The sequence below is a fragment of the Bradyrhizobium sp. U87765 SZCCT0048 genome (genome assembly GCF_018131225.1).
In the GTDB taxonomy this organism is placed as follows: Bacteria; Pseudomonadota; Alphaproteobacteria; order Rhizobiales; family Xanthobacteraceae; genus Bradyrhizobium_A.
Genome location: NZ_JAFCMM010000001.1, coordinates 2629272 through 2744614, shown reverse-complemented (window position 1 = coordinate 2744614; position 115343 = coordinate 2629272). Strand labels below are relative to the sequence as shown.

At 65.2% G+C, this 115343-nt stretch carries 102 protein-coding genes and 1 tRNA gene (2 of these 103 cut by a window edge); 58 read left to right on the top strand and 45 right to left on the bottom strand.

Annotation, left to right across the window (positions count from 1 at the left end):
• The 4 genes from JQ639_RS12095 to JQ639_RS12080 form a co-directional block, all read left to right on the top strand.
• On the top strand, positions 1-868 hold the 3' portion of the coding sequence (locus tag JQ639_RS12095; protein WP_349644767.1) for a glycosyltransferase family 39 protein. The gene continues 776 nt to the left of window position 1, outside the view; the window shows 868 of its 1644 coding nt (coding positions 777-1644); the start codon falls outside the window, past its left edge; the stop codon is at positions 866-868.
• Positions 869-981: 113 nt separating this feature from the next.
• Positions 982-1437 (top strand): GatB/YqeY domain-containing protein, encoded by a 456-nt coding sequence (locus tag JQ639_RS12090; RefSeq protein ID WP_211966330.1) that lies wholly within the window; start codon positions 982-984, stop codon positions 1435-1437.
• Between the two features lie 98 nt (positions 1438-1535).
• Positions 1536-3146, top strand: coding sequence for an acyl-CoA synthetase (locus JQ639_RS12085; protein WP_211966329.1), 1611 nt, complete (start codon positions 1536-1538; stop codon positions 3144-3146).
• Between the two features lie 71 nt (positions 3147-3217).
• Complete coding sequence (locus JQ639_RS12080) at positions 3218-3835, top strand: LysE family translocator (RefSeq protein WP_211966328.1); 618 nt, start codon at positions 3218-3220, stop codon at positions 3833-3835.
• A gap of 20 nt (positions 3836-3855) precedes the next feature.
• On the opposite strand, the gene JQ639_RS12075 is transcribed toward JQ639_RS12080, so the two are convergent.
• Complete coding sequence (locus JQ639_RS12075) at positions 3856-4662, bottom strand: N-formylglutamate amidohydrolase (RefSeq protein ID WP_211966327.1); 807 nt, start codon at positions 4660-4662, stop codon at positions 3856-3858.
• 180 nt (positions 4663-4842) lie between these two features.
• Between JQ639_RS12075 and JQ639_RS12070 the strand changes: the two genes are divergently transcribed.
• From JQ639_RS12070 to JQ639_RS12045, 6 genes are all read left to right on the top strand, one after another.
• Positions 4843-5244 carry a gamma-glutamylcyclotransferase family protein gene (locus JQ639_RS12070; protein WP_211966326.1) on the top strand — a complete coding sequence of 134 codons (402 nt, stop codon included), beginning with the start codon at positions 4843-4845 and terminating at the stop codon, positions 5242-5244.
• Between the two features lie 121 nt (positions 5245-5365).
• A complete protein-coding gene (dnaG, locus tag JQ639_RS12065) occupies positions 5366-7360 on the top strand; it encodes a DNA primase (protein ID WP_211966325.1) in 1995 nt (664 codons plus the stop codon).
• Positions 7361-7592: 232 nt separating this feature from the next.
• The gene (gene rpoD, locus JQ639_RS12060) at positions 7593-9713 is read left to right on the top strand and encodes an RNA polymerase sigma factor RpoD (protein ID WP_211966324.1); all 2121 of its coding nucleotides are present in this window, start codon (positions 7593-7595) and stop codon (positions 9711-9713) included.
• 168 nt (positions 9714-9881) lie between these two features.
• Positions 9882-10316, top strand: coding sequence for a YybH family protein (locus JQ639_RS12055; protein ID WP_211966323.1), 435 nt, complete (start codon positions 9882-9884; stop codon positions 10314-10316).
• Positions 10317-10393: 77 nt separating this feature from the next.
• Positions 10394-11203 carry a lytic murein transglycosylase gene (locus JQ639_RS12050; protein ID WP_211966322.1) on the top strand — a complete coding sequence of 270 codons (810 nt, stop codon included), beginning with the start codon at positions 10394-10396 and terminating at the stop codon, positions 11201-11203.
• 5 nt (positions 11204-11208) lie between these two features.
• A complete protein-coding gene (locus tag JQ639_RS12045) occupies positions 11209-11820 on the top strand; it encodes a LysE family translocator (RefSeq protein WP_211966321.1) in 612 nt (203 codons plus the stop codon).
• Positions 11821-11851: 31 nt separating this feature from the next.
• Here the strand turns inward: JQ639_RS12045 and JQ639_RS12040 are convergent, their stop codons facing one another.
• Positions 11852-13522, bottom strand: a complete 1671-nt coding sequence (locus JQ639_RS12040; protein ID WP_211966320.1) for an adenylate/guanylate cyclase domain-containing protein — start codon at positions 13520-13522, stop codon at positions 11852-11854.
• 152 nt (positions 13523-13674) lie between these two features.
• On the opposite strand from JQ639_RS12040, the gene JQ639_RS12035 reads away from it, so the two are divergent.
• The gene (locus tag JQ639_RS12035) at positions 13675-14343 is read left to right on the top strand and encodes a peptidoglycan recognition protein family protein (RefSeq protein ID WP_211966591.1); all 669 of its coding nucleotides are present in this window, start codon (positions 13675-13677) and stop codon (positions 14341-14343) included.
• Positions 14344-14424: 81 nt separating this feature from the next.
• Positions 14425-14931, top strand: a complete 507-nt coding sequence (locus JQ639_RS12030) for a DUF4112 domain-containing protein (protein WP_249158031.1) — start codon at positions 14425-14427, stop codon at positions 14929-14931.
• A gap of 110 nt (positions 14932-15041) precedes the next feature.
• Here the strand turns inward: JQ639_RS12030 and JQ639_RS12025 are convergent, their stop codons facing one another.
• The 6 genes from JQ639_RS12025 to JQ639_RS12000 all read right to left on the bottom strand — a co-directional run bounded on the left by JQ639_RS12025 (position 15042) and on the right by JQ639_RS12000 (position 19385).
• Entirely contained in the window at positions 15042-15305 is a 264-nt protein-coding gene (locus tag JQ639_RS12025; RefSeq protein ID WP_249123145.1) for a hypothetical protein, read from the bottom strand.
• Positions 15306-15651: 346 nt separating this feature from the next.
• Entirely contained in the window at positions 15652-16026 is a 375-nt protein-coding gene (locus JQ639_RS12020; RefSeq protein WP_211966318.1) for a hypothetical protein, read from the bottom strand.
• A gap of 127 nt (positions 16027-16153) precedes the next feature.
• On the bottom strand, positions 16154-16561 hold the full coding sequence (gene msrB / locus JQ639_RS12015) for a peptide-methionine (R)-S-oxide reductase MsrB (protein WP_211966317.1): 408 nt from the start codon (positions 16559-16561) through the stop codon (positions 16154-16156).
• Between the two features lie 216 nt (positions 16562-16777).
• Complete coding sequence (msrA, locus tag JQ639_RS12010) at positions 16778-17491, bottom strand: peptide-methionine (S)-S-oxide reductase MsrA (protein ID WP_211966316.1); 714 nt, start codon at positions 17489-17491, stop codon at positions 16778-16780.
• Positions 17492-17768: 277 nt separating this feature from the next.
• A complete protein-coding gene (locus JQ639_RS12005) occupies positions 17769-18170 on the bottom strand; it encodes a BA14K family protein (RefSeq protein ID WP_211966315.1) in 402 nt (133 codons plus the stop codon).
• A 105-nt stretch (positions 18171-18275) separates the two neighbouring features.
• The gene (locus tag JQ639_RS12000; RefSeq protein ID WP_211966314.1) at positions 18276-19385 is read right to left on the bottom strand and encodes an ATP-dependent DNA helicase; all 1110 of its coding nucleotides are present in this window, start codon (positions 19383-19385) and stop codon (positions 18276-18278) included.
• 308 nt (positions 19386-19693) lie between these two features.
• Here JQ639_RS12000 and JQ639_RS11995 point away from each other — a divergent pair, with 308 nt between their 5' ends.
• Together JQ639_RS11995 and JQ639_RS11990 are read left to right on the top strand one after the other, a co-directional pair.
• A complete protein-coding gene (locus tag JQ639_RS11995) occupies positions 19694-20089 on the top strand; it encodes a DUF4345 domain-containing protein (RefSeq protein ID WP_211966313.1) in 396 nt (131 codons plus the stop codon).
• Positions 20090-20109: 20 nt separating this feature from the next.
• Positions 20110-20280: a hypothetical protein gene (locus JQ639_RS11990; protein ID WP_211966312.1), complete on the top strand. Its 171-nt coding sequence runs from the start codon at positions 20110-20112 to the stop codon at positions 20278-20280.
• A 629-nt stretch (positions 20281-20909) separates the two neighbouring features.
• Here JQ639_RS11990 and flbD read toward each other — a convergent pair.
• The 8 genes from flbD to JQ639_RS35670 all read right to left on the bottom strand — a co-directional run bounded on the left by flbD (position 20910) and on the right by JQ639_RS35670 (position 28652).
• Positions 20910-22289, bottom strand: a complete 1380-nt coding sequence (gene flbD / locus JQ639_RS11985; protein ID WP_211966311.1) for a sigma-54-dependent transcriptional regulator FlbD — start codon at positions 22287-22289, stop codon at positions 20910-20912.
• A 69-nt stretch (positions 22290-22358) separates the two neighbouring features.
• Entirely contained in the window at positions 22359-22712 is a 354-nt protein-coding gene (fliN, locus tag JQ639_RS11980; protein ID WP_211966310.1) for a flagellar motor switch protein FliN, read from the bottom strand.
• A 16-nt stretch (positions 22713-22728) separates the two neighbouring features.
• The gene (locus tag JQ639_RS11975) at positions 22729-23367 is read right to left on the bottom strand and encodes a FliH/SctL family protein (RefSeq protein ID WP_211966309.1); all 639 of its coding nucleotides are present in this window, start codon (positions 23365-23367) and stop codon (positions 22729-22731) included.
• Complete coding sequence (fliG, locus tag JQ639_RS11970; RefSeq protein ID WP_211966308.1) at positions 23367-24455, bottom strand: flagellar motor switch protein FliG; 1089 nt, start codon at positions 24453-24455, stop codon at positions 23367-23369. The genes JQ639_RS11975 and fliG overlap by 1 nt, the downstream gene beginning before the upstream one ends.
• A gap of 6 nt (positions 24456-24461) precedes the next feature.
• The gene (fliF, locus tag JQ639_RS11965; RefSeq protein WP_211966307.1) at positions 24462-26087 is read right to left on the bottom strand and encodes a flagellar basal-body MS-ring/collar protein FliF; all 1626 of its coding nucleotides are present in this window, start codon (positions 26085-26087) and stop codon (positions 24462-24464) included.
• A 291-nt stretch (positions 26088-26378) separates the two neighbouring features.
• Positions 26379-26654 carry a CtrA inhibitor SciP gene (gene sciP, locus JQ639_RS11960; RefSeq protein ID WP_002714638.1) on the bottom strand — a complete coding sequence of 92 codons (276 nt, stop codon included), beginning with the start codon at positions 26652-26654 and terminating at the stop codon, positions 26379-26381.
• A gap of 195 nt (positions 26655-26849) precedes the next feature.
• On the bottom strand, positions 26850-27578 hold the full coding sequence (locus tag JQ639_RS11955; RefSeq protein WP_211966306.1) for a flagellar hook assembly protein FlgD: 729 nt from the start codon (positions 27576-27578) through the stop codon (positions 26850-26852).
• A gap of 9 nt (positions 27579-27587) precedes the next feature.
• A complete protein-coding gene (locus tag JQ639_RS35670) occupies positions 27588-28652 on the bottom strand; it encodes a flagellar hook-length control protein FliK (RefSeq protein ID WP_211966305.1) in 1065 nt (354 codons plus the stop codon).
• A gap of 283 nt (positions 28653-28935) precedes the next feature.
• On the opposite strand from JQ639_RS35670, the gene JQ639_RS11945 reads away from it, so the two are divergent.
• From JQ639_RS11945 to JQ639_RS11925, 5 genes are all read left to right on the top strand, one after another.
• The gene (locus tag JQ639_RS11945; protein WP_211966304.1) at positions 28936-29109 is read left to right on the top strand and encodes a hypothetical protein; all 174 of its coding nucleotides are present in this window, start codon (positions 28936-28938) and stop codon (positions 29107-29109) included.
• 257 nt (positions 29110-29366) lie between these two features.
• The gene (mnmA, locus tag JQ639_RS11940) at positions 29367-30560 is read left to right on the top strand and encodes a tRNA 2-thiouridine(34) synthase MnmA (protein ID WP_211966303.1); all 1194 of its coding nucleotides are present in this window, start codon (positions 29367-29369) and stop codon (positions 30558-30560) included.
• Positions 30561-30582: 22 nt separating this feature from the next.
• Positions 30583-31224 carry a class I SAM-dependent methyltransferase gene (locus JQ639_RS11935; protein ID WP_211966302.1) on the top strand — a complete coding sequence of 214 codons (642 nt, stop codon included), beginning with the start codon at positions 30583-30585 and terminating at the stop codon, positions 31222-31224.
• A gap of 66 nt (positions 31225-31290) precedes the next feature.
• Positions 31291-31653, top strand: coding sequence for a hypothetical protein (locus JQ639_RS11930; protein WP_371745058.1), 363 nt, complete (start codon positions 31291-31293; stop codon positions 31651-31653).
• Positions 31654-31772: 119 nt separating this feature from the next.
• Positions 31773-31849, top strand: a tRNA-Met gene (locus tag JQ639_RS11925).
• A 220-nt stretch (positions 31850-32069) separates the two neighbouring features.
• Here JQ639_RS11925 and JQ639_RS11920 read toward each other — a convergent pair.
• Positions 32070-33020, bottom strand: a complete 951-nt coding sequence (locus JQ639_RS11920; RefSeq protein ID WP_211966301.1) for a GlxA family transcriptional regulator — start codon at positions 33018-33020, stop codon at positions 32070-32072.
• Between the two features lie 146 nt (positions 33021-33166).
• Between JQ639_RS11920 and JQ639_RS11915 the strand changes: the two genes are divergently transcribed.
• The 3 genes from JQ639_RS11915 (at position 33167) to JQ639_RS11905 (ending at position 35498) form a co-directional block, all read left to right on the top strand.
• The gene (locus JQ639_RS11915; protein WP_211966300.1) at positions 33167-33493 is read left to right on the top strand and encodes a DUF3817 domain-containing protein; all 327 of its coding nucleotides are present in this window, start codon (positions 33167-33169) and stop codon (positions 33491-33493) included.
• Positions 33493-33903, top strand: coding sequence for a CopD family protein (locus tag JQ639_RS11910; protein ID WP_211966299.1), 411 nt, complete (start codon positions 33493-33495; stop codon positions 33901-33903). Before JQ639_RS11915 ends, JQ639_RS11910 begins: the two co-directional genes overlap by 1 nt.
• Positions 33904-34421: 518 nt before the next feature.
• Positions 34422-35498 carry an alpha/beta hydrolase family protein gene (locus JQ639_RS11905; protein ID WP_211966298.1) on the top strand — a complete coding sequence of 359 codons (1077 nt, stop codon included), beginning with the start codon at positions 34422-34424 and terminating at the stop codon, positions 35496-35498.
• Positions 35499-35576: 78 nt separating this feature from the next.
• Here the strand turns inward: JQ639_RS11905 and JQ639_RS11900 are convergent, their stop codons facing one another.
• Positions 35577-36053, bottom strand: coding sequence for a MarR family winged helix-turn-helix transcriptional regulator (locus JQ639_RS11900; RefSeq protein ID WP_211966297.1), 477 nt, complete (start codon positions 36051-36053; stop codon positions 35577-35579).
• Positions 36054-36465: 412 nt separating this feature from the next.
• Here JQ639_RS11900 and JQ639_RS11895 point away from each other — a divergent pair, with 412 nt between their 5' ends.
• Positions 36466-37992 (top strand): porin, encoded by a 1527-nt coding sequence (locus JQ639_RS11895; protein WP_211966296.1) that lies wholly within the window; start codon positions 36466-36468, stop codon positions 37990-37992.
• Between the two features lie 200 nt (positions 37993-38192).
• Here JQ639_RS11895 and JQ639_RS11890 read toward each other — a convergent pair whose 3' ends face one another.
• The gene (locus JQ639_RS11890) at positions 38193-39326 is read right to left on the bottom strand and encodes an AraC-like ligand-binding domain-containing protein (protein ID WP_211966295.1); all 1134 of its coding nucleotides are present in this window, start codon (positions 39324-39326) and stop codon (positions 38193-38195) included.
• Between the two features lie 189 nt (positions 39327-39515).
• On the opposite strand from JQ639_RS11890, the gene mhpA reads away from it, so the two are divergent.
• Positions 39516-41165 (top strand): bifunctional 3-(3-hydroxy-phenyl)propionate/3-hydroxycinnamic acid hydroxylase MhpA, encoded by a 1650-nt coding sequence (gene mhpA / locus JQ639_RS11885; RefSeq protein ID WP_211966294.1) that lies wholly within the window; start codon positions 39516-39518, stop codon positions 41163-41165.
• Positions 41162-42229: an alpha/beta hydrolase family protein gene (locus tag JQ639_RS11880; protein ID WP_211966293.1), complete on the top strand. Its 1068-nt coding sequence runs from the start codon at positions 41162-41164 to the stop codon at positions 42227-42229. The genes mhpA and JQ639_RS11880 overlap by 4 nt, the downstream gene beginning before the upstream one ends.
• Positions 42230-42336: 107 nt before the next feature.
• Here the strand turns inward: JQ639_RS11880 and JQ639_RS11875 are convergent, their stop codons facing one another.
• On the bottom strand, positions 42337-43107 hold the full coding sequence (locus JQ639_RS11875; protein WP_211966292.1) for a helix-turn-helix domain-containing protein: 771 nt from the start codon (positions 43105-43107) through the stop codon (positions 42337-42339).
• Between the two features lie 146 nt (positions 43108-43253).
• On the opposite strand from JQ639_RS11875, the gene JQ639_RS11870 reads away from it, so the two are divergent.
• A complete protein-coding gene (locus tag JQ639_RS11870) occupies positions 43254-44114 on the top strand; it encodes a nitroreductase family protein (RefSeq protein ID WP_211966291.1) in 861 nt (286 codons plus the stop codon).
• A gap of 70 nt (positions 44115-44184) precedes the next feature.
• Here JQ639_RS11870 and JQ639_RS11865 read toward each other — a convergent pair whose 3' ends face one another.
• Positions 44185-45393, bottom strand: a complete 1209-nt coding sequence (locus JQ639_RS11865) for an ABC transporter substrate-binding protein (protein WP_211966290.1) — start codon at positions 45391-45393, stop codon at positions 44185-44187.
• Between JQ639_RS11865 and JQ639_RS11860 the strand changes: the two genes are divergently transcribed.
• From JQ639_RS11860 to JQ639_RS11830, 7 genes are read left to right on the top strand one after another with little or no spacing between them, the layout of a single operon-like run.
• The gene (locus JQ639_RS11860) at positions 45380-46252 is read left to right on the top strand and encodes an ABC transporter ATP-binding protein (RefSeq protein WP_211966289.1); all 873 of its coding nucleotides are present in this window, start codon (positions 45380-45382) and stop codon (positions 46250-46252) included. The genes JQ639_RS11865 and JQ639_RS11860 overlap by 14 nt on opposite strands.
• Entirely contained in the window at positions 46249-46959 is a 711-nt protein-coding gene (locus tag JQ639_RS11855; RefSeq protein WP_211966288.1) for an ABC transporter ATP-binding protein, read from the top strand. The genes JQ639_RS11860 and JQ639_RS11855 overlap by 4 nt, the downstream gene beginning before the upstream one ends.
• On the top strand, positions 46956-47837 hold the full coding sequence (locus JQ639_RS11850; RefSeq protein ID WP_211966287.1) for a branched-chain amino acid ABC transporter permease: 882 nt from the start codon (positions 46956-46958) through the stop codon (positions 47835-47837). The genes JQ639_RS11855 and JQ639_RS11850 overlap by 4 nt, the downstream gene beginning before the upstream one ends.
• On the top strand, positions 47834-48853 hold the full coding sequence (locus tag JQ639_RS11845) for a branched-chain amino acid ABC transporter permease (RefSeq protein ID WP_211966286.1): 1020 nt from the start codon (positions 47834-47836) through the stop codon (positions 48851-48853). The genes JQ639_RS11850 and JQ639_RS11845 overlap by 4 nt, the downstream gene beginning before the upstream one ends.
• Positions 48847-50055, top strand: a complete 1209-nt coding sequence (locus JQ639_RS11840) for an ABC transporter substrate-binding protein (protein WP_211966285.1) — start codon at positions 48847-48849, stop codon at positions 50053-50055. Before JQ639_RS11845 ends, JQ639_RS11840 begins: the two co-directional genes overlap by 7 nt.
• A 33-nt stretch (positions 50056-50088) precedes the next feature.
• A complete protein-coding gene (locus JQ639_RS11835) occupies positions 50089-51255 on the top strand; it encodes an LLM class flavin-dependent oxidoreductase (RefSeq protein WP_211966284.1) in 1167 nt (388 codons plus the stop codon).
• Between the two features lie 24 nt (positions 51256-51279).
• The gene (locus JQ639_RS11830) at positions 51280-52191 is read left to right on the top strand and encodes an alpha/beta hydrolase (RefSeq protein WP_211966283.1); all 912 of its coding nucleotides are present in this window, start codon (positions 51280-51282) and stop codon (positions 52189-52191) included.
• Between the two features lie 26 nt (positions 52192-52217).
• On the opposite strand, the gene JQ639_RS11825 is transcribed toward JQ639_RS11830, so the two are convergent.
• Positions 52218-53576, bottom strand: coding sequence for a LysR family transcriptional regulator (locus JQ639_RS11825; RefSeq protein WP_349644599.1), 1359 nt, complete (start codon positions 53574-53576; stop codon positions 52218-52220).
• Between JQ639_RS11825 and JQ639_RS35665 the strand changes: the two genes are divergently transcribed.
• From JQ639_RS35665 to JQ639_RS35660, 4 genes are read left to right on the top strand one after another with little or no spacing between them, the layout of a single operon-like run.
• On the top strand, positions 53508-54608 hold the full coding sequence (locus JQ639_RS35665; protein WP_349644600.1) for a GNAT family N-acetyltransferase: 1101 nt from the start codon (positions 53508-53510) through the stop codon (positions 54606-54608). The two genes, JQ639_RS11825 and JQ639_RS35665, sit on opposite strands and share 69 nt — an antisense overlap.
• Positions 54605-55222 (top strand): cysteine hydrolase family protein, encoded by a 618-nt coding sequence (locus JQ639_RS11815; RefSeq protein ID WP_211966282.1) that lies wholly within the window; start codon positions 54605-54607, stop codon positions 55220-55222. Before JQ639_RS35665 ends, JQ639_RS11815 begins: the two co-directional genes overlap by 4 nt.
• Before the next feature lie 25 nt (positions 55223-55247).
• A complete protein-coding gene (locus JQ639_RS11810) occupies positions 55248-55541 on the top strand; it encodes a hypothetical protein (protein ID WP_211966281.1) in 294 nt (97 codons plus the stop codon).
• Positions 55542-55601: 60 nt separating this feature from the next.
• Positions 55602-56453 carry an EamA family transporter gene (locus tag JQ639_RS35660; RefSeq protein WP_211966280.1) on the top strand — a complete coding sequence of 284 codons (852 nt, stop codon included), beginning with the start codon at positions 55602-55604 and terminating at the stop codon, positions 56451-56453.
• A 66-nt stretch (positions 56454-56519) separates the two neighbouring features.
• Here the strand turns inward: JQ639_RS35660 and JQ639_RS11800 are convergent, their stop codons facing one another.
• From JQ639_RS11800 to JQ639_RS11790, 3 genes are all read right to left on the bottom strand, one after another.
• On the bottom strand, positions 56520-56927 hold the full coding sequence (locus JQ639_RS11800) for a helix-turn-helix domain-containing protein (RefSeq protein ID WP_211966279.1): 408 nt from the start codon (positions 56925-56927) through the stop codon (positions 56520-56522).
• 270 nt (positions 56928-57197) lie between these two features.
• On the bottom strand, positions 57198-59102 hold the full coding sequence (locus JQ639_RS11795; RefSeq protein WP_211966278.1) for an alkyl/aryl-sulfatase: 1905 nt from the start codon (positions 59100-59102) through the stop codon (positions 57198-57200).
• A gap of 33 nt (positions 59103-59135) precedes the next feature.
• Positions 59136-61424: an arylsulfatase gene (locus JQ639_RS11790; protein WP_211966277.1), complete on the bottom strand. Its 2289-nt coding sequence runs from the start codon at positions 61422-61424 to the stop codon at positions 59136-59138.
• Positions 61425-61553: 129 nt separating this feature from the next.
• Between JQ639_RS11790 and JQ639_RS11785 the strand changes: the two genes are divergently transcribed.
• The 9 genes from JQ639_RS11785 (at position 61554) to JQ639_RS11745 (ending at position 75524) form a co-directional block, all read left to right on the top strand.
• Positions 61554-62246, top strand: coding sequence for a TetR/AcrR family transcriptional regulator (locus JQ639_RS11785; RefSeq protein ID WP_211966586.1), 693 nt, complete (start codon positions 61554-61556; stop codon positions 62244-62246).
• Between the two features lie 57 nt (positions 62247-62303).
• The gene (locus JQ639_RS11780; RefSeq protein WP_211966276.1) at positions 62304-63590 is read left to right on the top strand and encodes an MFS transporter; all 1287 of its coding nucleotides are present in this window, start codon (positions 62304-62306) and stop codon (positions 63588-63590) included.
• Between the two features lie 16 nt (positions 63591-63606).
• Complete coding sequence (locus JQ639_RS11775; protein ID WP_211966275.1) at positions 63607-65040, top strand: coniferyl aldehyde dehydrogenase; 1434 nt, start codon at positions 63607-63609, stop codon at positions 65038-65040.
• A 56-nt stretch (positions 65041-65096) separates the two neighbouring features.
• Positions 65097-66701: a GMC family oxidoreductase gene (locus JQ639_RS11770; RefSeq protein ID WP_211966274.1), complete on the top strand. Its 1605-nt coding sequence runs from the start codon at positions 65097-65099 to the stop codon at positions 66699-66701.
• A gap of 155 nt (positions 66702-66856) precedes the next feature.
• The gene (locus JQ639_RS11765; protein WP_349644638.1) at positions 66857-68635 is read left to right on the top strand and encodes a chloride channel protein; all 1779 of its coding nucleotides are present in this window, start codon (positions 66857-66859) and stop codon (positions 68633-68635) included.
• Between the two features lie 172 nt (positions 68636-68807).
• Positions 68808-70466: a hypothetical protein gene (locus JQ639_RS11760; protein WP_211966273.1), complete on the top strand. Its 1659-nt coding sequence runs from the start codon at positions 68808-68810 to the stop codon at positions 70464-70466.
• Positions 70466-72253: an eCIS core domain-containing protein gene (locus JQ639_RS11755; RefSeq protein ID WP_211966272.1), complete on the top strand. Its 1788-nt coding sequence runs from the start codon at positions 70466-70468 to the stop codon at positions 72251-72253. The genes JQ639_RS11760 and JQ639_RS11755 overlap by 1 nt, the downstream gene beginning before the upstream one ends.
• A 47-nt stretch (positions 72254-72300) precedes the next feature.
• Positions 72301-73827, top strand: a complete 1527-nt coding sequence (locus tag JQ639_RS11750) for a CFI-box-CTERM domain-containing protein (RefSeq protein WP_211966271.1) — start codon at positions 72301-72303, stop codon at positions 73825-73827.
• A gap of 38 nt (positions 73828-73865) precedes the next feature.
• Positions 73866-75524 (top strand): eCIS core domain-containing protein, encoded by a 1659-nt coding sequence (locus JQ639_RS11745; RefSeq protein WP_211966270.1) that lies wholly within the window; start codon positions 73866-73868, stop codon positions 75522-75524.
• 19 nt (positions 75525-75543) lie between these two features.
• On the opposite strand, the gene JQ639_RS11740 is transcribed toward JQ639_RS11745, so the two are convergent.
• The 14 genes from JQ639_RS11740 to JQ639_RS11675 all read right to left on the bottom strand — a co-directional run bounded on the left by JQ639_RS11740 (position 75544) and on the right by JQ639_RS11675 (position 94441).
• Entirely contained in the window at positions 75544-76893 is a 1350-nt protein-coding gene (locus tag JQ639_RS11740; protein ID WP_211966269.1) for an ATP-binding protein, read from the bottom strand.
• 4 nt (positions 76894-76897) lie between these two features.
• The gene (locus JQ639_RS11735; protein ID WP_349644789.1) at positions 76898-80359 is read right to left on the bottom strand and encodes a contractile injection system tape measure protein; all 3462 of its coding nucleotides are present in this window, start codon (positions 80357-80359) and stop codon (positions 76898-76900) included.
• Positions 80360-80373: 14 nt separating this feature from the next.
• Positions 80374-82425: a baseplate wedge protein gene (locus tag JQ639_RS11730; protein WP_211966267.1), complete on the bottom strand. Its 2052-nt coding sequence runs from the start codon at positions 82423-82425 to the stop codon at positions 80374-80376.
• Positions 82426-82440: 15 nt separating this feature from the next.
• Positions 82441-86088 carry a baseplate J/gp47 family protein gene (locus tag JQ639_RS11725; protein WP_211966266.1) on the bottom strand — a complete coding sequence of 1216 codons (3648 nt, stop codon included), beginning with the start codon at positions 86086-86088 and terminating at the stop codon, positions 82441-82443.
• Between the two features lies 1 nt (position 86089).
• Positions 86090-86518: a GPW/gp25 family protein gene (locus JQ639_RS11720; RefSeq protein WP_211966265.1), complete on the bottom strand. Its 429-nt coding sequence runs from the start codon at positions 86516-86518 to the stop codon at positions 86090-86092.
• Between the two features lie 2 nt (positions 86519-86520).
• Complete coding sequence (locus JQ639_RS11715; protein WP_211966264.1) at positions 86521-86820, bottom strand: PAAR domain-containing protein; 300 nt, start codon at positions 86818-86820, stop codon at positions 86521-86523.
• Positions 86821-86835: 15 nt separating this feature from the next.
• Positions 86836-88632: a type VI secretion system tip protein VgrG gene (gene vgrG / locus JQ639_RS11710; RefSeq protein WP_211966263.1), complete on the bottom strand. Its 1797-nt coding sequence runs from the start codon at positions 88630-88632 to the stop codon at positions 86836-86838.
• Complete coding sequence (locus JQ639_RS11705; protein ID WP_211966262.1) at positions 88632-89324, bottom strand: LysM peptidoglycan-binding domain-containing protein; 693 nt, start codon at positions 89322-89324, stop codon at positions 88632-88634. The genes vgrG and JQ639_RS11705 overlap by 1 nt, the downstream gene beginning before the upstream one ends.
• A gap of 1 nt (position 89325) precedes the next feature.
• A complete protein-coding gene (locus JQ639_RS11700) occupies positions 89326-89499 on the bottom strand; it encodes a DUF5908 family protein (protein ID WP_211966261.1) in 174 nt (57 codons plus the stop codon).
• Between the two features lie 11 nt (positions 89500-89510).
• On the bottom strand, positions 89511-90008 hold the full coding sequence (locus JQ639_RS11695) for a phage tail protein (RefSeq protein WP_211966260.1): 498 nt from the start codon (positions 90006-90008) through the stop codon (positions 89511-89513).
• Positions 90009-90012: 4 nt separating this feature from the next.
• On the bottom strand, positions 90013-90474 hold the full coding sequence (locus tag JQ639_RS11690; RefSeq protein WP_211966259.1) for a phage tail protein: 462 nt from the start codon (positions 90472-90474) through the stop codon (positions 90013-90015).
• A gap of 69 nt (positions 90475-90543) precedes the next feature.
• The gene (locus JQ639_RS11685) at positions 90544-92430 is read right to left on the bottom strand and encodes a phage tail sheath family protein (RefSeq protein WP_211966258.1); all 1887 of its coding nucleotides are present in this window, start codon (positions 92428-92430) and stop codon (positions 90544-90546) included.
• Positions 92431-92479: 49 nt separating this feature from the next.
• Positions 92480-93802, bottom strand: a complete 1323-nt coding sequence (locus JQ639_RS11680) for a hypothetical protein (protein WP_211966257.1) — start codon at positions 93800-93802, stop codon at positions 92480-92482.
• Positions 93803-93847: 45 nt separating this feature from the next.
• Entirely contained in the window at positions 93848-94441 is a 594-nt protein-coding gene (locus JQ639_RS11675) for a Pvc16 family protein (protein WP_211966256.1), read from the bottom strand.
• Positions 94442-94918: 477 nt separating this feature from the next.
• On the opposite strand from JQ639_RS11675, the gene JQ639_RS11670 reads away from it, so the two are divergent.
• The 10 genes from JQ639_RS11670 to JQ639_RS11625 all read left to right on the top strand — a co-directional run bounded on the left by JQ639_RS11670 (position 94919) and on the right by JQ639_RS11625 (position 106476).
• Positions 94919-96058 carry an acyl-CoA dehydrogenase family protein gene (locus tag JQ639_RS11670; RefSeq protein WP_211966255.1) on the top strand — a complete coding sequence of 380 codons (1140 nt, stop codon included), beginning with the start codon at positions 94919-94921 and terminating at the stop codon, positions 96056-96058.
• 38 nt (positions 96059-96096) lie between these two features.
• Positions 96097-97272, top strand: a complete 1176-nt coding sequence (locus JQ639_RS11665; RefSeq protein WP_211966254.1) for an acyl-CoA dehydrogenase family protein — start codon at positions 96097-96099, stop codon at positions 97270-97272.
• Entirely contained in the window at positions 97269-97916 is a 648-nt protein-coding gene (locus JQ639_RS11660; RefSeq protein ID WP_211966253.1) for a glutathione S-transferase family protein, read from the top strand. Before JQ639_RS11665 ends, JQ639_RS11660 begins: the two co-directional genes overlap by 4 nt.
• A gap of 147 nt (positions 97917-98063) precedes the next feature.
• Positions 98064-98873, top strand: coding sequence for a helix-turn-helix domain-containing protein (locus JQ639_RS11655; RefSeq protein ID WP_211966252.1), 810 nt, complete (start codon positions 98064-98066; stop codon positions 98871-98873).
• A 97-nt stretch (positions 98874-98970) separates the two neighbouring features.
• A complete protein-coding gene (locus tag JQ639_RS11650; RefSeq protein ID WP_211966251.1) occupies positions 98971-99837 on the top strand; it encodes a beta-keto acid cleavage family enzyme in 867 nt (288 codons plus the stop codon).
• A gap of 79 nt (positions 99838-99916) precedes the next feature.
• Positions 99917-101512 (top strand): AMP-binding protein, encoded by a 1596-nt coding sequence (locus tag JQ639_RS11645; protein WP_211966250.1) that lies wholly within the window; start codon positions 99917-99919, stop codon positions 101510-101512.
• 4 nt (positions 101513-101516) lie between these two features.
• Positions 101517-103133: an acyl-CoA carboxylase subunit beta gene (locus JQ639_RS11640; protein ID WP_211966249.1), complete on the top strand. Its 1617-nt coding sequence runs from the start codon at positions 101517-101519 to the stop codon at positions 103131-103133.
• A complete protein-coding gene (locus JQ639_RS11635) occupies positions 103130-105118 on the top strand; it encodes an acetyl-CoA carboxylase biotin carboxylase subunit (protein ID WP_211966248.1) in 1989 nt (662 codons plus the stop codon). The genes JQ639_RS11640 and JQ639_RS11635 overlap by 4 nt, the downstream gene beginning before the upstream one ends.
• A gap of 5 nt (positions 105119-105123) precedes the next feature.
• The gene (locus tag JQ639_RS11630; protein WP_211966247.1) at positions 105124-105903 is read left to right on the top strand and encodes an enoyl-CoA hydratase/isomerase family protein; all 780 of its coding nucleotides are present in this window, start codon (positions 105124-105126) and stop codon (positions 105901-105903) included.
• 99 nt (positions 105904-106002) lie between these two features.
• Positions 106003-106476, top strand: coding sequence for a PaaI family thioesterase (locus tag JQ639_RS11625; RefSeq protein WP_211966246.1), 474 nt, complete (start codon positions 106003-106005; stop codon positions 106474-106476).
• Here JQ639_RS11625 and JQ639_RS11620 read toward each other — a convergent pair.
• Positions 106448-107140, bottom strand: coding sequence for a 4'-phosphopantetheinyl transferase family protein (locus JQ639_RS11620; protein ID WP_211966245.1), 693 nt, complete (start codon positions 107138-107140; stop codon positions 106448-106450). The two genes, JQ639_RS11625 and JQ639_RS11620, sit on opposite strands and share 29 nt — an antisense overlap.
• Before the next feature lie 25 nt (positions 107141-107165).
• Positions 107166-108275, bottom strand: a complete 1110-nt coding sequence (locus JQ639_RS11615; RefSeq protein WP_211966244.1) for an ABC transporter substrate-binding protein — start codon at positions 108273-108275, stop codon at positions 107166-107168.
• On the opposite strand from JQ639_RS11615, the gene JQ639_RS11610 reads away from it, so the two are divergent.
• Both JQ639_RS11610 and JQ639_RS11605 read left to right on the top strand, forming a co-directional pair.
• On the top strand, positions 108243-108932 hold the full coding sequence (locus JQ639_RS11610) for a hypothetical protein (RefSeq protein WP_211966243.1): 690 nt from the start codon (positions 108243-108245) through the stop codon (positions 108930-108932). The genes JQ639_RS11615 and JQ639_RS11610 overlap by 33 nt on opposite strands.
• 307 nt (positions 108933-109239) lie before the next feature.
• Positions 109240-110808, top strand: coding sequence for a GMC family oxidoreductase (locus tag JQ639_RS11605; protein WP_211966242.1), 1569 nt, complete (start codon positions 109240-109242; stop codon positions 110806-110808).
• A 57-nt stretch (positions 110809-110865) separates the two neighbouring features.
• Here JQ639_RS11605 and JQ639_RS11600 read toward each other — a convergent pair whose 3' ends face one another.
• From JQ639_RS11600 to JQ639_RS11585, 4 genes are all read right to left on the bottom strand, one after another.
• The gene (locus JQ639_RS11600) at positions 110866-111921 is read right to left on the bottom strand and encodes an NAD(P)/FAD-dependent oxidoreductase (protein ID WP_211966241.1); all 1056 of its coding nucleotides are present in this window, start codon (positions 111919-111921) and stop codon (positions 110866-110868) included.
• Complete coding sequence (ectB, locus tag JQ639_RS11595) at positions 111918-113258, bottom strand: diaminobutyrate--2-oxoglutarate transaminase (RefSeq protein ID WP_211966240.1); 1341 nt, start codon at positions 113256-113258, stop codon at positions 111918-111920. Before ectB ends, JQ639_RS11600 begins: the two co-directional genes overlap by 4 nt.
• 68 nt (positions 113259-113326) lie before the next feature.
• Positions 113327-114136, bottom strand: coding sequence for a cupin domain-containing protein (locus JQ639_RS11590; protein WP_211966239.1), 810 nt, complete (start codon positions 114134-114136; stop codon positions 113327-113329).
• Between the two features lie 12 nt (positions 114137-114148).
• On the bottom strand, positions 114149-115343 hold the 3' portion of the coding sequence (locus tag JQ639_RS11585; protein ID WP_211966238.1) for a SidA/IucD/PvdA family monooxygenase. Its footprint extends 218 nt past the window's final position; only the last 1195 of its 1413 coding nucleotides appear in the window; its start codon lies off the right edge, out of view — the gene reads right to left on this strand; it ends in the stop codon at positions 114149-114151.

Here is a 115343-nt window from a genome sequence, read left to right as displayed (position 1 = left end):
CACCGGCCATGGACATACGATCGCGGCCCAGGAAGCCGGCAAGTTCCTGCTCGGCATTCTCGGCTATTTCGTCGTGCCGACGTTCGCCTGGCTGCTGATGATCCGGGCGAGTTTGCGGCGCTTCGTGTCGGACCTGCGCCGGATGCCGGCAGGACCGTTACTACTGCTGCTGATCTTCGCGGGAACGGTAGTATTGCCTGCGGTGGTGTCCGTGGCGATCGGCGCCGATCTGCCGGCGTTGTGGAACCTGCAAGGGCTGTTTTTCGTGGTGGTTGCGGTGATCGTCGCGACCACTTTTCCGGTCGACCGCTTCGATACGGTCAATCTCGCCGTCGCGGTGCTGCTGCTCTCCGTGGCCGCGGTCGTCGCAGCGCCTGTCCATGCTCTTCAGCGCAATACCGAAGGCTACAAGGAGGGCCGGCATTTCTATCGTCTGGCGGCCGACGAACTGACGCGGCGCTGGCACGCCATTTCAAATGAGCCGCTGCCCGCCGTCAGCGGCGACGACAATCTCGCTTTCGCGACCGCGTTCTACAGTCCCGACCATCCTGCCTACGGACGCCCGTTTCGCCTGCAATATGAGTGGACGCTGCCGCCGCAGCGAAAGGTCAACCGCGGTTGGGCGGCGCTGTGCTTCCTGGACGATGCCACGTGTCTGGAATGGATGCAGCGCGTGCAGGAGCGGCAGCCGACCCTGATCCGTGCGGAGTTCGCGCTGGCGACCCAGCTCTGGGGGCGCCCCGGCGTCCGAGCGACCGTCGTGTCCCTGATGGCGCCACCGCACGAAGCCGGGCCGCGTCCGGTGACATCGCCGTCGAACTCCGATGATTTCAGCGCGAACCGCCGCCAAGGGGCATTGACGCGCTGATCGTCCGAGGGGCTGCCGGACAGTTGTGCCCCGGCGGAAAACCCACTAGATCGTCAGATTAGCTGGTGGGCGGCTCGTGCCGGCCCGGCCGGCGCGTTTTCCGGGAGACGACCATGCTGCGCGACGACATCAACACGGCAGTGAAGGAGGCCATGAAGGCCAAGGACGAGCGCAAGCTGTCCACGCTGCGCATGGTCAACTCCGCGATCAAGAATGCGGATATCGATGCGCGCGGCCAGGGCAAGCCGCCGCTGAGCGACGATGATCTGCTCGGCCTGCTACAAAAGATGATCAAGCAGCGCCAGGAGTCGGTCGCGCTCTACGACAAGGGCGGCCGCGCGGAGCTCGCCGAGCAGGAGCGTGCAGAGATCGCGGTGATCTCGGCCTATCTGCCCAAGCAGATGTCCGACGACGACGTCAATGCCGCGATCGCCGCCGTGATCCAGGAGACCGGCGCGGCCGGGATGAAGGACATGGGCAAGGTGATCGCCGCGCTCAAGGCCAAGTACGCCGGCCAGATGGACTTCGGCAAGGCCAGCGGTCTCGTCAAGGCAGCGCTCGCGGGATGATCCCTGGTGTGGCGGATCTGACATTCGCAAACGAGCCTGCTTTCGTGTGATGCGAATATTGGAACCGGCCACCAGGTGCGCTGCGGGAGGTTCTCGTCATGCTCACCGAAACCGACGACTACCAACGCCTTTACGCTGATTTCCGCTGGGACGTACCGGCCCGGTTCAACATCGCCGACGTCTGCTGCGACCGTCACGCCGACGGGACCGCCAGACTGGCGCTGATCGACGTCGACGAAGCTGGCCGCACACGCCACCTGTCGTTCGACGATATGGCGTCGTGGTCGCGCCGCTTCGCCAACGTGCTGCGTGCCGACGGCCTGTCGCGGGGCGACCGTGTCGCGGTGTTCCTGTCGCAGTCGGTCGAGCTGCCGGTCGTGCATCTCGCCGCATTCCGCTCCGCCCTGGTCTCGGTGCCGCTGTTCACGCTGTTCGGAGAGGACGCGCTGGCGTTCCGTCTCGCCAACAGTGCAGCGAAAGCCGTCGTCACCGATCAGGCAGGCTTTGAGAAACTGGCGGGAATCCGCGACCAGCTACCGGAGCTTCGACAGATCTACGTCATCGCTGATAGCCCGCCTGCCGGCACGCGCTCGTTCTGGCGGGCGATCGCGGACGCAGCCGATGCGTTCGAGCCCGTCGCCACGGCGGCGGACGATCCGGCGATCATCATCTTTACCTCGGGGACCACCGGCAATCCCAAGGGTGCCCTGCACGCCCATCGCGTGCTGCTCGGCCATCTGCCGTGCGTCGAGATGGTGCACGACTTCTTTCCAAAGCCCGGCGACGTGTACTGGACGCCGGCCGACTGGGCCTGGATCGGCGGCCTGTTCGACGCGCTGTTTCCGGCCTGGTATCACGGTGTTCCGATCGTCGGTTACCGCGCCCGGAAGTTCGAGCCGCAGGCGGCGATGCAACTGATGGCCGACCACAAGGTGCGTAACGTCTTTCTGCCGCCGACCGCGCTCAAGCTGATGCGTCAGGCCGACGTCAGGCATCCCGGCGTCAGGTTGCGCAGTATCCTGACCGGCGGCGAGTCACTCGGTGCCGAGCTGCTGGACTGGGTGCGTTCCACTTTCGGCATCGACGCCCACGAAATCTACGGCCAGACCGAATGCAACCTCGTGGTCGGAAACAATGCACGGCTGTTTCCGATCCGGCCGGGCTCGATGGGGCGGGCGATTCCGGGCTTCGAGGTCTGCATCGTCGACGAGACCGGCGTGGAGCTGCCGCGCGGCAGCCGCGGCATCATTGGTGTGCGCCGGCCGAACCCCTGCATGATGCTGGAATACTGGCGCAATGCCGAGGCGACGGCGGACAAATTCCGCGGCGACGTCCTGCTGACCGGCGATCTCGGCGTCCAGGATGCCGACGGCTACTTCTGGTACGTCAGCCGCGAGGATGATGTCATCACCAGTGCGGGTTACCGTATCGGGCCGTCTGAAATCGAGCATACCTTGCTCAAGCATCCGGCGGTCGCGCTGGCCGCAGTGGTCGGCGTACCCGACCCGATCCGTACCGAGGCGATCAAGGCCTGGATCGTGCTGCGGCCCGGTTTTGCTCCCGGCGACGAGCTCGCGCGTGAAATTCAGGATTTCGTCAAGGTGCAGCTCGCCGCACACGAGTATCCGCGACACGTGCAGTTCGTGGAGACCTTGCCGATGACCGCGACCGGCAAGGTGCTGCGCCGCGAGCTGCGGGCGAGGGGCTGAGGGACGGGCGCATGCTGGCGTGGCGATGCGCGTCGCGCTAGGCTCGGCGCCCTGACGTCCGGGGACCGCTCATGTCACTGCAGCTCTATCTCGCCTATGTCGCCGCCTGTATCGCGCTTGCGCTGCTGCCGGGTCCGGTGGTGACGCTGGTCATCGCCAACGGTCTGCGTCACGGCACCCGAGCGGCGCTGATCAACATCGCCGGCGCCCAGGTCGGCCTGGCGGTCGTGATCGGCATCGTCGGCGTCGGGTTGACGTCGCTGATGGCCACCATGGGCTACTGGTTCGACTGGGTGCGGTTCGCCGGCGCGGCCTATCTCGTCTGGCTGGGCATCAAGTTGATCCGCTCACCGAACCTGCTGGAGACGTCGGACGCCCCACCGCCTCCACCGCGCGGCGGTTTTTTCCTGCAGGGGCTTGTTGTGCTGCTGAGCAATCCGAAGGTGATGGTGTTCTTCGGGGCGTTCCTGCCGCAATTCATCGACATGGACAAGGCGCGCTTCCCGCAGATCGTCCTGCTCGGACTCACCTTCATGGCGACCGTCGCGGTGTCTGACGCGACCTACGCGCTGCTGGCGGGACGGGCGCGGACGCTGCTGTCGGCGCGGCGTGCCCGCCTGCTGTCGCGCGCGTCCGGTGGCTTCATGATCGGCGGCGGGATCTGGCTGGCGCTGTCCCGCTCGCGCTGAGCAGGGCACGGCGCCGATCGTTACACCGGAAGATTCTCGGCGCCGAACACCGCCTCGATCTCGGTCAGAATCCGCGCCAGCCGCTCGGCCCACTGCTCCTGGCCAGAGGGTTCGTCAATCAGGTCCTGGCGAATCTCGATGCCGGTGTTCATCAGTCCGCGCCGTTCGCCATGCACCGGGATTGTATAGTCGGTCGCGTCGCTCACCGCATAAGGCTCGTTGTCACCGACCACCAGATCGCCTTCCTTGCGCAGCAATTGCAGCAGCAGTGGCGGCAGGCGGGTGTCGCGATGATACAGCGTGCCGACATGCCATGGGCGCTTGATGCCTGCATACACCGGCGTGAACGAGTGCAGGGAGACCAGGATGGTGGGGCGCCTGTCTTGCTGCCGCTGGCCAAGCACGGTTTCGATCCGGCGGTGATACGGCGCGAAGATGGCGCTGCGGCGGGCGTCCGCCGCCTCGCGGGTCAGGCCTTCGTTGCCGGGTATGGTCGTCGCCTCGCTGATCATCGGAATGGACGAGGGGGCCTCCCACGGGCGGTTGCAGTCGATCACGAGGCGGGAGTAGCGCTGCGCGATCAGGTGGGCGTCCAGCATCCTGGCCAGCGCTGTCGCAACGCCGGCGATGCCGATATCCCAGGCGATGTGGCGGACAAGCTCTTCCTCGGGCAGGCCGAGCTGGCCGAGAGCCCGAGGGATCAGCCGCCCATAATGATCGCAAGTGAAGACAAAGGGAGATCTGCCGTTGTCGTTGACCTCCAGGACCGGCGGGACTTCGTCGTCGGCGAGAAGGTTCGATCGCGATATCACCGTGTCCAAGCTCATTCCTGTCCTGCCGTCTGCGTCGCTCGCGGGTCTGCTGCAGAATGCGCCAATTCGGGAAACAGTCTGCCTCAGATTCGCGCCGCGGCAATCGCGGGTTTGAGTCTAGGATGTTTCGACCTTGATGTCATGAATGTGGCGGAGCCGGCATGGCTCGCTGAAGCGTTCGCAGGAGCCGGCAGGATGACCGTTCACCTCTTCGTCTACGGCACCTTGATGCGGCGGGCGCGCCATCCAATGGCAGCGCTGCTCGCCGCGCATGCGGATTTCGTCGACGAGGGGCAGTATGCCGGGCGGCTCTACCGGGTGGCGCACTATCCCGGCGTGGTGCCGTCGCAGCGGCCCGGCGAGGTGGTGTTCGGGGATATCTATCGCTTGCGCCATCCCGAGCGGCTGCTGCGGCGGCTCGACGTTTATGAGCAGGCCGCGTTCCAGTCGCGTCGGCCGGTGCAGTATGTCCGTGCGCTGCAGCCGGTGACTCTCCGCGACGGAGCCTCGCTGGATGCCTTCGTCTACCTCTACAATCGTCCGGTGGCGGGTTTGACGCGGATCCGCCGGGGACGGTTCTTGCCAGCCCGGCGATAGCAGGGGCCGCCGGGGAACGGACCGGGGGCGCCTGTGGACGGCCGTGGACAACCGGCCGGCCTATGGCTCCGGCGGCGATGCGCCTATATGGATGATCGGTTGCAACCCCAGCTGTCGGTCCATGCGCTTTACGCCCCAATTCCTCGAAGAACTGCGCGAACGGCTTCTCGTTTCGGAAGTCGTGGGGCGGCGCGTCAAGCTGAAGAAGGCGGGGCGCGAGTGGAAGGGGCTGTCGCCATTCCAGCAGGAAAAGACGCCGTCCTTCACGGTCAACGACCAGAAGGGCTTCTATCACGACTTCTCCTCGGGCAAGCACGGCAACATCTTCGATTTCGTGATGGAAACCGAAGGCGTGAGTTTCCCCGAGGCGGTCGAGCGACTGGCGTCAATGGCTGGCCTCGCGCTGCCGGCGGCGACGCCCGATGCGGTGCGGCATCAGCAGCGCCGCCGTACGCTCCATGACATCATGGAGATGGCGACGGCCTATTTCGTCGAGACGCTGGCGTCGCGTGCCGGCGCCAAGGCGCGCGGCTATCTCGCCGACCGCAGCATTTCCCCGGCTACGCAGGTCCAGTTCAGGCTCGGCTATGCCAGTCCGGAGCGATTCGGGCTCAAGGAGCATCTCGGCAAGGCCGGCGTCTCCGTGGACGACATGGTCGAGGCCGGCCTGCTGATCGGCGGCAGCGACATTCCCGTGCCCTTTGATCGCTTCAAGGACCGGGTGATGTTTCCGATCGGCGATCAGCGTGGCCGCATCATTGCGTTCGGCGGACGTGCGCTCGAGAAGGACGTTCCAGCGAAGTATCTGAACTCGCCGGAAACGCCGCTGTTTCACAAGGGCGACAACCTCTACAACTTTGCGCCCGCGCGCCAGGCGGTTCACAACGGTGCGCCGCTGATCGTTGTCGAGGGCTACGTCGACGTCATCGCCCTGGTGACCGTGGGCTTCGGTGGCGCCGTGGCGCCGCTCGGCACCGCGCTGACCGAGAACCAGCTTGGCCACCTCTGGAAGATGGCCGACGAGCCAATCCTGTGCTTCGACGGCGACAAGGCCGGGCAGCGGGCGGCCTATCGCGCCGCCGATATCGCCCTGCCGCATCTCAAGGCCGGCAAAAGCCTGCGCATCGCGCTGTTGCCGGAGGGCCAGGATCCCGACGATCTGGCGCGGGCCGGCGGCCGGTCTGCCGTCGAGGACGTCATCGGTGCGGCACGTCCGCTCGCCGATGTGCTGTGGGCGCGCGAGATCGAGGGCGGCAATTTTTCGACGCCGGAGCGCCGCGCCGCGCTCGAGGCTCGCATCGGTCAGCTCACCAACAGCATTGGCGACGAGGTCGTCCGCCGCTATTACCGCCAGGATCTGGTCCAGCGGCTGCAGCGTACTTTCGCGCCCGAAGGCCGTGGCGGTGGCTATGGCCGCCGACCCGGCGGCGAATCGGGGGGCCGATTCACGCCGCGCGGCCCCGGCGGGGGTGGCCGGCGCGACGGCGGCGGCAACCGCCAGCAGTTATCCACCGGCTGGGCGCTTGGCCGAGGGACGTATCAGCCGGCCAGTCCGCAGTTGGCGCAGAGCCCGCTGATGCGCGGCCAGCGGACGGCATTGTCGCGCCGGGAGGCGCTGATCCTGCTGTCGCTGATCAATCATCCGTGGCTGCTGCACGACCATCTCGAGGAGGTCGCAGCGCTCGAAATGGCCCATCCCGAGGCTCATCGGCTGCGGGCGGCGATCATCGCCGCGTTCGCCAACGATCATCATCACACCCCCGATCCGACCGCGCTCGGCGAGAAGCTCCGCGCCGATCTCGACAGGGGCGGATTTTCTGAGCTTATTCAAAAGGTTGAGCGATCGATCACCACCGGGGCGGTGTGGGGGGTGCAGCCAGGCGCCGCCAACGACGATGTGCTGGCGACATGGCGCCAACTCATTGTCTTGCATCGGCAATGGCACTCCCTACTTAGGGAGCTGAAGGACGCCGAGCTGGCCCTGGGTGAGGTCACCAACGAGGCCAATTATGCCTGGCTCAACGACGTCAAAGCCCGGCTTTCGGAAGTGGACGGCACGGAGGCGCTGATCGAGGGGTTTGGCGAGCCCTCGGGGCGGTTCCAGCGGTCGACATGAGCGGGCTTCCCCGCCGGTGGGCGCCGGAACCTGAATAAAGACTCGCAAAACGGACGGTTTGGACGCAAAAACAGGGTTAAGTGGCGCTTAACGGCGCCCGGGCGAGAGTGGCGACATCGATTCGGGGTGGCGTTGGGATGACGCCGCCCTTTCCGCATCAAGGGCGGATGGTACAGCAGGGCAGCGAGGGCGGTGACGTCCCCGCGGGTTATGCGCGTTTCAGGAGCAGTGAATGGCCAGCAAGGCGAAGACGGCGCAAATCAAGGAAAAGGACAAGGACGACAAGGTCGCTGACGCGCCGGAGAAGGACACCACCGAAGCGCCCGGCCCGTTGCTCGACCTGTCCGATGCCGCCGTCAAGAAGATGATCAAGCAGGCGAAGAAGCGCGGCTTCGTCACCTTTGATCAGCTCAACGACGTGCTGCCGTCCGACCAGACCTCGCCCGAGCAGATCGAGGACATCATGGCGCTGCTGTCCGACATGGGCATCAATGTCATCGAGTCCGAGGACAGCGACAACGATGAGGAGGACTCCAAGGAGGAGGCCGACGACGAGCCCGATAACGACCTCGTCGAGGTCACCCAGAAGGCCGTCACCGAGACCAAGAAGTCCGAGCCGGGCGAGCGTACCGACGATCCCGTGCGCATGTACCTGCGCGAGATGGGCACCGTCGAGCTGCTGTCGCGCGAGGGCGAAATCGCCATCGCCAAGCGCATCGAGGCCGGCCGCGAGGCGATGATCGCCGGGCTGTGCGAAAGCCCGCTGACCTTCCAGGCCATCATCATCTGGCGCGACGAGCTCAACGAGGGAAAAATCTTCCTGCGCGACATCATCGACCTCGAGGCGACCTATGCCGGTCCCGAGGCGAAGGGTGGCGTCAATGCTGCGAACGGTGAAGCCGGTGCGGAAGGCGCCGAGACTGCCGAAGCCGACGCGCCGTCGCTGGTGGCTCCGCCGGCGGCGCCGCCTGCCGCGACGCCGTTCCGTCCGGCTGCCCAGCGTGGCGCCCCCGCCGAAGGCGGCGAGAAGGATCCCGGCGAGGCTGCGGCCGAAGCCGACATGGACGACGACGAGTTCGAGAACCAGATGTCGCTCGCGGCCATCGAGGCCGAGCTGAAGCCGAAGGTGGTCGAGACCTTCGACAAGATCGCAAGCGAGTACAAGAAGCTGCGCCGCCTGCAGGAGCAGGACATCCAGAACCAGCTGCAGAACGAGACGCTGTCGCCGGCCCAGGAGCGCAAGTACAAGAAGCTCAAGGACGAGATCATCGTCGAGGTGAAGTCGCTGCGTCTCAACCAGGCGCGTATCGATTCTCTCGTCGAGCAGCTCTACGACATCAACAAGAAGCTGGTGTCGTACGAGAGCCGCCTGTTCCGCCTGGGCGACAGCCATGGCGTCAGCCGTGAAGATTTCCTGCGCAACTACCAGGGCTCCGAACTCGATCCGCGCTGGCTCAACCGCGTGTCGAAGCTCGCCGCCAAGGGCTGGAAGAATTTCGTCGCCCACGAGAAGGACCGTATCCGCGAGCTGCGCCATGAGGTTCATCAGCTCGCTGCGCTGACCGGCCTCGAGATCGGTGAATTCCGCCGCATCGTGCTCAGCGTGCAGAAGGGCGAGCGCGAGGCGCGCCAGGCGAAGAAGGAAATGGTCGAGGCCAACCTGCGCCTCGTGATCTCGATCGCCAAGAAGTACACCAACCGCGGCCTGCAGTTCCTCGACCTGATCCAGGAAGGCAACATCGGCCTGATGAAGGCGGTCGACAAGTTCGAGTACCGCCGCGGCTACAAGTTCTCGACCTACGCCACGTGGTGGATTCGGCAGGCGATCACCCGCTCGATCGCCGATCAGGCGCGCACGATCCGCATCCCGGTGCACATGATCGAGACGATCAACAAGATCGTGCGCACCTCGCGCCAGATGCTCAACGAGATCGGTCGCGAACCGACCCCCGAAGAGCTCGCCGAGAAGCTCGGCATGCCGCTGGAGAAGGTGCGCAAGGTTCTCAAGATCGCCAAGGAGCCGCTTTCGCTCGAGACCCCGGTGGGCGACGAGGAAGACAGCCACCTCGGCGATTTCATCGAGGACAAGAACGCGATCCTGCCGATCGACGCGGCGATCCAGTCGAACCTGCGCGAGACCACGACGCGCGTGCTTGCCTCGCTCACGCCGCGCGAGGAGCGCGTGCTGCGCATGCGCTTCGGCATCGGCATGAACACCGATCACACGCTGGAGGAAGTCGGCCAGCAGTTCTCGGTGACGCGCGAGCGCATCCGCCAGATCGAAGCCAAGGCGCTGCGCAAGCTCAAGCATCCGAGCCGCTCGCGCAAGCTGCGCAGCTTCCTCGACAACTGAGACATCTGCATCTGCTGACAAACGCAACGGCGGCCGCAGGGCCGCCGTTGTCGTTTGTACGGTGGTCGTCATTGGTGCGGTAGTCACGGCGGGATCGGCCATTCGGCCGATTGACCCGCATCGAGCAGCCGCCGACGCTGCCCCACCTGATGACGGGAGGGCGCACTGATGGGCGGCGATATGGAGATGGCGGCCTTTCGCGCGGCGATCGACGCCAAGTACGCGCTGCATGTGCAGGCTTTCGAGGACGGCGACCCCGAACCGATCCTGACGCGCTTCTTCACCGAAGATGCGTTGTGGGAATATGCCGGCTATCCGCGGCGGATCGGGCGCACGCAGCTGCGCGAGCTGTTTGATGCGGTGATCCGCGCCGATCGCGTCGCAGTGCATCCGATCCGGAGCTTCGTTCGCGGCGATTGCGGTTGGGATTATGCCGACTACACGGTGACGCCGCGCGATCCGTCGCGCACGTCATGGGTCTTCCGCCAGATGTTCTACTGGGTTCGGTGCGATGGCGATTGGCGGGTCAATGCCTGCATCGGCTTCACGCTGCCGGACGACGCCGGCCGGAGCGCAGCCGGGACCGCTGCCCCCGCGGCGTGACTGCCCTCGCTGGCTCCCGCGAGACGTGTTAGAAGGCGGTCCGTTCATGCCGAACGCATCGAAAGGACCGGTCCAACATGATCAGGCTGCGCTTCGCCGTCATCTTCGGGATGCTCGTGGCGTCTCTGCCCGCCCAGGCCGCCCAGTGCGGCGGGGACTTCCGGACATTCGTCTCAAGCATCTCCCGTGAGGCGGCGGCCCAGGGCATCTCGCAGGGCGTTATCGATGCGGCGCTCGGTGGTGTCAGCCAGGACCAGGGCGTGCTGGCATTCGACCGCCGCCAGCGCGGCACCTTCAAGAAGTCTTTCGAGGACTACGTCGCGACGCGGGTTGGTCCGGGCCGAATCAAGACCGGCCTTGCGATGATGCAGCGGCATGCGTCGCTGCTGTCGCGGATCGAGCGCGAGTTCGGCGTGCCGCCGCAGATCCTTGTCGCGATTTGGGGACTGGAGACCGATTTCGGCGCCGGCGACATGGGTAAGCTGCCGGTGTTCAGGGTGCTGGCGACCATGGCGCACGACTGCCGGCGCACCGAGCTGTTTCAAGGCGAGTTGCTTGCTGCGCTGAAGATCGTGCAGCGCGGCGACCTCGGCCTGCGTGACATGATCGGTGCCTATGCCGGCGAGATCGGCCAGACCCAGTTTCTGCCCTCGTCCTACATCAAATACGGCGTCGACTATGACGGCAACGGCCATGTCGACCTTCGCCATAGCGTGCCGGACGTGCTGGCCTCGACCGCGAACCTGCTGAAGACCAACGGATGGCGCGCGGGCGGATCCTATGAGGAGGGCTCAGCCAACTTCGAGGCGATGCGAGAGTGGAACAGGGCCGTGGTCTATCGCAAGACCATAGGCTATTTCGCCGACCGTCTCGCTCAGGGGCGCTGATCGTCATGAATGTGGAATTCATCGTCACGTCGCTGATCGTCATCGCATCGCCCGGCACCGGCGTGCTCTATACGCTGGCGACCGCGCTATCGCGCGGTTCGCGCGCCAGCGTGGTTGCGGCGTTCGGCTGCACGCTCGGGATCGTGCCGCATATTGCCGCCGCCATGCTCGGTCTCGCCGCGGTGCTGCACACCAGCGCACTGGCGTTCCAGACGCTGAAGTGGTTTGGCGTCGCCTATCTCCTGTACATGGCGTGGCAGGCGCTGCGCGAGCGCGGTGCGCTGCAGGTCGACGAGAGCGTGCGGCCGGGATCGGTGCGCGAAACGATCGTCACCGGATTCCTGATCAACATCCTCAATCCGAAGCTGTCGATCTTCTTCCTCGCCTTCCTGCCGCAGTTCATCGCGGCTGGCGAGACGCATCCGTTGCTGCGCATGCTCGAGCTCGGCGTCGTCTTCATGGCGCTGACCTATGCGGTGTTCGTGGTGTACGGTCTCGCGGCGGCGCGGGTCCGCAGCCGTGTGATCGGCCAGCCGTCGGTGATGACGTGGCTGCGCCGCGCCTTCGCCGGTGGCTTTGTGCTGCTCGGCGCCAAGCTCGCGTTCGCGGAGCGCTGATCGTGGCGGATCGCGCTCGTTCGGCCGCGCTCTACGCCGGCTCCGGCACGCGGTGCAGGGCGTAGAACTGCACCTTGGCCGAGCGGCCCTTGACGACGGCTTCGTGCAATGTCTCGTTGCTCATGTCGAGGCCGGCAGCCTCGGCGGCCTGGCGCGAGATCACCAGCGGACAGCTGTAGTCCTTGGTCAGGCTTTCGAGCCGCGCACAGGTGTTCACCGTGTCGCCGATCGCAGAAATGATCTGCGATCGCGGCGGTCCCATCGCCCCGACGATCGCTTCGTTGAAATGGATGCCGATGCCGATGCGCAGCGGCTGACGCAGCTCTGCGGCCATGTCGCGGTTCAGCGTTGCGAGTCGATCCAGCATCTCGCGTGCCCCGCGCACGGCGTCGGCGGCGCCACGCGCGGGATCGCCGTCGAGGCCGTAGAGGGCCATCAGGCCGTCGCCGGTGAACTGCGAATAGTGGCCGCCGGTGGCCTCCAGCGCGTTGGTCATTTCGCGGAAGAAATGATTGAGCAGAAACAGCACGTCGTAGGGCATGCGGGTTTCGCTCATGGTGGTCGAGCCACGCAGGTCGACGAAGATCACAGTGATCAGGCGTTCGCTGCCCTCGAGGCCGCCGCGGGCGGAGCCGTCGGCTGCGGTCGCGTCGGCCGACAACAGCGGCAGCACGGCGATATCGGTGGTTGGATGGATCTGGCAGGCGAGGCGGGTTTCCGGCGTGGCATGGATGCGCATCAGCGCCTTGGCTTCCAGCGCTTCGGGGGGCGGCAGGTGTTCGAGGCCTTGCGTCACCAGCACCCGGCAGGTGGTGCAGCGGGCCCGGCCGCCGCAGACCGCGGCATGGGGAATGCCATTGTCGCGTAATGTCTCCAGGACGCTTGCGCCGGGTGGCACCACGCAACGCCGGCCGCCGGCGTGGGTGACCGTCGGCGGCCGGCGGCGGCGATACAGGGCAACGCGCATGCCGCGGGCGGCGAATGGCAGCAGTGTCAGCAGGATGTGGCAGCCCATGGCTGCGAGCGCGATATTGGTGAGCGCGCGCTTGTTGTCTGCGGTGCTGTTGGAATCGGCCTCGGCCACGTTGGCGAAGTCGGCATTTGCCGCAGCGTCGCGGCGGATCTCGTTGCCGGCGGCGACGAAGCCGGCGAGCGCCAGCGCGGGCAACAGCACCGCGACAGGCCGCAGCCAGGGCAGCGCCTTCGGAAACCAGGGCTTCAGCCGCAGCCAGAAGTGAATGCCGATGCAGGCGTGGATCCAGACCACCAGGATCGCGAAAAACTGCAGCGCGGCGAACGGTGGCTGGCGGACCCACCACGACACCAGTGCCGAGGTGTAGTAGGGGGTCTTCTGGAACATGAGTTCGCCGACGCGGGTGTCGACGACGTGCAGCCCGATCAGCAGCGGAATGCTGAAGCCGAGCATCAGCTGCCACATCTCCCAGCGCGACAGCCGCAGCGAGCGGCGGTGATAGATCGACCACAGGGCGTTTAGATAGTGCAGCGTAAAGGCGCCAGCGAGCAGAACGGTCCCGGGCAACGTCTTCCACGGCGCCATCAGGACGCCGAGAACCGCCTCCCCGAACGGCACGGACACCAGCAGCATGGCGTGCGCACTGAAGTGGCAGACCACGAAGGTCAGCATGGTGAGGCCGCTGGCGAGGCGAAGATTGGCGCGCAGCAGCGACGGGGTCAGGGTCATTCGCGGTCTCGAGGCACGGTCAGCTGGCACCATAGCCGTTGGCCGGGCGGGGCGAAACCACGGCCCGGTCGACGGTCCCCCCTCTTGCAGAGACCGCCGTCGGACCGGCAGCATGGCAGGGCTGACGCAGATGTGATCGCGGGGTGTGGGCCATGACGCCGGGGCATTCGATCAAGGCAGGTCTGTCGGGATGGGGAGCGGCCGGTATCGCGGCGGTGCTCGCCGTCGCCATGCCGTCCTGCCGGGCGGCCGAGGCGCAGACGGATCTCGCGTGGGTCGCGCAGGCAAGCGGGACGCCTGACATTCCGGGGCTCCACGTCGTCTGGCTGCATCCCTGGAGCGGCCCTCACCCGTGGCGGTGGCGGAACGTCATCGTGCACCAGACCGAGGGCCCGTCGGGGTCGGCGCGCAACGGCGCGCTGGCGCAGGCGCGCGATCCCGTGCGTCGTGGCGTGATGGTCTGGGTCGAGACCGATGGCACCGTCTACTGGGCGACGTCCGAGGACGTGGTCCCGACGCATGGCGACGGCGCCAATCGCAACGACAGCCGCTTCATCGACAATCGCGCGACCTTCCACCAGGTAGTGAAGGAGAACTCAATCGGCGTGGAGTTCGCCGGCAACTATCCCGATGTGGCTGCGCCACCGACGGCCGCGCAGATCGCTGCCTGGGATGTGCTCGCGGCGGTGCTGCGCACCCGCTACGGCATTCCGCGCGATCGGATCTATGCGCACAACTGGATCGACTTCAAGGATGCGCGCTATTGTGAAGGGTGCGAGCTTGCGCAACGCGCACGCCGGCTCGATGGCGGCCGGCCATGACGCCGGCGGCAACATGACGCTTGCACGGCCGTCGGCGATGTCGGAGGTTGACCGCGTGGCAGAGAGCCCCATATGCAGCGCATGAAACAGACCCGTGGACTGATCATCGACCAGGACGGCCGCGAAGTTCGCCCCGAGGAGATCTCGAAGGGCGCGGGACCTGCGTGGCAGTTCGAGGGAGGCACGTTCCGCGGGACGCCGTTTCAGGGCGCGTCGTTCCAGGCGTTCGGCATCAACCTGCAGGCACTGACGCGCGAGCAGCGCATCGCGCGCCTCGATGCGCTCGCCAAGCTGCTCGATATCGCTTTCATCATGCCTGGCACGAACATCCGCTATGGTCTGGATGGCCTGATCGGGTTGATCCCGATCGTCGGCGATCTCATCACCACGGCGATCTCACTGTGGATCGTACGTGAGGCGCGCGCCATCGGTGCCCCGTGGCACCTTACCGCGCGGATGCTCGGCAATGTCGCGCTCGATGGCGTCGTGGGCATGGTGCCAGTCGCCGGCGATGCATTCGACGTGATGTTCAAGGCGAACATGCGCAACGTCCGTCTATTGCGGCGCTGGCTCGACAAACAACGCTAGTGTCCGGCTTCCAGCATTCGGATCAGCTTGCAGCAGGCGGCTGGCATGAGGCCCTCGTCGCATATGCTGACGCGAATGTCAGACCTGTCGCGCAGGGGCGGATGTCACGATCAGGCGACGTCGGCCTGCATGGGCTTGCGCTCCAGCGGAAACTCGGTGCTGTCGTAGAGATCGCGGATGCCATTCTTGTCGAAGCGCGCCTCGCCAACCTGCAGATACGCACCGTTCAGAAGATCCGACGGCAGTTCCTCGATCGCAAAGCGTACCGCGTCGGCGGCGGTGTCGAACCGGCGATAGGTGAAGCCGGGGCGCCGCTTCTTTCGGATCGCGGCAGGAAACAGCTCGGCAGACTTGGCATAGTTGAACGAACGCATCATCACTATCTCGACATATGTCCGGTGTGGGTTTCGGATTCACACAAGAATGCTTGACGCCGACTGCAAGGAGTCGACTGCAAACGCACTCTGACTTCGATCGGCAAGGATCAGCGGGTTCCGGAAGTAAGATCGCGAACGGCGCGAAGCCCGGTACCTTTCATTTCATACCCTGTAATATGGGCACGAATGTGAGAATTGCGACCCTGACGCGGCAAGGAATGAATCCGGCTTGGTTAAAGACGTGAAATACCACTGATAAATCAAATGCATACGGAAAACGAAAAACCCGCAACAGTGTTGCGGGTTTTTCGTAGGTGTCTTGGGGTGTCGCTGGCCTGGAGAGCTATTTGGTCTCGTCGATGGGGACGACCTTGACCGGCGAGGTATAGGGCTCGACGCGCAACGCGTCGTTGGCCATCAACCCGATCTTGCCAGTCGGCGCTTGCTCCAGATCGCCGGAGCCAGCCTTGCGCATCGCGTAACGCCACACCGAAAGCGTACCCTCGGTCTTCAACGCTTTTGCGATGCCTCCGGCATTGCGTCCTTCGTATTTCGCCAGCTCGTCGTCGGTCAAGCCGATGACGATCTCATCCTTTGCAGTGACCACCTTAAACAGCGAAACCTTGTCGGTGGCGAGAGCCGGATGCGAGATAATCGTTTCGAGAATAAGTCCGACGAGGCCGAAGCCAAGAACGCGGCTGCGGGAAGCTTGTGACATCATGCAATTCCTTAGGCAGTCTCCAGCTGCGCGGCGTGTACGCCCGTTTGGTAAACAAATTCTCGCGCAACGGGATGTTGGTCGCGCAAGGCGGGGAACGCGTTCACAGCGGAGACCGCCTATCTGGTTATTTCGGACTCAGTTTCAAGGCCGCCGAGTTGATACAATAACGCAGACCTGTTGGTCCCGGGCCGTCGGGAAAGACGTGACCGAGGTGTCCCTGACAGTTCGAGCAGAGTACCTCGGTCCGAATCATGCCGTGGCTGAAATCCTGCTCTTCGTCGATATGTGATTCACGAATGGGAGCCGTGAAACTCGGCCATCCGCAGCCGGAATCGAATTTCGTGTCGGATTCGAACAGTGTCTGGCCGCAGCCCGCGCACGTGTATGTGCCCTTTGTCGTGGTGTGCTCGTATTCGCCGGAGAATGGCCGCTCGGTCGCCTTCTCACGCAGCACAGCGTACTGCATCGGCGTCAATTCCTTGCGCCACTCGGCTTCCGATTTCTGGACTTTGGGGCCGTTGCTGTCGGTCATGCTCTACTCCGTTCTCGGATGACAAGTGCGCGCCCGATGTGCAGGGCGCGCACGAAAATGTGAAATCAGTTGATCGGCCGCTGGCTGCAATGGCGGCAGTCGGCCGTACTGCCCAACCAAAGACCTCGCTCTCTCGATTCAGGTCGTCGCCTCAGGTCGTCGCCTCAGGTCGTCGCCTCAGGTCGTCGCCTCAGTTCGTCGCCTCAGTTCGTCGCCTTAGTTCGTCGCCTTGGCATCACGCACCAGCACCGGTTGATCGCGGTAGACCTCGGCGAAGACTTTCTTTAGCGCCTCGATCTTCGGCAGGTCGTTATAGACGATGTAGGGTTGCGACGGATGCAGGGTCAGGTAGTCCTGATGATAGTCCTCGGCGGGATAGAAAGTCTTGCCGCTCTCGATCGTGGTCGCAATCGACTTGCGGAAGACTTTCGCCGTGTTGAGCTGCGCGATATAGGCTTCCGCGACTTTCTTCTGGGCGTCGTTCTCGGCGAAGATGGTCGAGCGGTACTGCGTACCGCTGTCCGGCCCCTGCCGGTTGAGCTGGGTGGGATCGTGGGCGACCGAGAAATAGATCTGCAGCAGCTTTCCGTAGGAGATCACCTTGGGATCGTAGGTGATCTGCACGGATTCGGCGTGGCCGGTCCTGCCGGTGCCGCTTGCAGGGTAGTTCGCCGTGTCCTTGCTGCCGCCAGCGTAGCCCGAGACCGCCTTCAGCACCCCGCGGGTGTGCTGAAAAACCCCCTGGACGCCCCAGAAACATCCGCCGGCGATGACCGCCGTCTGCGGCCCGTCGGCCGCCGGGAGATCGCTCGCTGGAGGCGGGATGACCACAGCGTCCTCCGCCGCGGCGGTTGGACCGGTGAGCACGGCGCTCCACAGCAGGCATACAGCCGTCGTGAGGGCCAGGGGATGCAGGAAATGGCGTGGCATCGATATGTCCTCGGAATGGCGCGGGGGGCTGCCGCGAGAGGGATTATGGCGGGATCGCGTCTCGTTTCGCAACGAAGCGCGAGATCATTCCGAGATACGGCGGGGGGCGAAGCGCGTTACCGCCTCCCGATACACGACTTTGTGAGCGCGTGATCACTCGTTGGAGTGCGGACGATATCCTGTCCGAGCGGGGCACAAAAAAGCTGCGGGGCGGGCCCCGCAGCTGTCAATGTTGCCCGGTCCGGATTGCCGAATCCACGGCGCCGGGGGTGACGCGTTACGGGCAGGGATAGCGGTTGCCATCGCGGTTGAGGTAGGTGCCCGAGGCCGGGTCGTAGGACCGGTAGCGCTGGGCGCAGTAAGCGGCGTTGCGCTGGGCGGCCGCATTGGCCTGACCGGCGGCGATTGCGCCACCGATGATGGCACCCGCGGCAAGGCCGCCGATGATCGCGCCAGCGCCGGCACCGCCGCCGTGATGATGGTGGCGATAACCATAGCCGCCGCGATAGCCGCCATGGCCGTGCCAGCGGCGATACTGCACGCTCTCCGTCACCGCCGGGGCGGCCTGCGCGAGCCCGGCATTGGCGCGCAACGGCGCGGCCAGGGCCGGAGCTGTCGACACAGCCGACAGCGCGGTCGTCGCAATCAGGGCAGCAGCAAGAGGTCGGACAAATCGCATCACTATCTCCTTTTGGGTGGCAAGGAGTTATAACGCTGGATCGGACGATAGGTTCCCGCAGTTCCCGAGCCTGTCACACGCCTCGCAGCGACGCATTGTCGCTGTTCAGACCACGATACTCAGCTTCTTCGCGGCACGGGTAATGCCGGTGTAGAGCCAGCGGGCGCGCGAATCCTGGAATGCGAAGCTCTCGTCGAACAGCACGACATCGTCCCACTGCGAGCCCTGCGACTTGTGCACCGTGAGGACGTAGCCGTAGTCGAACTCGTCGTAAGGCTTGCGCTGTTCCCACGGAATCTCCTCGATGCCGCCACTGAAGCACTCGCCGCGGACGGAGACCTTGGTGACCTTGCCGGCGACTTCCTCGTCGGGCATCAGGCGCATGGTGACGATCAGCGATTTCGATTGCGCCCGTGCCTTGACGCGCCACAGGCCACCATTGAAAAGCGCTTTCTTGCGGTTGTTGCGAAGGCACACCAGCTTGTCGCCGGCCACGGGAAGCATTTCCTCGATGCCTTGCTTCTGACGCACCCGCATATTGTAGGCGCGACGCGTGTTGTTGCGGCCGACCAGGATCTGGTCGGCCTGCATCACCCGCTCGGGATCGAGTGCGTTGCGCTTCACCACCTGGCTGTCGCCGAATTCACCGATCTCGAGCGAACGACCCTCGCGCACAGCCATCGACATCCGGACGATCGGATCGTCTTCGGCCTGGCGATGGACCTCGGTCAGCATGGCATCGGGCTCGGCGTCGGTGAAGAAGCCGCCGCCCTGGATCGGCGGCAACTGCGCGGGGTCGCCGAGCACGAGAAGCGGAGCGCCGAACGACAGCAGATCCCTGCCGAGGTCGCCATCCACCATGGAGCATTCGTCGACTACAATCAGCTTGGCCTTGGAAGCCGGCGCATCGTCCCACAATTCGAAGTTCGGCGTTTCCTCGCCCGTCTCACGGGCGCGATAGATCAGGGAGTGAATGGTGGAAGCGTTGTCGCAACCCTTGTTGCGCATCACCAGCGCGGCCTTGCCGGTGAAGGCGGCGTATTTGACCTCGCCGTCGACGCCGTCGGCGATATGGCGGGCGAGCGTGGTCTTGCCCGTGCCGGCGAAGCCGAACAGGCGGAAGATCTGCGGCGTGCTGCCTTCGCCGGGCTTGGCCTTCAACCATTGCGCCACGGCGTTGAGCGCGTCGTTCTGGTGCGGGGTGAACGTGGTCATGATCGGACAGGTACAAAGATGGAACGAGCCGTGTACATACATGACTCGGCCGGCTTTGGTTGAGAAAATCGGAGTAGAGGCACATGTGCCGTAGGTAGGGGCCCCTGCGTCGGGTGACCCCATCATGTTGATTTGCTGCGCCCATCTACGGCTGCTCCGTCGCAGGATGGCGCTTCGCTGGGGATGACGCGGGGGCGATATGCGATATTCGCGCTCGCGCGCTGTCCTTTTGCACTTCATCGCCATATTGAGGCGGGGCGGTCGTGATGCAGGATGGACCGCACCTCCGTCGCTGCTTCGAGGGCATCATGGAACGAAGGCTGCTTCAGTTCGCCATTTTCATCGCCGGTCTCGTTCCGATCGGTCTTGGCCTTGCGGGTGTCGCGTGGGGTCTGCGTTTCGTCGATCCAGGCAATAGTCCGTCGCTTGATGGCGCCGTGCGTTTTCTGTCCGGCGTGCTGCTGGCGGTCGGCGTGCAATACTGGGTTTCGATCCCGCACATCGAGAAGCATCAGACGCAGTTCTCGGTGCTGACGTTCATCCTGGTGTTCGGCACGCTGGCGCGTCTGACATCGCTGTTCTTCGGCGGCGTGCCGAGCTTCGGCACCATCTTCGTGTCGGCGGTGACGTTGATCTATGTCCCACTGCTGTGGCTGTGGCAGCGGCGGCTGGTGCACAGTCACCGCGTCTACAGCACGCCCTGATGCGAGGACCGTGACTGCCGATGATGCGGGCATTTGTCGAGCGTGGACTGGCCTGGCTCGCCGTGGCTGTAGTGATCGTCGTGGCGGGCTTTCTCGCGCTACGTCTCTATGACGCCTATGTGCGCCCGCCCCCCGAGCCCCAGCAGCCGATCAGGATCTTCCGCACGCCAACCAACAATGATTTTTCCTGATGGCGGTGGCGAGATCACGCTGCTGCATTCAAGCGACGGCGCCGGGCAAGTTACCGAGGCGCAGGCTGGAATCCATCCTGTGGTGCGGATCGGGAAGGCGCGAAGACCTGATGATCGGGGACCGCGGCTGAACCGGATGGCGCACCGGCCCGCGTCGTCGTTTCCCGATCTCGCGTGCCGGGTGGCGGTGCGTCATCCCATGCGTTCTGCGGTCGGACCTTGACGGTGCGAACATTCCCCGAGCCGGTATCTGGCGCCGATAGCTTGCCATACCCTTCGGCCGGGATCGGTGGCATCGACTGGGTCCGGATGTGGGATGGCCAGATCGCGTCCGCGGTCGCGAGTGTTGCTGGCACGGCCGTCACGGTGACGACCAGAGCAACGATCCGATATCGGCTCAAGCGGAAGGCTGGCAGCATCTGAACCTCACGATTGACTGTCCGACGCCGACGACCTGACAGTCGCGGGCGCTACGTTGCTGACGACCATCCGTCGTCTTGTGACGACGTCGCAGTCATCATGACATAGGCGTCTTTCGGCAGAAAGCGATATCGATCGTCCTCCGCGAAACGAAGAGGCCGGCGCTGCGGAAGTCGCGCCGGCCCTTATCATTCCAGATGGAGAATCTGTCAGGCCGATGCGGCGATGTTGCGGTAGTCGCCAGCGCCGGCCGGTGTGATCGGCAGGCCGCCATCGGCATACTCGTTGAGCTTGTTGCGCAGCGTGCGGATCGAGATGCCGAGGATGTTCGCGGCGTGAGTACGGTTGCCGAGGCAGTGCTTCAGCGTTTCGAGGATCAGGTCGCGCTCGACGTCCGCGACCGTGCGGCCGACCAGTGCCCGTGTCACCTGCTCGGCGGCAAGCGTGGCGTGGGCCACGGCGGGGGCCGTCTTGGCGAGGTCGAGCCGGTCGCCGTCCGGCGTCAGGATCGCATCGGCGCCGATCTCGTCGCCGCTCGCCATCAGCACCGAGCGGTGGATGGTATTTTCGAGCTCGCGGACGTTGCCCTGCCAGCGGTTGGTCGTCAGCACCCGCCTGGCCTCCGCCGAAAGCGGCCGCACTGGCACGCCGTTGGCTTCGGCGTACTTGCGGGCGAAGTGCTGGGCCAGCTCCAGGACGTCGGCCGGGCGGTCGCGCAGCGCCGGCAGCTTGAGGTTCACGACATTGAGGCGGAACAGCAGGTCTTCGCGGAAGATGCCTTCGCGCACCGCCTCCGTGAGGTTGCGGTTCGACGTCGCGATGATGCGGATGTCGACCGGGACAGGGCGGGTGCCGCCGACGCGGTCGATGACGCGTTCCTGGATTGCGCGCAGCAGCTTCGACTGCAGGCGCACATCCATCTCCGAGATTTCGTCGAGCAGCAGCGTGCCGCCGGTCGCTTCCTCGAACTTGCCGATGCGCCGGGCGATGGCGCCGGTGAAGGCGCCCTTCTCATGGCCGAACAGCTCGGACTCCAGCAGATGTTCGGGGATCGCGGCGCAGTTGACGGAAATGAACGGGCGCTTGGCGCGCTGGGAGCGGGTGTGAACGTAGCGCGCCAGCACTTCCTTGCCGGTGCCGGACTCGCCGGTGATCAGCACGGAGGCGTCCGAGCCTGCGATCTGCTGGGCGAGCTTGATGACCTTGGCCATCGCCTCGTCGCGGTAGATCAGGTCGCGGGCATCGTTGGCGACGGCAGCGAGCACCGCGGCGATCAGCTCCGGATCCGGAGGCAGCGGGATGTATTCCTTGGCGCCGGCATGGATCGCGGCGACGGCGGCGCGGGCATCGCTGTTGATGCCGCACGCGACAATCGGAACGTGAATGTGCTCTGCCTCGAGCCGCATCACGAGGTCGCGGATGTCGAGTGCGACGTCGACGAGCAAGAGGTCCGCGCCCTTGCCGTTGCGCAATACCTTCAGCGACTGTTCGCAATCCTCGGCGTGCGTGACTGTCGCGCCATTCTCCATCGCGATCTTGGTCGCGGTCGTGAGCTGGCCTTTCAGAGAGCCAACGATGAGAAGCCGCATGTTCCGCTCCTGTATCCTGTCCTGTTGTCACGGGCCCGGTCACGCCGTCCCGTCATCGTCCTGAGTCGACTAGCCGCGTTCGGCCTTGATGATTTCCGTCATGGTGACGCCGAGCTTGTCCTCGACCAGCACCACTTCGCCGCGCGCCACCAGGCGGTTGTTGACATAGATGTCGATGGCTTCGCCGACGCGGCGATCGAGTTCGAGCACCGTGCCTGGTCCAAGCTTGAGAAGGTCGCCAACGTCCATCTTGGAACGGCCGAGCACCGCCGAGACCTGCACCGGAACGTCGAACACCGCTTCGAGGTCACCGGCGACCCGCGAGGTCTGCTCCTCTTCCTCGTGGTAGCCGATATCGGCGAGATCCGGCGCGTCGGTAGTGTTGAGATCCTGCAGCGGGACGTGGGGGTCGTTGGTGCTCATGCGTCAGTTCCCGTTGTCAATGCGAAGGCCGGCCAATGCCGGTCTGGCCACGCGACGCCATGTAGCGCCCGACCAGTTCGTCGATCTTGGCTTCCGTGGTCGCGCGATCGCGGGTGACGCCGCCGTCAGCCCATTCGATCCGGCAGTCGCCGCTGGTGATATCCGGCTCGGCGAGGATCACGAGACGGCCCTGAAAGCCACTGTTGGAGGCGAGGCGCTCGATGTCCTGGCGGGCGCTGTCGTAGAGCTGGTCGTTGATACGCACCACGATATGCGGCGTCGATGTCAGATGACGAAAGCAGTCGCTGATCAGCGCCATCATTTCGGTCAGCGGTTCGGCGGCTATGAGGTCGCTGCACAACTTGCGCGCCACCGCCACCGCGACATCCACCGCCTCGGTTTCCATGCGATTCTCGATGGTGCCGAACTGCTGCGCGATCGCGCCGATGGCGTGCCCGATCTGATCGAGGGCGGCGGCCATGCGGCGACTGTTCTCGACATTGGCCTCCTGTCGGCCGGCCTCGTAGCCGGCGCGATAGCCACGAGCCTCGCCGTCGGCGACCTGCTCGGCGACTTCCGTGGCCGTCGGTGCGCGTTGCTGGGTCCGCGGAGCGGAGAAGTCGGTATCGAACAGAAATTTTGCCGGGGCGCCCATCAGTACACCAGCTCGTCGTCGGCGCGGTTCTTGGCCAGCATGATCTCGCCCTTGGCGGCGAGATCCTTGGCGAGATTCACCAGCAACGCCTGCGCCTCGTCGACGTCGCGCAGCCGCACCGGCCCGCTCGAGGCCATATCGTCGCTGAGCATCTTGGCGGCGCGGCTCGACATGTTGCCGAAGAAGAACTGGCGAACCGCTTCGTTGGCGCCCTTCAGCGCCACCGCCAGCTTCTCCTTGTCGACATTGCGCATCAGCGTCTGTGCCGAGCCGGCGTCGAGCTTGATCAGGTCGTCGAACGTGAACATCAGCGCCTTGATGCGTTCGGCGGACTCGCGGTTGTCTTCCTCCAGCGAAGTAATGAAGCGCGTCTCGGTCTGGCGGTCGAAGTTGTTGAAGATCTCGGCCATCACCTCGTGGGCGTCGCGACGTCGGGTCTGCGACAGGTTGGACATGAACTCCACCCGCAGCGTCTGTTCGACCCGCTCGATGACCTCCTTCTGTACGGCTTCCATCTTCAGCATGCGATTGACGACATCGAGCGCCATCTCTTCGGGCAGGATCGAGAGCACACGGGCGGCGTGCTCCGATTTCAGCTTCGACAACACCACGGCGATGGTTTGCGGATACTCGTTCTTGAGGTAGTTCGCGAGCACCTCTTCCTGCACGTTGGAGAGTTTCTCCCACATATTGCGCCCCGCGGGACCCCGAATTTCATCCATGATGCCGTTGACCCGGTCGGCGGGAAGATATTGCTGCAGCAACCGTTCGGTGGCGTCGAAGTTGCCCATCAGCGAGCCCGAAGCCGACATCCGCGATACGAACTCCAGCATCATGTCCTCGACCACCTCGGCCTCGATGTTGCCGAGCGTCGACATGTGCAGTGACAGTTCGCGAACCTCGTCGTCGTCGAGCAGGGACCACACCTTGCCGCCATACTGCTCGCCAAGCGCGAGCATCAGCATGGCGGCGCGCTTGGGGCCGCTGACCTTGTCGCCCTGTGGGCGTCCGGCCTGTCGTGCGGCGAGAGCCGCGACGGTGCTGGCGATGTCGTTTGCGTTCGGAGCGGTGAGCTGGTTGGACGCCATGTCGGGTTATGCCGGTTCCTGGAGCCATTGACGGACGATCGCGACGGCCTCGTGCGGGTTGCGTTCCGCCAGTTCGCCGACACGGTGGACGGACTGGGCGTGGACCTGGCCCTGCACCTGGGCAACGTCGATCATTTGCGACATCGCGCTATTGCCGCCGGGCAACTGCGCCGGGGCGGGCGCCGATGCGTCGGTGAGCGCGGGGGCGACGGGCGCCTGCGGCGCTCCGGTCAGCAGGTTGACTTCGGGAGAGAGGATACGCTTGACCAGCGGGCGGATCACCACGAACAGCACCACGATACCCAGCAGCATCATGACGATGAGTTCGATGACGTTCATCACGTCGTCCTTGGTGAACTGCATCATCCCCATCAGGCCGGTCGGCTCATTGAGCGGAGCGACGCTCGGCGCTTCGGCGAACTTCAGGTTGACCACTTCCACCTGGTCGCCGCGCTTCTGGTCGAAGCCGATCGCCGAACGCACCAGAGCGCCGATGCGGTCGAGCTCTTCCTTGCTGCGCGGTGCGTAGACGCTGTCACCCTTGTCGTTCTTGGTGTAGGTGCCGTCGACCAGCACGGCGACGGAGATGCGGTTGACGCGGCCGGCTTCCGTGACCTCGGTCTTGGTGGTGCGGGAAATCTCGTAGTTGTTGATTTCCTCGCTCTTCTTGCTCTGGTCGCGAACCTGGGTGCCGTTGTCGTTGCGCTGCTGGCCGGGAAGCTCGTTGTTGACGGTCACCTGGCCGTCGCGCTGGTCCCCGGAGGCACTCGATTCTTCGCGGGTCTGGCTGGACCGCAGCACCCGTCCTTCCGGATCGAACTTGTCCGACGTCTGGGTGACCTTGTTGTAGTCGAAGTCGGCGGAGAGCTGGACACGGGTGCGGCCGGCGCCGACCACCGAGGAGACGATGTTCTCGATCTGCTCGCGCATCCGCTTCTCGTAAGCAATGCGGCGCTCGTCGCCGGTCGCCCCTTCGGCGGCGTCGCCTGAAGCGCCGTCGGCGAGCAGGCGGCCGGTCTCGTCCACGATCGAGACCCGCTGCGGCTTGAGCCCGTTGACGGCGGAGGCGACGACATGGCGGATGGCGCGGACCTGCTGGGGCTCGAGCATGCCGCGCACGCGCACGACGATCGAAGCGGATGGCTCGGGGGTCTCGCGGGAGAACAGCGGGCGTTCCGGCAGCACCAGGTGGACGCGGGCGAACTGCACCCGGTCGATCGCGCGGATGGTGCGGGCGAGTTCGCCCTCGAGGGCACGCAAGTGGTTGATGTTCTGAACAAAACTGGTCGTGCCCAGCGCGTCGGACTTGTCGAAGATCTCGTAGCCGACGCCGCCGCCCTTGGGCAGACCGGACTCGGCGAGCTTCATGCGCAGCTTGGTGACCTTGTCCTTCGGCACCATCAGCACGGCACCGTCGTTGCGCATCTCGTAGGGGATGGCCTGGCGCTCCAGCTCCTTGATGATGCCGGAGGAATCCTCATAGCTGAGGTCGGTGAACAGGGTGGTCATCTGCGGCGTCGTGACGCGCATGATGAGGAAGGCAAAGAAGCCGATCAGCGCGACGGTCACGGCGACCATCGCCGCCAGTCGCGCCGCTCCCAGCGATCTCAGAAATGCCAACAGACCTTGCAAGGATCCAGCCCCAGATTCGGCACACACACCGACTGGGCAAAATTTGCCCATGGGATGGTTTCCATATGGTTAACAAAGGTTAACCGGGTCGGCGTTTTAAAGATTTGGGAACCATCCGGTGTCTAAAAAGCACACTATTCGAGCGGTTCGGGCAGCCCGGCATTGACCAAACGGCCCTCGGCGGCGGTCAGCCGTTAACTTTTGTGACCACGCGGGGTGGTTGCGCCCATGAAAAAAGCCGGTCCTGGGGACCGGCTTTCTCGAATGTCGGGCGTTTTGCAGGCGCTCTGCTTACTGGCGGTACTGCTGGATTCGGGTGGTGCGCAGCCCGGCCAGGCCATGCTGGTCAATGGAGAACTGCCAGGAGAGAAACTCGTCGACGGTCAGAGTGTAACGGCTGCAGGCTTCCTCGAGGGACAGCAGGCCTCCGCGAACGGCGGCTACGACCTCGGCTTTGCGGCGGATGACCCACCGTTTTGTCCCTGGAGCAGGCAGATCCGCGATCGTTAACGGGCTGCCGTCAGGCCCGATGACGTATTTCACCCTCGGGCGATGGGGTTCTGTCATGGCTTACTCACATACTCTAACCACTGAACTCACTTGGGAACTCTACCCCCGGCCGCTTAAAATTTGCCTAAGCATATGGCTTCAATGAGAATCTCCTTGGACAGAACGCGCCATGCGCCAAAGCCCCCGGCCGCGGGTGGCGGACGGGGGCGAAAACAGACGACAGGATGGTGAACGGCGGCGCGGTGGCCGTCGTCAGGAAGAGGTCGGGCGCACCACGCTCTTGATCTTGTCGGTGGTGTAGCTCTGTCCGCCGATCGACAGCAGCGCCGGGTTCGCGGTGAGGTCGACGGAATCGACCACGCCCCGAATCTGGGTCGATACAGCGACGGCCTGTCCGTTGGCGTCCTTGGCCGTCACGCTCATCTTGTAGCTGCCGTCAGGCCACTGCGTGCCGTCGGTGCCCTTGCCGTCCCAGACGAAATTGGCATTGCCCGAGTTGAGGGAGAAGTTGCCACTATAGACGGTCTGACCGGCGGAGTTGGTGATGGTCATCACCGCCGAGGCGCTTTTGGGCGAATTGAACGTCCAGGTGGCCGTGCTCTTTCCGGTCGATGCGTTCTTGGCGAGCGAGGTCGTGCTGCCGTCGACGACCACCGTGGCGCCGACGAACGCCAGCGCCTGCGTCGACTGCGCTGTCTTCTCGATATTGACCAGCGTGGTGAGCTGGGTGTTGGCCTTGAGCTGCTGTTCGACCTGCGCAAACTGCACGAGTTGCTGGGTGAACTGGTTGGTATCAAGCGGGTCGAGCGGATTCTGGTTCTTCAGCTGCGTGGTCAGCAGCGTCAGAAAGGTCTGAAAATTATCCGCAAGGCCCGGGGTGCTGGTCCCCGAACCCGATCCGGAGCTGCTTGAACTGCCGGACGAGGGGGCGCTCGAAGGCGCAGACGTAATTGCTCCAGGCGGGGTGGCATCAATGGCCATGATCTCTCCTCACACCCTGATATCGACGCCACCGGCGGCACCGTAGGCGCGGCCATAGCTGCGCCCGGCTACCTGTGTCGGAACGGTGTTGTCGTCGTCGTGGATCACCAGCCGTTGTGGATTGCGGCCTGAGCTGCCGTCGTCGCCGCGGCTGTTCGACGAGAATGATGACTGATCGCGCAGACTGAACTGAAGACCACTGTCCCCGGTCTTGAGGCCGGCGTCCTCGAGCGCGCGCTGCAGATGCGGCGCATCCCGCTGCAGCATGTTGAAGGTCTCGACCTTGTCGACCGTGAGATGCGAGGTCACCTGGCCGTTCTTGTCGACGTCGAGACGCACGTCGATGCGGCCGAGCTCGGGCGGGTCGAGCCGTATTTCGAACCGGCTGTTGCCGGCTTGGGCCTGGGTCGTCAGTGCCACAGCGACGCCGCTGACCGGTATTGCCCCCTGGCTGCTGGCGGTGGCGGCTGTCGCCGTGGATGCCGACCCCGTGATCGCTGCGCTGTGCTGGAGCTGCAGCGTAGCGGCGGCATGCTGGCTCGCGTTCGCCGGCAGGGCCGAAGCGTCAAGGGTGAAGGTCTGCTGGTGATGGCCGCCCCCGGGGGCGGTCGCATCGCCGTCCTTGGCGTTCACGTCGCCCTTGCCGCTGCCGGCCTGCTCGGCCGCGTCCGGCTTAGCCTGGCCGTTGGCCGGCTGGGCCTGTGTCGCATTGCCTGTCGCGGCGGCGGTTCCGTCGGTCTGGGGCACGCCGGTCGTGCCTGTGGTCGTGTCGGTTGCCTGGGACGTGGCCTTGGCGGTGGTCTGCGCCGTCTTGTCGCCGCTCTTGCCGGCTTGCGCGGTTGCGCCCGCGGTTGCCGTCCTGCCAGGTCCGTTCTGACCTGTCCCGGCAGCGGCAACGAGCTCCGCCCCGGCGGTGGTCGCTTCGGTCGCTGCAGTCGCGCCTGTCGTTCCGGCAACGCCGGCACCGCCGGCCAGGGATGTTCCCGCGATGGCGCCTGTCGTTGTCCCCGCCGCCACGGCGTCGGCGCCGCCCGTCGGAGTGCTGCCGGCCGTTACGGTGGCGGCGATGGCCACGGCGACAGGCTGCTGTTGCGGGGCTGTCGCCTGAGCCGGGGTGACCGTATCCGCTGTCTTGTCGGAGGCCTTCTGCGGACTGTCCTTGTCGGAATCGGATTTGTCCGCTTTGTCGGCCTTGCCGTTCTTGCTGCCGGCACCGTTCTTGCCGGGCTGCGCCGCCGCGCCCTGAGCGGGCTGCGATGCAGGCGTATTGTTTGAAGGCGGTGTGTTAGAGGTATTATTGTCCTGCTGGTCCGACGATGATGGCCGATTGGATGTTTGCTGGGCCGAGGATTGGTTGTTGGACGAGGATCGGGCTCGGTCGGCCGCATCCGCGTTGCTGCTGACCAGCGCGGCAAAGCTGCCGCTGCCGGACGACGGCGCGGACGAGCTTGAGCGCGGCCGCGCTGGCGGCGGCGCGGTAGTCGCGGACGGATCGGACGTGACACTGAACACGGGAACCCTCTTGCACTAGAGCAACCATGTCTCAGCAAGGAGTGGGCCAGTTCCGTCGTCTGATAAATGATAGCTATTTCAGATGCTTAGATTGATCGAAGGGCGTAACCGGTTCCTGCCGGACGGCGCGTTTCTGCCCGGCGGCAAGATTTGCCCCATTCTAGTCGGGGGCAAGCCGTTCCAATTGCTTCACCGGAGACCCAACTACTATAAAGAGTGGATGTGACGGTCGGCGGCTCCAGGAGTCGGCGCCGCGGGTGAGGTTGGCCGAACGAAATGCTCAACAGTCTGGATCTGGAAGGTCGTCCCGAGGACACGCGGGTGGTCGTCGCCATGTCGGGCGGCGTCGATTCGTCGACCACGGCTGCGCTGCTGAAGGCGCAGGGCTATGACGTCGTTGGTATCACTCTGCAGCTTTACGATCACGGCGCGGCGACCCATCGCAAGGGCGCGTGCTGTGCGGGCCAGGATATCTATGACGCGCGCGCGGTCGCCGAGCGGATCGGCATTCCGCACTATGTACTCGATTATGAAAGCCGCTTCCGCGAGGCGGTGATCGACCGCTTCGCCGAAAGCTATGTGCTCGGCGAGACGCCGGTACCGTGCATCGAGTGCAACCGCTCGATCAAGTTTCGCGACCTGCTGACGACGGCCCGCGAGCTCGGCGCGCAGGCGCTGGCTACCGGCCACTATGTGTCATCGCGCCGTCTCGCTGATGGTTCGCGCGCGCTGGTGTGCGCCGCCGATGCCGAACGCGACCAGAGCTACTTTCTGTTTGCCACTACGGGCGAGCAGCTGCAGGACCTGCGCTTTCCGCTCGGGGACATGACCAAGGCGCAGACGCGCGAGCTGGCGCGCCGCTTCGATCTGTCTGTGGCGGACAAGCACGACAGCCAGGACATCTGCTTCGTGCCGACTGGCCGCTACACGGACGTGATCGAGCGGCTCAAGCCCAACGCGATGCAGCCCGGTGACATCGTCGACCTGGACGGACGTGTCATCGGCAAGCATCAGGGAATCGCGCACTTCACGGTCGGCCAGCGCCGGGGCCTCGGCATCGCCGCCGACGTGCCGCTCTATGTGGTGCGGCTCGACGCGACGACACGCCACGTGGTGGTCGGGCCGCGCGAGGCGCTACGCATGCGCCGCATCATGCTGCGCGACGTCAACTGGATCGGAGACGGTTCGCTCGTCGAGGCGGCGAGCCGCGGGCTCGAGATGTTCGTCAAGGTGCGCTCGACACGTGCGGCGCAACCCGCCTGGCTGCGTCAGGCCGGGGGCGTCTACGAGGTGGAACTGGTCGATGGCGAGGAAGGCGTTTCGCCGGGGCAGGCCTGTGTGTTTTACGATGCGCCGACGGGGCAGGCGCGGGTGCTTGGCGGCGGATTCATTACTCACGCGATGCCGCAGGTGGTGCGGCCGGGGGCCGCCGTAGCGACGTCCGAGCCGCTGGCCGCGGACGTGCACTGACGCCAATCGACAGGGCAGGGGGATGGCAAACGATATCGATCGCGCCGGTGTCGCGAAAGCGTATGCGCGCTGGGCGCCGGTCTACGACCTGGTGTTCGGGCCGGTGTTCGACCAGGGCCGCAAATCCACGATCGCGGTTGCGGACGCCATTGGCGGCCGTATCCTCGATGTCGGTGTCGGCACGGGGCTGTCGCTGTCGGACTATTCGCCGACCACGCGGATCTGCGGCGTCGACATTTCCGAACCGATGTTGCGCAAGGCACAGGAGCGCGTCCGTGCGCTCAACCTCGCCAACGTCGAGACGCTGTCGGTGATGGATGCGAAGCATCTCGCCTTCGCCGACAACACGTTCGACGCGGTCGTGGCGCAATACGTCATCACCGCGGTGCCGGATCCGGAGGCGACGCTCGACGATTTCGTCCGCGTGCTGAAGCCGGGCGGCGAGCTGATCCTTGTCAATCACATCGGCGCCGAGAGCGGGCCGCGCCGCATGTTCGAAATGGGCTTCGCGCCACTGGCGCGCCGGCTCGGGTGGCGTCCGGAGTTTCCCTGGGCGCGCCTCGAGAACTGGGCAAAGCGCCATGGCGGCGTCTCGCTCAGAGAGCGGCGGCCGATGCCGCCGATGGGACACTTTTCGCTCATCCGCTACGTCAAGGCGTCGTGACGCTCGTCACGATGTTGCGGGCTGCGGTTCCGGGGAACGAGCTGCAACGTGCCGGGTTTCTCTGGCATGCGATGGACCCGTACCCTTTCCATGATCGGCGCGAGCCTGCTGGTTCCGACGCTGATCCATGCCCAGGCGCCGCCGTCCGCGGCGACACCCCAGCCCCCGACGGCCCTGCCAGTCGTCGACAATGCCGCCCGGCGCTGCGCACCGACCGAGCCGCGTGACGGCGCCCTCGCGCCCGAGGATCTGACGACCGGGCAGGCGCAGGAGCCGCTCGGTGACAAACTGGCCAAATCTGATGGTGTGCTCTGCCCCCCGGCCAATGTCGACCCGGACATACGGGCGCCGGCGCCAGGAGGCGGCAACACGCCCGTGATTCCGCCGCCAGGGAGCCCGGGCGGGGATCCGTCGGTCCGCCCGAAATAGCGATTTTTCCCGATCCGACAGAGATTTCCAGGGATTTGGGGGAGGTTGCTTGACATCGATTTGGCAGCCTCCTTATATGCCGCCCGTTCGCAGGCGGTTCGGCCGCTGCGAGCCGACTTGGCGGGGTAGCTCAGCTGGTTAGAGCACGGGAATCATAATCCTGGGGTCGGGGGTTCGAGTCCCTCTCCCGCTACCAAGTCCTCCCATGTCATAACTTTTCCTCGATCAAGACTTTTCCCGACGAACGCGTCTCGCGACGGGGGTCTTGCACGATCGAGTCTCCTCCCGAGTGCAGTCCGGCGCGCCGTTCAGAGACGATTGTTCTCCAGCGCTCTGGCAGCTCATCACATCGTCCCTGCCGCACGCAATGTGCGGGTCGTTTGGTGCGCGCGGTGCGGAGAGCGGCTCGTCGCTGGTCAGCTGGCCTTCTCCATGGGTGCCTTGAAACGCTGGCGATAGGCGGTCGGGCTGATGCCGACGATGCGCCGGAAGCGCGATCGGAAACTGACGGGCGATTCGAATCCGGTCGTCTGCGCGATCCGGTCGATCAGCAGCGTGCTGGTTTCAAGCAGTTCCTGCGCCCGGCGGATTCGTCGCGTCAGCAGCCATTGCAGCGGCGTCGTTCCAGTCTGGTCGCGGAAGCGGCGCGCCAGCGTGCGCTCGCTCATGCCGGCTTGGCGGGCGAGAGCGCGGACATCGAGCGCGCGATCGAGATTGGCGCTCATCCAGTCGAGGAGTGCCGCAAGGCTCGAGGCGTTTGGTGGCGGGTGCCGGATGAACTGGGACTGACCGCCATCGCGCCCGAGCGGCGCGACGGCGAGCCGGGCGGCGTCTGCTGCGACAGCTTGGCCATGGTCGCGATGGACGAGATGCAGGCACATATCCAGACCGGCCGACGCGCCCGCCGACGTGATCAGCCGTCCCTCGTCGACGAACAGCACGTTCGCATCGACCGCAATACGCGGATGCCGTCGAGCGAGTTCGTCGGCACACAGCCAGTGTGTGGTCGCGCGGCGGCCGTCCAGTAGCCCACTCGCTGCGAGGACGAAGGCTCCCGAACAGATCGATCCTAACCGGGCACCGCGCGTCCATGCCGCGCGCAGCGCCTTGAGGACGCGCGGTGAAACAGGCACCGTGACATCGTCGACGCCGGGAATCAGCACGGTGTCGGCCGACGCCAATTCTTTCAATCCCCAATCCGCACGCAGCGTGAAATTGCGTGAGCGCACGTCGGTGGTCTCGGCGCATACGCGCACGGTGTAGCACGGTTGCCCCGATGAGTTGCGTGCTCGTTCGAACACCTCGCACGGGATCGAGAGGTCGAACGGCACGAAGCCCTCCAGCGCGAGAATGGCGATCTTGTGCATGAAGCCCCAGGTGGCTGCGAAGTCCCGGTGAACACTATCACGGCCGCAACTGGCGGAAAATGATCGTATAATGTCATTTCCGCCACTCACGGCCCGGACCAGCCTTGCCGTAGGTGGAGCCCGATCGTGGTCGGGGAGAGCTGGCGATGTCGGATGACAACAAGCTGGTGCGGTTGCGGCGGCTCAGGGCGCTTGCGATCGCCGAAACCCTCACGCTGCTCGGGCTCGTGGGCGTTGCCGTGCCGTTGAAACATGTCGCGGGCTGGCCCGTCGCGGTGCATGTCATGGGACCCGTGCATGGCCTCGTCTTCCTCGCCTATTGCCGGGCTGTCGTCGCGGCGCTTGCGGAAGGCGGCTGGACCCGGAGCGAGGCGTTTCGGTTGCTGGCAAGCGCGTTCGTGCCGTTCGCGGGATTTGCCAATCTCGCCTTGTTCGCGCGCAAGGCCGCGCGCCGCATCGCGGCGCGGCCATAATGCTGACGTCGCTCTATCCCTGGCTGAAAGCGCTGCATGTGATCTGCACATTCGTCTTTGTGGCCGGACTGCTGGCGCTGTCGTCGTTGCTCGTGGCCGGACGGCGAGCGCCGGAGGCCGTGCGTCAGATCGCTCCGCTGGCGTTGCGATGGGACCGCCTGTTCACGCTGCCGGCGTTGCTCGCTGTCTGGGCGCTGGGGATGGTGCTGGCGCTGTCCGCGGGCTGGTTCACGAGCGGATGGCTTCAGATCAAGCTTGCGGTCGTGGTGGCGCTGTCGGCGATGCATGGCATGATGTCGGGCCAGGTACGGCGTTTCGTGACAACGGGTGCGCTTGCACGATGGTCGCCGTGGCCGTGGATTTTCGTGTCTCTGGCCGCGATCATCACGCTCGCCGTCGTCAAGCCGTAAGCACGATCGCGCGTCGATCGCGTCGCAACGTTGCCATTGGTCGCCAGGGATTTGCTTGCCGTACGCAGGTTTTGGCGAAGCCGCTTCGATGCGCTCCGCGATTGTATGTCCCAATTCGGCGCGGTCCAGCGCGATGTGTGTTCCAGTCGCTCTGCAACTTTGACGTCCGGTACAACATGTCGCATGGGATCGCCGATGCATATCGCCTATGCATCGCGCTCATCTAGGCAATGGCGCACGCAATGCGCTTCGCGAGTCGTCGTGACGATCCGGCGAGAATTGTTGGCTTCGTTGATCCGAAGTTCGTCGTCATGAATATGGCGAACAGGATGATGACGCGATCGATAACCATCGTTACGAAGCGCGACGCTCTGCTGGCGATATCAACAAGCAAGAAACGCGAAAAGCCTTCGCGCCGGTGATTGGGGAAGATGCCGGAGAAGATCCGGTATCGGAAATATCGTAACGGAAATGACGAGGAGCACAGATTCCGCCGTTTTGTTGGCGCCACATAAGGCATGGTCACGTTGATCGGCCGCCATATGCCTTCGCCAGCGGACAGCCTTGTCTTACGCCAGAGCTCCATCGACGATGGGGGCGACTGGCTTGAGGAATGCCTCCGCATCGGCGATCTGCAGTCAGCGTTGTTGACGCGCCTCATCGGGGAAGGGCGCCAGAGCATCGCGCGCTCGGCCGGCGTGAACGCATTGGCGGCCTTTCGTGCTGCGCTGCATCTCCTCGCAACCGGGGATCCCCGCCGCGATAACGTGATGTCCCGTTTGCGCGCCTGTGCCGACACTTTGCTGCGCCACGGCGAACCGCTGGCTGAATTCGTGACATTACCCGGCATCGATCGCGCTGCCCTGCGCGCCTGCTTCCTGCCGGCGTCGCGTTTGAGTGCGCGCGCGCCGGTGGTGATCTGTATCGGCGACGAGGACGAGCCCCTCGAACTGATGCTGAGTCGTGTCGCCCCTGCGATGATCGCCAAGGGGATGGCGCTGCTGCTGGTCGAGATGAGCGAGGTCGCGGATGCGCCGGGCCTGCAGCATGCTGGCCTGATCACAGCGGAAATGCGTGTGGGCGACTGTATTGACTATCTGGCGTCTCGTCGTGACGTTGATGCCGAACGGATCGCGGTTTGGGGAGACGGACTCGCAGCGGCGATCGCGACCCGTGCTGCGGTCGCTGAGGCGCGCGTGTGCGCGGCGGTGTGCGATGGGGGGCTATGGGATGCCCTGCGTGTCGGCGCAGGGGTCGCGTGGCTGTCGGGCGGCGACGAGGTCGTGGCGCGTCCGGGCGACACCGTGCGCCGCGTGCGCCTTGCGCAGCGGATCCGCTGTCCTTTCCTGGTTGTCGCCAGTGAACGGAATGTGGCGAGCGTTCAGGAGGCCGTGGCGTTGCAGGCCGATTGCGTTTGTCTCGGCATTGCCATGGATCTGGAGGTGCCCGGGGTCAACGCGGCGCCGCGGGACATCGTTGACGCGATGATGCGCAGCGAGGCACGTGTGGCCGACTGGTTGTCGATGCGATTGGGCGGGATGGCATCCGACCGGGCCCAGACGGATACACAGCAGGTGCTGGCCGGCCAGAGCTAGTTCTCGCTCGATGTTATCGGCCTGCGTGGCTTCATGATCCCGAACTCTACGGTCCGAAGGACCGTGTCCCCGGCGGGATCAGAGATCCAGCTCCAGTTGCCGGACGGCCCGCTCAGCGGCCTTGCGGATCGTCTCCAGTTTGGCGTTGAGGTCGGCCAGCGCGTCCGTGCCCAGTGCGCCAAACAGTGTGGCATCCAGTGCCGCGCGCTTGTCCGACAGTCGGGTGATTTCGGCGCGTGCCTTGGGTGTAAGTGACATCAGCACGAAGCGGGCGTCAGTCGGCGAGGGAATTCGCGTCAGGAGGCCGGTCTTTTCCAGACTCTTGGTCTGCGTGGTCACGAACGCCGGATGGACGCGCAACCGGCTCGAGACGTCGACGCCCGAGACGCCGGATCCCTGGTCAAGGGCGTCGATGGCCATGAGGATGAGCCATTGCGGCTCGCTGATGCCGAGCAGATCGGCCCAGGTCCTGTGAATGGCTTCGAAATGCGAATGAATCTCCAGGACCTTCCAGACGAAGCTTTCGGCTGCGCTGCTTGATCGATTCCCGCTCATGCCAATGCCATCGAACCCGTCGTCGACCCCGATTTGTCGAGCGCGTGTACTCAGCCTTCTAGCCGCAAAACCGGACGCAGTCTCCGCCTGTGGGTGGCCGATGGGCCATCGGAAAGTCAAAAAATGTGGCTGTGGCCAGTATTTAGCAGCAATTCGGCTGGCTTGGCAGGCTGTTGCACAACCGCAACAACCGTTGTTTGATTATGGCTTCATCAAGTCAATTGATTGAATTAATTATCTTAGTCAATTACCTGTGAGAAGCGGCCGAGGGGGGCACCCTCAAGGACGTTCCGTCGGGCAACCCCGGCCGGCGCAAGCCAGCGGGAAGGCGGATTAGCGGGCGATCGCGACTCCCGGAGGGGAACTCACGGGGAGCGTCGAACCGCCCTGAAACGCAAACTTGGAGGTTTGAATGAAGATGGCAAAGAGCTTCATGCTCGGTTCCGCGGCGGCTCTCGTCGCGCTCACCGGAGCTCAGGCGGCCGATCTTCCCGTCAAGGCCAAAGCGGTCGAGTACGTGAAGGTCTGCTCGCTCTACGGCGCGGGTTTCTACTACATCCCGGGCACCGATACCTGCATCCGCATCGGCGGCGCACTGCGTTTGGACACCTCGTTCAACGCCGGCACCTACGACGTGCCGTTCTGGCAGGGTGGCACCGGTGGTGCGAATTCGTACAACCGCAACTATTTCACGACGCGTGAGCGTCTGAACCTGTTCCTCGACACGCGCACTGCGACCGAATACGGCGTCGTTCGTACCTATGCCAACCTGCAGTTCGACTTCCTGCAGGGCCGCGAGAGCATCGCGGGCGGCTACATGGAGAACGACTTCCTGTTCATCCAGTTCGCCGGCTTCACCTTCGGTAAGGCCGTGTCGCAGTTCGACCCGCAGTGGGCGCTGGCCAAGCCGTGGATCGCTTCGGGTGTCAACGGCGGCTCGAACAACGCCACCGGCATTCCGCAGCTCGCCTACACCGCTTCGTTTGGCAACGGCGTGTCGGCGACGATCTCGCTCGAAGACGCTCAGCCTTACCGTTCGGCTGGTGTCGTGAACGCCTCGGCTGGCTTCCTCGGCCCGTTCGGCGCCGCGACCTCGGCCTACGGCGTTGCTGCCAACACCTTCGCTGGCAACGTCCAGACCGGCGACCATGTGCCGGATATCGTCGCCAACCTTCGCCTCGACCAGGCCTGGGGCTCGCTGCACTTCGGCGCCGCTGCGCATGAGGTTCACGGCACCTACTACACCTCGACCAACAGCGACTCGGGCAAGCCGAGCTCGACCTGGGGCTACGCGGTCACTGGTGCGTTCGAACTCAAGAACCTGCCGACCGGCATCGGCGACAGCCTGAAGGTTGAAGCCAGCTACGCCAAGGGCGCTGCCAAGTACGTCTGGGGTGGCACCACCGACACCGCCGGCGGCGGTCGCTATGCCAGGCTCGGCGCCGGCAACGGCACCGCGGGCAGCATGGCGCTCGGCTACGTGCTCGATGGCGTCTACACCAACGGTTCGAGCATCGACCTGAGCTCGGCCTGGGAAGTGAGCGCGTACTACGAGCACTACTGGACCCCGGCGTGGCGCACCTCGCTGTTCGGTTCGTACACGTCCATCAGCTATGGCACGTCCGGCAATGCGGCTCTGCTCGCTGCGGCGAACGCTCCTGTCAGCGCCACCTCTGGCTTCCTCGGTGCTGGTTCGTTCAACGGCACCAATACCGGCAACTTCAACTTCGCGGTTGCCCAGGTTGGTACGCGTACAGCCTGGACCCCCGTTCAGAACCTGACTCTGTCGGCTGAGTTCGTCTACAGCCGCCTGATCCAGAACCAGAACGGTACCTACACTGTCAACGCCGGCGTCCCGGGCGTTGCGCCTAACAGCACTCTCGAGATGAAGAACCAGAACCTGTTCAACGGTTCGGTTCAGATCCTGCGGAGCTTCTAAGCATCTACCACAAGAGAGGAGTCTTAACGCTCGCGTAATGTAAATCTCCGAATGCCTCCGGCAATGCCCTGCCGGAGGCATTTTCTTTTGCGAAGGCCGCAATCTGCGGTACGCATGCGCGTAGAGCCGCGCGTTGAGCACGTGGGATCGATGGCCGATTGTCAGAGGCAGCGTTGAACGCGCGCGAGCGACAACGCCATTCAATCGCAGTCGGTGCTGATCGCACTAGGGGTGACGCCGAACTCGGCCTTGAAGCAGGTCGAGAAGTGGCTGGTGTTGCGAAAGCCGTACTGCATCGCGATTTCGGAAATCCGCCGCGACGTTGCGCCTCCGCGCAACAGCGCATCGCGGCAACGTGTCAGCCGACGACTGCGGATGGTGCTGCCCACCGACTGGCCTGATCCCTCGAAGGCGCGGTGGAGATAGCGCAACGAGATGCGCAGGGCCGTCGCGATCGCCTCCGGTGACAGATCCGGGTCGGAGAGGTGACGATCGATGTGGGCGATCGCGCGGCGGTGGATTGCGCTGCGCGCGACCGAACTGCTCTCCGCAAGTTGGCCCTCGGCCGCTTCGAACATGATCCCGAAGAAGTCCACGATATGATCGGCCAGCGCGCTCGTCGTCGCGGCGTCCGTCCCGCCGGCGTGATGGCCAAGCGACCGGATCAGGTCCGAGCCGATCGCAGCGATGCCTGCATGGCCCGGATACTCGACGGCGCAACGCGCCGCGACATCGCGGAGACGAATGTGCAGCGTGCGTTTGGGAATCTTGAGGAAGTAACTGTCGGTCTGGCCGCGATGGCGCAGCGTATAGGGCTCCGACAGGTCCAGCATGCTGAAGCTGCCGCTCTTGAGCTCGCATTCACGGTCGAACTGGGTCACCGTGAGCGGTCCTTGCCTGACCATGACGATGAGACACTCGTCGATGACGTCGCCGGAGATATGCTGCCGCGTCCGCCGGGAGAATTCACCGCCAACCACCGAGCGTGTCAGTTCGAGCGATCCCAGCGCGGCCCTGCTGATTTCTCCAGCGAAGCCCGGGATGTCGTCGATCTCGACGTCCAGCGGCGCATACAATCCGGAGATGGCCTCCTGCCATCGGTGGCGCTTGTCACTGCGTAGTGCACTGGTGGAGCAAACGACCTTCATGTCTTCCTCCCCCGGGGTCCGGCGCCCGTTGCGAGAACTGTAGGGCAGCCCATTCCCGCGGTGAAGAGCCGTCTTGTGACGTGAGCAAGATGTCTTCCGTCGAAAGGTGGTTTGTGCACGCACACGAAGGTTTTGGTGCACGGCTTCGAAAGCCGCCATCTGCCCGTTTGAAGTCGCTTCGCCCATAGTGGCGGTCAGGACATGCAGCGGGTCATCCGATCCCTGTCGTCGCGTGAGCCGATCCCGGCGATATCGTTCCGGTTGTGTGAATTCAGTCCTGCCGAAGGCCACGCCTTCGGCAATGGACGGGGCATGTCTGCGGAGAGGCTGGAGTACGGCGCAAGCCACGCACAAAAACAATAGATGGAGGGAACGGTGAACAATTCATCAGCAAGGGCGGACGTGATCGCGGAACGGCGCAATGTCGCGATTATCGGTTGCGGCCCGACGGGACTGGCCGCAGCGGCGCTGATCGGCAAGGCGGGGCATCATGTAATCGTCATCGAACGCTGGCCGGAGCCGTATGGCCTGCCCAGGCTGTCGCACATCGATGGCGAGACGGCGCGTCTCGTGCAGTCGGCAGGTGATATCGACCACGCGTTGCGTGATGCGCTCGCGATCGACAACTATCACTACCTCGATGCGGACGGAAACATCCTGATCGATCTGGACTGGAAGGGCACGCAGTGCGGGTTTCCGGCTCATATTTCGATCTTCCAGCCGGAGATCGAGGAGGCGATGGACCGCCGCGCCCGCTCTCAGCCGAATGTCGAGGTGCTGCGCGGTTGGGAGGCAGTCGCGATCGCCGTGGCAACGGACCGTGTCAACGTGACGGTGCAGCCATGGGCCGCATCGTGGAACACGACCGCCGATTCCCCGCCGCGCCAGCGGCTGTTCGAGGTCGACTATGTGATCGGCGCCGATGGCGCCCACAGTTTCACGCGGCGAGCGCTGGGGATCGAGCGCGTGCAGTTCGGGCATCACGAGCGCTGGCTCAATCTCGATTCCGAATATGTGCGGGACCTTGGCGATCGTTTTGCCGTGACGTCGATCTACTGCGATCCGGCGCGTGCACACATGTACATGCCGGTCGGCAAGTCGCGTGTGCGTTTCGAGATGCGCGTGTTGCCGGGAGAAGATACCGCTTACTGGGAAGACCTCGGTAACGGCCTGCAATGGCTTGCGGCGCAGCACGGCATCGGGCTCGATGACGTCAAGCCGATCCGCAATGTCGTGTACACCTTCGATCCCGCGATGACCGCGCAATGGCGTCGCGGCCGGGGGCTGCTCGCGGGCGATGCCGCCCACACCATGATGCCCTATATGGGGCAGGGCGCCTGCTCGGGAATTCGCGACAGCGCCAATCTCGCCTGGAAGCTGGACCTGGTGCTGACCGGACTGTGCTCCGAGTGCCTGCTCGACAGCTATGAGCAGGAGCGTCGCCCTCACGTGGCTGCCATCACGGAAACGTCCACGTTCCTCGGTATGGTGGCCAACGAGGACGATCCTGTGAAGGTTGCGACCCGCAACGCGATGCTGCGCTCGGGACAGGTCCCGCCGCTGCCGTCCTTTCCAAAGATCGAGGCCGGGGTGGTTCATGTCGAGGAAGACGGCAGCCTGCTGCCGACGACCGGCGCGCCGACGCCCCAGGGTATCGTTCGCCACGCCGGGGTTGAAGGGCGGCTCGACGATGTGTTCGGGTCCGGCTTCCTGATCGTCAGCCGCGAAGATCCGACGCCGCATCTCGATCCGGCAATGCGCGTCTTTCTCGATCGACTGGGATGTGGAATCGCCGTGATTGGTGAGCAGGCCAGTGGCGCTCATGCCGCCGAAGACGTCGACGGAGCGCAATCCGATTATCTGCGCGCGCATGGCATGGCCGCCTATCTGCGCCGTCCGGATTTCATCGCTTTCGGTTCCGTTTCGGCATTGGATCAGCTGCCGGCGCTGTTGCGCAGTTTGCGCCGGTCGCTGTGCTGGTGTGCCGACGACGGCATGATCTCCTCATCGGGACACAGGGCATGATGACGCAAGCTGTTCCCTCCAGGCAGCTCTCTGCATTGCAGCGCGCGATGCCGATGACGCGCCTGATCGATTGCGGCATGGATTTCAACGACGCCGCCGCGCTGTTCGCGCGGACCAGCAATGGCGAGGCCTGGGATGTCGCCGCCGAGGCCATCGCGAATGATCATGTGTCGCGGGCGCGCGACGCAGAAGCGGAGAAACGTCTCATCACCTGTGCGGAAGAGCTTCGGCGGGCGGTGGCAGCACTGATCTTCGCGCAGATGGCGTTCAATTTCGACACGCCTCGCAAGGCGGAACTCTACCGCAAGCTTGCGGCCGCGAGCCGCAGGCTGTGCGCGGTACATGACATTCCATCGGAGCGGATCGAGGTGCCGTTCGCCGGGAAGCACCTTGTCGGCTGGCTGGTGCGTCCGGTCGGGCGATCCGCATCCGGCACTGTCGTGCTGTTCGGGGGCCAAAGCGGCTGGGGGATGGCTTATCTACCCGCCGCGCGCGCGCTGGCGAAGCGCGGTCTGGCGACAATTCTGGCCGAGGGTCCTGGCCAGGGCGAGACGCGGATTGGGCAGAGGATGTTCCTCGACGTCGACGTGCCCGCCGCGTATCAGGCGTTCGTGGACTTCATCGCTGCCGATCCGTCGCTCGGGCGCCCTGGCATCTGGGGCAACAGCTATGGCGGCCTGTGGGCTGCCAAGACGGCGGCGCGGGATCGCCGTCTCGCGGCGTGCTGTGTCAACGGCTCGTTCGCGCGGCCAAAAATCCTGCCGTTCCGAACCGCGCTGGAGCAGTCGGCGGCGATGCTTGGGACCGAAGACGAGGGCGCAATCGAGCGAAACTTCGCGCGCATGGCGTTCGATCCCGCTGTCGACCGCATCGACTGCCCGCTGCTCGTGTTGCATGGCGGTGCGGATCCGCTGGTCGAGCTGGCCGATCAGGAGCCATTTCTCGCCGCCGCCACCGGTGAGAAAACCCTGCGGGTATGGCCGGATGGCGAGCACACCATCTACAACCATGGCTTTGAGCGGACGTCGCTGGTCGCAGACTGGTTCGCGATGCACTTGCGGTAGGGGTTACGCAAGCCGTTGCCGGGGATGCTGGACGCGACCGTCGGGGAAGCCGCCAAGGCGGCGGCTTTGTGCAGGAAACTCCGGCGGGGGACGCCAGCCCCTGCAAGCTATTGTTGCAACAACTCCCGCAGGCCGCCGAGGCCCATGCGGGCATAGGCGTTCTTGCGATGGGAGATGACCGTGGTTTCGGCGATGCCGAGGTCGAGGCCGATCTGTCTTGCGGACAGCCCCGCCTTGACCCGGGCCGCGACTTCGCGCTCGCGGGCGGTCAGGGCGCGATGGCGGCGCGCCAGCTCCCGCTCGAACTGCTCGATCGAGCTGCAGCCGCGCGCGCGATCGGCTGCGGCGTGACGGTCGACCGCGGCAACGAGGATCGGCATCAGTGCTGACGTGCGATCGCAGTCGCGCTCGGAGAAGCGGCCGCTCCTGCGGCTGCGGTAGACGCTGATCGAGAGTGCGCCATGGCGGTCCGCGCGGACATAGGACAGCCGGTCGGCGATGCCGGTGCGGTCGTAGCATGCGCGGCGGTATCCGACGGACGTGATGTCGGCAGCCGTCTGATAGGTCATGTAGGTGCGATCGTCGGCGCGGGCCATCAGGGCAAAATTCACGTCGCTGGCATAGTGCTGCATGTAGCCTTCAGCGGCGCGGCGGGTGTTGTCTGGGCCCGTGGTGGTCGCGGTGCCGACGAGGCGCGGCCCGCCGGCACCGGCGCGGGCGAACACGGAGACGAAGTCGGCGCCGATGCTCTGCCGGCAGAACGCGAGGAGAGTCTCGATGAAGCGCGGGGCGCCGGCGTCGCGCACCAGCGCCGCGAGGGCATCGGCGGGAACGTCGACTGTGCCCGCGGCGGGCGCGAAGGCCTGGATGCTGCTCATGTCCGGCGTTCTCCCTGTCGATCGCGGCGCCCGCCGGTCGTGGAGGCCGCTGCAGCCGCTCCTCCTCAGGTCTGAGGAATGCGGTCATCGTGCTTTGTTCCTAGAGTAGCGGCATTCGAGGTTTCAAGTCGAGGATCATTGTCGCCATGACCGAGCCACTGTTCCAGGATGTCATCCGCCGCCGCCGCAGTGTCCGCAAGTTTGAACCGGGCCGCAGCGTCGGCCGTGACGTGCTGCAGCGGATCGTGGATTGCGGGCGCTGGGCGCCGTCGGGCGCCAACGTGCAGTGCTGGGATTTCATCGTCGTCGACGATCCGGCAACGCGCGATGCGGTGACCGCCGTATTCCTGCGGCAGGCGCAGCGTCTTGTCGACCATGCCAAGGGTTTTCCGGCGGTCAAGAAGACCTACCTCGCCAATACCGTGGCGATCGTCCTGGTGCTGGGCGATCCGCGCTGGAAGGCGTGCTTTCCGCAGGCAACGACTCCGGAGTTCGATGCCGAGTACCGCGACAACAACGAGGCGATTTTCCTGTGCTCGCTGGGAGCAGCGATCCAGAACATCCAGCTCGGTGTCGCCGCCGAGGGATTGACCTCCGCCTGGCTCTCCGGCGGTGGCGAAGACGAGACCAACCGTGAGCTTGCCGAGTTGCTTGGCTATCCGGCGTGGATGAAGGCCTACGGCACGATTCCGATTGGCGTTCCGGCCGCTGATCAGAACCGCCGCTTCCGCCGCCCGCTGGCGCAGACCCTGCACTGGAATCGCTACGAACCGCGGCAATACCGTCAGCACGCGCAGGTCGACTTCTATGAGAGTACGTTGCGGCCGTTCGCGATGTACCGCGACGAAGAGAGCATGGAATCCTGGCCAGATCGCGCCGAGATGCTCGGTGAATGGAACGATGCGTTCGTCGGTGCGGTGACCAATCCAGGCGGGGAACTGGAGCCGGAAGCCGATTTCTCCAGGCCGCGTGTGATCGGCCAGGCAACCAAGCGTCGCAAGACCTGAGACATCGATATAGACGAGGGCGGGGCGGTGGCTCGCGAGCCGCCGCCCACATATCGCGCGGGCCCGCCGTTTAGGTGTGAAGATGCGTCTCGAGCGGGATTCTGCGCGTGCTTGTGCGCAGGTCCAGAGCCCGCTGCAGCGGCCGGGGATCGAGAAAGCGTTCGAAGTCGACCGCCTCCTTGAGAAAGCCGTGGGCCAGGAGATGGTCATGCTGCCCGCGCAGGGCAGCGACCTTGTCGCCGGCGAAGTCGAGATCGAGTTCGCGGTGGATGTCGGGTGAAAAGGCTGTGTCGACGAGTTCCTCGGCGAGCCCGGTTTCGCGGGCGATGATGCGCTTGCTGTGGGCTTCGTGGCTCTTCGCCCACTCGGCTGCGTCAAGAACGCGGGACAGCAGCCGTACAACGAGATCCGGATGGTCGTCGATCAGTTCGCCGGTGGCTGTCAGAATATAGGGAACGTCGTTGTTGCCACGTGCGGCGGACGGAGGCTTCTCCCCGATATCGTAGACCGTGATCGCCCCAAGGAAGCCTTCGACGAGGGCGGCCATCGCCCCCTGGCTGTAGAACGCATCGATGTCGCCGCGGATCAGTGCGAACGCTTCCTCGCGCTGATGGCCGAGCATAAATCTGGCATCCCACAATGATGCGCTATCGCTGGTGCTGCGCCGACTATCGTCGATGAAAGTTCGGTCGGTAGGGACATCGGTGGCGACGATGTCCCGCTGCGACAGGCCGTGATCTTCCAGCGCATGCGCGACGCCGCGCAGCGCGGTCGCGCGCCAGAAGTCCACGGAATCCTTGTTGCGGTAGGGCACCGAAATCCGCCGGCCAGCCAGATCCGCGACCGTGCGGATGCCGCTGGACGGCAGCGCCAGGATCGGTCGATAGCTCCGATTCCATGACAGCCCGATCACCCGGACGTCGGTGCCGCGCGAGCGCGAGACGATCGGCGGTGAATTGCCGCCGTGACGAAAGAAATTTTTCTGTGTTGCGTCGAAATGGGCCTGCCGGACCTTGGCGTCCGACGACGACGTGATCGAGCGGAAAGCGATGCCGTCGGCAGAAAATTCCTGCGCGAGCGTCCCGAGGTGGACGGAAATACTAAAGGCCGTCGGTGTGGGGCAACGAGTGTACCACAGCGTTTCTCTCGACATTGGCAGGCTCCCTGAAGTCGGCGTTGTCGTCTCGCAGTTGACGAAAAGCCCAGGCCCCGTCAATAGTCTATTGAACAAATAGACATTATGGATTGATCGAAGATTGTCAGTGATGGCTGTCGCCAATGTCCTGCCGCGCGTGGCTGTCGGTGATGCCGGGGCCGGCGGTGTGCATACGCCAAATGTCGTGGATCTCGGCGATGTCGTTGCGGCAGGATCACGGGATGTGCTTGGCATTGAGGACGTTCATGTCCGATTTGGCGGCGTAGCGGCCCTTGCGGGCGCGACCTTCGATGTCGCCGAGCATGCCATTACCGGTGTGATCGGTCCCAATGGCGCGGGCAAGACAACGCTGTTCAACTGTATCAACGGCCTTGTCCCAGTCGATGCCGGGGCCATCCGCTATCGTGGCAGCCGGCTCGACCGACTGCCGGCGCACCGGATCGCGCACGCCGGCGTGAGCCGGACGTTTCAGAACCTCGGACTTTATCCGCGCATGACCGTCCGCGAGAATATGGTGCTTGGCGGGCTGCCGCTCGCGGCAAGCAGCTTCTGGGCGGTGGTGCGGCGTGCGTCGCAGGTGAGACGGGATTTTGAGCTGCTGAATGATCTTGCGACCGATCTGCTCCGGCGGGTCGGCGCGAGCCATCTGCACCACGTCCGGGTGGGGGATCTTCCGTTCGGCACGATGAAGCGGGTCGAGCTGGCGCGGGCGCTGATGCCGCGACCGAGCCTGCTGCTGCTGGATGAGCCCGCCGGCGGTCTCTCGCATGGTGAAGTCGATGAATTCGCAGCCCTCATCCGACAGCTCCGCGACGAGTTCCGTCTGACCATCGTGCTGATCGAGCATCACATGGGAATGGTCATGGGCTTGTGTGAACGCATCGCGGTTCTTCACCTTGGACGCACCCTGGCCGAAGGCACCCCCGATGTTATCCGCAAGGATCCGCGGGTGATTGCGGCCTATCTCGGAACGCCAGGATGATCAGTCTCGAGGTGCGCGGCCTGACGGCCGGATACGGTCCCATCGGAGTGTTGCACGGCCTAGACTTCCGCGTCGGGGCCGGTGAAGCCTGCGTCATCCTCGGCGCCAACGGTGCCGGAAAGACGACGACCCTGCGCGCGATCTCAGGCGTCGTGCAGCGCGCCGGAGATATCACCTTCGATGGTCAGGCAGTCGAGGCATGGAGCGCCGATGCCATCGCGCGGGCCGGTATCGGTCATGTGCCGCAGGGCCGGGGAACGTTCGCGGATATGACGGTCGATGACAATCTGCGGGTCGGTGGCGTGTTGCGCAAGGACGTTCGCGGCTGCGCGAACGACCGCGATTTCGTGCTGGACCTTTTTCCGCGACTGGTCGAGCGTTTGTCCCAGCGCGCGGGGCAGTTGTCCGGTGGCGAGCAACAGATGCTGGCGATCGGCCGGGCCCTGATGGCGGCGCCGCGCCTGCTTCTGCTCGATGAGCCGTCTCTCGGGCTATCGCCGCTGCTGACCAGCCAGGTCTTCGCCGCCCTGCAACGTTTGCGCGACCAGCGCGGCCTGACCATGTTGATCGTCGAGCAGAACGCGGAGCTGTCGCTGGCACTCGCGAGCCGCGGCTATGTGCTCGAGGCCGGGCAGTTTGTCGGAGCCGGCTCGGCGGCGGCGCTGATGGCCGATGACGGCATTCGCCAGGCCTATCTCGGCGCATGACCATGTGGGCCTTCATCCAGCAAACGGTCGACGGCATCGAGAGCGGGGCGATCTATGCCACGCTGGCTCTGGCGCTGGTGTTCATCCACCGCTCGACCGGCCTCGTGAACTTCGCGCAGGGCGAACTGGCGATGGTCTCGACCTATGCCACCCTCTCCCTTTCGCAGGCCGGCCTGTCGATCTACGCCGCCGCCATGATCGCGATGGTGTTGTCGTTCCTGGCGGGCATGGTTCTGGAGCGGGTCCTGTTTCGGCCGCTGTCCCCGCAGGAGCCGTTGCCCCTGGTCGTGGTGATGCTGGGTCTTTTTGTCGGATTGAATGCGCTCGCCGGCCTGATCTGGTCCTATCAGACCCAACGGCTGCCCGGCCTGTTTCCTGCCGATCTCATCCGGATCGAACGGGTCACGCTCAGCGTGAGCGCGATCGGCACGCTGGCAACGCTGCTGACGGTCTGCATTCTGCTCTATCTGCTGTTCAGCCATACGCGTCTCGGATTGATGCTGCGGGCGGCTGCATCGAACGTTCATTCGGCGCAACTGCTGGGCATTCCTGTCGGCCTGATGTTCGGCATTGGATGGGGAGTGGCCGCCGCATTGGGGTGTCTCGCGGGTGTTCTGGTGACGCCGCGGTTGTTCCTCGATCCCAATGTCATGCAGGGCATTCTGATCTTCGCGATCGCAGCGGCGACGGCCGGCGGGCTCGATAGCGCACCCGGGGCGGTGATCGCAGGGCTCGCCATCGGTGTCATCGAGAACTGGGCCGGTGCCTATTGGGTCGGTTCGGACCTGCGGGTTGTCGTGCCGCTGGTGCTGATCCTCGTGGTGCTGACCCTGCGGCCGGCTGGCCTGTTCGGGCGAGCGAGGGCGGTTCGGGTATGATCGGCGCCGCTGCGTTCCAACGCCACATTCGTGCCGTCGCCGGCGCGTTGCTGCTGGCGATCGTGGCGGTCGCGCCGCTGATGGCGGATTCCTACCTGACGTTCCAGGCTGCGACCGCGCTGAGCTATCTTCCCGCCCTTCTCGGTCTTGTGGTGATCACGGGCCTGACCGGGCAGATTGCTCTTGGTCACGGTGCCTTCTTCGCGCTGGGGGCGTATAGCACGGCGATCCTGATGAAAACCTGCGGCTGGCCATTTGCCGCGACACTGCCGGTCGCCGGTTTGCTGTCGTTCGCGGTCGGCGTTCTGCTCGGGCTTCCATCCCTGCGATTGCGCGGACATTTTCTGGCGGTCGTCACACTCGGCGTCGCCATCGCCGCACCACAGCTCTTCAAGCATTTCGAGGTCATCACCAACGGCGCGCGCGGGCTTGCCGTGATGCTCGACGAGCCGCCGGCCTGGCTGCCGCTCGATGCCACCCGGCGCAACTACCTGATCGCGCTCATCGTGGCCGTGCTGTGTATGGCGACGACGCGCGGCATCACGCGCAGCCATATCGGCAGCGCGCTGCGTGCGATTCGGGACAATGAGGTGGTTGCGGCGTCGCTGGGCGCCGATGTCGCTCGGTTGAAGGTCCTGGCGTTCGCGTTCAGCGCCGCCCTGACAGGGCTTGGCGGCAGCGTTTTCGCCGTGGTGATCGGCTTCGTGGCGCCGGAAAACTTCGGAATAGGCTTCGCCGCTCTGCTGATCATCGGGCTGGTTCTGGGCGGCAAGGAATCAGAATGGGGCGCGGTGATCGGCTGCGGGCTGGTTGTGGCGATTCCCTGGGGAGCGGGGAAGATCGATCAGACCGCGTCAGGTGTGGTGTTCGCCGTGGTGGTGATCGGCGCCACGTTTCTTGCCCCGGCCGGCATCGTTGGCATCGTGGCTGGCCTGAAGCGCTTGTCGCCATCCGCGATGCCCACGATAGCTGCGCAGGCTGCGCGATCAGAGTCACGTCAGGAGGATGCATGTTGAAGGCTGTTGGCATGGCGGCCGTGATGGCCGCCGCCGTCATGGTGGGAGACGTTCGTGCTGAGGAGGTCGGCGTGACCGATACCACGATCTCGATCGGCAGCTTCGCGCCGCTGTCGGGGCCGCGCGCGCCGCTGTCGGTCTACAACAGGCAGATCGAGGCCTACTTCAAATGGGTCAACGATCTCGGCGGCGTCAAGGCCGGGGACGGCAAAACGCGCAAGATCCTGTTCAGGCTGATCGACACGGGGGGGCAGCCAGCGCGGGCCCTGGCGGCGACACGAGAATTGGTGGAGAGCGACAGGGTGTTCGCGCTGCTGTCGCCGTTTGGCCAGAACGAGAACCTCGCTGTAGCGGACTATCTCAACGCCAGGAAGGTGCCGCACCTTTTTCTCAATACTGCCGGACAGTATTGGGGGGCAAATCCTGCAAAGCTGCCATGGAGCATCGGCTTTCCGCCGGCGGCAGGCACGCAGGTCGGGGTCGGCGCGGCATATATCCGCCAGGTCCGCCCGAACGCGAAGATTGCGATCCTTCACGGCAACGACGAGTACGGCAAGGAGATCATCGAGGCGCTCCGGCGCAGCATCAAGGACAGCGGAGTCTCCATCGTGGCCGTCGAGACCTATGAGTACAACGACACCTCGGTCGACTCGCAGGTGATCAAGCTGGCCGCGAGCGGCGCCGATGTCTTTCTCAACTATGCCATTGGCCGGCCGTCCCTGCAGGCTCTGCAGAAGGCGCACGATCTCGGCTGGAATCCACTTCGTCTGGTCGAAACGACCGCCGCAACGGCAGGCCTTGTCAAGCAGTTGGCGCCGGATGTCGCCGAGGGCGTGATCAGCACCAATTACTACAAGGATCCGAATCTCGACGAGTTCAAGACCGATCCCGCGATCGTGCTCTATCAGCAGATCATGCAGAAATATTATGGCCCCGGGTTCGATCCGACGACGCAGCCGATCGGTCTGGCGGAAGGTGAGCTGTTCGTCAAGATCGTGGAAAAGCTCAATCCGGTGACGCGAGACAGCATCATCAAGGCGGCGCGAGCCCTCAGCGATGTCGAGCTTTCGTACCTGCTCCCCGGCATTCGCCTGAACACATCCGCGACCGATGGTTTCCCGGTCGATCAGATGCAGGTCATCGTCTTCGGCAACGGCGTCTTCCGCCGTGTCGGGGATATCGCCCAGGCGTCGCCCCTCTAGCCCCATCGCTCTCCTGACCAGGATCCATCGCTCATGAAAGTCTTTTGGTACGTCTCGCCGGTCGACGGTCCTTTCCCCTGGAAGCCCGAAGGCCGCAGCGCGCCCGATCACCGGAACGTGGTGTCGCTGGCGAAGACCATCGACCGTCTGCCGTTTGCGGGCGCTCTCTTCGGCACCTACGGACACGACGTCTGGACCACCGCGTCGACACTGATTCCGTTGACGGAGAAAATGCGCTTTCTCATCCCGATCTATCCGGGCATTACGTCTCCAAGGCTGCTGGCACAGCAGGCGCTGACGTTCGACGACTATTCCAACGGGCGGCTGTTGTTCAATCTGGTCAACGGCACCGACACGGTGCTGGCACAGTATGGCCTGCACGTTCCGCACGACGAGCGCTATGAACTGAGCGCGGAATACTGGGATGCGTTCCGCAAACTCTACAGCGGCAAGGCCGTCGTGCATGACGGACGCTACTTCAAGGTCAGCCGCAATCGCGAGATCGAAGGGCCGACCAGCCTGCCGGTGCCGCCGCGCCAGCTGCCGCATCCGCCGCTGTGGGGCGCAGGCGCATCACCGGCGGGCGTGCGTCATGCGGCCGAAATTGTCGACACATATCTTGCCTTTCTCAACCGGCCGGATCGGCTCTCGGCCCAGCTCGGCGAGGCGCGGACCGCGGCAGCGGCACGCGGGCGCGGCCTCGATGCCGGCGTGGCGCTCTGGATCATTGTCCGCAAGACGGAGGAAGAAGCTCAGGCGCAACTACGCTGGCTGCTGGAGCAGACGGGGGCAGACTGGATTCGCCATCAGGTCGATATCGATCTTCGGCGTGCGCTCGGCGGCAATGTGTCACTCGACAATCTCACCAGCCCGGATCCGCAATTGCAGCGCCGGATCGACGCGCTCCGTGCCGGCCGGATACCGGAGCTCGCCGATCTGCAGCTCGCACCGCATCTCTACACCGGACCCACCCCGCCGTCGGCGCTGGATGTGATCGGCACCGGTCGCGGCACTTATCTGGTCGGCAATCCGCATCAGGTGGCCAAGGTGTTCCGGGATCTTCAGGCTTCGCTGGGCGTGAACGTCTTCATTCTCCAGAACTATCCGCTGGAGTCGGAAGCGGAGCGTGTCGCCGACCTGCTTCTGCCTCTGCTCGATCTCGACGACGAGTGGAGTGCCGCACGCGCGGCCGCGAGCTGAAACGTGGATCAGGAAGATCGAGACATGAGTCTGTCGTTGCCAATCCATTTGCAGTCATGGGCGCGAACGGATGATGCTGATGTCGAGGCGTTGCGGGACGTTCGCTTCACGCCGCCGGAGCAGGCCGACCTCAGGCTGGATATCTATCGTCCCGTCGGACAGGAAGGGCCGCTGCCGGTCGTGCTCTATCTGCATGGTGGAGGGTGGCGCGTCGGCAGCCGCACGGATCGCGAGCGCGATCGCCAGATTCCGCTGGCACGGCTCGGCTTCGCGGTGGTCAGCGCCGACTACAGACTGAGTGGCGATGCGCGATTTCCGGCACAACTCGACGACAGCGCAAGGGCGCTGCGCTGGATACTCGGGAATGGCGATGCGGTCGGCCTCGACGTGTCCCGCGTCGCCGTCGCCGGCGCATCGGCGGGCGCTCATCTCGCCGCGCTGCTGGCGCTGGCCGGGGCCGATGGCGAAGGGCTGCCGATCCCACCGGTGCAGGCGATCGTTTCCTGGTTTCCGGTGACGGATGTCGCCGGCTATGACGCGGAGTGGCGCTCAGCTCCATGGCCCGAGCCAGATACGTTCGCAGCCCAGGGCGCGGCAAAGCGCGGCTGGCCACCGGCGGAGCGCGTCGCTGCCCTGCTCGGGGTTGCGCATGTCGAGGATGCGGATCCGGCCGCGGTCGCCGCCGCCGATCCTCGCAGCTATCTTGCGGCGGCGAGCGCGCGCCGCACCGCGCCGTTTCTCATTCTGCACGGCGACAGGGATACGGCCGTCGGTGTTCATCATGCCCGGCTGCTTCATGACGCCCTGCGGCAACACGGCATCGCGACGACCTTGCTGGTTCTCGCTGATGCGGATCACGAAGACGCTGCGTTCGGCAGACCTGCGCCGCTCGGAGCGGTCGCGCATTTTCTGCGGCAGGCACTGTTGGTTCGCTGATCCCGGTGCCTTGCCCTGAGGGATGATCAGCGTCCCGCTGCGGCGGACACTCCGGCTGCTGGCAGGCCGTGGAAGCCTTCGAACATGTTGACCAGTGGCGCGCCGCGATAGCTCTTGGCGAGCTCGTCGGGGTGGATGAACTCGTCGCGGAACCAGGGAAATTCGCGCGGGTCGAAGGCGGAAACGATCCAGTCGAGCAGCTTGCGCACGCGCGGGATCTGGGCTGCTTCCGGGTGATAGGTCAGCCAGATATCGTACGGGAAGACGTGGTTGATGTTCACCGGAATGACGCGCGCGCCGATGGCGATGGCATAGGTCGGCAGCCAGCCGATGCCCGCCCCCTTGGCGATCGCCCAGTAGTGCGCGCTGGAGACGTTGTTGATCATCGACACGAAGCCGATCTCCGGCACGCCGGGAAACAGCTGGTCGTAGTAATGCTGGCCGCGCGTCTGGTCGGCCATATGAAAGACCATGCGATGCTTGAGTAGTTCTTCGTGCGATGTCGGGCAGCCATAGGTGTCGACATAGGAGCGCGACGCGAACAGCGAGATGTGCATGCGTCCGAGCCGAACGACCTTGAGATCCGGCGATGTCGGGCGCTCGAGTTGAATGGCGGCGTCGGCTTCCAGACGCAGCACGTCGGCGGATCGCATTGCGCAATTGAGGTCGATCAGCAGCTTGGGATACGCGCGCTGGAATTCGACAAGGCGCGGCACCACCCAGAACGTGCCGAGGCCTTCGGTCACCGTCAGCCGCACGCGGCCCTCGATGGGCTTGCTGCGCTGGCCCGCGCGCGTAAAGCCGAACGCCGCAGTCTCCATCTGCGCAGCCACCGCGAGCAGCGGTCGGCCTTCGGGCGTCACTTGTACGCCGGTTACGTGTCGCGTCAGAAGTTTCAACCCGAGCGAGTGCTCGAGATCCATGATGCGTCGGCGCAGCAGATTGATGGAGATGTTGGCATGTTCAGCCGCCGCGCGGAAACTGCCGTGCCGCGCGACTTCCAGAAACCAGCGGATGCTCTCCCAGTCGGGAGATGCCTTCCGGATTGCTTCGTTGTGTTCTTCGGGCGGAACACGCCGTTGCTGATTTGACTGCATACACTCCCCCATCTCGGGAAATATCTTCGCAAACAATTGCGATGCCGACAACTGGGGATGGCGAAGATGACTGCTCACGACCTGCGAGCGACAGAGGCTGCCCGGCTGATTGCGATGGAGCCCCGGCCCGTTCAGTACCCCCTTCAGGACCTCGAAACCCTGCGGCTGGCGCGTCGCATGGTGGTGTTTACGCCGGGGGGCGAGGAAATCGATGCCCTGGTGGCCCGTGCGGCCGCCGATATTCCAGGTCTCACGGGGCCGGACGTCGTCAAGCGGGTCGTCTCGCACAATCCCGACTGCCTTTGGGCCATTGCCCGCCGTGATCACTTCGATGCCGCCAATCCCAAAGGCGAAGGCCTCATCGCCTTTCTGCCGCTGACGGCCGAGGGGGTGAGGAAGCTGATCGCCGGAACTTTCAATGCCGCGGATCCGGACCTGCGGCTGGTGACGAGCCAGAACGAGAAGCCGGCCGGCATTTATGTGTGGGCGTGCCATGCCAAGGGGGCGCTTGCCGCTGGTGTGCCGCTGGCCTTCCAGAAGGTGTGGACGCCACTGTACTGCGAGGCCGATCTCTACACCCGCTCGATCAACCTGCCGGCCATTCGTTTTGTCGAAAGCATGGGCTTCCGCCGCGGCCCGCGCGTCGGCGGCGTCACGGCGGCGCACCTGCATGTCTTCCGCCGCGCTCCGGTATCGCAGGACGAACTGCCGGCCTACGACAATCTGCCGGCGAAGCCGAAGCCGCGGGTGTTGTCGGTGACGGTCGCGCGTTCGATCGAGGACTTGATGCGGGTCATCGCGATCCGCAGCGCCGTCTACATGGCCGAGCAGCACTGCCCCTATCTCGAGGAGTTCGACGGCAACGATTTCGCCGCCACCCATCTCATCGGCTATGTCGGCGACGAGCCGGCGGGCTGTCTGCGCATTCGCCACTTCGCCGATTTCGCCAAGATCGAGCGGCTTGCGGTGCGTCACGAGTTTCGCTCGACGCGCCTTGCGTTCAAGCTGGTCAAGGGCGGGATCGAGCTGTGCAGGATGAAGGGCTATCGGCGGCTGTACGGCCACGCCCAGAAGCGTCTCACCAATTTCTGGAGCCGGTTCGGCTTCAAGCCGCTGGAAGGCGCGTCCGAGTTCGTCTTCTCCGACTTCGACTATGTCGAGATGACCGTCGACATCGAGCGCCATCCGGAGGCCGTGGCGATCGGTGACGACCCATTCCGTGTGCTGCGCGCAGAAGGCAAGTGGCATGAACCCGGAATCCTGGAACAGTCGCGCGCGCGCGGCATCAGCCGGCCCTCCGTGGACACCCATGCCCCATGAGTTCGATTGTTGATATCCGGAGTTTCTTTGCCCCACGAGCAGCTCCGACACTGGTGCTGATGGATATGCAGCAGGAGTATGTGAGCGACTCTCGCATGCTGGCGATCAAGGACAACGAAGGCGCGCTGCGCAATTGCCGCAGCGCGCTCGACCACGCCCGGCGCATGGGTTTCCCGGTCGCATTCGTTCGCTGGTCCGGGCGCTCGACGTTCTTCAATGCGGCGACACCCTACTATCGGTGGATCGACGCCTTCTCGCCGCACGGCTCGGACATGGTGTTCGAGCGCGATCGGCCGTCATGCTTTGCGAGCCCGCACTTCGCCGATGTGATGGCGAATGCCGGAGGTCCGATCGTCTTTGCCGGATTTTCGGGCGAGGGGGCCTGCCTGTCGTCGGCGATCGATGCCTTTCACCGTGGCATCGAATTTGTTTACCTCGCCGATGCCTCCGCCAGCCATGCCATCGGCGACAAGGCCGAGCAGGACGTGCACGCGATGCTGACCAGCGTCATCGGGCTGTATGGCGTCGTCAACAGCACCGGCGATTGGATCGGCTCGACATCTTCCCTGAGAACGAGCGAACACCGAAATGGATTGGCGCCTACCAATGGATGATACCAGCACCGCGATCGTCGCGCGCATGATCGACGATCTTACCCGCAACATCGAGATCGCACGCAGCCAGTCCCACGACCTGGTGGCGCGGCTGCTCGATATGGCGCGGATCGAGCTTCTGACCCGTCACTATGGCATCGACGAGCGTGAGTTCGAGGCCTTCTGCAAGGGACTGGAGGACAAGGCATCACGACCGTCCCCGCCGCTGCCGCTCGGCATGCCTGTCGTCTCCAGCGGCCGACGACGCAAGGAGCAGCCGAAGCTGCGATTGAGCCGGCGCCTGCATGCGCGGCGGTCGCGGTCGTCTCTAGGAAAATAATCCATTGAGAATCGCCCGAGGATGACGATCTAATGCGCCTTTAAGTGCGGGGGCCACATCGTGTCATGGGCGGTCTTTTGGGCGGCGCTGGTCAGCGCGGCGCTGAATGCGGGCTGGAACGTGCTGGCCAAGCGGCAGCAGGTGCCGAGCGATGCGGTGTTCGGCACGCTGCTGGTCACCGCCATGGTGTTCCTGGCTGTCGTGCCGTTCATTGGATTGCCGGCGGCTGACGCCTGGCCATGGCTGGTGGCCGCGGCAGCCTGCAACGTGGCCTATTCACGGGCCCTCATGGCGGCCTACGATCGTGCGCCCCTCAATATGACCTTCTCGGTGGTGCGCGCGATCATTCCGCCGGTGCTGTTCATTCTCGGGCTGGTGTTCTTCGCGGAGAGCGCGACGACGTTGCGCCTGTCCGGCATGGCGCTGGTGGTGATCAGCCTGATCCTGTTCGGCTGGCCGGCCCGCGGCCAGAGTGCCGGTCATCTCTCCGGCTTCATGCTGGCCGGCCTTGCCGGCCTCGTCGTGTCCGTCGCCTATGTCTGCGACATCAAGGGAGCCCGCACCGCCGGTGGCCATGTCGAGGCGCTGATCCAATACGGTGCGGCGAGTTCGCTGCTGTCGACCAGCGGGCTGCTTGGCGTCGCATTGATCGAGGGACGGGCGCCGGTCGCGATCCTGGCGCGCAACTGGCGGGCGTGCGCCATTGGCGCGGCGATGCTGATGGGATCGTATTTTCTCGCCCTGTGGGCTTATACCCGCGGGCCGGTCGGCCTTGTAGCGCCGGTGCGCGAGACCAGCATCCTGTTCGGCGGTGTGATGGCGTTCGTCATCCTGCGCGAGCGAATCCGCTCGCGCCAGTGGCTTGCGATCGGCCTTGCGGTGCTCGGCGCGATCATCGTCAAGATCCAGTAAGTCGAGCCTGGCTGTGCAAGCGGGCGGGCAGCGCTGTCGGTCGTCCGGCTGTCAGTCGTTCGGCGATCAGTCGTCCGAATGTCTTTCAGCGAGCTGCTCGCACAGGAACACCACCATGTTCTGAACGCTCGGGTCCTTGATCCGCGAGAAGTGCTTGAGCAGATTGATCGCGCGCGTGCTGGTGATGAATTCCTGAACGTGGAGATCCGATGTCTCGCCGTTCTTGCGCGCTCCGTTGTCTGCCGCGTAGCTGTCGTGTCCATAGAAGGAAACGATCGGCAGCTTGAGGGCATTTGCGATCTCGCGCAGCCTTGCCGCCGTGACGCGATTTCCACCCTTCTCGTATTTCTGGACCTGTTGGAAGGTGATTCCGAGGCGCTCGGCCAGGTCTTCCTGCGACATGCCGCGTGACAGCCGCTGTGCGCGAATCCGTTGGCCAATCTCGACGTCGTACGCTCCGGTTTTGCGTGTCATCAGGACCAGCGAAGCCTCTTGTGTGTTTCGGTTGATTGTGTGGGCACCTCGATGAGCAGCCTGTGATCATTTGCGAACGCGAGCGGCAGCTCGGTAACGATCATGTTGAAAGCCAGAATTTTGTCCAGACCTCTGAAGTGTTCGCGAAAAATTTATAGTGTTCCACCGGTGGAACGTTCACGTTCGCTAAACGACGGGTTGAGCGAACGCTCACCAGGATGAGCGGGAGCGTTGATCTGGTTGAGGAATTGCCGGTTCCGGACGGCTGGATCATACCGTCTTCGGCTCCACGATGGCGAACGCAGGACTGAAGGTATCGAACAGTCCCAGCAGTTCGAGAAGCCGTGCGGGGTTGCCGTCGATCGTGACCTTGCCGGTCGTGACGGCCTCGGGAAACGTGGTCTGCTGCAGCATGATCGCGTTCAGCGTCTTGCGGGTCAGCGTCAGCGTCGCGTCGGCGTTCGGCGCGCGCGCACCATGGCGGTGGGTGAGTGCTGCGTTCTCGAGATTGAGCGCGATGATCTCGCCGACATCGGTGAAGATCCAGTTCAGCACCATGCGCTTGCCGTGGGCTTTCGGCCCGTTGAGGCGCACCGCCAGCAGATCGAAGAAGGTGTCGAGCGGCAGCGCGGCAAGCGCGTCCGCGGGCACCCCGCTGCGTCCGGCGAGCTTGGGCAGGCCGTTGCGCAGCTCGTGCGCGGCGAACAGGTAGGAATTACGCCAGGTCGCGGCCTCGGCGAGATAGCCGAGCTGTTCATAGGCATCCGCGGCGAGATTGCGTGCGCCCTGGTGGCCGGGGTCAGCGAACACCAGATGGTTGGCGATCTCGGCCACCCAGCGATATTCGCCCTTGGCGAAGTCGGCGCGCGCCCTGTCCAGGGCAGCGTCGAAGCCGCCCATGTAGTCGACATATTTGCTTGCGGCGGCGGTCGGTGGCAGCGGATCGAGGTGGGCCGGGTTGCCGTCGTACCAGCCGAGATACTTCTGATAGATCGCCTTGGCGTTGTGGCGCACCGTGCCGTAGTAGCCGCGCGCATGCCATTCGTTGGCAAGGCTGTCAGGCAGCGCCAGCAGTTCGGCGATCTCGTTCGGCGTGTGGCCGAGATTGATCAGGCGCAGCGTCTGGTCGTGGACATACTTGTAGAGGTCGCGCTGCTTGGCGAGATAGGTGCGCAGCCGCTCGCTGCCCCACACCGGCCAGTGATGCTGGCCGATCAGCACCTCGGCCTGTTCGCCGAAGGTGGCGAGGGCAATGTCGATGTAGCGGGCCCAGGCGCGGGAATCGCGCACCTCGGCGCCGCGGAATGGCAGCAGGTTGTGGAAATTGTGAACCGCGTTCTCCGCCATGTTCAGGCACTTGAACCCGGGATAGAACATGTGCATCTCGGCCGGCGCCTCGCTGTCGGGCGCCATCAGGAAAATAATCTCCACGCCATCGACGGTGCGACGCTCGTGATCCCGGCGGATCAGATCGGTGGGTGCGATCAAGGTGACCGTGCCGTTCGACAGCACCTTGCCGAGGCCGGCGTCGACCTGGCCCAGCGGTCCCTTGGGCAGCAGCGGACCGAACTGGTACTGCGCGCGCCGCACCATAGCGTTGCCGGCGAGCACGTTCTCCTGGGCGATCGCCTCGACGAAGCCCTCCGGAGCGATGACCGGAACACGGCCGCTGGCGACATCCTCCTCGCTCACCACGCCCTTCACACCGCCCCAATGGTCGGTGTGGGAGTGGGTGTAGAGCACGGCCACGACCGGCCGGTTGCCGCGATGCTGCCGGTAGAGCGCAAGGCCCGCACGAGCGGGTTCGACCGACACCAGGGGGTCGATGACGATGACGCCGGTGTCGCCCTCGATCAGGGTCATGTTCGAAATATCGAAGCCACGGATCTGGTAGATTCCGGGCACGACCTCGAACAGGCCGTGGCGGCAATTGAGCTGTGACTGGCGCCAGAGACTGGGATTCACGCTATCCGGCGCGGCGTCGTCCTTGAGAAATGCATACTCGGTCATGCTCCAGACCGGCCGTCCCGCCTCATTGGTGATGGTGGCGTCCGGCAGGCTGCCGATAAAGCCGCGCTCGGCGTCGGCATAGTCCTGACGATCGGAGAACGGCAGTTCGGTGAGGACAGCGGCGTTGCGGGTCTTCACCGTCGGTTCGGCACTCTTGCGGGACATTGGGGCGTTCTCCGTGAGGTGGGAGCGGGGAGATTACTGGCGGGCCATCTGCGCGGCGCCGACGCCGTCGCCGTCGAGAGCCTGGTCGGAATGCATCGTCACCTCGACGCGCAGCAGCGTGCCGGTGAATGCGAAAGGCGAGTCGTAGTGCGACACCGGGCTGCCACGGTCGCGGCCGATATCGAGACCGGACCATGAGATCAGGTTGTAGAAGCCAAGGCGGGTCTGCATCGATCCGGCGGGTTCGCCGTCGATCAACAGCGTGTACTGGCTCAGCCCCATGACGAGGCCGGTCTTGCCGAGCGGCTCGCGGGTCAGGCGTTCGACGCGAAGCCCGAGGCGTCGCGCGCCCGGCGCGATGGTGTGATCCGAAGTGACGAGATTGTGGGTGCCGCCGATATTGAGATCGTGCACCAGGCGGCCGTCCTTGATGTAGAGGCTGTATCCTGACGTCGCGTCGCCATGGGAGATCAGCACGCCCTCGCAGCCTTGCGGGGCGATCTCGACGTCGGCTTCGATGGTGTAGCTGCGGCTGCGCACGTCGGGCGCGACATCGGTCGGCACATGACCCATGCCGGCATGGAACGTGAAGTGATGACGGGCGCCGTGGAAGCGGGCGGCATTTTCCGCGAAGCGCAGGCCGAAGCGATCGTCGAGCGGCAACACGTTGTGCTTCTCCGCCTCCGCCCACCAGGCTGCGATCATCGCCGCCAGTCGCTCGGGCTGTGCGGCAGCGAGATCGTCGACCTCGGAGAAGTCCCGGTCGAGGTGGAACAGCTCCCACTTGTCGTCGTCGAACGGTGTACCTGGTGGATGATAGGCGACCGCCTTCCAGCCGTCCTGCCACAGCCCGCGGTGGCCGAACATTTCGAAATACTGCGGTCCCTTGCGGGGCGGTGCGGCCGGCTCCGTCAGGCTGCGGGCGAAGCTTTCGCCTTCGAGCGGCATCTGGGGCACACCGCCGATGGCTGCCGGCGCCTCAGCGCCGATCAACTCGAGCAGGGTGGGCGCGAGGTCGCAGGCATGGACGAACTGGTGACGCAACTCGCCGCGTGCGGCGATCTTAGCCGGCCACGAGATCACGAGCGGATCGCGGATGCCGCCGCCATGGGTGTTCTGCTTGTAGCGGCGCAGCGGTGTGTTGGACGCCATCGCCCAGCCATGCGGGAAGTTGGAATGGGTGTCCGGCCCGCCGATGTCGTCGATGCGTGCGACCTTCTCCGGCATCGGTTCGGGGCGGAAGTTGTAGGGGCCCATGGCATTGACCATGCCGAGCGAGCCGCCCTCCTGGCTGGCGCCGTTGTCCGACAGCACGAGGACGATGGTGTTGTCGCGCACGCCGGCGGTGTCGAGAAACGCGATCAGCCGCGCCAGGTGCTGGTCGGCATGGTCGAGCATGCCGGCGAAGGCCGATTGCAGGCGGGTGAAGACTTTCTGGTCGTCGGCGGCGTGCTTGTCCCAGGGCTGCACGCCGTCGTTGCGCGGCGGCATTTTCGTTTCCTGCGGCACCAGTCCAAGGGCTTTTTGCCGGGCCAGACGCTGCTCGCGCTCGACGTCCCAGCCATGGGCGAACAGGGCGTCATAGCCCTTGATCAGGTCCGCCGGCGCCTGATGCGGCGCATGGCAGGCGCCGAACGCGAGCCAGGTCAGCCAGGGAAGGTCGGGACGATCGGCGAGATGGTCGGCGATGAAGCGGATCGACTGGTCGACGAGGTCGGCGGTCAGATGATAGCCGCTGGCATGGTTGCCGGGCGGATCGATCTGGGCGTTGTCGCTGACGAGCTCTGGGGCGTACTGGTCGGTCTCGGCGTCGAGGAAGCCGTAGAAGCGGTCGAAGCCGCGCCCCAGCGGCCAGCCATCGAAGGGCCCGGTGGCGCCGCTCTCGGTCAGGGGCGTCACGTGCCACTTGCCGACCATGTAGCTGCGATAGCCCTGCGGTTTCAGCATTTCGGCGAGCGTGCCGGCTTCGCGGGCGATCTTGCCGCGATAGCCCGGATAGCCGCTGTCGAAATTGGCAAGGCAGCCGACGCCGACGGAATGATGGTTGCGCCCAGTCAGCAGGGCTGCGCGGGTGGTCGAGCACATCGCCGTGGTGTGAAAGCCGCTGTAGCGCAGTCCTTCGGCAGCAAGGCGGTCGATGGTCGGGGTGTGGATCGGCGAGCCGTAGCAGCCGAAATCCGAAAAGCCGACGTCGTCGAACAGCACCACGAGAATGTTGGGGGCACCCGGCTTGGGCTTCGCTTCCTCCGGCCACCATGGGCGGGAATCGGCGATCGTGGTGCCGATCCGGCCCTGGAAGGCAGCGCGATGGTTGCTGGTCATGGCCGTTCACTCCCTTTCGGCGCCGCGGCGGTTGCATCTGCCGGCTGTCGCTCCGCCCTCTCGACGAGGTCTTGCCAAAAAGATAATTGGAATTATCATTATGATTATTCTGCCCCGGATGCAATGCCCATGACATTCCAGTTCTCCGACCTCGACGACCTGCCCGGCGTGACGCCGTCGCGTCAGAAACGCAGTCGTGAGACGACTGCCGCGCTGCTGCGAGCCGGCGAGGACATGCTGCGTCGGCACAGCCTGGACGAGCTCTCGATCGAAGCGTTGTGTGCCGCCGTGGATGTCACGGTCGGCGCCTTCTACAGCCGCTTCGAGAGCAAGGAAGTCTATTTCAATGCGTTGCTGGAGCTTGCCGCGCGCAACAGCGAGGCCAACCTGGTGCCCATCCAGGATGCGGTGCTGAAGGAGGCCGATCTCGGCGCCCTCTGCCGCGTGCTGGTCCGCGAGATCGCGGCCTGGATGAGCAATCACGAAGGCGTGGTGCGCGCGGCGCTGCAACATGGCGACACCCGTCCGACGCGCTGGACGCGTTTCAAGGAGCTGGGCCGGCGCACGGTCGCGCATGCGACGCCGCTGCTGCTGCGCGCCATGGGCAGGGATCGCAAGGCCGCCAAGACCCGCGCCATCGGCTTCGGCTTCCAGGTGGTGTTCGGCACGCTGGTCAATGCCGTGCTGAACGATCCCGGACCGCTGAGGATCGGCGACGACGAGATGGCCGAAAGGCTCGGCGATTGCCTGTTCCTGCAGCTCGCCGCGGTGGTCGGGGCGCCGCCCCGCAAGGCGCCTGCGCGCCCGCCGCGGCGAAAATAGCGGGGGGTGTACTGCCGGGCAACATCAACGATATAAAACGACATGAGGGATGAGGCGATGGGCGGGCGGAAAATCGAGCCAGGGGGCTGGCTGGTCGTCGGGCTGCTGTTCTTCTTCATGCTGATCAATTTCGCCGACAAGGCGATCATTGGTCTGGCGGCCGTTCCCATCATGGAAGAGCTGCAGCTGACGCCAAGCAAGTTCGGGCTGGTCGGATCGAGCTTTTTCCTGCTGTTCGCGCTGTCGTCGGTCGCTGTCGGCTTCGTCTGCAACCATATTCAGACGCGCTGGGTGCTGCTGGCGATGAGCCTCGTATGGGCGCTGGCGCAGTTTCCGATGGTCGGCAGCGTCAGCTTTGGCACGCTGATGGCTTGCCGCGTCATTCTCGGCGCGGGCGAGGGGCCTGCCTATCCGGTGGCGCTGCATGCCACCTACAAGTGGTTTCCCAACGAATTGCGCACGCTGCCGACGGCCATCATCGCGCAGGGCGCAGGGATCGGCATCATGGTGGCGCTGCCGTTGCTCAACCTGATCATCGTGCGCTGGTCGTGGCATGCCGCGTTCGCGGCCCTCGGCATCGCCGGGCTGGTGTGGTGTGCGACATGGGCTCTGCTCGGCCGCGAAGGGCACCTCGACGACGGCCATGCCGCCGCGAGCGGCGAGCGCATTCCCTATGCTCGCCTGATGCTCAATCCCACCATCATCGCCAGTTGGTGCGCGTTCTTCGGCGCATATTGGGCGCTGTCCCTGAGCCTGTCGTGGCAGGCGGCCTATTTCGTCAAGGGTCTTGGCTTCGCGCAGGGCAGCGTCGGCCTGCTGACGGCGCTGACATCGGGGCTCGGCGTGATCATCGTGATCACGCTCGGGTGGTATTCGCAGCGGCTGATGGCGCGAGGAACCTCGAGCCGCCTGGCGCGCGGCTGTCTCGGCGGAGCCTGCGTCGCGATCGGCGGCGTTGCTCTCGCCTGCCTGCCGCTGATCGACAACATCGCCCTCAAGGTTGCGGTCGGCATCGTCGGCATGTCGCTGCCTTCGATCATCTACGTCATCACCCACGCGGTGGTCGGCGAGATCACGCCCGACAGCCAGCGCGGCGCGATGCTCGCGATCGGCAATGCCATCGGCACCATGGCAGGCCTGCTTGCGCCCTATATCATGGGCAGCCTGATCGAAACCGCGCCGACGCCGCTCGACGGCTTTCACCGTGGCTTTGTGGTCTGCGGGCTCGTCATGCTGGCGGGCGGGGTGATCGGCATGGTCTTCATTCGCCCCGAGCACGCCAAGACGCGGCTCGGCGCGTTTCATGCACAACCGGAGCCGACGGCAGCTCTTGCCAAAGGATAGCAGCAGGGAGGATACGATGGATCAACCGCTGGGCATGTCCGCGACGTCGGGGCTGAACGAGCTGTTTCGTCGACAAATCGAGTTGTCACGCAGCGCGCCGGCGCCATCGCTCGCCGAGCGGCTCGACCGCCTGGCCCGATTGCGGGCCCTCGTCACAGATAACGAGGCGCGCTTCGCCGAGGCGATCGCCGCCGACTTCAGCCATCGCTCAGCCATCGAGACGCAGATCGCCGAGATCATGTTCGTGCGTGGCGAGATCCGGCACGCGACAAAAAACCTCCGGCGCTGGATGGCGCCGCGGACGGTGCGCACCGAGCTCCAGTTCCTGCCGGGTCGCAACCGCCTGATCCCGCAGCCGCTCGGCGTGATCGGTATCATTGCGCCCTGGAACTATCCGTTGCAGTTGACGCTGGCGCCGGCGGTGGCGGCGCTGGCGGCCGGCAACCGCGTGATGATCAAGCCGAGCGAGCTCGTGCCGCAGTTCGCCGCGTTGCTGCGCGACGTGGTCGCGCGCAGCTTCGATCCGGCCGAGATGGTGGTGACCGGGATCGAGGAGAATGTCGCCGAGGCGTTTGCGGTCCTGCCGTTCGACCATCTCATTTTCACGGGCTCGACGCGCGTCGGCCGTCTGGTCGCCGCCGCCGCCGGTCGCAACCTCACGCCGGTGACGCTCGAACTCGGCGGCAAGTCGCCGGCGATCGTCGACCCGTCCGCCGACCTGCCGGAGGTCGCCGCGCGCATCGCCTACGGCAAGCTGCTCAACGCCGGCCAGACCTGCATCGCGCCGGACTATGTGTTCGTGCCCGAGGCGAGCGCAGCGGCTTTCTCGGGCCGCCTGCTGGCGGCGATGACGGCGATGTACGGCGCCGATCCGGCCAATCCCGACTACACCGCGATCATTTCCGATCGTCACTATGCCCGTATCGAGGCGCTGGTCGCCGATGCGGCCGCGCGTGGCGCGCAGGTGCTGCGTGGCGCCGATCCGTCCGACCCGGCCTGGAAGTCCCGGCGCAAGTTTCCGCCGACAGTGGTGACCGGCGTCACGCCGGACATGACGCTCCTGAAGGAGGAGATCTTCGGTCCGGTCCTGCCCGTCCTCGGCTATCGCGACCGGGCCGAGCCGATCGCCTGGATCAACGCCCGCGAGCGGCCACTCGCGCTCTACTGGTTCGGCGAGGACGTCGCCGCCCGCGACGAGGTGCTGGCTCGCACCGTGTCCGGTGGCGTCACCGTGAACGACTGCCTGTTCCACTTCACGCAGGCGCATCAGCCGATGGGTGGGGTCGGAGCGTCCGGCTGCGGCGCCTATCACGGCGAGTGGGGCTTCACCACACTCAGCAAGCTGAAGCCGGTGTTCTTCCGCTCGCCCTGGAACAGGTTCGCCGATCTGCGTCCGCCTTATGGGGCGAAGATCGCGCGGCTGATGAAACTGATGCGCCTGATGTCCTGAATGTCGATCGCAGAACGCGCGGCGCAAGAGCGTGACATGGCCGGAGGAAATGCAACGTGACCGAGATCTTTGACTACATCGTCGTCGGCGGCGGGTCGGGCGGATGCGCGGTGGCGAGCCGTCTTTCGGAACATTCCGACACGAGAGTGGCGCTGCTCGAGGCCGGCGGCCGCAACGACAACTGGGTGGTGACCACGCCCGGCGCTTTGATCCTGATGGTGTCCGGCAAGGTCAACAATTGGAACTTTCAGACTGTGCCGCAGGCAGGTCTCGGCGGACGCATCGGCTATCAGCCACGGGGGCGCGGCCTCGGCGGCTCCTCGGCGATCAACGCCATGGTCTATATTCGCGGGCACCGGGCGGACTACGACCACTGGGCCGAACTTGGCAACACCGGCTGGTCCTATGACGACGTGCTGCCGTATTTCAAGCGCTCCGAAGACAATGAGGAGCTCGACGGCGCCTATCACGGCAAGGGCGGCCCGCTCCATGTCGGCGGCCTGCGTAGCGACAACCCCGTGCAGGAGATTTTCCTGCAGGCCGCGCGAGAGGCCCAGTTCCGGATCAACGATGACTTCAACGGCGAGGAGCAGGAAGGCCTCGGCGTCTACCAGGTGACCCAGAAGAATGGCGAGCGCTGGAGCGCGGCACGGGGCTATGTCCATCCATTCATGGGGCGTCGCCAGAATCTCCATGTCGAGACCGGCGCGCTCGTCACACGCCTGCTGTTCGAGGGCAAGCGCGCGGTCGGCGTCGAATACCGCCGCGGCAAGGAGGTGCGCATCCTGCGTGCCCGCCGCGAGATCATCCTCGGCCTCGGCGCGTTCCAGACGCCGCAGTTGCTGATGCTGTCGGGCATCGGTGACGGCGCCGCGCTCGCCCGTCAAGGCATTGCGGTGGAGCATCATCTGCCTGGTGTGGGCCAGAACCTGCAGGATCATCCCGATTTCGTGTTCGGCTTTGCCTCCGACAATCCGAATTTCACGGGATTGTCATGGGCGGGCATCCAGCGGATCTTCAAGGGCATCGCGCAATACCGGCGCGAGCGGCGCGGGCCGATGACGTCCAATGTCGCCGAATGCGGCGGCTTCCTGAAGACGCGGCCGGACCTCGCGATGCCCGACATCCAGCTGCATTTCTGCATGGCCATGGTCGACGACCACGGCCGCAAGCCGCGCTGGGGCGCGGGCTTCTCCTGCCACGTCTGCCTGCTGCGGCCGGAAAGCCGCGGCAGCGTTTGGTTGCAGAGCGCGGATCCCGCCCAGGCACCCGCGATCGACCCGAATTTCCTCGGCGAGGCCGCGGACATGGAGGCCATGGTCGCGGGCTTCAAGACCACCCGGCGCCTGCTGGAGACGCCGGCGCTGCGGGCGCTGCAGACCGCGGATATGTTCACCGCCGACGTGCGCTCGGACGATGATATCCGTGCGGTGCTCCGTCGCCGGGTCGATACGGTCTATCATCCGGTCGGAACCTGTAAGATGGGGGTCAATGATCCGCTCGCGGTGGTCGATCCCGCCCTGCGGGTGTACGGCGTCGAGGGGTTGCGGATCGCCGATGCCTCGGTGATGCCGACCTTGATCGGCGGCAACACCAATGCGCCCACCATTATGATTGGCGAGAAAGCCGCGGATATGATCCGCGCCGCCGCGCTCAGCTGATTTTGACTGCAGTGACCACGTCTTCGGAAGCAATTGAGGTTGCGGCGCCGGATGTTCGAACCTATGACACTGACGATGGCGCCCCGGTATGCCCGCGGCGCATCCGCCGTCTGGTCGTGCTGGTTCGAGGATTGCAGGTGTTGAAGCTTCCGGGCGTGGGCCGTTTCATCAGCCACGTCGGTGCGAGCGGCGTGACCACGACGCTCCGCGCGCTGCTTCGCGGCAACGAATTCTTCCTGATTCCGCTGGCGCTGCTGGTCGGCGTCATTGCCGGCGCGGTGGTGACGCTGATGAGCGAAATCGCCCAGATTGCCCATGTCCTGATCTACGGCATTCCCATCGACGTTCGTCTCAGCGCCCATGAGATCGTCAATCCCTGGGCGGCGCTGATTGCGCCGACCGCGGGCGGCCTGCTGCTCGGGTTGATGGAATGGCAGCGCCGGCGATGGAAGATCTCGAGTGCCGTCGATCCGATCGAGGCCAATGCCTTGCGCGGCGGCCGCCTGTCGCTGCGCGACAGTGTCATCGTCTCCAGCCAGACCCTGATCTCCAACGGCTGCGGCGCGTCGGTGGGGCTCGAGGCCGGCTACACCCAGATCGGCGCCGGCGCGGCTTCGCTGCTCGGCCGCTTCTTCAACCTGCGGCGCAACGACCTGCGGCTGATCGTCGGCTGCGGGGCTGCGGGGGCGATCGCGGCGGCATTCGGCGCGCCGATCACCGGGGCATTCTACGCCTGCGAGCTGATCGTCGGCGTCTATTCGGTCAGCAGCGCCGCGCCGATTCTCGCCGCGTCGCTATCCGCCTCGCTGGTGGCGCGCTGGCTTGGCGGCGCGCCATACTCTCTTGACGTGCCGCAGGTCGGCGCGGTCGTCGGCGAACAGTATCTCGCGCTGATCGTGCTGGCGTTGATCGTCGCGGCGATCGGCATCATCGTGATGCGCAGCTCGGCGCTGGTCGAGCGCCTGTTCCATCGCCCATGGCTGCCGGTCTGGCTGCGCACCCCGATCGGCGGGCTGTGTATCGGCGCTCTGGCGCTTGTCACGCCGCAGGTGCTGGCCGCCGGCCACGGCGCCATGGTGCTCGACCTGCACCGTGACATGGCCATGGGCCTGATTGCCACGATCATCGTGCTGAAGCTGTGCGCCTGCCTGATCTCGCTGGCGTCGGGCTTCCGCGGCGGCCTGTTCTTCGCCTCGCTGTTCGTCGGCAGCCTGATCGGCAAGCTCTATGCCATGGTGCTGCACCTGCCGATGTTCGATGTACCGCTGGATCCGCTGGCGAGCGCGCTGGCCGGCATGGCGGCGCTGGGGGTTGCGATTGTCGGTGGTCCGCTGACCATGTCGTTTCTGGTGCTGGAAATGACCCGCAGCATCGATGTCGCCGCCGCGGTGCTTGCGGCCTGCATCGTCACCAGCGTCTGTGTGCGGGCGCTGTTCGGGCACTCGTTCTCAACCTGGCGCCTGCATCTGCGTGGCGAGACCATCCGCAGCGCCAACGATGTCGGATGGCTGCGCAATCTCACGGTCGAGCGCATGATGCGCACCGATGTCGCCACCGCCCCGGTCAACGCGACCATCGCCGAGTGCCGCCGCGATTTCGTGCTGGGGTCGCGCCAGGCGATCATTCTGGTCAACGGCGCCAAGGACTATTGCGGGCTTGTGATGCTGCCGGAGCTCTACTCCAGCGAGCTGGACAGCATCGCCGACGATATCCAGGTGGTCGACCTCGCCCGACACTTTGACGACGTGCTGCTGCCGGCCATGAACGTCAAGACCGCCATGAAGATCTTCGACGCCGCCGAGGCCGAGGTGCTGGCGGTGGTCGAGGCCGGCGGCAGCCACAAGGTCATCGGCTTTCTGACCGAATCCTTCGCCCGCCGGCGCTATGTCGAGGAGCTCGACCAGGCCACGAGGGGGATCCTCGGTCCGATCTGATCCCTGCGGGCGCCTGCCGATGGCGGCGGCGTCCGGATTTTGCTGTGCATGGGCCAGCAAGCATCCCGGCGGTGTTATTCCGTTCGCGCGGGAACCTGCTATCCTTCCCTTGCTCGAAACGATGGGCGCCACCGGCTGACGGGAGGCGAAGTCGCGACAGATCGACGAACCGATGGCGGGCGAACGTGCGGCGGGCTCCCCTCCGGCCGCCGATGATGTCGCGTTGCCGTCAGGCAAGCCGGGCTGGTTCGTGCTGGAAAAGCGGGCCCGCTTTTCCCGGTCGATGATCTGGCAGCTGCAGCAGCGCTATTTTGCCGAACGCGGCATTGATGCCTGGCGGCTGGGTGAGGTCCCTCACTACGTCACCAGCAACCCCACCATCGCCAACGCCTATGCCGAAATCGCGCTGGCGTTCTGGCGCGACCGGCAACGCCTCGCGCCGCAGCCAGAGCCGCTCACGATCTGCGAGCTGGGAGCGGGCTCCGGTCGCTTCGCTTTTCATTTCCTCAAGCGGCTGGAAAGCCTTTGCGCCGACGCCGGTCTCCGGCCACAGCTCTTTCGCTATGTCCTGACCGATGCGGCGGATGTCGATTTTTCGTTCTGGCGTGATCATCCCCGTTTCGAGCCATTCTTTGCCGATGGTCGCCTCGATATCGCCCGCTGCGACGTGATGGCGCCGGGGCCGTTGACCTTGCAGGTCAGCGGCGAGGTGGTTGGTCCGGACAGTCTCGCTCATCCGCTGCTGGTGATCGCCAATTACCTGTTCGACAGCGTTCCGCAGGATCTCTTTCACTTCAGGGACCAACGCGTCTACAGCTGCGGCGTCTCGCTTGCGGTCGATACCGAGCCGGATGCGCTCGACACTGCCGAACTGCTCGACCGGCTGCAGGTGCATTATGACGACGAGGAGCTGGATGCGCCGTATGAGGAGCCGTGGCTGCAGCAGCTGATGTCCCGCTATCGGCGGCAGTTGCGTGACGCCCACGTGCTGGTTCCCGCCGCCGGGCTGCGCTCCATCCGCTCGCTGGCCGGCCTGTCGGCTCATGGGGCCATGGTGCTGTCCGCGGACAAGGGCCATCATCGTCTTGCCGAACTCGAGGGCCTCGCGCCGCCCGGCCTCGTTCGTCACGGCAGCTTCTCGCTCTCGGTCAACTATCATGCCTTCGTCCAGGCCTGTACCGATGCGGGCGGGCTGGCGCTGGTGTCGACGGAACACCGTGCCAGCATCGATATCGTCGGCCTGTTGTGGCTGGAGGATGCCTCGGCGCATGCCGAGACGCAGCTGGCCTATCGCCACCATGTGCTGGAATTCGGCCCCGACAGCTTCTATCGCATCACAAAGCACGCGCGTCCGACCATTCCGCACATGGCGGTCGAGGACATCCTCGCCTATCTGCGCCTCGGCCGGTACGACAGCCATCAATTCGGACGTTACTTGCCACGCCTGCTGGAGCTGGCGCCGGCCATGGATTCAGACGTCCGCCTGGATGTCGCCGCGGCGGTCGAGCGCGTCTGGGATATGTACTTTCCGCTTGGGGAGGAGCTCGATCTCGCCAATCGAATCGGTGCTCTGCTCTATGCCATCGACGACTATTCCGGGGCGATGGCCTATTTCGAGCGTTCCATGGCCATTTATGGCGTAGATACCGGAACGCTCTACAACATTGCGGCATGCCATCATCTGCTTGGTGCGCGTGACGTTGCGGCCGCAGTGCTGCGCAAGGTTCTGGACTACGAACCCGATAATGATGCGGCGCGGTGTTTGCTGTCGGAATGCGATCCCGCATCTGCGGTCGTGGCAAAGCCGGCCAGCGCCGCAGGGGGCATTTGATGGGTGGCTATGCCAGAGCCGAGGCGTTGCCGGCGCGCGACGAAGCCGGCGCCAGCCGCGGCGTCGACAGGCTGTCCGCCCCGAGCAATGGAGTGGTTGTCGAGGGGGCCGTCACCGCGAGTTCGGTTCTGGGCCCGTCGGAACAGATGTTGACGGCTCAGCGGAGCGCGCTCGATGGCAGGGCCGTCGTGCTGTCGCATGTCTCGTTGCAGCGCGCGCTCGACAGTCGTGGCAGTACCCCGCCCGCGACGGAATATTCTTCCGGCGGTCTTCCGGCCGGGCTCAGGGCGGGTATTGAAGGCCTGTCGGGCCTGGCCATGGATGATGTGCGCGTCCACTACAATTCGACGAAGCCTGCTGCCGTGCACGCCCATGCCTATGCGCAAGGCGCGGAGATTCATCTCGCGCGGGGGCAGGAGCACCACTTGCCGCACGAGGCCTGGCATGTGGTGCAGCAAAAGCAGGGGCGCGTGAAGCCGGCGCTGCAAGTGAAGGGCGTCGCGGTCAACGACGACGTCGGCCTCGAGCGCGAAGCGGACGCGATGGGAAGCAGGGCCCTTGGGCTGCGCATCCCTGCGGCAAAGCGGGCGGCTTTGGCTGCCGTTCAGCGGCGGGTGCTGCAGAGAGTGATCAAGTTCAAGGGTGGCGGCAACTGGGCGAAAGAGGACGATATCCCGGAGAAGATCCGTGACAACGCCGCGCTCAAGGCCCAAACGACGTCCCAGGATAATTATCTGGCACAAAAAGCGGAAGACATGAAGACGCGGGCGAGCGGCAAGCCGGCGCCTCTCCTGACGCCGCATCGTCATGTGATCGGGGAACGTCATAATGCTTCGAGATTCGAGACCGCGCTGGAGAACTGGGGATGGGGCGCGGGCAAGATGGCGGAGAGCTTCCAGCACAGCAGCCAGGTGACGGACAAGGTCTCGGTCGAAAACAGCCAGCTCAAAAAGCAGGTGTTCTTCACGAATCCCTATCACGGCACGGATCCGCTCGAGAACCTGCATCCGTATATGCTCGCTGGCGTGGCGGTTCTCAGGTTCGCTCTGCTCGAACTGAAAAAGACGACCCGGATCTCGGAGAACTATGCCACGCAGGTCGCGTTGAAGGTCAACGTGAACGATAACCAGGCACACTTCAAAACAAGCGAAGGACTGGCGGACCAGAAGCGGGCCCGCATACAGGAGGAGAGCGACAATTTATGTCTCCATCTCAAGAGCTATCAGGATGCCTGCAATGAGCGTTTGAAAAAGGCCGCGGGTCTTGGCGATCTCACCGCCTTGAACGCAGCATTGACAGACAAATGGAACACCCTTCCGAAGATGCTCAAGGAGCTCGCCAGTCGCCCCTACGGCAGGTTGATGAACTGGACTGAGACGGCTGATAGCCTTCGGAAGGTGCCCGCAAGGATCGACGACTTCATCAAGACAACAGTGGATCCGTGGGCGGATGCGCTGGTCGGCTTGACGAAGATCGAGGCGGCGCCAATCCACGGCGATGAAAAACATATCGAGGCTGCGTGGCAAGCGGCCAAGGGCGTCAGCGATCAAGGATCCGCTGTCGGCGGCGACCAGAAGGCGCTCACGTTCAGCGACAAGGAGCTCTTCGTGCACCAAACGCTCAGTCCGGTGCGTGAGCTGTTCATGGTCGAGAATATCAAGAAGCTGGTCAAGCCGGGCCTTGTGCAGATCGGCGAGGCGCACCTGGAAGGCTTGAAGAACAAGATTCCCGACAGCAAGCTGCACGCATCCTACGCCGACTTTGTTGCGGATACGAATAAGTTGTAACGGCTTTCAATCAGTTGATCGTACCGCCGCGGCGGGAGAATTTGACCATGGGCAATTATCGCCAAGGTGAGCGGGCAGCAGGTCAAGGGCGACACAGCGAGACTGGCACGGCTCCATCCAGGGCGATTGCGCCGCGGACATCGCCGGGACGCGATGGGCTGGGACGCGCGCTCGATGACACTCCACGTGTGCAGTCGCTGCTCGAACTGAGGTCGTCACTCGACGCGCGCGCCCGTTTGGCAGGTGAGGCCAGGCCTGTGCCGACGGGCGCGGATGATACGAGGGCAGCTTCGCGCGCCGATCTGCAAGGCCGCATCAAGCCCTTGTTACATGCCAAGACGGGCGCGGTCGAGCAGATGGGTAGATGGCCCGCATCTGCGTCGACACAACGCGTCGTACTTCGGCAGAGCGCGCCCGCCGCGGCGCATTCCGCAGGGCCGGTATTGCAGCGGGCGATTATTCTGGAGAAGAAGTTCAAAGCCAATGCCGAGTTGATGAAAGCCTACCGGCGGATCGAGTACGTCCTGGCGCAGGATCATGTGCTGGGTGAACTGTACAGGCATGCCAAAGCCGATAAGAGCAATCTCGTCTTCAAGGTCGGTGACCTGACGAGCGAGGCGGCGGTCGGGCTTACGGAACTTTTTCATGGAGACACGAAAATTACAGCCCAGAATGCGGCCCAGGTCCTGGGAGGGGATACGAAGGACCGGTCGTTCGAGACGCATATCACCATCGATGACGGCCAGATCGCCAAGCTTTTAGAGGAGAGGGCGCGCGGGGATCACAAGCATTCCCAGCCAACGGATATGTTGCAAATTCTGGCCCATGAATACGGCGTACATGCGACAAAGAATCTCGCTTTTCTGAAGCAGCTTGGGACGCGTGGCGATGCAAAGGCGCGATCCGCTCATGTTGCCGAGGCCTTCGCGCCATCGGGGTCGATGTCAGGCGGCACTCATCATGCGGAGCATCTGCACGGCGAGGCCTCATCTTACAATGCACTGAGCGCTGCGCTTCAAATCAAGCTCCCCAAAGACATGAAGCTCAGCCTGGATGAGCAGCGCAGCTTTCTGGAGTCCGAAGGCGACGATCGTGCAATGATCAACGCTGTACTGGCTGAGTTGAAGCCTGCGATGGACAAGGCGAACGCGATGGTTGGCCAGGCCGCGGACGTGAAGCACGCGATGGAAAGGCCGCTCAAGTTCGTCAAAAAGCCCGCCGGATCTTCTGCTCCCGTCGAATCAACCTGCTTTATCACCACGGCCTGTACGCGGGCGCACGGGCTGCCTGATGATTGCGAGGAATTGACGGTTCTTCGCGCCTTCAGAGACGGCGTGCTCTGCCGTTTCATCGAGGGAAGGGAACTCTGCGCTCAGTATTATCGGGTGTCTCCACAGATCGTACAGGCGATCGGGCGCAGCGGGAGGGAGGAGGAACTTTACGTGCGTCTCTATGCGACGATCCGCAGCTGTGTCGATGCAATTCAGCGCGGAGATGAACGCTGGGCGTTTCAGACCTACTCCGGAATGGTGTTGCTGCTGATGCAGCTCTTTCCCGCCACGGTATCGTGGTGACGTCGTGATTGCTTCGCGGGACATGATCGGAGGCGACGATGTTCGTGCAGGAACAGTCCGTTAAGGCGGAGATGGCTCGCGGTGCCGCCGATGGGGACCGCAGCACCGGACGCCGCCGCGCCGGTGTTCACGGCGACCGAGGGAATGATCTTGCACTCCGAAATTTGTCGTCCGGGTCTCGCGAGCGGGCGCTGTTGCAATTGCGCCGTGTGCTGGATTCGCGTGCAGTCATCCGAGGTGGTATCGCCTTGCAGGGCGCATTGAACACGGCCGGTACAGCGATGCGCGCGAGCGCACGGACAGTTTTCGGGAGGGCGGCTGGTCGAAAAATTCCGCCTGCCGCAGCCCATTCATCCGGGCTTCCGGCAAGGCTCAAGGCGGGTGTCGAGAGGCTGTCAGGCCTCAGCATGGATGATGTGCGCGTCCACTACAATTCGCCGCAACCGGCTACGGTGCAGGCGCATGCCTATGCGCAGGGCACGCAGATCCATCTTGCTCCGGGACAGGACAAGCATTTGCCGCACGAGGCCTGGCACGTCGTCCAGCAGAAGCAAGGGCGAGTGAAACCGACGCTGCAGCTCAAAGGGCTCGCTGTCAATGATGAGGCAGGACTTGAGCGGGAAGCAGATGTAATGGGCGCTCGGGCTCTGGGGCACGGGGATGCTGTCGGCGCGGCTCGCCGCGCGCTCTTCTCCCAGCCGGGTACTGCGGCGACGCTGTCGGTCGACGGCGTCGCCGGACAACAGGCCAGCCAACATTTGACCTCCGGCATGATTCTGCAACGGACCAAGCTCAACCTCGACAAGGATGACAAGATCTCCGGTATCTCGGACTGGGTGGATCGGCCGAGCTCGAATACGACAAAGCAAGGCCAGCACCTGACGGCCTACGTCGCGTTCGAAGATATGATCCTTTCGCACGTTCGCGGATGCACTGTCGTCGAGGCTGCTCAGGCGCTGCAGGCCGTGATCGATGGAATCAGAATCTTGCCTGGTGCGGAGCACATGCATCGCACTTACGCCGATCAGTTCGACGAGCGCCGGGCCGAGTTGGGGCAGGTGGGGCGGCTGCGCGATCCCAAGGAAGCGAAGAAGGAGGTCGAGCGCATCATCGATGACATTCTGTCGCTGCGCAACAAATTGCCCGACACGGCGCTCAGTACATCCGAGAGGACCCCAGGCCACGGCGAGGCCAAGTCGTCTGGAGGCCTTGAAGTGATGGAGAATACGCTGAGAAAACGGACGGCGTTTCCGGAAAGTTGGGGAGACGAGAAGGCCATCGCCGATTCATTGCTCTCCAGCATGTGGCGGCTGCTCGACTACCAGCCGTCGACCGAGGCCAGTGAGCAGGCTTTCACGAAAACGAAGCAGCGGGTGCTGCGCCATGTCATGCAGATGCAGTTGTCCTATCCCCGGGTTTCGAAATGGCTGACCGAACATGGCTACGATCTGATGGCCTATCTGGCGAAAAATCGGAAAGAGGGGATGCCGCTCGCGGCGCTATCCGGCAAGGAGATCGCCGCGCTATCGGGTCATGTGGCTGCAAACAGATCTGACGCGACGGACGAAAAACTGGCGGACGCCACCACCAGCACGACCAGCACGACGAGTACCAGCACCGCCGCCATCGACGGGCCGAGCCACAACACGCGCAGCCATTCGAAGCCTGCCAGGAAGGGCGACGATATGGAGTTGTGATGCCCTTGGTGAAACTCGATTATCCTACGAACTTGCCGTCCTTGCGCAGCTCCCGCCGGACGCCGGCGACGAGATCGGCTTGCAGAATTGTCTGCGGATCCCGCGCCACCGCCTTCAGACAGGCATAACGCAGCACGTTGACAATGCTGCCACCAGAAAGTTCATGATCCCGTGCCAGTCGTTTCAGGTCGACATCGGTGGCGAGCCGATAGGGCTTGTCACGGAAACTGTCCTCCCACAGCCGCAGCCGCTGTTCGGAATCGGGGAGCGGGAAGGTGACGATCGTTTCGAAGCGCCGTGAAAATGCCTCGTCGAGATTGCTCCGCAGGTTGGAGGCAAGGATCACGAGCCCCGGAAAATCCTCGATGCGCTGCAGCAGGTAGGCGATCTGCTGGTTGGCGGCGCGATCGTTGGCGGTGCGTGTCTCCGTGCGTTTGCCGAACAGGCTGTCGGCTTCGTCGAAGAACAGGATCATGCCGGTGTGCTCGGCGCGCTCGAACAGGTTTGCGAGATTTTTCTCCGTTTCTCCGATCCACTTCGAGACCACGCGCGACAGGTCGGTACGGTAGACGGGGCGACCGGTCGCCTTGCCGATCAGGCAGGCCGTGAGCGTCTTGCCCGTGCCGGGGGGGCCGTGGAACAGCGCGCGATAGCCGGGCTTGAGCCGGCGCGCGAGTTGCCAGTCGCGCATCAGTGTGGTCTCGTGCTGCTGCCAGGCGAGAATGTCGTCGACTTCGGATCGCGCCGTCGCTTCCAGCACCAGATCAGACCACTCGTAAGGGGTGGTGAGGAGTTGCGCGGGAAACGCACTGCTGAATATCGGGGCGCGGGTCTGGCCGGTGAGCAGGCGCGTCAGCGCATCGGGAGCGGGGCGCAGCGGTGCGGTGAGCGCCGGCTCGTCGGACGATGGCGGCGGCAACAGGAGATGCCGTGCCAGCAGGGAGCGCTCAGGAGCGAACAGCCCGAGCCAGTGCAGCCGGGCGGCGAGGTCGTCTCCTGCGAGCAGGAACAGGGCGGTCTGCAAGGTCGGGGTCACGCCGACCTGATCGGCGGTGGTGCGGCCGCCGAACTCGGTGAAACGGCGCTGCAACGCTTCGCTGCGGATCAGCAGGGCATCGAGCGCCTCCGGCCGAAGATGCGGCAGAAGTGCCAAGACGAGTACCAGCCGCTCGGCCGGATCCAGCTCCGCAGCGCGGACGAGGTCGCCATAGGCCGTGCCGGGCGCAGGCAGGTCCGGCGCGGGATGCAGCAGTTCGCCGACATCGCAGGGCGTGCCTTCGGCGTGGCTTTGCAGGCGGCGAGCGAGGGCGTGCTCGAACCAGGCGATCTCGGTGGCGATGGCGTGGGCGTTCGAGGGGGCAGGGGTCATTGCGTTACCACGTCACGTGAAGGGGGCCCGGCATCCAGGCATGGAACACGACGCCGATACTCCAGGGGATCTGGTCGACCAGCACGTCGAGGGTCTTGCGCTGGACTTGTAATCTCCAGGCGCCGTCGGCCTGGATCAGCTTGCCATCGCGCTGCAGAAAGGCTTCGCGCAGGCCTGCGATCGATGTCCCGCTCAGGATGGGCCAGTTGGCGAGGATGGAGCGCAACAGCATGTCGCAGGCCTCCTGCTCGTGATCGGTCATGATGATGGCCCGCTCGATCGGCTGGGCGACGAGCAAGCCGCATAGCGCCTTGTTGAGCGTCAGCAACGGCTCCGGCGTATCGGTTCGGCCATCGACCAGATATTGCAGCAGATGAACGGCCCGCGAAGCTGCGGCCTCGTCTCGCAGGCGCGGTTTTTTGTGCTCGTCGCGTGTGATCAGCCCGAGAGTCTCGAACAGGTGGGGCAGGAAGGGGTTGGTCAGGACCAGTCCGGCGTTAGCGATGAAGATCGGGTCCGGTGCTGCATCGTCTTCGGCTCTCAGGCGGAATGACGTGCGGCCATGCTGGGATGCGGCCGCCTGCCGCGCGGGTGTGGACAGTGCCGGCGCGTGGGGAGAGGGCGAGGATACCTGATGGAGCCTGGCATTCAGCGCGGCGCCGAGCGAGGCATGACCGGCTGCGCGGGCGAGACCTGTGGCGGTGCGAGCCAACGCAGCGGTCGCGACGGCGGGCCCGCGGGCGTCGCGATCGCGCGTCCCGCGTTCGGCGGCGATGAGCAGGCGTTCGGTCAGATCGGCGACCGCCGACGGGTGCGCAGGCGTCGTGGCGGTCTCGATCAGGTTTTGCCACATGACCGTGCGCCCGATGGACTGCCCGGCGGCTTCGGTCAGCAGTTCGGCAGCATCAAGCAGATCGGCGCCGGCATGAGGCTGGGCGCGCATGATCAGCAGAGCGAGCTGGCGCTCGGGCAGCAGCTGGATCAGTTGGGCGCCGTTCGGCGTGCGCACGAGGAACGCGAGCAGTTGATGGACGGCATCACGACCGGCTTGCGCCAGCAGGGTCTGGGTCAGTTCATTCAGCAGCTCGGATGCGTCGGCACGTGATACCGCACGGCTGAGGTCAAAAGATGCGAGCGCCTGAAACAGTGTTTCGGAATGCTGGTCCATTGCGTGCGCCGGAGAGCGTTCGTTGTCCGCGGCCGCTGGCAGTACACGCGACGACGATTGGAGGTCCGTGGTGGGGAGGGTCGCGAGGAGGGCAGCGATGTCGTCCGGCAATTGCGCCAGCAGATCGTCCAAGACCCTGGCTCTGTCGTGGGCGTCGCTCGAGGCCATGAGGCGGCCGAGCACGCGTTGCAGCCATGCCGCGCCGACGATCGTCCCGGTGCCGCCATGGACGACTTCGGCGAGCAGCGCCGAGGCGATATCCTGGAGTAGGAACGGCCCACCCCCGCGCTGCCTTGCAGCCACCAGGGCCGGTGCGAGCCGGATGAGCGTAGCCGCGGCGCCCGGAGCGAGCGCCCTCAACAGGGCGTGGAATGCGGCTGGCGCGAGTGCGTGCGTGAGGCGAGCCCATGACGTTTCGTGGGCGATCGTTCTGGCGAGGAAGCGGCGGGCCATCCGTGGGTCGTCTGCAGCCAACTGCAGCAGGGCGTCGATCTCGCTCCTCGCCCATGTTCCGCCCGCGGTCGTGATGGCAAGGGCCGCGAGGCGGGCGGCCATGGTGTCCAGCGGCTGACGTTGTGGATCGATGGCAGGGCGGATCGACGGAACCGCGCCAGGCGAGGATTGGCCGTCGATCAAGGCGATGATGAGGGCGGCTTGATCGGTCGCGGAGCCGTCGGCCTGCGTGTGTGGGTCAGCGCCGGGAGGTTGCAGCAGCTGAAGCAGCGATGCCACGCTGGTTGCCGGTAGCCGCGCGAGCGCACGTGCTGCCTGAGCAGGGTCGAGCCGGGCGCCGCGCAGCGCATTGAGCACGAAGCCGGGACGAAGACGCCGCAGCACGTCGATCAGTCGCTCCGGCGTCAGTGTCGGCTCGTCGATGAGGTCCGGCCATGGCAGCGTGGCGGTGGTCAGCAGGTGGCGCAGCCGGTCGAGGTTGCGATAGGCCGTGGTCGATGTCTCGCGTGCCGCGGGAGGCATGTCCGGTTCGGTCATGTCAGCGGGTTGCGGCACGGCAGCATCCGGCAAGTCAAGCGGATGGGGCTCGGGCGCGTCAGCCAATTCCAGGATGATGACGGCCAGCGAGGAGGTCGCCATCGTTGCGTTCATCAGGTTGGCAAGGCTTGATGCGAATACCTCCAGCATCGCCCGATAGCTCACGCGCTCGGCCCCCGCGAGCTCCGCGATCATGTGCGCGACGAAAGTCTTGCGGTTGAACTGGGTTCCCGCATCGTTCAGCACATGGCGAAGGGCCACGAACCACAGCAGGCGTTCGAGGTTGCGCTCGGCGAGCGAGACCACGGGGTGCTGCCGCTGCAGGCCGCGCACGTCCGTCATATGAGCGACGATGATGTCGCCCGCTGCCGGCGTCAGCAGCTGGAGCAGGCGAGCAAGGGTCGTCGTCGACAGCGTTTCGGCGAGCCTTCGCAGGATGGCGTGATCGCGCCCGTATTGGTGGAGCATCCGGATGAGGGCGAGCGGCTCCCGATCCGCCAGCGATAGCAGAAGGGCATCGGGGCTGCCGTGGGGAAACATGCCGTGCTGCAGGAAGGCATCGAGATGTGCGAGGGGCAGTCCTTCGTCGATGACAGGTAACGACCGCGACAGGGCCGGCATGGACGGTGTATCGAAGGGACCCGGTGGGGGCACCATGATATCGGCATCCCGACGGATGGCGTCGGCGATGGCCGCGACGATACGCAGGCGAGTGGCCCGGTCGAGCTGACCGTCCGGAAGGGCAGGAAACATCGCGCGCGCGCGAGCCGGAAAGATCGAGCCGAGGAGCTTGCGAAGCTCGGCGCCGGTCAATTGCAGCGCGAGGCGCTCGGCTGCATCCGGATCCGTCATGGCATCGACAATCAGCCGCCGCACGCCATCCGGATCACGATCGACCAGGTCGACCAGCCGCGCGATCGGATCGGCCGCAGCGCCCTGCCGGTAAGGCCAGGTGCCGGTCCGCAGATAGCCCGCAAGGGCTTGAAGCAGGGCCGCGTCCGTGGTGGTCGTCTCGATGAGCCGGGTCGTGGTCCGGGACATCGCCGCACTGGAGACGATCGCGGAAAGCGCCTCGCGCAGCGACGTCTCCAGCCGCTGCGTGGCGCCATCGAGATCGTCGGCTGATATCGTTCCGAGTTTCAGATCCAGGCCGTCGATGCGAATGACGGTGTCGGAGCGGTCGAACTCCGTCAACACCCGCTCGATCGTCGGCAGAAAGCGCACGCGGTTCAATTCGCCGATCCGGTCGAGCAGATCGGGCGCTCCCTGGTCGTCCGCCATTTCGACGTCGATATGCTGGCGGCCAATGACATGCGGCAGGGTTACGATGGCCTGTCTCCTTCCGTCACGACAGCGCTGCTGCTGTCATTCCGGCTCTGAAGTTCAACCAGCGCATCGCGCAGCCGGACACAGTTGCGTACGATCGCCCATGGATCGCGGGATCGCAGGGCGGCGCGCCAGGCGGTGTGGTGCGGCGTGAAGGATTGCATCTGGCTGGCGGTCAGCTGATGGACGCGCAAGGCGATATGGGCCGGAGTGCGATCGCGCAGCAGGGCCACGAACTGCCGGCGGATGTCGTCATCGGGATGATCCGGCTCTGGAAAGTGCAGCACCACGCTGACGGTGAAGGCGTAGTCGAATGTCGGCGGTGCGGTGCCTTTGCCGCGCAGCCGGCGCGCCGGGCGCAGCAGGATGTGCTCGATGACATGAAGGGTATGTGGCTGGCCGTGCAGATGGGAAAGACCACGGGCAAGTCCCGCCTGCTTGCGGCTACCTGCCTCGGCGAGATAGTCGATGCCAAGACCACGGTCGCGGCTCGTCCGCGCCACGCCATTGAGAACGTCGAGCCTGGCTGCGACGAGACCATCGTCACGCTCCAGGGGATGTTCGTCGATGGTGTGCTGCCCTGCCGGCGCATCGGCCGCGTAGAGCGCAAGCAGCACGTCGAGAAACCGACTGCGCCGCGCAGCGCCGGGATCGCTTTGCCTGCGCAGTCGATCGATGGCTTCCGGCGTCGGAAGCAGGTCTGCCAGATCGGGAACGGCCGCGCTCAGCGACTGGCCGGCATAGGTCTGGGTCAGGGGCGACTCGGCCGACAGCAGATCGCGCGCATGGGCGAGCTGGGCAAGATAGTCGGCGAGCAACTGTTCGAACACCAGAAGATAGCCTTTGAGCTGCCGCGCCTGAGCCTGTCGCAATGGCGATGCATCGGCCGGGAGTCCGCGCACGCCGATGCCATAGGTCTCCGGATAGAGACCGCGGATCGAGGCATAGTGGGCGAGATCGTGACGGCGGCCACGCGGCGCTGCGAAGGCCTGGTGATAGTCCCGCGCCAGCGGATGGGGTCGGCGATGGCTGCGCCATCGCTTGGCGAGCTCCTGCCGCACCCGGTTGGCGTCGAGCCGGCAAGGATGGCCGTGGCGGATCAGGCGGATCGGAAACGCCTTGGCGTCGAGGGTCGGGTCGAGCCTGAGGATGTCGGTATCGTCAACGGGGACGATGTCGGTCGGTCCGAAAGTCTGCCGTCCGATCCGCAGTGTCAGGTCGCTGATGCCGGACACGCCTTGGCTTTCGGCCATCGCGCGGATCAGCCGCGTCATGTCGATGCGCCGGCCCCGGGGCTGAAGATCGGCATCGTCGACGAAGCCGTTTCGCAGCAGCGGCCCGTCGAAGATTTGCGAGGTGGTGAGGCCGGCGGCCAGGCGATCGGCCAGTGGCCTGCGGCGGATTTCCGGCGCGAGAAACTGCCCTGCGCGGTAGATGAGATCGGCGGCGATCGCCTCCGGCTCGTCATGGCCGGCGATGTCGGCCGTGGCACTAAGCGTCGCGCGAACCGGCTGCAGAAGCCTGACATGGCGGATATCCTCGCACAGCGCGCGGTGGCGGACGAAGACGCCGAGCACCTGACGCAGACGCGGATCGGGCGGTGCGCCCTCGCACCGGCATCCCTCCACGTCGGGCGCGTGGAGGACGATGTCATAGAGGCCGGCGACGGCCTGCGGCGCATTCACCGGTTCGAGCCAGAGGTTGGCGAGCCCCGGCACGCGATCCAGCAACAGCTTGCGGTAATCGTTGATCGTGACCGGCGCGGCGGGAAGGATACGCCGCGGCGGCTGCAACGCCTGCCGACGAAGGTCGACCGCGCCGTGTGGGCCGGCCAGGAGGTCGGCGACGGGAAACGCCGTGCGATAGCCGAGCTCTGTCACGGCGTAGCACAGCAGTTCCAGCGTGGTCACGCCGGGGTCGTGCTCGTTGAAGTCCGTCCAGCTGTTCGACGCTGATGTTTCGATGACACTCAGCGCGTCCGCGCGCAACGCGTCGTAGGCGAGGCCGGGGTCGGCGGGCTGTCTGGAAATCACCGGAGGAACGGACATGGCGTGCTCGCGAAGTCATGCGGGTAGCGGGGACGGCGGCGCGATCGGTGATCGCGCGGGCTCGGGCGGGACGGTCACGGGTTCGGCGACCACGGCGGCGTGAGCGCTACGGATATCGTGCGTATCGGCGGAGGTCAGCGCGCACCATGGCTGCGCGGCCAGCGGCGGCGTGAAGACGAGGCTCAGATCGGAAATTCCCGCGACGTAGGGACGTGCGGCGATGAAGTTGGCGATCGCGACATGGATATCGTCGCCATCGGCGTCGTCGGGCAGATCGAGGCGCTCGGCGCCGGGTGACAGCAGGGCGTGCAGATCCTGAACCAGCCGGGTAGCCCCGCCAGCGTTTCGGAACACGACATCCGCCTGCACGCGGACACGGATATAGACCGGATCGACCACCTCGATGCGGGCAAACGGGCTTGTCTGCTGTTGCAGACTGCTTCCGATCTGGCCGCGCAGCTCCGCGGAGGTCCGCGGTGTCCAGGGATCGGCCGCGCCGGGCTGGACGTCCGGCACGACGACCACGAGGAGGCGCCCCGGTTCGGAGACGCCCTCGCCGGCGGCGAGCACATGCACCTTGGCGATCTGCGGAAAGCGCTCGAGCAGAATGTGCGCATGGTCCCAGGTCAGCACGGCGCGTTCCTTGTGGCGCAGCCGCTCGCCGAGCCGGATCGGCAGCGTTCCGCCGGTCTCGGCCGGCCGCCCGCCGAACGAAGCCATGGGTTGATCGACCGCGGCGACCCCCGCGAGGGGAGCGGCGGCCGCCTTGATGGTCTTCGCCGGGATGGACGTCAGGTCGCCGGGCGTCGCGTTCAGCTGCCGCGTGGCGGTGATCGCGTGAGGGGTGATCGCGGTGAGAGACGCGAAGTCGTCAGGCGCGGTCTTCGGCGTGACACGGAGCCATGACCATCGCCCGGGGCTTGTGTCGGAGCCCATGTTCGGCAGGTCGAGGGTGACGACGCCGGCTTGCGACAGGCCGAGACTGGCATCATGGCAGGCGATGCCGTCGACGAGGTCGATCCAGCCATTCTTGCCGAGGGCTTGCCAGAGGACTGCGCCTCCGTGTCCGCTGTCACTCGGCTGGACCAGCAGCGTCAGGCGTTGCGCGACGCCGAGACCTGCGAAGGCAAGGTCGAGCTGGGCATCCGGCGCGCAGGCCGGCAACAGGAGACGGCCCTCCGGCCGCCCGACAGCGGGCGCGAATTCGCCGGTGGGCAAAAGGTGCAGAAACGAATCGTCGCCGCGCGGATCGATGGTCTGCGTCGCGTGATAGTCGACGCTGAGCATGGCGATCTCGGGTTGCCAGGGCGGACTGGGGTAGAGTCGTGCGACGTCCGGAACAGGGGGGGCCGGCGGTGCGCGCAGCAGGATCAGGTCGAGCACCCGGCAGAGCCACGGGCGTTGTGGGGGCGGTGCCTGTATCGCATGAAGCGCGTGCAGCACATTTGGCGTATAGAGTTCGTCGCCGAAGCCGAACGACGGTTCACTCAACGTCATGCGCAACCCGGCGCCTGCGGGAGCCGGTGGGCGATCGGCACGCGGCTCAGCCAGCAGTGTGATCGTCGTGGTCGACTGGAGCGGCGCTGCCGGTTCGGGCTTGTCCTGGGCCTGCGCTGTGCGAAACAGCCAGAATGCAGGCGTGGCCGCCGGCAGATCCCAACATGCGTGGCCAGTCACGCTGGCGGTGGCACGGAACGAATCGTTGGCGATGGCCGCGGACGCAGGCATGCGGTCCGGCCCGACCGCGTACTGAGCGTAGTAGCCGGCGAAGCCGCGTGGATGGGCCGGCAGACCGGACCAGTCGAGCGTGACGTCCATCCGGTCGAGCGGCTTGCCGCCGATCTCGGGATGCTGGATCTCGAACCAGCCGCCCGCACGGGCTGGTGCGCCAAACGGTAGAAACGGCACCGTGGCGTCAACTGGGCCATTGACGGTGCGGACCGTGATGCCGGGCAGACCGACGACCGCGGTTTCGAGCGTGATGTGGGTGATCGGCAGGCCATCGAGCAGCGACAGCGGATAGACCTGCCCGGATCCCGCAGCGCCCGACAGCATGACGGCGGCCTGGCGGAGCCGGGCTTGCAACACGGGGGTGCTGCGCACCTCGTCGGAGGGCGCGGCGATCGGCGCGAGGGCCGGTGCGTCAGGAGGAAGTACGAACTGGAAGGACAGGCTTTGGCCGTCAGGGCCGGCTGGCGCGGCGGCGTGGGCAGGCACAAGCGGATGCCAGCCGGACGGCGTGGTGGCCGTGAAGTCGAAGGCCGCGGCGATGATTTGATCGAAAGCCTCCTCGGCGGTGAGGCCGGTGGCGCTTGCGATGGTTTGCAGGTGCGGCGCGAGCAGCGCTGCAGCGGCTGCCGGATCGAGGTGCAGCCCGAGCGTGATCGTGCGTTGACCGCCTGCGAGGGCCAGCATCGGCGAGGCGATCGCGAAGCCGATGGGCGCGGCGGGGGCTGCGGTGGTGGCAGCGGTGCCGCCGAACGGCGCCCAGGGACGACCGTCTGCCGCCCGCCCGTCCACGCCGATGGCGATCTCGTCGGCATGGACACGCCAGGGGCGGTCATCCGGCGATGGCGGCGCGGCGGTGCCGAGCAGGGGGCCGCGGATGGTGCGCAGCGTCCGGACTTTGACCAACTGGGCGCGCGTGACGTCGAGGGCTGCGTCGGCAGTGAAGACGATCGGCTGGCCGGAGGCGTCGGCGCCGGCAGTGAACGCGGTGCCGCGCGGCACACGCGCCGGCGTGATGCCGGGGGCGCGGCTGAATGTCAGGAAGACCTTGTCGGCGACCGGTGGCTGGCGTGTCTCGCGCAGGACGTCATGGTAATAGAAATCGATCAGGCGGGACGGCAGCGCGTTGAGGCGCGCCTGCGCCTTGCGGAACTGGGCGATGAAGGCGGCATAGAGCGCGATGTGAGGCTTGAGGGGGCCTTCGGCGAAGCTGTCATCGACGTCACGCCGGGCATGGTCGGCAAGATCGGTGACCGCGCCGAGCAGCGTGTCGTACAGGGTCGTGAGCGGTCCGAGCGCAGCCAGGATCTTCTGCCGCCGAAAATGCCCCTGAAAAATCGCGGTGCGGGGGCAGAGAAATTCGGTCTGCCAGATCGCGTGGAAATGCCGGCAATCCAGCGGAATCGGGTGTCCCAGCGCGCCGGGCTGCCCGGCCCCGGCCGCGTAGCCGCGCAATTCGGCCAGCAGCGGAGCAAGTTCGGTCCTGATTGCGGACGCCAGCAGGCTGCGCAGCGCGCGGCAGCGCGGAGCATCGGGCAGGCGTGCGATGGCGCCGTACCATGCGTCGACATCCTTTGGCAGCGACAGGATGATGTCGAAGACATCCTGCAGGTGCGTCAGACGGACGGCGTCGGTGTGGTCGCCATGGATGCGCGCGAGGGCGGCGTGGAAGCGCCGTGAATGCGCGGCGGCGTCGAATACCGCGATGCTCGCCAGCACCATCGCGCCGTCGGCGAGGAAGAACTCGGACCAGTCGCCGTCGGGCCGGTTGTCGGGGCCGATGTAGCGGACGTGACGCCCGAAAGCGGGCGCGAAGGCCATCAGTTCGGCGAAGCTGCGTTCGTCGAGCCCGACATAGCCGGGCGCGAGCGCCGGACGCTGCCGTCCCGCCTGGGTGGTCCATCGGCCGATGATGATCGGTGTTCGCATTGCCATGTCAGTCGTCCGGGGTGGACAGGGTCGCTTCCCTCAGCATGAACGGGTAGACGAAGTTGGCGCGTGTATTGGTGCGGCGGATGGCGAAGTCGATCTCGATGCGGATCTGCCCGTCGCGGTCCGGATCGGGGCCGACATGGAGCGCAAGCAGGTCGATCCGCGGCTCCCACAGCACGATCGCCTGCTCCACCAGATCCTTGATCTCGCTGCTCAGTGTGGCATTGAGATCGCGAAACACCATGCGCCACAGGTCGCAGCCATAGTCAGGCAGCATGACGCGTTCGCCGAGCGCGGTCGTGAACAGAATGCGCAGGCTTTCGCGGATGTCTTCCAGGCCGCTCACCATCTCGACGCCAAGCTGCGGGCGGGAGAAGGTGGGAGGAAAGCTCCAGCCGGTGCCGAGGAACGCGGGATCGGGTGTCGTTGTCATGGTCAGCCGCCAATCAGCACGGTGGGGAAGCCGACGGCGATCGCGCCGCCATGCGCCGTGCTGTCGCCGAGGCGGGCGGCAGGCAATCCCATGACCAGCACGCTGGTCGATCCGCTGATGATGCTGTCCGGTGGTCCGACGCAGACGGCGAGATCACCGAGCTTGGCGGCAGGCAGGCCGCCGATCAGCACGGTCGGCGCGCAGGGGCCGACGATCGGTCCGCCGACATGGGGAATCGGGGGGAGGCCCGGCGTCACCATCGGGCAGGTATGCATGTCGCTGAGCCGTGCTGCGGGGGGCATCACATGTCCTTCCGGTCAATTGATCTTCACGAGCGCGCCGTTGATCGTGACCATGGCGCTGGCCTTCAGTTCGGCGGTGGCATTGGCTACGACCGCGTGCTTCATGTTCGCCTGTTCGGTGATGTTCATGGCCTTCAGCGTCGATTCCGCCGTGGCCTGCATCGCGAGATTGGCGCCGGCCTTGATCGCGATGTCGCCCTTGGCCGTCATGGTGATGCTGGACGCACTGTCGATGACGATGCCGCTCTTGCCCAGCATGATCAAGTTGCTGTTGCTGTCCTTGATGTCGATTTCACCGCTGTTGTCGTCGAGTTTGATGGAGTGGCCGCCGGGCGTCTTGATCTCGATGATCTTGTCCTTGTCGTCAAAGGTGACCTCGAGCTTCGAGCGGGTGACGATCGCCTTCTTGTCGTTCTCCTTGTTCGGCGGGTAGGCAGGAGCCCGCTCCTTGCTATAGACGCTGCCGAGCACGACGGGGCTGCGCGGGTCCTCGCTCATGAAGCCGAGAATGACTTCATCGCCGATCTCCGGATAGAACACCGCGCCGATCGTTTTCGAAGCATAGAAGCCGCCGAGGCGGGCCCAGACGCCCCCGGCGTCGCTGCCCAGCAGCGGCAGCGACACCAGCACGCGATAGTCGCCGTTGGGATCCTCGTCGACCTGCTTGACGATGCCAGTCTGCAGTCCGCGGACCGGCGGCAGCTGGCCGCCGGCGGGCGTATCGGCGATGAGCTGCGTTTCATCAGCGAACCGGACGGCAGGCAGGCCGAAATCGGCGCTGGTCAGCCAGCGGTTGTCGCTGATCATGTGATCGACGCTGCTGATGTAGGCGTTGCCGGTGAAGCGCGGACCGACGCCGGCAAGCTCGATCACCTTGCCGGCCTTGGCGAGGCTGCTGCCCTGGAAACGGACGTGACCGCAGACCTTGCCGAGGCGGCTGCGCAACAGCTCCCCGGACGACCAGCTGTCGAGGGCATCCTTCGGCAGCATCGCCGCGCTTTGCAGCGGCGCCTCGGCGAGATTGAAGACCGCGGCGAGGGTTGCCGTCGTGACGTCGCCGGGCGTAGTGACCGACGTGTCGGTGGCGGCGCCTTCCTGCACTTTCTGGGTGGTGTAGTCCCATGAGCGGCTCCTGGTCGCCGTGGCCTTCAACTGCGTGGTGGCGTCGAGGGTTGCCTCGAATGCCAGCAGGGAATCGCCATACTCGACCGTCAGCGCGGCATGCGCCGACGTATCGGGTGCCACCACGCTGATGCGGCCGTCGTCGACGATGACCACGAGGCCGTTCGCCTCCGCGCGCATCACCAGCAGGTCCCAGTCCGTGGCATGATACTGGACCACCGTGCTTGCGGTGCTCGGGGCATCGTTGTGCGAGGCCACAAGACCGTTGGTCGTGATGAGGTTGGCGATCACGGCATGGTCCGAGCTGTCCTTGAACACCGCATTCCTGCGCTGCAGGGTCATCTTCAGCGCGACGTCGGCCATGTCGATGACGAGGCGGGCGGGGCGGTTCGGAGCGATGTCGAGCGCGTGCTTGATGATGACGCCGGAAAAGATCGTGTCACTGTTGCGGCCGTAGCCAGCGGCGATGCTGACTTTCTTGCCGGGCAGGAACGTGTCGACCTTGCTCAGCGGAAAGCTTTCGGTCGAGGGATTGCCGTCGTTGATGACGAGACGCGCGCGTGGCACCCGGTTGACGCGTGTCCAGACCTCGATCGAGACGATGCTGTCGGAATCGAACGGCTCGTGCTCGATCTCGATCGAGACCGTCGGCAAGGCACTGTCGTTGAGGACCGGGCTCGGCAACAACATCACGCAGGCCCTGAAAGCGGAGGAAAGATCAATTGCAGGCCGGGGCGCAGCTCGCGAAAGCCGGTGAGGCCGTTGGCTTCGGCGACCTGATGGTAGTACCGGCTGTTGCCGTAGATGCGATGACACAGCAGCGGCAGCGTATCGCCAGCCTGTACGGTGACCACGTGGGTCAGATCGGGCGAGCTCTTCTTCATCTTCGCCTGCAGCAGGTATTCGTCGGTGTATCCGACGAAGGCGGCAGTCGCGCGGGCGCGCAGCGGCACGCCGCTCGGCGCGAACAGACTGTAGGTCAGGTCGAGCGATTGCAGGCGGCATTTGAACAGAAACGATCCCCAGGCCAGCTTGAGGTAGTGTGGGCTGTGGATGTCGCCGTTGTAGGCGTAGGCGACAGCCCTCAGGGCGTCGATCTGGTCAGCAATGCCGTTACGCGTGCTCACGCCCGTTGGTTGCGGCACCACGCCGGTCGCGTCGAACACCAGCTCGAATGTCACGGTTTCCGGTTCCATGCGGTCGAAGACCGGCGAGGCGCCGGCTGCTCCGGCGGCCTTGTTGTCGGTATAGGAGATACGGCCGTTGCGGCTGTACTTTGCCGGATTGATCGGCACGACCAGGGACGGCACGGGCGCCTGATTGTTGAAGCGCGAATCCGTATAGGCCTCGATCTTCAGTTTGGCGAGGGCGCCGTCGGACAACTCAGCGCTCCTGCCTGGTCTTCAGCATCTGCAGCACCCGTCGAACGCATTCGTCGACAATGTCGTCCCGGCTGATCTTGCTGTCCCTGTGCTGGGGGGGGCTTGCGGCTTGCGGCGGCTGCTCGCCGACACGCATGCTGATGCCGATTTCTCGAATTTCCAGTGGCATGTCCATTCCTCACGCGTCTACTGCTGCCGCCCCGTCGCGGTGACGGGGCGGCGGTCGATCACGGCCCGCTCGAAGTAGTGATAGGCAAACTCCATCGTCTCGGTCAGCACCGTGTTTTCCATGGCGTTCAACGACGATGTCTCCCATCGCACCGGGTAGGCATTGACGAAACGCCAATTGATCAGCGGGTCGTGCTGCTCGTTCTGCAGCGTCACCATCAACTCGCGCAGCTTGATCGGCCGGGTCAGCTGGCTGCCGAGAGTGTTCGATATCCAGCTCGCAAGCGGCGATGCGGCGACGACTACGCCGCGCTTGAGAACGAGGTTGGCGTACCTGGCCTGCGTCGGCAGGCGGTGGGCGAACTGGTTCTGTCCGCCCTCCGCCACCTCTTCGGTTCCGAACTCCACCTTGATGCCGGACACTTCCTGGAAGCTGGCGTCCGGCGAGCTGCCGAGCGCGCCGTCCAGTGAGACGCTGAAGTGGAAGGCGACGGGTGGATAGAACGCATCGGTCATCGGATCACGCCGCCTTCACTTCCAGCGTCTCGTAGACAAGTTCGATCGATTCCACGGCCACCTCGTTGCCTTCCGACTTGAGGTCGGTGCCGGTGATCTTGGTCGGCCAGGCGTTGTGCAGCGTCCAGACCATCTTCGGCGCGCCGGTCTCGTCGAGCAGGTTGATGACCACGGCGCGCCGCGAGATCACGTTCATCTTGATCTCCGAGTACCAGGACCAGAACTTGGAATCCTTGACGAAGATTCCCTTGCGCATGGTGACGTTGCCGACGCTCGAGAGGCCCGGCATCTTGATCGGGGCAAACACCTTGCTGTCGCCATGGCGATATTCGATCACCTTGGTGTCGGCCTCGAGGCCCGACACTTCGGAGAACTTGACGTCCTTGTCGTCGCCGAGCTGGACGGAGAAGTAGAATTTTGGCAGTGGCCAGGTATTGCCCTGCTTGTCGCCCTTGTCGTCAGCCATATCAGGTCTCCTGATGACGTTTCGTCGATGCTTCTTCGTTTAGGGTGTCGCACGACCGGTGGCCGCAGCTCACGCGGCGCCCTGCATCTCCTGCTGGAAGGCCAGCACGATGAATTCGGCCGGATGCACCATCTGCAGCTTGATCTGCACGATCATCCGTCCCTCGAGAACGTCCTGCGCCGTCATGGTGCTGCCAAGCCCGCACTGCACGGTGAAGGCCTCCTGCGGCGTCGCGCCCATCAGGCCGCCGGCGGACCACAGGCCGCGCAGGAAGCTGCTGATCATCGAGGTCACGGTCGTCCAGGTCTGCGCCACGTTCGGCTCGAACACGAACTTGTTGAGCGCCAGTTCGACCGACTGCTCGATGTAGATCAGGGCGCGACGCACCTGGATGTAACGCCAGTCGTTGCTGTTGCCGTCGAGGGTGCGGGCGCCCCATACCACGGTGCCACGGCCGACGAAATCGCGGATCGCATTCACCGCGAGACCGTCGATCGGCATGTTGAGGTCGTCCTGCAGGCGGTTGCTGATGGCGATGGTCGGCGATGTCACGGCGATCAGTCCGACATTGGCCGGAGCGTTCCAGACGCCGCGGGTGGTGTCGTTGAGCGTGTAGATCCCGGCCATCGCGGCGCTCGGCGGCAGCGTGCCGAGCTTGGCCGCCATCGTCGTGTAGATGTCCTTGAAGACGGGGACCTGCGCGACGAGGTTCTGGTTGAGCTGCTTGAACTTCTGCGCTTTTGCGTCGCCGTCGGCCATTTTGCCGATGGTGGTCAGCTGGCTGGAGAACTGGCTCTTGAGCTGGGCGACCTTGGTCGCATCGGGGAATAGCTGTGCCAGTTCCGGCTCGATGATGCTGGCGAGGTTGTTGCGGCTCGTGGCATCGAGGTTCAGGAACGAAACCTCGCTGGGATCGACGATCGAGGTGTTCAGGAACGGCGCATAGGCCATGCCGTACTTCAGCCGCTGGCTTTCGATGCCGCCGACGGCGCTACGGAAATCCGTGATCTTCGCCGTCAGATCCGCGCCTGTGAACGTCGGAGGCAACTGGTCGATGCCCCAGACGTCGATGATCGCGACGCGGTCCTGGCGCTCGAAACACTGCGAAAGCATCGCGGCGGTCAGCGTGGCGCAGTTCGACTTTTCGAGCTGCATGGCTTCGGGAATGACCAGCATGGTCGGGCCGACGAGGTCGTGGACCGCGTCGAGGCCGCTCTTGAGCGCATCGAGGGAAATGCCGCCGCTCTGGACGTCGTCGTAGGTCCCGACCGACACGATGTAGCAGTCGCCGCCGCCGTTGGCATAGAACAGGCGCAGGCAATTGTAGAGATAAGGCACCTTGCCGAGCACGATGCCATAGGCCTTGCCGCCGATGGTGACGTCGTGGGGGACGTTGGCCGCCGCCGCCGCGGGAGTGGCTGGTGCCTTGGCTGCATCCGGATCGACTTTCGCGGGAGGCTGATTGTCGGGCTGGCCGGCGTTGTCCGCCGGCTTGGTGTCGCCGGAGCTGGCATGCGGCTGGTCGGTCGGGTGGTCCGGGTCGTTGGCGGCCGCGGTTTTCGGATCGGCCGGCGCCGCATCGTGGGCCTTGCTGTCGGCGGAATTGCTGTCAGCGGAATTACTGTCGGCGGAATTGTTGGCTGGCTGCGTCGGCGCGGCCGCAGGTCCGCTGGCGCTCTGTTTGCCGGCGTCAGTGCCTGGCGCGGCTGCTGCACTCGGCGTTGCGGGAACGGCGGTGAGCGCGAACTGATAGTTGGGTGCATCGCCGAACACGGCGACATACTCGACCATCGACGAAATGCGCAGCGGCCGCAGTTTCATCGGCCGTCCCGCTTTCTCGGCGGTCTTGGTGTAACCGATGAACACCGGCACGGCCGTCTCGACGCCGACGATCGATGGTGGAAACGCATCGAGCTCCTGAACATAGACGCCGGGAGTCTTGTACTGGACCGTCATGGCTTGGTTCCTTTCCGAAGAGGCATGCGTGGGTCACATTCGCGGCAAGCTAGAGGTAGACGAAGACATCGGACCGCGGCGGTCCGCTGCCCGTCGGCGACAGTCCGCCAAGCTCGGCGGAGGGGAGCGGCAGGCGGTCGAGCAGAATGCGTGAGGCTTCGCCGTCGTGGCCGTTGGCGCCGCGCAGCCGCAAGGCGATGTCCGGGCGCGATCGCAGGGCGCAGGGGCGTTGCGCCGTGAACTGATAGGCGGTGCGACCGCCTGCGAGCGGCACCGGATGCGGGCCATCGAAGGCCGGGACATCCTGCGAGGCGGCTTCGATCGTGAGATGCCGGACATGGGCATTGCCAGCCGGAAGCACCACGAAGTAATTCCAGATGGTTTGCCGCGCCTGGAAACGAATGTCGTATGCGACCGGCTTGATGTACGACACCGCAACATCGTTGTCGAAATTGTTCGGCAGATGATCGGGCAACGCGATCGGCAGGTGGCCATCCTGCGCCATGCCATCGAGGAAGAGGTCGGCCAGCAACAGCGGGGTGTGCAGCAGGCCGGGGTAAAGGAACGCGGTCTCCGGCCCGGCGGTGTCCGTGGTGATGCTGTAGCTGTAGCGCCCGGCATGTTCGCCGGACATGTCGAGATAGACGTTCTGGCCAGGTTGGAAGGTGATCCGCAGAGGGTGCTCTGTGGTCCGGGGGCGCGCCGAACCGGGGGCGGCTGCCGCGGCGGGAGAGGCCGGCTCGGCCAGCACGATGGCACGGCCGGAGGTGTCGTAGACCACCACCCGGGTCGCATCCTTCGGCGTCGGGATCGTGACGTAGGCCGGGGAGAAGTTGACCTCCTGCATAGGCACGAGCTGTGACCAGTCGACCGCGAGCTGTCGTGGTCCGGTCCCTTGCGGATGGCTTGTGCCGGTGCTGTCGCCGGCGAGCGCGTGATTGGAAAGATAGAGCGCACAATCGCCGGGACGGGCCGACAACGGCATCTCCGTGTAGTTCGTGAACGCCGGATTTTCGAGCGTGAACAGGAAGGTCAGCCGTGTCCAGGAAGCCGTCCGCAGCCGAGGTCGGTCGAGTGTGAATGGGGTGCCTTCGCGATGGCTGTGGCGGCGGCCAAGAAGGTGTCGCAGCAGCGCGGCAGCCTGTCCGGTATGGTAGAACACGTCGATGCCGCCGCGGCGTGGCTTGGCGATCAGCCTGAGGTTGCGCAGCAGAGCCTGAGTTGCGTCGGTCGGGACGATGTTGAAGTCGGAGCAGGTTTCCGTCAGGCCAAGGAATTCGTGCCTCACCGTCAGCGACATCAGCCGCTCATAGCGCGCCAGCCCCGGTGGCGGCGGGGAGGGGGCCGGATGAGCAGGAGGATCGGATCCCATCGCATTCCTCGAAGGTGTCTTGCCCGCCGCGCGGCGGTGGGAGAGCTACTCCGTCGCGGCGCCCGCGTCGGCTGGTCGTGTGTTGCGAGCGACGGGCACGAGCGCATCGCTCGCTTCGCCGGCGAAGGTCAGCATGCGCAGTCGATAGAGAGCGGACGGGAGATACTTCAGACCCAGCATGCCCATGAGGTAGTTGGTCTGAAGCAGGTCGAGATTGACGAAGTCGAGCACGAGACGATCGACCTCGCGTGGCAGGCCGGGCAGGCGGTCCGGCGTAAAGACCGGTGACTGCTGGAAAAAGCTGATCGTGCGCGACAGCATGCCAAGACCGGTGACATAGTTTCCCTCGGTGAAGTTGGCGAGAAACAGCACGAAGGCATTGAGATGCAATGGCGCCGCGGCACGGGCGAACCGATCGCCGCCGACGGGCGAGAATCCCGGAGATGGTGCCGCCGTGGGCTCGCTCTGCAGTCCGACCAGCGACATGATGATCTTGTTGCGCGCGTGCTCGGAAATGCGCCCGTCGAGCTCCACGGGGTTGGTGAGCATCACCCAGTCTTCAGCACGTGGATCCGAGACCTGAAAGGTCGCATCGAGCCGCGCACGCAACAAATCGAGTGTAGACTGCAGGATCGTCATCGGACCTCGCGGCAGTCAAATAAAGAAACGCTGTCGCCCGCAAAGGCGGGCGCCATGTATTGAAACTAGCGATGTATCGATGTCTCGGGCCGAAGGCGAAGGCCCCAATAGCCAATAATGAAACCGTAGCCGCCCCCCGGTAGACCGGCAATTGCGGCGTCCCAAAAAGCTGTGAAGAACTGACGATCTTCCCCTTCAAGAAAGCGTCATGATCTGTGTCGGAATTGGTGCACGGATGCTGACCTGAAAATGCGGATGGTGACGTGCGCAATGCATGGGCATCGCATTTGCGTTGGTTGAGAGCCAGCGGCGAGGGTGGCGATGCGGCTTGCACGAGCACGCCAGATCGCGGCTGCGATCCGTGTCCGCACATGTCGCCCCGGCGCCGGCGGGAGGCCGATAGCCACTCGACGCAAGTGGATTGGCGTCAAATCGGGCCATTGTTCGCATGGTCCAAGCGTGTGAGCAGGTGAAGGATTGTCCAGCAGCCCCTTCTATACCGCGGACCACCTCGCCTTCCGCGATGTGGTGCGCCGTTTCGTTGCGCGGGAAATCGAGCCTTACGCCCATCACTGGGATGAGGCCGAGGAGTTTCCTCGCGAACTCTATGTCAAGGCTGCCGAGATTGGCCTGCTGGGGCTCGGCTATCCCGAGGAATTCGGCGGTGTCGAGGCCGATCAGTTCATGCGCATCGTCGCATCCCAGGAGCTGGCACGCGCCGGCTGCGGCGGCGTCAGCGCCAGCCTGATGAGCCACACCATCGGCACGCCGCCGATCGCACGCGCGGCGCGGCCGGACGTCAGGGCGCGGGTGCTGCCGGAAATTCTGTCGGGCCGCAAGATCTCCGCGCTCGCCATCACCGAGCCGAGCGGCGGCTCGGACGTTGCGGGTCTGCGCACCCGGGCGCGGCGTGACGGCGATCATTATGTCGTCACCGGTGAGAAAACCTTCATCACCTCGGGCATGCGTGCCGACTATCTGACGGTTGCGGTGCGCACCGGCAGCGAAGGCGCAGGCGGCGTCAGCCTGCTGCTGATCCCCGGCGATACGCCGGGCCTGTCACGCACCCGTCTGTCGAAGATGGGCTGGTGGGCCTCCGATACCGCGACACTGCATTTCGACGGCTGCCGCGTGCCGGCCGAGAACCTGATCGGCGAGGAGGGGGCCGGCTTCAAGGTGATCATGCAGAACTTCAACAGCGAGCGCATGGGACTCGCCGCGAGCTGCGCCGCGTTCGCGCAGGTCTGCGTCGACGAGGCGATCGCCTATGCGCGCGAGCGCCGCACCTTCGGCAAGCCGATCGCCCAGCACCAGGTGATCCGTCACAAGATCGTCGACATGGCGCAGAAGGTGGCGGCGACCCAGGCGATGCTGGAGTTGCTGGCATGGCGGGTCGAACAGGGTGACAACCCGGTTGCCGAGATCTGCATGCTGAAGAACCAGGCAACCCAGACCATGGCGTTCTGCGCCTCCGAGGCGGTGCAGATCTTCGGCGGCGCCGGCTTCATGCGCGGCGTCAAGGTCGAGCGGATTTACCGCGAGGTCAAGGTCAATGCCATCGGCGGCGGCACGGAGGAAATCATGAAGGATCTCGCCAGCCGCCAGATGGGTCTTTAGGCGCCGGGCGCTTCCAACGATCGACAAAGGATATTCGTATGCTGTTTACCGCCGAGCACGACGAGCCGCGCCGGATTTTGCAGAAGTTCATCGCCGCCGAGATCAATCCCCATGTCGATGAATGGGAGAAGGCCGGCATCTTTCCGGCTCATGACCTGTTCAAGAAGCTCGGCGGCCTCGGTTTTCTCGGCCTCAACAAGCCGGTCGCGTTCGGCGGGCAGGGGCTCGACTACAGCTACGCGCTGATGATGGCCGAGGAGCTCGGCGCGATCCGCTGCGGCGGCGTGCCGATGGCGATCGGCGTGCAGACCGATATGGCGACCCCGGCGCTGGCGCGGTTCGGTTCCGATGAGGTCCGCTGCGAGTTCCTCGCGCCTGCCATCGCCGGCGACATGGTCGCCTGCATCGGCGTGTCCGAACCCGGCGCCGGATCGGACGTGTCGTCGATCCGCACCACGGCGCGCTCCGACGGCGACGATTATGTCATCGACGGCGGCAAGATGTGGATCACCAACGGCACCCAGGCCGACTGGATCTGCCTGCTCGCCAACACCGGTGATGGCCCCAAGCATCGCAACAAGTCGCTGATCTGCGTGCCGATGAAGAGCAAGGGCGTGACCATCGCCCGCAAGCTCGACAAGCTCGGCATGCATTCGTCCGATACGGCACAGATCCACTTCGATGGCGTACGGGTGCCCAAGCGCAACCGCATCGGCGAGGAAGGAGAGGGGTTTACCTACCAGATGATCCAGTTCCAGGAGGAGCGGCTGTGGGGTGCGGCCGCCTGCCTGAAGGCGCATGAAACGATCATCGAGGAGACCATCGCCTACACCCGCGACCGCAAGGCGTTTGGCCAGAGCATCCTCGACAATCAGACGGTCCACTTCAAGCTGGCGGAAATGCAGACCGAGGTCGAGCTGCTGCGCTCCCTGATCTACCGCGCTGCTGAGGCCCTGATCGCCGGCGAGGACGTGACACGGCTCGCAACCATGGCCAAGCTCAAGGCCGGCCGCCTCGGGCGGCAGCTGACGGACGCCTGCTTGCAATATTGGGGCGGCATGGGTTTCATGAACGAGACGCTGGTCAGCCGCGCCTATCGTGACAGCCGACTGACCTCGATCGGCGGAGGCGCAGATGAGGTCATGTTGATGGTGCTGTGCAAGATGATGGGGACGCTGCCCGGTATGATGCGCAAGGACGACAACGCCCGATGATCACGCTGTACCACTGCGAAGCCGCCCGCTCGTTCCGCCCGGTGTGGGCGCTCGAGGAGATGGGGCTGCCCTACGAGCTGAAGATGCTGCCGTTCCCGCCGCGCGCGCTGGCCAAGGAGTATCTCGGCCTCAATCCGCTCGGCACCATTCCCTTTATGATCGACGGCGACACCCGCATGACGGAGTCGTCCGCGATTGGCCATTACCTCGCCACCCGCTACGGGCCGACGCCGCTCGCGGTCGCCCCGGACGAGCCGGAATATGGCGCATTCCTGAACTGGCTGTACTTCGGCGAGGCGACGCTGACCTTTCCGCAGACGCTGGTGCTGCGCTATGGCGAGCTCGAGCCGCCGGAGCGGCGCAATCCCCAGGTCGTGGCCGACTATGCCAAGTGGTTCCTGGGCCGTCTGCGGGCGGTGGAAGCTGCGACGGCCGGACGGGCCTCGCTCTGCACGCGATTCACGATGGCCGACATTTCGGTCGGTTACGCCCTGCTGCTCGCTGAACGGATCGGTCTTGCCAAGGATTTCGGTCCGGCTGTCACCGCCTACTGGCAGGGGCTGCAGCAGCGCGATGGCTTCAGGCGCGCCCGCGCGGCGGAAAAACAGGCGGCCGTCGATCAGAACGTTCCAGCCCGGATCTAGTCGTTCGTCCAGGGGGTTGCGGATGGAGCGGCATCCCGCCCCAGGACGCGCCTCATGACAAGCGGCCGTGTTGGTGTATGCTCGCGGCGCCCCGCAGAGGGCGCCGTGGCGACGCGGCGACATTCGATTCCTGGAGGAACCGCCGCGATGGATGCCCGCTCCGAATCCGGCCATGTCATGCTCATCAGCCCCGAGCGGGTGTTCTATGCCGGGCTGCTGGGGCGGCCGCGCAACCGTTCGACCGGATCGGTGCTGATCTATGTCGGGCTCGGCGGGCAACTGGCGCTGACCTGCGAGGGCCGTTCCGAGACCGGCCTGCCGCTCGCATTCATCCCTCCCTTTGTCGAACACACGATCACCAGCGATGCGCGCTCGTCGCTGTGTTTCACAGTCGAGCCGGAAAGTGTCACCCCGGCGGCGCTTGACCTGCTGGCGCGCCGCGCCACCGAACAAGGGCCGGCGCTGGCCGAGCGGATCTGTGCGGCCTATCTCCGCCTGCGCATGGCCGGCGGCTGCGACGGTTTCACGACCGAGGAACTCGACACCATCGTGCTGGGCGCGCCGCTTGCCCGCCGTCGCCTTGATGCGCGCATCGTCGAGGCGGTCGGCCGCCTCAACGACTTCTCGCGGCCGGCGGCGACCGCCGCGGATTGCGCCGCAGCAGCGCGCCTGTCGCAGTCGCGCTTCCTGCATCTGTTCAAGCAGCAGACCGGCGTCTCGTTCCGCGCCTTCCGTGCCCACAAGCGGGCGCGGCATCTGCTGCATTTCGTCAACGAGGATCTCAACTTCGCGCATCTCGCGCAAGACATCGGCTATCCGGATTCGACCCACTTCTGCCATTCGATCCGGCGCTTCTACGGCCTCAAACCCGGCGCGATCTTCTCCGGATCGCGTGACCTGCGCATCTACCGCAGCGCCTCGCAGCCCGACGCGACGGCGATTGCCGCACTCGCCTGACGCAGACAGCCAGTCGACGCAAGCAGCCGCAACGGCCGTTCCCCATCATGCCGAACGTCGCGCGACAGTGCGCGGCGGCGATGGAGATCTGGCGAGCATGTCCGACAAGGCGGTGATCACCTGCGCGCTCAATGGCGTGCTGACCGATCCGAAGCAGCACAACGTGCCGGTCACGCCGGAAGAGATGGCGCGCGAGGCGAAGGCCGCCTACGACGCCGGCGCCAGCGTGATGCATATCCACCTGCGGCAGCAGGAGCCGGGCAAGGGGCATCTGCCGTCATGGGACGTCGGGGTGTCGCGTGCGATCCAGCAGGCGATCCGCGAGGCCTGTCCGGGCGTCGTCATCAACCACACCACGGGCGTGGTCGGGCCGAACTACGCCGGCGCGCTTGACTGCGTGCGCGAGACGAAGCCGGAGATGGCGGCCTGCAACGCCGGTTCGCTCAACTATCTCAAGGTCAAGGCCGACAATACCTGGGCGTGGCCGCCGCACCTGTTCGACAATCCCGTCGAGAAGATCCAGGCTTATATCGATGTCATGAAGCAGGCCGGCACGCTGCCGGAGTTCGAGTGCTTCGATGTCGGCATCGTGCGCAGCGTCGCCATGTACCGCCAGACCGGCATGTACACCGGCCCGCTGGAGTACAATTTCGTGATGGGTGTGGCGTCCGGCATGCCGGCCGATCCCGACTTGCTCCCGATCCTCCTCAAGCTCAAGGCGCCGGATGCGGCCTGGCAGGTCACGGCGATCGGCCGCGGTGAGATCTGGCCGCTGCATCGCCGCTGCGCCGAGCTTGGCGGCCATCTGCGCACCGGCCTCGAGGACACGTTCTATCGCCCCGATGGCAGCAAGGTGACCTCCAATGGTCAGTTGATCGAGACCATGGTGGCTTACGCTCGCGGCGCCGGCCGCGAGATCGCGAGCCCGGCGGATGCCCGCGCCATCTTCGGCATCGGTCATTGAGGCTGCGCCTGTGAACGCGCGCTCATCTTTCAACGAGAGCGGCCGACCAACGGCTGCCTGATCCATCGAGGAGGGAGCAATGACTGATCTGGCGGCGACGGGCGGCGTGCCCGGACCGGGACGCATCGGACGGGTGGCGATCGGCGATCTGTTGCGGCGCGCGGCACGGCGGTTTCCCGACCGCACCGCCCTGACCGACGGCGCGCGGCAGGTGACCTTCACCGAACTCGAACGCGATGCCAACCGCTTCGCCAACTATCTCGTCGGCCGCGGCCTCAAGCCCGGCGACAAGATCTCGACCATCTGCAACAACTCCGTCGAGATGGTGAAGGCGCTATTCGGCATCCATCGCGCCGGCCTTGTCTGGGTCCCGATCAACACCATGCTCGGTCCGGATGACATGGACTACATCATGGACCACGCCGGGGTTCGCTTCGCGCTGATCGACGACAATCTGCACGCCCAGCCCGAGCGTCGCGCGGCGCTGGAGCGGCGCAAGGTCGATCTGATCGCGGTCGATCTGACGGGGAAGGCGAAGGCGGCAGGACTCGCCAGCTTCAACGACCTGATCGCCGGACAATCGGAGATCGAGCCGGAGGTCGCGTTCGACGAGCGCGATCTGGCGATGATTATCTACACGAGTGGCACCACGTCGCGGCCGAAGGGCGCGATGCACTGCCATATCGCGGTGGTGATGGCCGTGATGAGCAATGCCATCGAGATGAGCCTGACGCGCAAGGACGGCATCACCGGTCAATTCCCGCTGTTCCACTGCGCCGGCCATGTGCTGCTGCTGAGCTATCTCTCCGTCGGCGGCCGCATGGCGCTGATGCGCGGCTTCGATCCGGTGGTGGCGATGGAGGCGATCCAGCGCGATAGGCTCACGGTGTTTGTCGGCCTGTCGCTGATGTACCAGGCAATCCTCGATCATCCGCGGCGTCGGGAGTTCGACCTGTCGACGCTGCGCACCTGTATCTACACCATGGCGCCGATGGGCCGGCCGCTGCTGGAGCGCGGTATCGCGGAACTCTGCCCCAACTTTGTCCTCACCAGCGGCCAGACGGAGATGTATCCGGCGACGACGATGTCGCAGCCCGACCGTCAGCTCGCGCGGTTCGGCAACTACTGGGGCGAGTCCCTGATCGTCAACGAGACCGCGATCATGGACGACCAGGGTAACCTGCTGCCGGCCGGCGAAGTCGGCGAACTGGTGCATCGCGGTCCCAATGTCATGCTCGGCTATTACAAGGATCCGGCGGCCACCGAGGCTGCGCGCAAGTTCGGCTGGCATCACACCGGCGACCTCGCGCTGATCGACGCGCACGGCGAGGTGCTGTTCATCGACCGCAAGAAGGACATGATCAAGTCCGGCGGTGAGAACGTCGCCTCGGTCCAGATCGAGGAAGCCCTGCTTGCCCATCCGGCGGTCGCCAACGCCGCGGTGATCGGCCTGCCGCATCCGCAGTGGGGCGAGGCGGTGTCGGCATTCGTCAAGCTCAAGCCAGGTGCACAGGCGAGCGAGACCGACATCGGCGAGCATTGCCGCAAACATCTCGGCGGCTTCCAGGTGCCCAAGCTGATCCGCATCCTCGACGAGATGCCGATGACGGCGACCGGCAAGCTGCGCAAGGTCGACCTGCGCACCCAGTACCAGGATCATTTCGGAGCGAACTGACGCGATGGCGCTGATCGAGAACACCGTCGCCGCCGGGGGCGCGGCCTTCCAGGCCAACCGGGCGGGCATGCTCGCGCTGATCGAGCGGATGCGCATGCTGGAGGAGCGGGCACGAACCGCGTCCGCTGCCGCCAAGGACCGCTTTCACCAGCGCGGCCAGTTGCTGCCGCGCGAGCGAGTGGCGCTGCTGCTCGATCCGGATACCCCGTTCATCGAGCTGTCGACGCTCGCCGGCTACATGTTCGATGTTCCGGACGCTGACAGGAGCATTCCTGGTTGCGGCCTGATTGCCGGCATCGGCATCGTGTCGGGCGTGCGCTGCATGATCAGCGCGAGCGATTCCGGCATCGATGCCGGCGCGCTGCAGCCGATGGGGCTCGACAAGCAGCTGCGGGTGCAGGAGGTGGCGCTGGAGAACAAGCTGCCGCTGGTGCAGCTGGTCGAGAGCGCCGGCGCCAACCTGCTGCGCTACCGTGTCGAGGACTTCGTGCGCGGCGGCAACATCTTCCGCAACCTGGCGCGGCTCTCGGCGGCCGGGCTGCCGGTGGTCACCGTCACCCACGGCTCGTCCACCGCTGGCGGCGCCTATCAGACCGGGCTGTCGGACTACATCGTGATGGTGCGCGGGCGTACCCGCGCGTTCCTTGCGGGGCCGCCGCTGCTCAAGGCCGCGACCGGCGAGATCGCCACCGAGGAGGAGCTCGGCGGCGCCGAGATGCATACCGGTATTTCCGGCCTTGGCGACTATCTCGCCGAGGACGACCGCGATGCGCTGCGCATCGCGCGCGACATCATGGCCGGCCTGAACTGGGATCGCCGCAACGATGGCGCAGCATCCTTTCAGCCGCCGGCCTACGATAGCGAGGATCTCCTCGGCATCATGCCGATGGATCACAAGCGCCCGGTCGACATGCGGCAAGTCATCGCCCGGCTCGTCGACGGCTCGGACTTCACCGCGTTCAGCGAGAACTATGGTCCGGCGACGATCTGCGGCCATGCCCGGATCGAAGGTCATGCGGTCGGCATCATCACCAACAACGGTCCGCTCGATCCCGACGGAGCCAACAAGGCGACCCATTTCATCCAGGCCTGCTGCCAGTCGCGCACCCCGCTGATCTATCTCAACAACACCACGGGTTACATGGTCGGCCGCGCCTACGAGGAAGGCGGCATGATCAAGCACGGCTCCAAGATGATCCAGGCGGTCACCAGCGCCACGGTTCCGCAGATCACCCTCTATTGCGGCGCCTCGTTCGGCGCCGGCAACTACGGCATGTGCGGCCGTGGCTTTCATCCGCGCTTCTGTTTCTCCTGGCCCAATGCCAAGACCGCGGTGATGGGCGGCGAGCAGGCCGCCGAGACCATGGCGATCGTCACCGAGGCGGCCGCCGCCCGCAAGGGCAAGCCGGTCGATCGCGAGCAGCTCGACAAGATGAAGGCGAAGATCACCGCGGTGTTCGACGGCCAGATGGACGTGTTCGCGACCAGCGCGCGGGTGCTGGATGATGGCGTGATCGATCCGCGCGACACCCGCGCGGTGCTGGCCGAGGTGCTGGCGATCTGCCGTGAGGCACAGGCGCGCACGCCGCAGGCGATGCAGTTCGCGGTGGCCCGGCCATGAGGGACGCGATGACCAAGCGAACGCCGTTCGGCAAGATCCTGATCGCCAACCGCGGCGAGATCGCGCTGCGGGTGATGCGCACCGCACGGCGCCTCGGCTATGGCGTCGTAGCGGTGTATTCCTCCGCCGATGCGAACGCCCGTCATGTGCGCGAAGCCGATGAGGCCGTGCTGATCGGCGACGCCGCGCCGGCGCAGTCCTATCTGCGGATCGATGCCATCATCGCTGCTGCAAAGGCCAGCGGCGCCGACGCGGTCCATCCCGGCTATGGCTTCCTGGCGGAGAACGCCGCGTTCGCGGCGGCCTGCGCCGAGGCGGGCCTGGTGTTCATCGGGCCGTCGGCGGCATCCATCCGCGCCATGGGCGACAAAGCCGCCGCCAAGGACATTATGGCCAAGGCTGGTGTGCCCTGCGTGCCGGGCTACCAGGGCGCTGATCAGAGCGACGCAACGCTGGCCGCGGAGGCGGCAAAGATTGGCTTCCCCGTGATGATCAAGGCGACCGCCGGCGGCGGTGGCCGCGGCATGCGGCTGGTGCCGGATGCGGCGTCGTTCCCGGATCTGCTGCGCAGCGCCAGGTCCGAGGCGAAGAGCGCCTTCGGCGACGCCACCGTCATTCTCGAACGCGCCATCGTCGATCCCCGCCACATCGAGATCCAGGTGTTCGGCGATCGCCACGGCCACGCCATCCATCTCGGCGAGCGCGACTGCTCGGTGCAGCGCCGCCACCAGAAGGTGATCGAGGAGGCACCGTCGCCGGCGGTGTCGCCACAGTTGCGCGCGCGGATGGGCGAGGTCGCGGTGGCGGCGGTCAAGGCCATGGGCTACGAGGGCGCCGGCACGCTGGAATTCCTGCTCGACCCGGCCGGGCAGTTCTATTTCATGGAGATGAATACCCGCCTGCAGGTCGAGCATCCGGTGACCGAAGCGATCACCAGCCTCGACCTCGTGGAGTTGCAGCTGCGCGTCGCCGGTGGCGATCCGCTGCCGCTGCGACAGGAGGATGTGACGTTTACGGGTCATGCCATCGAGGTGCGGCTGTGCGCCGAGGATGCGGCGCACGACTTCATGCCGCAGTCCGGCCGGCTGCTGTGCTGGGAGATGCCGGCGGGCCTGCGTGTGGAGCATGCGCTGGCGTCGGGAGCGGAGATCCCGCCGTTCTATGATTCCATGGTGGCCAAGATTATCGGCACGGGGGCGACGCGCGACGAAGCCCGGCAGGCCCTGTTGAACGGGCTGTCGCGCACGATTGCGTTAGGCGTCACCACCAACCAGGCGTTCCTCGCTGCGTGCCTGCGCCATCCGGTGTTTGCGGCCGGCGAAGCCACCACGGCGTTCATCGGCCAGCACGGCGACGCGCTGCGCGTGCCGGTCTGCGGCTCGCAGTTGCCGGCGCTCAGCGCGCTGGTGCTGTACGTCACCGCGCGTCACGGCGCGGCCTGGCGCAAGGGGCGGGCGCTGGCGTCGGCATTCCCCGTGCCGATGCGGATCGCGATCGGTGGCGAGACCCATGACGTCGAGATCTTCCGCCGGCGCAACGGCAGCTATGCTGTGGCGCATCAGGGGGACGAGACGACGTTCGAGGTCGATGGCTTCGAAGCCGGCACGCTCCGGGTCCGCACCGGGTCGCTGACGACGGCCATCGCCTATGCCCGCGCCGCCGACCGGCTGTTCCTGCTGGTGGATGGCGCGCCGGTCGCAGCGCGCGACCTGACCTATGCGCCGCCGGCGCGCGCAGCCGCCGAAGGCGGCGACGGCAAGCTGCGCGCGGCGCTCAACGGGCGAGTCGTGGCTGTGCTGGTCAAGGCCGGCGATCAGGTCAGCATCGGACAGCCGATGGTGACGCTGGAGGCAATGAAAATGGAACATGTCCATGTCGCGCCTGCGTCCGGCACCATCGCCGCGATCCATGTGGCGGAGGGTGAGCAGGTGACCACCAGCAGCATCGTGGCGGAGATCGACGTCGCCGCCAAAGCCGCGGAGTAGCAACGATGACGACATCGCTTCCCGTTCTCCACGAGGTTCGCGGGCCTGCGTTCTGGATCACCATCAACCGGCCCGACAAACGCAACGCGCTCAATGCCGAGGTGATCGCGGGCATCGTCGCAGGGTACCGCGCTGCCCATGACGATCCGGCGGTGCGCGCGATCGTGCTGACCGGCGCAGGCGACAAGGCGTTCTGCGCCGGCGCCGACCTGCAACCTGGCAAGGCGTTCAGCTTCGATTTCGCGAGACCCAACGTCGACTATGCGGACATGCTGCGGCTGGCGCACGGCGCGACCAAGCCGAGCATTGCGCGCGTCAATGGTGCGTGCATGGCTGGCGGCATGGGCCTGCTCGCCATGACCGACATGGCGGTCGCCGCCGACAACGTCGTATTCGGCCTGCCGGAGGTCAAGGTCGGGGTGTTTCCGATGCAGGTGATGAGCCTGCTGCAGAGCATCGCGCCACGGCGTCTGATCAACGAATGGAGCCTGACAGGAGAGCCATTCGATGCCGCGACGGCGCAGGCGGCGGGGCTGCTGAACCATGTCGTGCCTGCGGCGGACCTCGACGCCAAGGTGGAGTGGCTGGTCGGACGCATCGCCGACAAGTCGCCGACCGCGATCCGCCGCGGCAAGTACGCCATGCGGGCCATCGCGGCGATGTCGTTCGACGAAGCCATCGCCTTCACCGAAAGCCAGATCGCCCTGCTGGGGATGACCGAGGACGCCCGCGAAGGCATTGCGGCGTTCGCCGAGAAGCGCAAGCCGTCCTGGCCGGGCTGCTGACCCGAGCGGCGCGGTGGCCGACTTCTGATACGGTGCCGTATTGCGTTGCGCACTCAGGTCTGATACGGTTCCGTATCAGGATCAGGGAGGCGCGCGGCCATGGCAGGGTACGAGCCCCAGGACCCGCACTATCAGTTGCGGGTCAGCGACAGCTTTCGCCGCCAGCGGGCAATGCACACCCTCGGCATTCGTCTCGATCGCGTCGGCCCCGGCGAGGTCGACCTCACGATGGCCTATGACGCGGCCTTTACCCAGCAACATGGCTTCGTCCACGCCGGCATCATCACCACGGCGCTCGACAGTGCCTGCGGCTACGCAGCCTATTCGCTAATGCCGGCGGATGCCGACGTGCTGACCGTCGAGTTCAAGACCAACCTCCTGGCGCCGGCGAGTGGCGAGCGCTTCGCATTCCGGGCGCGTGTGATCAAGCCGGGGCGAACGCTGACGGTCTGCGACGCGCAGGCGCTTGTGGTGCGCGATGGGCAGGAAAAGCTTGTCGCCAGCATGTCTGCGACGCTGATGGCGCTGCGCGAATCCGACCGCGTCAAAGCGTCGGCAGCGCGACCGATCTGAAATCCACATTCGCCGGCGCCGCGCTGCGTAGTTGCACGGCGAGCGCGACGTGTGCGTCGTCGCAGCGCGTTTCGGCGAAATGCCAGCGGCCGATGTCGCCGAGCCGGCTTCCCGTGCGAACCAGTCGTGGCGGGTCGACCGCGACAGCGAAGCTGTCGAGGCGAATCTGCAGTCCAAGACCGACTGCCTTGATCGTCGCTTCTTTCAGCGTCCATATTCGCATAAACGTGTTCGGCCTCTGCGCTGCGGGTATCGCAGCGAGGGCCGCGCGCTCTTCGTCGGCGAAATGACGGCAGGCAGCCTCGATCACGCCGGGATCATCGTCGAAGCGCTCGACGTCGATGCCGACGTTGGCGCCCCGGGCGAAAGCAGCCACCACGAGATGGGCGCTGTGCGACAGGTTGAAGTCGATGTCCGCATCCGCGTCGCGCAGCAACGGCTTGCCATGGGGGCCCGTCACAAGCGGCGCGGCGGCGATGCCGTAGAGCGCGTGCAGCCCATGCCGAAGCAGGGTGCGGCCGACGACGAACAGCGCCTTGTCGCGCTGCTTGCGAAACGTTTCGACGCGCGCCTGCTCGTCAGGCTGCAGTGCTGCGATGCGCTGGCGCGAGACGGCGGCTTCGGTCGCGGGAATGGCAGTCATCAGGACGGTGATGTCGGGCATGGGCAGCGCTGCTCGTATTGCAATATCAGGTGGGCACGAATTGTTGGCGGTGCACGCGCACCATGCGCCAGTCGAGACCTGAGACCTCGCCGGTCGCGGAAAAGCCGAGTTCGCCGAGCGCCGTGGGCCATGAACGCGCGCGCAACCAGGCGGCGGCCGTTGAGCCACCGCAGTCGCCACAGTGGCGCAGCGTGCGCAGCACGAGATCGATCGCGACATAGCTGGTGAGGAAGTAGGCGCCGGGTGCTCGGCCGATCAGCACGCGATAGGCTTCGGTCAGCCGCGCCGCGGCGGCGTTATCGGCATGACCGCCGATCACGGGAATCCTGACGCCATCGGCCATCGCGCCGGCTTCCTCGAGGAACGCGGTGTGAAATGCATCATCCCCCGCGATGCGGTACCGCGACGGAGCGAGCCGCTGCAGCAGGCGGGCCGAAAATTCCCGCGTGCCGGCAAGGATTGCTGGCCCGTCCATGGTCGGGTCCGGCGCGTCGCCGCGGTGAACGACAACCGGCCGCACGATGTGTCCGGCGTCCGTGAGGCGCGCGGTCAGCAGCGCACCAAGGCTGCGGCCATAGCGATTGTCTTCAATGAACAACTCGATCTGCTGCGCCGGACCCAAATGATGCAGCGCGCGTGTAATCGCGTCGGCTTGAGTGCCGTCCCGGCCAAAGAGCCGCAAGACGCTCGATGGAACCGGCAGGTCAGTGAGTTCGGGGGCGCTGGCGCCGGGGGCGAGGAACAAAATCCCCGCATCCGCATAGACCGGCGCAGCCGTCATGGCGGCGCGCGAACTAAAATGGCCGATCACATAACGAATACCCTGGTCGCGAAGATGATTTGCCGCAGCGCGGCCGCCGTCGGCACTGCGATGATCGTCGTGCCATAACGCGCGAACGGGGACGCCGCCGTGTTCATGATGGTGTGTGATGGCGAGAAACGCTCCAGCGATGAGGCATGCGCCATGCGCCGCGCGATCGATCGGCAAGCCGATGCAGACCGTGGCATCGGCTGGGAGCATGGCGAGCAGGTGCAAAGGAAGCGAACACGTCATCACAGGGCCCGGCGTGACATGGCTGTGGCAACGACTGCGAATGCGGACATGCGGGAGCGGCGGATCGTCGTGCTCCTGCATCGCGTCATTGAAACATCACAACGGAAATCAAGTTTGTTGTTGGTTGCAATGGTGGTGCATGGTATACTTTCGAGTGTAATTTCAAAATTCTTTTTCCAAACAATTTATTGGCAGGTGGTCACCATGCAGGACGAAAACCACGACGGTGAGAACCATCACAACGGCGCCGCTCATTCATCCGGTGAGGGCGCATCCGGCAATGCGCCATCCAGCGACAATCAGGCGGCTGGTGCCGAAGTCGCCGTTCCGGAGATCGCGCCGGACAGGATTGCAGACATTCTTAACCGGCTTACGACGCTTGAGATTTCCGTCCAGCAGTTGCGCGTTTCGGTGGACGTGCTGACGGGCAATACCGCGGCTCTGCCGGGATCGCTGATCACCATCCTCAATGCCATCGGCTCATTGGCGAACACGATGTCGCACCTGACGACGGTGTCGAATCTGCACGGTTCGGCTGTGAGCACCGTTGCAGCGTCGACGAACAACCTGCTGAACCATGCGACGATGATCTACGCCGATACCCAGGCGCTGCGTCTGACGCAGCCGTTGGCATCGTGCGCCGATCCATCGCGCTTCGCGGGAGCGGCTCCCGCAGGGTTCACGACGATGGCGTTTGCCACCCTGTCCGACGCTCCCGGCGAAGTCGGCCGTATCTGAATCCAAACCCAGCCGAGGCGGGCCTGTGCCCGCCCCGCACGCCAAGCGACAAGGCCTGCGCGTGGCATCGCTGCCGCGCGCAATGAGCCACGCGTGCAAATGGTCCTGATCATGGGCCCGTTGCCTGACTGCGCATCTGTTTGATTGCGGATGTCTGATTGCAGATCTGTCTGATTGCAAATCTCTCTGATTGCGCTTTGCCCGATTGGTCACTCGTGACTTGCACCATGTCTGACTTGCACGACATCGCGCGCAAGCTGCGCGGGATGCCGATCCCTGACCTAGCCATTTTCAAGCGAGGCCAACCATGTGCCAACCAACAGGAACTCCTGCTCCCAGCGCTGCGCCAGCGGTCGCCCGGCAGACCGACGCCGTCGACTATATCGTGATCGGCGCGGGCTCCGCCGGCTGCGTGATCGCCGACAAGCTCAGTTGCGATCCCAACGTTCGCGTCCTCGTGCTCGAAGCGGGACCGATGGATGACAGCGTGCTGATCCAGGATCCGAACGACTACCTCAAGGTGCGCAATACCCAGTACGACTGGGCCTTCAAGACCACGCCACAGGCGCACATGAACGGCCGCACGATCGGCTGCCCGCGTGGCAAGACTCTCGGCGGCAGCAGCTCGATCAACGCCATGCTCTATGTGCGCGGCAACCGCCTCGACTACGATGCCTGGGCCTATGAGGGCTATTCCGGCTGGAGCTACAACGACCTGCTGCCGATTTTCGTCGCGCAGGAGGACAATGAACTGGGCCCGTCACGTTATCATGGTGTCGACGGCCCGCTCACCGTTCGCAACTATCCGCTGCCTGGCGAGCCGGCGACGGCGTTTCTCCAGGCTGGCATGCAGTATGGCTACAGCGGCCCGAACTGGGATTTCAACGGCGAGCGCCAGGACAATGGCGTCGGCTACTATCAGATGACCATCCGTGACGGGCTGCGTTGCAGCCTCGCCAAGGCGTTCCTTCATCCGGAAATGTACCGCAAGAACCTCACGGTGCTGACCAACACAAAGGTGCTGCGGCTGATCAGCAATGGCAACCGAATTGCCGGCGTGGAATACATGACGTCCGGTGGTCAGCTGACGCGGACTTACGCTGAGCGCGAGACCGTGCTGTGTGCGGGGGCGATCTGCTCGCCCTGGTTGTTGATGCTGTCCGGGATCGGGCCGGCTGACGACCTGCGCCGGCTGCAGATTCCCGTGCTGCTCGATCTGCCGGGAGTCGGCCAGAATCTGCAGGATCACGTGCAGTTGTCGATGTCGTGGGCGGTCGAGGGCAAGACCGCGCCGATCTTCGGCAGCGGCGTCCAGGCCGGATTGTTCGTGCGGACGAAGCATCGGCCGCTGGCATCTTCACCGGACCTCCAGTTCCACTTCTGGCAGGGGCTCGACGGCAACCAGCCGGTGATGTCCACGACGCCGACGCTTGCGCGTCCCACCAGCGTCGGCCGCGTCTCGCTGCTGTCCGCCGATCCCAACACCGCGCCACTGATCAATCCGAACTATCTGTCGACGCAGTCCGACGTCGATATTCTTGTCGAGGGCATCAAGCTGTCACGCGAGATCCTGGCGCAAAGCGCTTTCAACGGCGTACGTGGCGCCGAACTGTCGCCAGGGCCGAATGTGACATCGGACAAGGACCTTGCGGCCTATGTGCGGGCCAACGGATTCACGATCTACCACGTCTCCTGCAGTTGCAAGATGGGCTTCGACACGATGTCGGTGGTCGATCCGCAGCTCCGGGTCTATGGCCTCGAGGGTCTGCGGATCGCCGATGCGTCGGTGATGCCGTGGATCATCAACGCGAACCTGAACGCAACATGTGCCGTGATCGGCCAGCGCGCCGCAGCGATGATCATGGCTTCGCACTGAGGATCGATCGTGGATCGCCGCCCATGGCGCGGCGGCGGTCCGCGGGACCCCCAATGTTCAGCTGCCAAGTCGTGCGGCGAGATCCAGCGCGACAGCGGGAGCGAACTTGTAGTCGCTGCCATTGTGGCCGGCGACAAACCACGCCTTGCCGCTGCCGCCGTGCGGCTGGCTCAGCCTGTGGCCCTCGGGCGCGGTGCTGTAGAAGCAGGCCGAGGAACGCACCACACGGTAGGTGCCGAGTTGTGGCATCCGCGGGTGGAAGCAGCCGAGCAAGGCATCGGTCTCCGCGGCGGTGACGACGGCATCCAGTGTGCCGAGAGGGCGCGGGAGAGCGAAGCGTCCGACCGCGAGCTTGACATGGGTTCCCGACGCCGAGGGGGCCCCCCACAGGTCGTCGGCGCCACCGAAATTGACGAAGACCGGCGCGCGGCGCCAAGCCGCTTCCAGATGTCGCGGTGGTTCCAGATAGACGAGGATCTGCCGTCTGGCGCCGAGCACGCCGGCGAAGTCGGGTAGCAACTCACGGGTCGAGGCGCCGGCGCAAGTCACCAGCACGTCGCCGGTGACGGTATCGCCGTTGGCGAGCCGTGCTGCCGGGCGCTCGGGGTCGATGTGCTCCACGGCGGTATTCGGTCGCAGGGCGATACCTGCGCCCAGCAGCCAACGCACGAGCAGGAGCGCGATCTGGTCGGCGAGCAGAATGCCGCCGCGCCGGGTCATGATGGCGCAATGGCCGGCGTCGAGGCGGATGTCCGGCAGCACGCCGGCAAGTGCGCCGGTGTCCAGCATCCGGCTGGCGATATCGCGATCACGCAGGTCATTCAGGACCCGGGTCGCGGCGGCGGCGTCTGGAAAGCCGCAGACCGCGCCCGTTTCGATATAGATGGGCCCAATGTCGAGCGACAGCGTTCGCCAGGCGTCGAAAGCCTGGTTCAGCGGCGCATCGGTTGTTGCACGGTTGAAGTCGTGGATCAGGCGATGCTGGTCGTAAGATGCGTTGTATGGATTGGGAATCGGCCCCCGGTCGAGCACCAAGACCTGGTGGCGGTCACGGGTCAGCGCCCAGGCCAGCGCGAGACCATGAATGCCCGCGCCGACGATGACGACCTTCATGCCGTCTGCCGAAACGCGACCTGCGGCTGCATGGCGTTGTAGACCTCGTCGACGGCGTCATCGAGCTTGTCGAGCCCGACCGCCAGTGCCGCTTCGCCGATCGTCAGTGGTGGCAGCAGTTTGAGAACCTGCTCCCTCGAGCCGCAGGTCTCGACGATGACGCCATTCCTGAAGGCGATGGCCGATACCGCGGCGGCTACGTCGGCATTGTCCCACTCCAGGCCGCGGATCATGCCGCGGCCGCGGACGCGCGCGCCGCCGTCGGGGCAGCGGTCGGCCATCTGCCGCAACCGCGTTTCGATCAGTTCGCCCTTGCGGCGTATCGACAGTTCGAACGCGTCATCGCGCCAGTAGGTGTCGAGCGCGGCGGTGGCGGCGACAAAGGCGAGGTTGTTGCCGCGGAACGTGCCGATATGCTCGCCCGGTTTCCAGGCGTCGAGCGTCTCCTTCATCAGCACGAGAGCCATCGGGAAGCCGATGCCGCCGATCGATTTGGAGACGCAGACGATATCTGGGGTGATGTTGGCATCTTCGAAGCTGAAGAACGAACCGGTACGGCCGCATCCGGTCTGAATCTCGTCGACGATGAGCAGCGCGTCATATTTGCGCGCAAGCTCCGCGAGCCCACGCAGCCAGGTGCGAGAGGCGACCTTGAGACCGCCTTCCGCCTGCACGGTTTCCAGGATGAACGCCGCCGGCGCTTCGATGCCACTGCCTGGTTCGCTAAGTAGCGCGTCGATGTAGGCCAGCGTATCGACGCTCTCGCCGAAAAAGCCGTCGAACGGCAGGCGGACGACATCGTGCAGCGCCACGCCAGAAGCGCGTCGCATCGGGCTATCGCCGGTGGCCGCGAGCGCTCCCAGCGACATGCCGTGATAGGCATTTGTGAACGCCGCGATCGGCCGGCCCGGTCGCAATCGGCGCGCGAGCTTGAATGCGGCTTCCACGGCGCTGCTGCCGGTCGGGCCGGTGAACTGCACCTTGTAGTCGAGGCGTCGCGGCGCCAGGATCGTGCTCTCGAATGTCGTCAGGAATTCGCGCTTGGCGGTGGTATGCAGGTCGAGACCTTGAATCACGCCACGTTGCTGCATGTAGCGCAGCACGCATTCGACAATGGCGGCATTGTTGTGCCCGTAATTGAGAACGCCGGCACCGGAGAGGAAGTCGATATAGGCGTTGCCATCCTCGTCGGTCAGCAGATGATCGCTGGCGGTGGCGAACACGCAGGGGAAGCGCCGGCAATAGCTCCTCACCTCGGATTCGAGATCGGCAAAGACGTCGCCGTCGTCGCTGGCGCGCTCGCGCCGGATCGGAAGCTCAGAGGGAGTGTGCAGCATGGCAGGTCTCCATTCACAACGCACTTTTCCGGAATTGCCGATCCGGGCACATTCGCCCCTTGACAGCACTACACCGGCCGTCCGGCCCACATCGTGCCGTCGCGTCCCCCCCACCAGAAGAACAGCACTTCAAGCGCCTCGCCGGAAGTGTTGGTCACGACATGCTCGCAGTAGGGCTCGAAGTACACCACGTCGCCCTTTCTGATCGGGCGGGTGTTGCTGTCGACGCGCAGTTCACCCTCACCGGCGACGACGATGGCAATCTCCTCTTCGTCGTGCTTGTAGAGCTCGCTGGCCTGACCGGGATCGATCGTGGCCCAGGCGCCGCCCCATGGTGTGCGGACCATGTCACGCCAGGGCAGCAGCCGCCGAAACAGGGTGTTGTATTCCTGCTTCGGATCGGCCTCATTGGCCCATTGCGCCACCATTGACTTGAACAGGGACTGGCGCTGCAGCGCGCGCTTGAGATGTGCGTCGACCTGCTCGATGGGATAAAAGGCGCTGAGGCCCGCCCGGATCTTGCCGACATAGGCATCCGCCGGTGGCGCGAAGTCGCCGATCGTCTGTGGCAGCAGAACCTTGACGCCGACTTCGCCGGCGGCGGTGCGCGCGGTCTTGTCGACGAGGATGTAGGTCGGATCGGCCGTCGACAGCAGTTCGACCTGCGCGGAGGAAACCTTGTGCATCACGCCGATGACGTCCTGTCCGCGCGCAGGAACGATACAGGACGTGCCGCCGCCCCATTCGGCCCGATAGTTCGCGAACGTCAGGCGATGATCGGCAATCGTCGCGGCGACCGACTCCTCGACCGGGCCGATCTCGGTGGCGACGTGATGCGGATCGGCGCTCGTTCCGTAGGAAAAGAACCAGGACGTCATAGGGATCTCCAGTCAGAGAGGGGAGGAATGTGCCGCCGGCGCCTGCCGCGGCGTCACCTCGGTGTGGGCATTGATGGTGTCGCCGGCTCCGCTATGGCGCAGGAACGAGGAGAGGATGCGCTCGGCCTTCAGTGCCGACATGCTCAGCGACAGGCTGTCGCTGGCGCCATGGGTGCGCTCGGAGATGCCGTTGATGTAGATCAGCGGCCGGAAGCCCGGCGCGGTCTGCACGCGGTAGTCGAAGCCGATCTCCGGGCCGCCCAGACTGTCGGTGACGATGTGCGGGCGCAGAGGTTCGAGCAATCGGGGGAATAGTGCTTCGTCGTAGCCGGTGCAGAGGATGACGACATCGGTCGTCAGGGTCTCGACCTCGCGGGTGTAGACATCCTCGACATCGAGCCGGAAACGGCCGTTCGCGGCTTCCAGTGCCACCGGCCGTTTGCGGGGAACCATGCGGACCCGCGGCGTCCCCAATACCTTGTCTTCATAGACACGCCAGTACAGCGCCTGGCTGACGTCGGTGTCGACGGCGGAGTAGTTGGTCTTGTGAAAATCGCTGACCACCTGCCGGCGCGCCTCCGGTGGCAGCGCGTGGAAGTACTCGACCTCCTCGGGAAAGTAGACTTCATTCGAGAAATGGCCGACGTCGACCAGCGGGAAAGCGAGGCCGCGTTGCAGCGAAAGGAAGTTTGCGTTGGCGAAGCGATCATAGAGATGCAGCACCACTTCACCCGCGCTCTGCCCGGAGCCGACCACCGTGAAGGTGAGGTCGTTGTCGCGGTCGAACGCCGCGATCTTCTGCAGGAACTGTGCGCTGTGGAAGACCCGCTCTCCGACGTGGGGCCGGAACAGCTCGGGCACGCGCGCGGTCGGTCCGGTGGCGAACACCATGGCCCGGGTGAGGTAGGACGCGTTTTGAGTCTTGACCAATAGCAGGTCGGGATTGTCGGGCGAGGGGTAGGCTGTGACGCTCTCCACGGTCTGGCTGTAGCTCACATAGTCGGCAAGCAATCCTGCTGTCCATCGCACGTAGGCGTCCCAGTCGGTACGGGCGACGCGGCCGCCGAGATGGCCGAAATGATAGAGACGGCCACTCTGCTTGAGGTAGTTGACGAAAGTGAAGCGGCTGCGCGGATCGCGCGGGGTGGCGAAGTCACGCAGGAAGTTGTGATTGATGTCGGTGCCGCGCACCAGCAAGCCGGGCTGC

Excerpts from the sequence above, each read along its gene's own strand:
- JQ639_RS12090 (WP_211966330.1), top strand. The coding sequence starts at position 982 with ATGCTGCGCGACGACATCAACACGGCAGTGAAGGAGGCCATGAAGGCC.
- JQ639_RS12085 (WP_211966329.1), top strand. The coding sequence starts at position 1,536 with ATGCTCACCGAAACCGACGACTACCAACGCCTTTACGCTGATTTCCGC.
- JQ639_RS12080 (WP_211966328.1), top strand. The coding sequence starts at position 3,218 with ATGTCACTGCAGCTCTATCTCGCCTATGTCGCCGCCTGTATCGCGCTT.
- JQ639_RS12075 (WP_211966327.1), bottom strand. The coding sequence starts at position 4,662 with ATGAGCTTGGACACGGTGATATCGCGATCGAACCTTCTCGCCGACGAC.
- JQ639_RS12070 (WP_211966326.1), top strand. The coding sequence starts at position 4,843 with ATGACCGTTCACCTCTTCGTCTACGGCACCTTGATGCGGCGGGCGCGC.
- dnaG (WP_211966325.1), top strand. The coding sequence starts at position 5,366 with ATGCGCTTTACGCCCCAATTCCTCGAAGAACTGCGCGAACGGCTTCTC.
- rpoD (WP_211966324.1), top strand. The coding sequence starts at position 7,593 with ATGGCCAGCAAGGCGAAGACGGCGCAAATCAAGGAAAAGGACAAGGAC.
- JQ639_RS12055 (WP_211966323.1), top strand. The coding sequence starts at position 9,882 with ATGGGCGGCGATATGGAGATGGCGGCCTTTCGCGCGGCGATCGACGCC.
- JQ639_RS12050 (WP_211966322.1), top strand. The coding sequence starts at position 10,394 with ATGATCAGGCTGCGCTTCGCCGTCATCTTCGGGATGCTCGTGGCGTCT.
- JQ639_RS12045 (WP_211966321.1), top strand. The coding sequence starts at position 11,209 with ATGAATGTGGAATTCATCGTCACGTCGCTGATCGTCATCGCATCGCCC.
- JQ639_RS12040 (WP_211966320.1), bottom strand. The coding sequence starts at position 13,522 with ATGACCCTGACCCCGTCGCTGCTGCGCGCCAATCTTCGCCTCGCCAGC.
- JQ639_RS12035 (WP_211966591.1), top strand. The coding sequence starts at position 13,675 with ATGACGCCGGGGCATTCGATCAAGGCAGGTCTGTCGGGATGGGGAGCG.
- JQ639_RS12030 (WP_249158031.1), top strand. The coding sequence starts at position 14,425 with ATGAAACAGACCCGTGGACTGATCATCGACCAGGACGGCCGCGAAGTT.
- JQ639_RS12025 (WP_249123145.1), bottom strand. The coding sequence starts at position 15,305 with ATGCGTTCGTTCAACTATGCCAAGTCTGCCGAGCTGTTTCCTGCCGCG.
- JQ639_RS12020 (WP_211966318.1), bottom strand. The coding sequence starts at position 16,026 with ATGTCACAAGCTTCCCGCAGCCGCGTTCTTGGCTTCGGCCTCGTCGGA.
- msrB (WP_211966317.1), bottom strand. The coding sequence starts at position 16,561 with ATGACCGACAGCAACGGCCCCAAAGTCCAGAAATCGGAAGCCGAGTGG.
- msrA (WP_211966316.1), bottom strand. The coding sequence starts at position 17,491 with ATGCCACGCCATTTCCTGCATCCCCTGGCCCTCACGACGGCTGTATGC.
- JQ639_RS12005 (WP_211966315.1), bottom strand. The coding sequence starts at position 18,170 with ATGCGATTTGTCCGACCTCTTGCTGCTGCCCTGATTGCGACGACCGCG.
- JQ639_RS12000 (WP_211966314.1), bottom strand. The coding sequence starts at position 19,385 with ATGACCACGTTCACCCCGCACCAGAACGACGCGCTCAACGCCGTGGCG.
- JQ639_RS11995 (WP_211966313.1), top strand. The coding sequence starts at position 19,694 with ATGGAACGAAGGCTGCTTCAGTTCGCCATTTTCATCGCCGGTCTCGTT.
- JQ639_RS11990 (WP_211966312.1), top strand. The coding sequence starts at position 20,110 with ATGATGCGGGCATTTGTCGAGCGTGGACTGGCCTGGCTCGCCGTGGCT.
- flbD (WP_211966311.1), bottom strand. The coding sequence starts at position 22,289 with ATGCGGCTTCTCATCGTTGGCTCTCTGAAAGGCCAGCTCACGACCGCG.
- fliN (WP_211966310.1), bottom strand. The coding sequence starts at position 22,712 with ATGAGCACCAACGACCCCCACGTCCCGCTGCAGGATCTCAACACTACC.
- JQ639_RS11975 (WP_211966309.1), bottom strand. The coding sequence starts at position 23,367 with ATGGGCGCCCCGGCAAAATTTCTGTTCGATACCGACTTCTCCGCTCCG.
- fliG (WP_211966308.1), bottom strand. The coding sequence starts at position 24,455 with ATGGCGTCCAACCAGCTCACCGCTCCGAACGCAAACGACATCGCCAGC.
- sciP (WP_002714638.1), bottom strand. The coding sequence starts at position 26,654 with ATGACAGAACCCCATCGCCCGAGGGTGAAATACGTCATCGGGCCTGAC.
- JQ639_RS11955 (WP_211966306.1), bottom strand. The coding sequence starts at position 27,578 with ATGGCCATTGATGCCACCCCGCCTGGAGCAATTACGTCTGCGCCTTCG.
- mnmA (WP_211966303.1), top strand. The coding sequence starts at position 29,367 with ATGCTCAACAGTCTGGATCTGGAAGGTCGTCCCGAGGACACGCGGGTG.
- JQ639_RS11935 (WP_211966302.1), top strand. The coding sequence starts at position 30,583 with ATGGCAAACGATATCGATCGCGCCGGTGTCGCGAAAGCGTATGCGCGC.
- JQ639_RS11930 (WP_371745058.1), top strand. The coding sequence starts at position 31,291 with ATGCGATGGACCCGTACCCTTTCCATGATCGGCGCGAGCCTGCTGGTT.
- JQ639_RS11920 (WP_211966301.1), bottom strand. The coding sequence starts at position 33,020 with ATGCACAAGATCGCCATTCTCGCGCTGGAGGGCTTCGTGCCGTTCGAC.
- JQ639_RS11915 (WP_211966300.1), top strand. The coding sequence starts at position 33,167 with ATGTCGGATGACAACAAGCTGGTGCGGTTGCGGCGGCTCAGGGCGCTT.
- JQ639_RS11910 (WP_211966299.1), top strand. The coding sequence starts at position 33,493 with ATGCTGACGTCGCTCTATCCCTGGCTGAAAGCGCTGCATGTGATCTGC.
- JQ639_RS11905 (WP_211966298.1), top strand. The coding sequence starts at position 34,422 with ATGGTCACGTTGATCGGCCGCCATATGCCTTCGCCAGCGGACAGCCTT.
- JQ639_RS11900 (WP_211966297.1), bottom strand. The coding sequence starts at position 36,053 with ATGAGCGGGAATCGATCAAGCAGCGCAGCCGAAAGCTTCGTCTGGAAG.
- JQ639_RS11895 (WP_211966296.1), top strand. The coding sequence starts at position 36,466 with ATGAAGATGGCAAAGAGCTTCATGCTCGGTTCCGCGGCGGCTCTCGTC.
- JQ639_RS11890 (WP_211966295.1), bottom strand. The coding sequence starts at position 39,326 with ATGGGCGAAGCGACTTCAAACGGGCAGATGGCGGCTTTCGAAGCCGTG.
- JQ639_RS11880 (WP_211966293.1), top strand. The coding sequence starts at position 41,162 with ATGATGACGCAAGCTGTTCCCTCCAGGCAGCTCTCTGCATTGCAGCGC.
- JQ639_RS11875 (WP_211966292.1), bottom strand. The coding sequence starts at position 43,107 with ATGAGCAGCATCCAGGCCTTCGCGCCCGCCGCGGGCACAGTCGACGTT.
- JQ639_RS11870 (WP_211966291.1), top strand. The coding sequence starts at position 43,254 with ATGACCGAGCCACTGTTCCAGGATGTCATCCGCCGCCGCCGCAGTGTC.
- JQ639_RS11860 (WP_211966289.1), top strand. The coding sequence starts at position 45,380 with ATGGCTGTCGCCAATGTCCTGCCGCGCGTGGCTGTCGGTGATGCCGGG.
- JQ639_RS11855 (WP_211966288.1), top strand. The coding sequence starts at position 46,249 with ATGATCAGTCTCGAGGTGCGCGGCCTGACGGCCGGATACGGTCCCATC.
- JQ639_RS11850 (WP_211966287.1), top strand. The coding sequence starts at position 46,956 with ATGACCATGTGGGCCTTCATCCAGCAAACGGTCGACGGCATCGAGAGC.
- JQ639_RS11845 (WP_211966286.1), top strand. The coding sequence starts at position 47,834 with ATGATCGGCGCCGCTGCGTTCCAACGCCACATTCGTGCCGTCGCCGGC.
- JQ639_RS11840 (WP_211966285.1), top strand. The coding sequence starts at position 48,847 with ATGTTGAAGGCTGTTGGCATGGCGGCCGTGATGGCCGCCGCCGTCATG.
- JQ639_RS11835 (WP_211966284.1), top strand. The coding sequence starts at position 50,089 with ATGAAAGTCTTTTGGTACGTCTCGCCGGTCGACGGTCCTTTCCCCTGG.
- JQ639_RS11830 (WP_211966283.1), top strand. The coding sequence starts at position 51,280 with ATGAGTCTGTCGTTGCCAATCCATTTGCAGTCATGGGCGCGAACGGAT.
- JQ639_RS11815 (WP_211966282.1), top strand. The coding sequence starts at position 54,605 with ATGAGTTCGATTGTTGATATCCGGAGTTTCTTTGCCCCACGAGCAGCT.
- JQ639_RS11810 (WP_211966281.1), top strand. The coding sequence starts at position 55,248 with ATGATCGACGATCTTACCCGCAACATCGAGATCGCACGCAGCCAGTCC.
- JQ639_RS11800 (WP_211966279.1), bottom strand. The coding sequence starts at position 56,927 with ATGACACGCAAAACCGGAGCGTACGACGTCGAGATTGGCCAACGGATT.
- JQ639_RS11795 (WP_211966278.1), bottom strand. The coding sequence starts at position 59,102 with ATGTCCCGCAAGAGTGCCGAACCGACGGTGAAGACCCGCAACGCCGCT.
- JQ639_RS11790 (WP_211966277.1), bottom strand. The coding sequence starts at position 61,424 with ATGACCAGCAACCATCGCGCTGCCTTCCAGGGCCGGATCGGCACCACG.
- JQ639_RS11785 (WP_211966586.1), top strand. The coding sequence starts at position 61,554 with ATGACATTCCAGTTCTCCGACCTCGACGACCTGCCCGGCGTGACGCCG.
- JQ639_RS11780 (WP_211966276.1), top strand. The coding sequence starts at position 62,304 with ATGGGCGGGCGGAAAATCGAGCCAGGGGGCTGGCTGGTCGTCGGGCTG.
- JQ639_RS11775 (WP_211966275.1), top strand. The coding sequence starts at position 63,607 with ATGGATCAACCGCTGGGCATGTCCGCGACGTCGGGGCTGAACGAGCTG.
- JQ639_RS11760 (WP_211966273.1), top strand. The coding sequence starts at position 68,808 with ATGGCGGGCGAACGTGCGGCGGGCTCCCCTCCGGCCGCCGATGATGTC.
- JQ639_RS11755 (WP_211966272.1), top strand. The coding sequence starts at position 70,466 with ATGGGTGGCTATGCCAGAGCCGAGGCGTTGCCGGCGCGCGACGAAGCC.
- JQ639_RS11750 (WP_211966271.1), top strand. The coding sequence starts at position 72,301 with ATGGGCAATTATCGCCAAGGTGAGCGGGCAGCAGGTCAAGGGCGACAC.
- JQ639_RS11745 (WP_211966270.1), top strand. The coding sequence starts at position 73,866 with ATGTTCGTGCAGGAACAGTCCGTTAAGGCGGAGATGGCTCGCGGTGCC.
- JQ639_RS11740 (WP_211966269.1), bottom strand. The coding sequence starts at position 76,893 with ATGACCCCTGCCCCCTCGAACGCCCACGCCATCGCCACCGAGATCGCC.
- JQ639_RS11730 (WP_211966267.1), bottom strand. The coding sequence starts at position 82,425 with ATGTCCGTTCCTCCGGTGATTTCCAGACAGCCCGCCGACCCCGGCCTC.
- JQ639_RS11725 (WP_211966266.1), bottom strand. The coding sequence starts at position 86,088 with ATGGCAATGCGAACACCGATCATCATCGGCCGATGGACCACCCAGGCG.
- JQ639_RS11720 (WP_211966265.1), bottom strand. The coding sequence starts at position 86,518 with ATGACAACGACACCCGATCCCGCGTTCCTCGGCACCGGCTGGAGCTTT.
- JQ639_RS11715 (WP_211966264.1), bottom strand. The coding sequence starts at position 86,820 with ATGCCCCCCGCAGCACGGCTCAGCGACATGCATACCTGCCCGATGGTG.
- vgrG (WP_211966263.1), bottom strand. The coding sequence starts at position 88,632 with ATGTTGTTGCCGAGCCCGGTCCTCAACGACAGTGCCTTGCCGACGGTC.
- JQ639_RS11700 (WP_211966261.1), bottom strand. The coding sequence starts at position 89,499 with ATGGACATGCCACTGGAAATTCGAGAAATCGGCATCAGCATGCGTGTC.
- JQ639_RS11695 (WP_211966260.1), bottom strand. The coding sequence starts at position 90,008 with ATGACCGATGCGTTCTATCCACCCGTCGCCTTCCACTTCAGCGTCTCA.
- JQ639_RS11690 (WP_211966259.1), bottom strand. The coding sequence starts at position 90,474 with ATGGCTGACGACAAGGGCGACAAGCAGGGCAATACCTGGCCACTGCCA.
- JQ639_RS11685 (WP_211966258.1), bottom strand. The coding sequence starts at position 92,430 with ATGACGGTCCAGTACAAGACTCCCGGCGTCTATGTTCAGGAGCTCGAT.
- JQ639_RS11680 (WP_211966257.1), bottom strand. The coding sequence starts at position 93,802 with ATGGGATCCGATCCTCCTGCTCATCCGGCCCCCTCCCCGCCGCCACCG.
- JQ639_RS11675 (WP_211966256.1), bottom strand. The coding sequence starts at position 94,441 with ATGACGATCCTGCAGTCTACACTCGATTTGTTGCGTGCGCGGCTCGAT.
- JQ639_RS11665 (WP_211966254.1), top strand. The coding sequence starts at position 96,097 with ATGCTGTTTACCGCCGAGCACGACGAGCCGCGCCGGATTTTGCAGAAG.
- JQ639_RS11660 (WP_211966253.1), top strand. The coding sequence starts at position 97,269 with ATGATCACGCTGTACCACTGCGAAGCCGCCCGCTCGTTCCGCCCGGTG.
- JQ639_RS11655 (WP_211966252.1), top strand. The coding sequence starts at position 98,064 with ATGGATGCCCGCTCCGAATCCGGCCATGTCATGCTCATCAGCCCCGAG.
- JQ639_RS11650 (WP_211966251.1), top strand. The coding sequence starts at position 98,971 with ATGTCCGACAAGGCGGTGATCACCTGCGCGCTCAATGGCGTGCTGACC.
- JQ639_RS11645 (WP_211966250.1), top strand. The coding sequence starts at position 99,917 with ATGACTGATCTGGCGGCGACGGGCGGCGTGCCCGGACCGGGACGCATC.
- JQ639_RS11640 (WP_211966249.1), top strand. The coding sequence starts at position 101,517 with ATGGCGCTGATCGAGAACACCGTCGCCGCCGGGGGCGCGGCCTTCCAG.
- JQ639_RS11635 (WP_211966248.1), top strand. The coding sequence starts at position 103,130 with ATGAGGGACGCGATGACCAAGCGAACGCCGTTCGGCAAGATCCTGATC.
- JQ639_RS11630 (WP_211966247.1), top strand. The coding sequence starts at position 105,124 with ATGACGACATCGCTTCCCGTTCTCCACGAGGTTCGCGGGCCTGCGTTC.
- JQ639_RS11625 (WP_211966246.1), top strand. The coding sequence starts at position 106,003 with ATGGCAGGGTACGAGCCCCAGGACCCGCACTATCAGTTGCGGGTCAGC.
- JQ639_RS11620 (WP_211966245.1), bottom strand. The coding sequence starts at position 107,140 with ATGCCCGACATCACCGTCCTGATGACTGCCATTCCCGCGACCGAAGCC.
- JQ639_RS11610 (WP_211966243.1), top strand. The coding sequence starts at position 108,243 with ATGCGGGAGCGGCGGATCGTCGTGCTCCTGCATCGCGTCATTGAAACA.
- JQ639_RS11615 (WP_211966244.1), bottom strand. The coding sequence starts at position 108,275 with ATGCAGGAGCACGACGATCCGCCGCTCCCGCATGTCCGCATTCGCAGT.
- JQ639_RS11605 (WP_211966242.1), top strand. The coding sequence starts at position 109,240 with ATGTGCCAACCAACAGGAACTCCTGCTCCCAGCGCTGCGCCAGCGGTC.
- JQ639_RS11600 (WP_211966241.1), bottom strand. The coding sequence starts at position 111,921 with ATGAAGGTCGTCATCGTCGGCGCGGGCATTCATGGTCTCGCGCTGGCC.
- ectB (WP_211966240.1), bottom strand. The coding sequence starts at position 113,258 with ATGCTGCACACTCCCTCTGAGCTTCCGATCCGGCGCGAGCGCGCCAGC.
- JQ639_RS11590 (WP_211966239.1), bottom strand. The coding sequence starts at position 114,136 with ATGACGTCCTGGTTCTTTTCCTACGGAACGAGCGCCGATCCGCATCAC.